Genomic DNA, 111,756 nt, shown 5'->3' on the forward strand with positions numbered 1-111,756 from the left:
CGGCCATGCCAACCCTCATCGACAACACCAAACCCAAAACCGAAAACCGGACGGCGGTCTCAGCCGCCGCACGGGCCAAGGACAAGGGCGCGCCCAAGGGCGGCGGCCTCTACAAGCCGCGCGAGCCGATCTATCCCAAGCTGGTCCACGGGACGTGGCGCAGGGTGAAGTGGGCGCTGCTCATCGCCACCCTGTCGATCTACTACGTCACCCCCTGGATCCGCTGGCGCCGACCCGAAGGCTTCCCGCAGCAGGCCGCGCTGGTCGACTTCACGGGCGGCCGCTTCTACTTCTTCGACATCCAGCTGTGGCCGCAGGACGTCCATATCATCACGGGACTGATGGTCGCCGGCGCCCTGGCCCTGTTCCTGGTCACCGCGCTGTTTGGCCGACTGTGGTGCGGCTATACTTGCCCCCAGACCGTCTGGACCGACCTCTTCATCGTCGTCGAGCGCCTGTTCGAGGGCGACCGCAACGCCCGCATGCGCCTGGACGCCGCGCCGATGTCCTTCGACAAGCTCTGGCGCAAGGCGGGCAAGCATCTGACCTGGCTTGGCATCGCCTTCGGCACCGGTGGGGCGTGGATCTTCTATTTCCATGACGCCCCGACCCTGATCCGCACCTTCTGGATCGGCCAGGCCCCGGCCACGGCCTATGTCTCCTGCGCCTTGCTGACGGTGACCACCTATGTCTTCGCCGGCTGGATGCGCGAGCAGGTCTGCACCTATATGTGCCCGTGGCCGCGCATCCAGGGCGCCATGCTGGACCAGCACTCGCTGCAGGTGACCTATCTGCGTGATCGCGGCGAGCCGCGCGGCGCGCACAAGAAGGGCCAGGACTGGGCGGGGCGCGGCGACTGCATCGACTGTCACCAGTGCGTCGTGGTCTGCCCGATGGGCATCGACATCCGCGACGGCAGCCAGCTGGAGTGCATCAACTGCGGCCTTTGCGTCGACGCGTGCGACGAGGTCATGACCAAGCTGGCCCGGCCCACGGGTCTCATCGCCTACGACACCGACGCGGCCGTCGCCGCCCGCGCCTGCGGGCGCAAGTCGACCTACAAGCCCGTGCGTTCGCGGACCATCTACTACGCCCTGGCCCTGACGGTGGTCGGCGGCCTGACGCTGGGCGCGTTGATCAGCCGGCCCAAGGCCGACCTCCACGTCATCCGCGACCGCAACCCGATCTTCGTGCGTATGCATGACGGCGCGGTGCGGGACGGCTATACGCTGAAGATCACCAACCGGACCTTCTTCGACCGCCGGTTCGAGATCGCGTTCGACGGCGTGACCGGCGCGCGCCTCAACCAGCCGGGCGCCCCGGGCGCCGTCAGCGTCACCGTGCCGGCGGACCAAGTCGCTTCGGTGCGGGTCTTCGTCACCGCGCCGCCCGAAGCCGAGCTCGCGGCCAGCACGCCGGTCCGCTTCATCGCCCGCGCCGGCGACGTCCAGGCCGACGCCAAGACCGTCTTCCTCTCCGGAGCCGCGAACCCGCAATGACCGCCGCCTCGTCCCCCGAGATCGTCCAGTCCAAGACCGCCAAGCCCATCACCGGCTGGCATGTCCTGATCGCCGTCGTGGCGTTCTTCGCCGTCGTGATCGGCGTCGACACGCTGTTTATGATCAAGGCCTACGGCACCTTCTCGGGCGAGGTCGCCTCCAACCCCTACGAGGCGGGCTTGGCCTTCAACAAGACGCTGGCCCAGCGCCAGCGCGAGGCGGCCTTGGGCTGGACCGCCTCGGTCGAGAAGGCCGACGGCGACACGGTGGTGGTGCGCCTCGTCGACAAGACCGGCGCGCCGCTGGACCGCCTTTCCATGACCGGCGTCCTGGAGCGTCCCGCCACCGAGGTCGGGCGCCAGACCCTGGACTTCAAGCCGCTGGGCGACGGCCGCTATCAGACCCGCGCGCGGCTCGACGGCGCCTGGGACCTGCGGGCCACGGCGCGCAACAGCCGCGACGTCTTCGAGCTGGAAACGCGTCTGCTGGAGCCCGTCAAATGAACGCCAGCCTGACCGTGGATCGCGATCTGGAAGCCTTCGTTCGCCGCGACGAGGCGGGGCGAGGGCGGCTTGAACTGTTGGTCAGCGGCGCTCGCTGCGCCGCCTGCATCCGCAAGATCGAGACCGCTGTCGCCGGCTTGCCGGGCGTCGCCGGCGTCCGCCTGAACCTGACGACGGGCAAGCTGGCCGTCGAACTCACCGGGCGCGAGGCGCATCCGGAGCGCGTCGTCGAGACGGTCGAGGGCCTGGGCTACCGCGCCTGCCTGTTCGATCCGGCCGAGGCTGTCGCCGCGATCGATCGCGAGGGCCGCGAACTGGCCGTCGCGCTGGGCGTCGCCGGCTTCGGGGCTGGCAATGTGATGATGTTCACGGTCCCGGCCTGGGCGGGCCTGTTCGGCCAGGAACTGACGCCGGCGACCCTGACCCTGATGTACTGGATGGCCGCGATCGTCGCCACGCCCTGCGCCCTGTTCGCGGGACGGCCGTTCTTCCGCTCGGCCTGGGCGTCGTTGAAGCGCGGCAAGGCGAACATGGACGTGCCGATCTCGATCGGCGTGATCCTGACCCTGATCGTCAGCTTCTCCGAGACCATGCTGCACGGCCAGCACGCCTATTTCGACGCCGCCGTCACCCTGCTGTTCCTGCTGCTGATCGGGCGCTACCTGGATCACCGCCTGCGCGCCAACGCCCGCTCGGCGGCGCGCGACCTGTTGGCTCTGCAAGCCCCGGTGGCTGTGCGCCTGTCGGGCGAGGCCGAGCACGGCGTGCCCGTCGCCGAGATCGTCGTCGGGGACCGGCTGGTCGTGGCCCCTGGTGATCGCGTGCCCGTCGACGGCCTGGTCGAGGCCGGCCGCTCGGAGATCGACAACGCCCTGATCACCGGCGAGACGGCCCTGGCGCCCGTCACGGTCGGGGCGCGACTGCACGCCGGCGCGCTGAATCTCTCCGGCCGCCTGGTCATGACCGCCACGGCGCGCAGCGAGGACTCCACCCTGGCCGCCATCGCCCGGCTGATGGAGGCCGGCGCCCAGACCCGCTCGGCCTATGTCCGCCTGGCCGACAAGGCCGCCGCGCTGTACGTGCCGGTCGTCCACACCGTCGCGGCCGCGACCTTCGTCGGCGGCTGGGCGCTGGGCCTGGGTCCGCGCGAGGCGCTGCTGCGGGCGGCGGCGGTGCTGATCGTCACCTGCCCCTGCGCCCTGGGATTGGCCGCCCCGGCCGTGCAGATCGCCGCCAGCAGCCGCCTCTTCCGCAGGGGCGTGCTGGTCAAGTCCGGCGCGGCCCTGGAGCGCCTGGCCGAGGTCGATCACGTCATCTTCGACAAGACCGGCGTGCTGACCGAAGGCTGCCCCCGTCTTGTCGACGCGCCGGCCCATCTGGTCGCCCTGGCCGCGCCCCTGGCCCGCGCCTCGCGCCACCCCCTGGCCAAGGCCTTGGCCGCGCAAGCCGGCGCCGGCCCTGTCGCCGCCGATTGCGTCGAGACGGCCGGGCAGGGCGTCGAGGGGCTGATCGACGGCCGCCGTGCGCGCCTGGGTCGCGCGGCTTTTGTCGGCGTCAAGGACGGCGACGCGCGCGAGACCGAGCTGTGGTTCGGATTCGAAGGCGACCTGAAGATCCGTTTCGTGTTCGAGGACCAGCCGCGCGCCGACGCGTCCGAGGCCATCGCGCGACTTCGCCGAATGGGCTTGTCGGTCGAGGTTCTGTCGGGCGATCTCGCGGGCCCGGTGCGCGACATCGCTCACGCGGTCGGCGTCGCGGACTGGCGCGCGGGCCTGACGCCTTTCGACAAGGCCGCGATCGTGGACGGTCTCAAGGCGCAGGGCCGCAAGGTGCTGATGGTCGGCGACGGCCTCAACGACGCCGCCGCCCTGGCTCGGGCGCACGCTTCCATGGCCCCCGGCGCGGCGGTCGACGCCGCCCAGAACGCGGCGGACCTGGTCTTCACCGGCGAGGCCCTCGGCGCGGTGCCCGAGGCGATCGACACCGCCCGGTCGGCCCGCCGTCGGGCGCTGCAGAATTTCGGCTTCTCGGCCATCTATAATGTCGTGGCCATGCCCGCCGCGATGGCGGGCCTGGTCAATCCGTTCATCGCGGCCCTGGCCATGTCGGGCTCGTCGATCGTGGTGTTGCTGAACGCCGCCAGGCCTCGTTTGAGATGGCCCCGCCGATGAACATCATCCTGTTCCTGGCCCCCGCGTCGATCGGGCTCGGCGCCATCGGCCTGCTGGCCTTCTTCTGGACCATGCGCTCGGGCCAGTACGACGACCCCAAGGGCGACGCCGCCCGCATCCTCTACGACCATCTCGACGACAAGCCGCCGGCGGAGGATTGACGCCGATCAAGGTTCGCGGTCGTCGAACGCGGCAAGACGGGTTCACTTCATTGTGGAAGGGCCCGCATGTCCCTCGACACCGCCGACCTGCTTCGTGTCCGCAAGCTGCCCTTGTTGGACGCCGCCTCCGCCGACAGCTTCGCCCAGCTGACACACGACGCCGTGCTGCGAAGCGTTTCGCGCCGCACCGCCTTGACGCTCGAGGGCGAGGTCAGCCCCTGGCTTCCGATCCTTATGGAGGGCTCGGTCGCTCTGGAGAGCGGACGGGAAGGGCAGGGCGCGACCCTGGCCCTGCTGGAACCGTTGTCCACCGTGATGTTGGCCTCGGTGGTGCTGGACGTGCCGGCCTTGGTGACGGCCTGGGCCGCCCCGCGCAGCGAGGTGTTGCTGATCCCCGGCGCGGCGCTGCGCCTGGCCGCCCGAACCGATCCCGCCCTGGCCTTCGCGGTCTCCGAGGAGCTTTCCGGTTGCTACAGCGGCGTCGTTCGCGCCCTGAAGAACCAGCGGCTGCGCGGTACGCGGGAGCGCCTGGCCAACTATCTGCTGACCCAGCACAGGCGCCAGGACGGCGCGACCCGACTGACTTTGCCTAGCCGCAAGCGGGTGCTGGCCTCGCTGCTGGGCATGACGCCCGAGAACCTGTCGCGCGGCTTCGCCAGCCTGGCGCCGCTGGGTGTCGAGGTCGACGGTCCCATCGTCACCCTGCGGCGGCCCGGCGACCTTGCCTTGCTAGCGGCCGCCGACAACTCGATCGACAATCACGCCCCCTTCGACGCCGCCCACCCGGGCCAGGCGGAGCGCGAGCGTCGCCGCTTCAAAGCCATTGATTTTCCGGTCCCCGAGGACGCCCGCCCATGACCGCCACGATCCTGCCCGCCGCCCAACGCCCGCACGCCGAGCGCAACCTGCCGCGCTACACCAGCTATCCGACGGCCCTGGCCTTCGACAGCGCCCATGCGAGCGAGGCCGAGGGCTGGTATGGGGCGACACGGCCGGATGACCGGCTGTCGGTCTATGTCCACGTGCCGTTCTGCCGCCGCCTGTGCTGGTACTGCGGCTGCCACACCTCGATCGCTCCGACCTACGATCGTGTGGGAACCTATCTCGACGTACTCCGGCGCGAGATCGATCTGGTCGCCGGTCGACTGGGCGAGCACGACGGCCTGGCGCACCTGCACTTCGGCGGCGGCAGCCCCAACGCGCTGCGACCGGCCGATTTCGTCGACGTGACGGCCCGACTGGCGCGCGCCTTCCGCCTGCGGCCCGGCGCCGAGATCGCCGCGGAGCTCGATCCTGGCATGTTGTCGCAAGACTTCATCGCGGCGGTCGGCGAGGCTGGCGTGACCCGCGTCAGCCTGGGCGTCCAGACCTTCGATCCGAATGTCCAGACCTTGGTCAACCGTGTCCAGCCCTATGAGCAAGTCGCACGGGCGGTCGAGGGGTTGCGCGGCGCGGGTGTCGGCGGCGTGAACTTCGACCTGATGTACGGTCTGCCCGGCCAGACGCCCGACAATGTCCACGCCTCCGCCCGAGAGGCGGTCGCCCTGCGGCCCGACCGGATCGCCGTGTTCGGCTATGCCCATGTGCCGTGGATGAAGAAGCACCAGACGATGATCCGCGAGGCCGACCTCGCCGATCTCGATGGACGCTGGCTGCAGGCCGAGGCGGCCGACGCGGCCCTGGTCGAGGCCGGCTACGTGCGGATCGGCCTCGACCACTACGCCTTGCCTGACGACGCGCTTAGCCACGCGGCGGCGGAGGGACGGATGCGGCGCAACTTCCAGGGCTACACCGACGACGCGGCGGCGGTGCTCATTCCCATTGGGCCGTCGTCGATCGGTCAGTTCCGCGAGGGCTTCGTCCAGAACCACGTGCCGAGCGACCAATGGGCGGCCCGGATCGCCCAGGGCGAGCTGCCGCTGAACCGCGCCTTGGCCGTGGGCGACGAGGATCGCCTGCGCGCGCTCGTGATCGAACGGCTGATGTGCGACCTCTCCGTCGACGTCGAGGCGATCTGCCGGGATCAGGAGATGTCCAGCGATCTGCTGGCCGAGAGTCTCGACGCCGTCGACGCCCTGGCCTTGGCCGGACTTTGCCGCCGTGACGGCGCGGTGATCTCGATTCCGGAGACGGCGCGACGCCTGATGCGCGTGGTCGCCGCCGCCTTCGACGCGCGCCTACCCAAGGCGGCCGACCGTCACGCCAAGGCGGTCTGAACTGTGATTATGTAACGCGTTCTCAAAGTCGCGCCTCGACGCTATGAGAGCGGTCATGCGGCGCAAGGCGACATGGTGGCGGAACCTGGGAGGCCTTCTGGCCGCCTGTGTCCTGTCACTGCTCGTGGCAGCGCCGATGACCAGCGCCGCGGCTTGCCTCTGCGCGGCGGACGGGGCCGCGATGACCGCCGGCCAAGCGATCCAGGCCGACCACGGACAGGACAGCGCGCCGTGCAAGGCGGCCTGTTGCCTGGGAGGGCACTGCCATCACGCCGGTCCCGCGCTCGACGCGCCCGTTTCGAGCGTCGCCGCGCCGGCCCTCACGGGCGCCCGTCACGCCATCACGCCGGTCCACGCCCTGCCGTCACTGACGGTCTCCGCCCTCGATCGCCCCCCTCGCGGCTGACGGCCCGCGCGCCTTTCGCGCGCCGTCGTCATGTCATCGCGAGGAATCTTCATGTCATCGAACCGATGGCCGCTGCGCGCGGCCTTGGCGTCCGCCGTTTGCGGCGCGCTCCATAGCGTGGCGGCGGCCCAGACCGCGCCGCCCCTGGAAACCCTGCTGCGCGAGGCCGCCGCGCCCTATCTGATTGTCGGTGAGGCCGAAACGCGCGCCGCCGAGGGGCGCGCCCAACAGGCCTACGCCCGGCCCAATCCGACGCTGGACCTGCAGATCGAAAACGTTGGAGGCGACGGATCTTACCGCGACTTCCAGAGCGCCGAGACGACCTTGTCGATCGGCCAGACCCTGGAGCTGGGCGGCAAGCGCGGCGCGCGTGTGGCCACGGCCAAGGCCGAGCTCGACACAGCGCGGTCGCGCGCTGCCCTAGGCCGTGTCGCCTACGCCCGCGACCTGGTCGTGGCCTATGCGACCGCGGAGGCCGCGAGCGAACGGCTGGTCGTCGCCAGGGAGAGCCATGAGCTGGCCGAGGCCGACGCCCGGGCGGCGCGGTTGTTGGTCGACAACGGCAAGGAAGCCGAACTACGCGCCTTGCAGGCGCGCGCGGCGGTCTCGGTCGCGCAGGCCGAGGTCTCGCGGGCCGAGGCGGAATCGGGCGGGGCGCTGGCCCGGCTGGCGGCCATGACCGGCGGCGAGCGGACCTTCACCGCCGTGACGCCCGGCGCGTTGGACCATGCCTGGCGCGCCTCCGCCGTCGCGGCTCAAGCGCCGACGGTCGCCGTCGCCGAGGCCGAACAGCGGGTCGCGACGCGAAAGCTCGACCTGGAACACCGCCGCGCCACGCCCGACGTCACCGTCAATTTCGGCGTTCGCCGGCTGGCCGGCGAGGACGCCACCGCCGCCGTGGCCGGCTTCTCGCTGCCCCTGCCGCTGTTCGACCGCAACCGAGGCGCGGTGAACGCGGCGCGGGCCGAGGCCGACGCGGCGCGGGCCAGGCTGCTCATGGCCCAGGCCGACGCGGTCGCCGACCGCCGCGGTGCCGAGGGCGAGGCGGCGGCGGCCGAACGCTCCGCCGCCGCCGCCCGTGAAGGCGAGGCCGCCGCCCGCGAGGCCTATCGCCTGGCTCGCCTGGGCTACGAGGCCGGCAAGCTGCCGCTGCTCGAACTTTTCGCCGCCCGCCGCGACCTCGTCTCCGCCCGGCAGCGCGCCATCGAGGCGCGGCTGGCGCGCGCCAAGGCCCTGGCGGACCTCGCCCAGGCCAACGGACAGATCGCCTTCGGGGACACCCAATGAACGACCGCAAATGGATCCTGGCCGGCGCTGCTGCCGCGCTGGTGACCACCGCCGGCCTGGGCTTTGGCCTTGGTCGCCTGACCGACCCGGCGCCGGCGCGACCTCCGGCTCACGAAGAGAAGGGGGAAGCGCCGCACGAGGAAGACTTCGTGGCGCTGTCCGCCGCCGACGCCTTCAAGGCCGGTGTGCTGACCACGACGGTCGGACGCGGCGGCGGCTCCGAGCTGGTTCTACCCGGTCGGGTCGCCCTGGCCGTCAACGCCTCGGCCGCCCTCGGCGCTCCGGTGTCGGGGACGGTCGAGCGCGTCCACGTCGCCGCCGGTGATCGCGTGGCCGCCGGCGCGGCGGTCGCCACCTTACGCAGCGCGGAGGGAGCCGGCGCGCGGGCCAGCGTTGACGCCGCCGGCGCCGGGGCGCGCGCCGCCCAGGCCGCCGCGGCTCGTGACCTTCGCCTGCTGGAGGCCGGGGTCGTCGCCCGGCAGGACTGGGAAGTCAGTCAGGCCGCCGCCGACAAGGCCCAGGCCGAACTGCGCGCCGCCCGCGCCCAGGTCGCCGCCCAGGGCGCGCCCAGCGCCGGCGGCCTCGCGACCCTGCGCGCCCCGATCGCCGGGATCGTCACCCGGGTCGACGCCCGGGTTGGCGGCTTCCTCGCGCAAGGCGGTCTCGTCGCCGAGATCGCCGACCAGGACCAGGTCGAGTACGTCTTCGACGCGCCGCCGGCCTCGGCCGGCGCCATCCATGTCGGCGATGCGATCCTGGTCCAGCGGCCGGAAGGCGGGGAAGCCAGCGCGCGCATCGTCGCCGTCGCCCCCAGCGCGCTCGGCGCTGGCGCGGCGGTCGTGCGGGCCAAGCCGACCACGCCCGCGCCGCAGATCGGCGCGATCGTCTCGGCCCGGGTGATCCTCGCCAAGGGGCAGGGCGGTCTCACGGTCCCGGCCGAGGCGGTCCAGACCCTGGAGGGGCGCACCGTGGTGTTCGTCGCCGAGCCCAAGGGCTTCCGCGCCACGCCGGTCGTGACCGGCCGGACCGCCGCCGGTTCGGTCGAGATCCTGAAAGGCCTCACCGGTGGCGAGACCCTTGCCGGCAAGGGTGCTTTCCGCCTGAAGGCCGAACTGGGCAAGGGTGAAGCGGGGCACGAGGACTGATCATGCTGAACCGCCTCATCGACCTTTCGGTCCGCTTCCGCTGGATCGTCGTTCTGCTGGCCGTGGCGCTGTTCGCGTTGGGCCTGCAGCAACTGTCGCGCCTGCCGATCGACGCCGTGCCCGACATCACCAACCGCCAGGTGCAGATCAACACCATCGCGCCGGCCCTCGGCCCCGAGGAGGTCGAGCGGCAGGTGACCTTCCCTCTGGAGACGGCCTTGGCCGGAACGCCGGGCCTGGTCGAGACCCGCTCGCTGTCGCGGCACGGTTTCTCGCAGATCACCGCCGTGTTCGCCGACAGCACCGACCTCTATTTCGCCCGCACCCTGATCAACGAGCGCCTGCAGGCCGCCCGCGCCAACCTGCCTGACGGTCTGGAGCCCAGCATGGGACCGCCCGTCACCGGCCTGGGCGAGGTCTATATCTGGACCGTCGAGTTCAAGGGCGCGCCGGCGCGATCCGGGGTCTCCTATGTCACGCCCGAGGGCGAGACCCTGCGGACCGACGTCGAGAAGGCCACCTATCTGCGCACCGTCCAGGACTGGATCGTCGCCCCGCAGTTGAAGACCCTGAACGGCGTCGCCGGCGTCGACGTGCTGGGTGGTTACGTCAAGGAGTACGCGGTCCATCCCGATCCAGCCAAGCTGGCCGCGCGCGGGATCAGTCTGCCACAACTGGTCGAGGCTCTGGAGCACGCCAACCGCATCGCCGGGGCTGGCTACGTCCAGCGCGGCGGCGAGGCCTATATCGTCCGCACCGATGCGCGGGTGAAGAGCCTGGCCGAACTGGCCGACACCCCGATCGGCCGTCGCGGCGGCGCGGTCGTCAAGGTCTCGGACGTCGCCACGGTCGCCATCGGTCATGCCCCGCGCCTGGGCTCGGCCAGCGAGAACGGCCGTGAGGTGGTGATCGGCACGGCCCTGATGCTGGTCGGCGAGAACAGCCGCACCGTCGCCGCCCGCGTCGACGAGCGTTTGAAGGCCATAGCGCCCAGCCTGCCGCCAGAAGTGATCATCAAGCCCGTGCTGGACCGCACCCGGCTGGTCGACGCCACGATCCGCACGGTCGAGCACAACCTGACGGTCGGGGCTCTGCTGGTCATCGCGGTGCTGTTCCTGGCCCTGGGCAACTTCCGCGCCGCCTTGATCACCGCGCTGGTCATCCCGCTTTCGTTCCTGATCGCCGCCATCGCCATGCGGCGGTTCGGAATCAGCGGCAATCTGATGAGCCTTGGGGCGCTGGACTTCGGCCTGATCGTCGACGGCGCGGTCGTGGTGATCGAGAACACGCTAGGACGCCTGGCTCAGCGCCGCGACGCCGAAGGACGCGCGCTGACCGCCGCCGAGCGCCTGTCGATCGCCATCGACGCGGCCAAGGAGATGGCCCGTCCCGCCGCCTTCGGTCAGGCGATCATCCTGCTGGTCTACGCTCCGCTGCTGACCTTCGAGGGCGTCGAGGGCAAGATGTTCACCCCGATGGCCGCCACGGTGATGTTCGCTCTGGCCGGCGCCTTCGTGCTGTCCCTGACCCTGGTCCCGGCCCTGACCGCCCTGGCGGTGCGCGAGCCGAAAGGTCACGGCGAGACCAAGGTCATGGCCGCCGTCCGCACGCGCTTCGAACCGGTGCTGCGCGCGGCGGTGGCGCGTCCCAAGGTGGTGGCTGGGGGCGCCGTCCTGGCGCTGGCGCTCGGCGTCGTCGCCTTCTTCGCCCTGGGTCGCGAGTTCGCGCCGACGCTGGACGAGGGCGACCTTCTGGTCCAGGCCAGTCGCGTCCCCTCGATCTCGCTGGAAGAAAGCCAGGCCATGCAGTTCGAGGTCGAGAAGGTGCTCTCGGCCCAGCCCGAGGTCGCCCTGGTCTTCACCCGCACCGGCACCGCCGAGATCGCCTCCGACCCAATGCCGCCGAGCGCCTCGGACACCTTCGTGATCCTGAAGCCGCGCAAGGACTGGCCGGATCCCGGCCTGTCCAAGGCCAAGCTGGTCGAGCGGATGGAGGGCGACCTTAGCAAGCTGATCGGCAACGCCTATGAGTTCACCCAGCCGATCCAGATGCGCTTCAACGAGCTGATCGCCGGCGTGCGATCGGACGTGGCGGTGAAGGTCTATGGCGACGACTTCGCCGCCATGAGCCGGACCGCCGACCAGATCGCGGCGACGCTGCGCAAGGTCCCCGGTGCTGCGGATGTGAAGGTCGAGCAGATCTCCGGCCAACCGACGATCACCGCCAGTGTCGACCGTACGGCCGCCGCCGCCTTGGGCGTCCATGCCAGCGACGCGGCCGACGCCCTCGAGATCGGCCTCGGCGGTCGCGAGGCCGGTCATATCCTGGAGGGTGACCGCCGCTTCGACGTGGTCGTGCGCCTGGACGACGCCTCGCGCGCCGATCCAGCGGTCATGGGCCAGTTGCCGGTCGTGTCGGAGAGCGGGGAAGGCGCGACGGCCATCCCGCTGTCCAGCATCGCCCGTTTCGACACCGCCGAGGGCCCCAATCAGGTCAGTCGCGAGAACGGCAAGCGGCGGATCGTGGTCCAGGCCAATGTCCGGGGTCGCGACCTGGGCGGCTTCGTTGCGGACGCCCAGGCCGCCGTGACGCGGGAGGTCCAGCCGACACCCGGCTCCTGGCTCGAATGGGGCGGTCAGTTCCAGAACTTGGAGCGGGCCAGCGCGCGGCTGGCGATCATCGTGCCGGCCGTGTTCCTGGTCATCGCCGTGCTGCTGTTCTTCGCCCTGGGCTCGGCGACGGAGGCAGCGCTGGTCTTCGGCTGCGTGCCCCTGGCCCTGGTCGGCGGCGCGCTGGCGCTGTTGCTGCGGGGGATGCCGTTCTCGATCTCGGCGGCGGTCGGTTTCATCGCCGTCTCGGGCGTGGCGACGCTGAACGGACTGGTGCTGATGCAGAGCATCAAGCAGCGAATGGAAGGCGCGACCGACATCGCCGCCGCCGTGATCGACGGCACGGTCGGCCGCCTGCGGGCGGTGTTGACCACGGCGCTGGTGGCCATTCTGGGGTTCATTCCGATGGCCCTGGCCATCGGCCCCGGGGCAGAGGTCCAGAAGCCCCTCGCCACCGTGGTGGTTGGCGGCCTGCTGACCTCGACCGTGCTGACCCTGCTGGTGCTGCCGAGCTTCTATGTTTGGCTGGCGGAGCGTCGGGGCTCACGCCCGGATCTCACGCAAGGATGAGATGAGGGTCGCCCGGATCGTTTCAATCCTTGCGCGGATGGGCGGTTCGGGCGAAATCGCTTCGAATGAACAAGATGCTTACCTGCGGCCTGTTCGCCGCCGCCATGTCGACCGGCTTGACCGCCCACGCGTCCACGATCTCGGCCAAGCCGGATCCGAAGCTGGTCGTGGTCATCTCGATCGACCAGTTCAGCGCCAACCTCTACGCCCAGCACCGGCCGGAGTTCACCGGTGGGCTGAAGACGCTGAGCGGCGGCGTCGTCTATCCGAACGGCTACCAGTCGCACGCCTTCACCGAGACCTGCCCGGGCCACTCGACCCTGCTGACGGGCAAGCATCCGAACAAGACCGGCATCAGCGCCAATGACTGGTACGACCTCGCCACCGGCAAGACGGTCTACTGCCTGGCCGATCCCAGCGCGACGCCGGCCGACGATCCGAAGGGGCGGGCGGTGTCGCCGGCCAATCTGGTCGCCACCACCTATGGCGATTGGCTGAAGGCCGTGTCGCCGAAGAGCCGGGTGTTTGGCGTGTCGGGCAAGGATCGCGGGGCGATCACCATGTCGGGCCACCAGGCCGACGGCCAGTTCTGGTACCAGCCGGGTTTCGGCTTCACGACCTGGGTCGCCCAGGGCCAGACGGCGGAAGAACGCTTGAAGCCCGTCGCCGCCTTCAACGCCAGGCTGGCGGCGGACTTGAAGAAGCATCCTTACGTCTGGGACTACGACAAGAAGCTGATCGGCGGCTCGGCCAAGCGCTGCCGGGCGCTGGAGGCTGACTACGAGACCGGCGGTCGCAAGTGGCGCGCGGCCCTGCCGATTCCGGTCGCGCCCGACGAGGCCGGCCAGCAGCGCGATCTCTACGCCAGCCCCTATACGGACCAGGTGACCCTGGAACTGGCCCAGAACCTGCGCGAGACGTACGCCTTGGGTGACGGCTCGCAGGTCGACGTGCTGACCGTCAGCCTGTCGGCCACCGACTTCATCGGCCACCGCTTTGGCACGCGCGGTCCGGAGATGTGCGACCAGATCGCCCGTCTCGACGACCGCCTGGGCGCGTTCCTCAAGAGCCTGGACAAGGTCAAGGGCGGGGTCCTGGTCGTGCTGGCCGCCGACCACGGCGGAGCCGACTTCGCCGAGCGCCTGCATGACGAGGGCTATGACAGCGAGCGCGTGATCGGCAAGCCGTGGGTCGCCGGGCTGAACGCCCAACTGCGCAAGGATCTCGACCTGTCGTGGGATCCGCTGATCGCCGACGGCGGCATAGACCAGATCTACGTCGTCGGACCGGATCGCAAGGTGCCCTCGATCACCGACCGCGCTCGCATCACGGCCGCGGCCCTGGTCTTGATCCAGCGGGATCCGGCCGTGGCCGAGGCCTTCGACTCCAACGCCATTCTGACCCTGGCGCCGGCTCCGGCCGACGCCGCGATCGAGGAACTGTCGGTGGCCGAGCGCGTGCGTCGCAGCGTCTATCCGGGCCGGGTCGGGGATATACTGATCGCCTTCAAGCCCAACCGCGTGCCGGCCACGGCGGGCGCGACCTATGTCTCGACCCACGGCAGCCCCTGGGACTACGACCGGCGCGTGCCGATCCTGTTCTGGTGGAAGGGCGCGACGCCGCACGAGCGGGTGCTGCCGCTGGACACGGTCGACATCGCCCCAACCCTCGCCGCCGCCACGGGGATCAAGCCGCCGGCCGACATCGACGGCGTTTGCCGGCCGCTCGTCTACGGCCAGCCCTGCCGATAGCAGGCTGCTAACGCGACCGGCGACGATGCCGGGCCAGATCGATGCCGTGGCGCTCGATCTTGTCGTAGAAGGTCTTGCGCGGAATGCGCAGGACCTCCAGCGCCTTGCGGACGTCGCCTTCGCCGGCGGTGAGGGCTTCCTCGATCAGGTGGGCTTCGTAGGTGGCGACGCGCGCCGGCAGGGGCGGCGGCGGATCCGCCTGCGGATCGCCGCCCTGGTCCGCCAGGCCTAGCGCCACCCGCTGGGCGTAGTGGCTGAGTTCGCGGACATTGCCGGGCCAGTCGTGGTTGTAGAGACGCCAGCGGATCTTGTCGTCGATCTTGGGCGGCTCGCCCTCCAGCCGTTCGCGGGCTCGGGCCAGGAAGTGGGCGAACAGCAACGGCACGTCTTCGCGCCGCTCGCGCAGCGGCGGGATGCGGATGCGCACGACGTCCAGGCGGTGAAACAGGTCCTCGCGGAAGGCTCCGGCGGCGACGGCGTCCGACAGGTCCGACTTGGCGGCCGCGACGATGCGCAGGTCCAGGGTCTGGGCGCGGTTCGAGCCCATCGGCGTGATCTCGCGCTCTTCCAGCACCCGCAGGAACTTGCCCTGCGCCTCGGGGGCCAGGGTCTCGATCTCGTCGAGGAACAGGGTGCCGCGATCGGCCTGCTGGATGCGGCCGGCCCGCTGGCGCACCGCGCCGCTGAACGCGCCCAGCTCGTGGCCGAACAGCTCGCTGTCTAGAGCCACGGCGGGCAGGGCGGCGCAGTCGACGGCCACGAACTCTCGATCGCGGCGACGGCCCCAGGCGTGCAGGGCGCGGGCGGCCAACTCCTTGCCGACCCCGGTCTCGCCCTCCAGCAGTACGTCGACATCGGCGTTCGCCAGCTGTCGTAGCGTGGCGCGCAATCGCTCCATGACCGCCGTCTGGCCGATCAGCGGCCAGTCGCTCTGGGCCTCGACGGCGAGAGTGCGCAGGGTGCGATTCTCCAGCACCAGCCGACGCTTCTCCATCGCGCGGCGGACGCTGCTGACCAGGCGTTCGGGGGCGTAGGGCTTGGCTACGAAGTCGTAGACGCCGTCATGCATGGCTTCGACCGCCTCGGAGACGTCGGCGTGGCCTGTGATCAGGATGACCGGCAGATCCTCGTCCTGGGCCTTGAGGCGACGAAACAGTTGGCGGCCGTCCAGACCCGGCATGCGGATGTCGCTGACCACCACGCCCGGGAATCCGGCGGGCAAGGCGGCCAACGCAGCCTCGGCCGCGGCGAAGGCCAAGACCTGGAACCCGGCCAACTGCAGGGTCTGGACATTGGCGTCGCGCAGCACGTCGTCATCGTCGATGAAGGCCACTTGGTTGACGGGTGCAAACATCAGATACGCGCCTTGGGGAGGGACATGACGAAGCGGGCGCCGCCAGGAGCAGGCTCCAGAGAAAGCTCACCGCCGAACTCGGCGACGATGTCGCGGCTGATCACCAGGCCGAGACCGAGCCCGCGCGGCTTGGTGGTCGCGAAGGGCGTGAACAGGCTCTTGGCCGCCTCCGGGCCGACACCGGGGCCGTTGTCGGCGACCACGATCCGCACCTGCGCGCGCTTGACCACGACCTCGACGCGGATCTCCGGATCGGGCGTGTCCTCCAGCGCTTCCAGGGCGTTCTGCAGCAGATTGACCAGCACCTGCTCCAGCCGGAAGCGCTCGGCCATCACGCGGGCGGCCTCGTCGGCCTCGTCGCGGATCACCCGGACGTTCTGCTGACGCACGCGTGGGCCGACCAGCAGCAGGGCGCCATCGACGGCGTCGCGCACGGTCACCGGCGCGGCGGGCGCGCTGGACTTGCGGGCGAAGGCGCGCAGTTCGTCGGTGATCAGACCGATACGCTCGGTCAGGCCGGCGATGAGACCGAGATTGGCCCTGGCGGTCTTGTCGTCGGCGCGATCCAGGAAGGCGGCGGCGTTGTCCGCATAGGCGCGGATGGCAGCGACCGGTTGGTTGATTTCGTGCGCCACGCCGGCGGCGATCTGGCCCAGGGTGGCCAGCTTGTTCGATTGGACCAGTTCGTCCTGCATCCGGTGGGCGTGGGCCTCGGCGCGGCGGCGTTCCTCGATCTCGACGATCAGGCGCTGGTTGGTCTCTCTAAGCTCCGCGGTACGCTCGGCGACGCGAGCCTCCAGCTTCAACCGGGCTGCCTCCTGGCGGGCGGCGCGGAGGCTGGCCTGACCCCGCCAGCGCAGGATGGCGAAGGCGACGCCGCAAACGACCAGGCCGACCAGCAGGGCGATGGCTCGCGCTCCGGCGACGGCGGTCCGCAAGGTTTCGCCCACCGGCGTGAACGTGAAGACCGTCCAGCCGGCGGCCCCCAGGTCGGCGCTGGCGGCCATGAAGCGCGTATCACCGTCCGCCGCCGCCGTGGTCAGGACCGGCGGCCGGCCGGCCACGGGCGCGGGCGTGGCCTTCAGCACCGAGAACGGGGCGTCTCCGAAGCGGTGCTCGGTGCGCAGTTGTTCCTGCTCGGCGCGGGGCAGGCGCGTGAGGGTCGAGAACCGCCAGGCCGGGATGGAGGTCACCAGGATCACGCCGCGCGGGTCGGCGACGAAAGCGGGTTCGGCGGAAGACCACTCAGCCTCCAGCGCCTCGAATTCCACCTTCACGACCACGACGCCCAGCATACCCTCGCGCCCCTCGACGCGGCGGGACATGAACAGGCCTGGCCTGCGGCTGACCGTGCCCAGCGCGAACAGTTCGGCGACGCCGTTGGCGCTGGCTTCCTTGAAATAGGGGCGGAAGCTGTAGTCGGAGCCGACGAAGCTGGTCGGTTCACGCCAGTTGCTGGCGGCGATGGTCATGCCCTTGGCGTTCAGCACATAGATCACCGCCGCGCGCGTGCCGCCGCTCAGGGTTTCCAGCTTGCGGTTCAGGGCGTCGATGCCGCGCGGATTGGCTGAGCGCAAGGTCTCGGCGACATCCGGGTCCTGGGCCAGCACGAAGGGCAGCGAGCGGTGCTTGGCCAGTTCACTGCGAAGCACGGCCGCGTGCAGGGTGGCGGAGGTCTGGGCCTGACGCGCCAGGTCGGCCTCGGTGCGCCGTTCGGCGACCGCGCCCGCGAAGCCGACGACGGCCGCCAGGATGATCACGCTCACCGCGAAATAGGCCGCCCAGCGAAGGGCGATCGGGTCGGCGAGATTCGGCGACCGCAAGGTCGTCATCGACGGGTTTCCAGGGTTTGTGTGGATTCTCGCACAAATGCCGGATTTGGTGTGAGGATTTTCGCAGTCAGCGAAGCGGGCCGTCTCGCCTTCGAAGGTAAAATATCAAATAAAAACAATATCTTGTGTCTTTTCTTCATGCCGCTTGCGCGGACTTCCGCCTGAAAGGATCGTCTATCCAGGCGTCCTGGCAAAGGGGCGCGGGGTGGAAACGCGGCCAACAGGCCGGTCCGAGAGGCGACAGTGAAGACGATCCAACCGGCCGCGCCCGCGCGAACTCCCGAGCGATCCAAGCCGTTCTTCCAGCACCTCTATTTCCAGGTGCTGCTCGCCATCGTCCTGGGCGGCGCCATCGGCCACTACTATCCGGAGATGGGCCAATCGCTGAAGCCGCTGGGCGACGCCTTCATCAAGCTGGTGAAGATGGTCATCGCCCCGGTGATCTTCCTGACTGTCGTGACCGGCATCGCCGGCATGCGCGACCTGGAGAAGGTCGGCCGCGTGGCCGTCAAGGCGCTGGTCTATTTCCTGGTCTTCTCGACCCTGGCCCTGATCGTCGGCCTGATCGTCGCCAATGTCGTCCAGCCGGGCGCGGGCATGAACATCGATCCGGCCACCCTGAAGACCGACAAGGTCGCCGAATACGCCGCCAAGGCGCATGACCAGACCGTTGTCGGCTTCCTGATGCACATCATCCCGGACACCGTGGTCGGCGCCTTCGCCGAGGGCGAGATCCTGCAGGTGCTGCTGATCTCGATCCTGTTCGGCCTGTCGCTGACCCTGGTCGGCGAGCCGGCCCGGCCCGTGGTCGACTTCCTGGAACTGGTCGCCCAGGCCTTCTTCAAGTTCGTGCATATCGTCATGAAGGCCGCCCCGATCGGCGCCTTCGGGGCCTTCGCCTTCACGATCGGCAAGTACGGCATCGCCTCGGTGGCGAACCTGGCCATGCTGGTCGGCACCTTCTACCTGACCTCGGCGCTGTTCGTGATCGTGGTGCTGGGCGCGGTGGGTATCGCCAACGGCTTCTCGATCTTCAGCCTGATCCGCTACCTGAAGGCCGAACTGCTGCTGGTGCTGGGAACCAGTTCGTCGGAAGCCGCGCTGCCCAGCCTGATCGAGAAGCTGGAAAAGGCCGGTTGTCCGAAGTCGGTCGTCGGTCTCGTCGTCCCGCTGGGCTATTCGTTCAATCTGGACGGCACCAACATCTACATGACCCTGGCGGCGCTGTTCATCGCCCAGGCCACCGGCGTCCACCTGTCGTGGGAGCAGCAGGCGCTGCTGCTGGGCGTGGCCATGCTGAGCTCGAAGGGCGCCGCGGGCGTGACGGGGGCCGGCTTCATCACCCTGGCCGCCACCCTGTCGGTCGTGCCCTCGGTTCCCGTGGCCGGCATGGCCCTGATCCTGGGCGTCGACCGCTTCATGTCGGAGTGCCGGGCCCTGACCAACTTCACCGGCAACGCGGTGGCGGCGATCGTCGTCTCGCGCTGGGAGCGCGGCCTGGACGTCGCGGCTTTCAAGTCGGCCCTGAACCCGAAGAAACACCCGCCGGCCGCCGGCGGTCCCATCCCGGACCCCGTGCGCCCTTAGGGCGCCGGATCGAACTCCAGAGCCTAGTCAGAACAAGAAAATTGGGGAGCTAAACGTGACGCACCAAACCCTCCGCGGCTATCGCCGCCGCCTCGTCCAAGGCGCGGCCCTGGCCAGCCTGCTGATCGCCACCGGCGCCGCCGCCCAGGAAGCCGCCGACACCAAGGTCGAAGAAATCGTCGTGGTCGGCAGCCAGATCAAGGGCGCCAAGACCACGGCCGCCCTGCCGGTGACCGTGCTGGACAACAATCAGATCGCCGCCACCGGCGCGGTCTCGGGCGACGACCTGTTCCGCTCGATCCCGGCGATGGGCGACGTCTTCATCAATCCGAGCAACGCGGCCCAGACCAGCAACTCGACGCGCGGCGACGTCAATTCGATCAACCTGCGCAGCCTGGGCGTCGGCAACACCCTGGTGCTGCTGAATGGCCGCCGTCTGGTCTCGCACCCGACCAGCCAGTCGTCGGGCACCGTGCCGCTGCTGGGTTACAACGCCAACGCCATCCCGACCTCGAACCTCGAGCGCCTGGAGGTGCTGCGCGACGGCGCCGCGGCCATCTACGGCGCGGACGCCGTGGCTGGCGTCGTCAACACGGTGCTGCAAAGCGACTTCGACGGCCTGACCGTCGACGCCCAGTACGGCTGGGCCGAGGGCACGCACCGCAAGGAATACACCAGCAACATCTTCGCCGGCCGCAACTTCGCCGAAGGCCGGGGCAACATCTCGCTGAATGGCAACTTCACCTGGCGCACGGCCCAGCGTCCCAGCGACCGGCCCTATACCGCGACCCAGGACTTGCGCTCGTTGTTCGCCGGTTATCCGGACTATGCCGCCAGCGCCGCGCCGGACAATCGCGGCAACCAGAACTCGTTCGCCAACTTCACGGTGTTCGGCGGCCCCGGCGTCATTCGCCAAGGCGCGACGGCCCTGACCACGGCGGCGGGCGCGACCCACGTCCAGCCCAACACCATCGCCGGCTGCGCCACCCAGCTCGGCAACGGCCTGTGCCTGGGCACGGGCAACCTGGCGACCGGAAGCACCGCAAACGCCTATCGCTACAACGCGGTGCAGAACGACGCGACGACGGTCCAGCCGGAGATCGAGCGCCAGAACCTCTTCCTGAACGGCCACTACGACATCAGCGACACCCTGACGGCCTATGGCGAGCTCGGCTTCTACCACGCCACGTCCGAGGGCCTGACGACCCAGGGCACCAGCCTGGTGACCATCGGCGTGCCGGCCAGCAACTACTGGAACCCGTTCGGCCCGGTGACCTTCGCCAACGGTACGGTCAATCCGAACCGGCTGCCGGGCCTGACCAATGTGCCGGCCACGGGCCTGCCAGTGACCTTCACCAACTACCGCTTCAACGACCTGGGCCCGAGCAAGGTCGAGGTCGAGAACTACCAGACCCGCTTCCTGGGCGGGCTGAAGGGCGAGCGGTGGGGCTGGTCCTGGGACTCGGCGCTGCTCTATTCGAAGGCCGATGCCAAGGACGAGAGCGACGGCATCGACAGCAAGAAGCTGGCCGCCCAGCTGGCTCTATCCACGCCCGATGCCTACAACCCGTTCAACGGCGGCTGCCTGGACGGCACGGGTGGTCGTGACTGCACGCCCAGCTCCAAGGCCGCGCTGGACGCCATCCGCTTCCGCCTCAAGCGCCATTCGACCACCACCCTGACCCTGGCCGACTTCAAGGTCTCCAAGCCGGACCTGCTGACCATCTGGTCGGGCGATGTCGGCGTCGCCGCCGGCGTCGAGTTCCGTCACGAGACGCAAGCGGATCGCCGCGATCCGCAGCTGGACGGCCGTACGCCCTTCACCGACCCGGTCACCGGCGCGACCAGCAACAGCAACGTCACCGGCGTCAATGATACGCCCAGCACCAAGGGCTCGCGCGATGTCGGCTCGGCCTTCGTCGAGTTCGCTCTGCCGCTGGTCTCGCCGGAGATGAATATCCCGCTGGTCCGCCGCATCGATCTCCAGGTGGCCGGCCGCTACGAGAACTACAGCGACTTCGGGTCGGTCGCGAAGCCGAAGGTGGCCTTCGCCTGGGACGTGGTCGACGGCGTCCGCTTCCGCGGCTCCTGGCAGAAGGGCTTCCGCGCCCCGAACCTGGAGACGACCAATCCGTTCGCCTATTCGCGGACCAACACCGTCACCGACTATTACCGCTGCGAGGCCGACCTGCGCGCCGGCCGCATCTCGACCTTCAGCGCCTGCACGCGCGGAGTAGGCATCCGCTTCACCACGGCCGGCAACCCGAACCTGAAGGCCGAGGAGAGCGAGAGCTATTCGGTGGGCGTCGTGCTGCAGCCGACCTTCATTCCGGAGCGGTTCGGCCGCTTCACGGTCACTGTCGATCGCTGGCAGATCAAGCAGCAGGGCATCGTCGGCACGCTGGGCTCGACCAACGCCGCTGTGCAGGACTATCTGTTCCGCCTGACGGGCACGACCAACGCCAGCGTCATCCGCGCCGCCCCGACGGTGGACGACATCGCCTTTTTCAACGGCACGGGCCTGACCCCGGTCGGCCAGATCCTTGAGATCCGCGACCAGTTCAAGAACCTGCAGCCCCAGACCGTCAGCGGCATCGACTTCGGCCTGAACTGGACGCTGCGCACCGACAAGCTGGGTCGCTTCAGCGCCAATGTCGACGGCACGTACATGGACAAGTTCTCGCAGGAACTGGCCCCGCCGATCGCCGACCTGTTCGCCGCCCGCGCCGCCGGCACGATCAACCCGGCCACGCCGCTGACCGATCCGGGCGACCTGCTGAAGCGCAACGGCAAGCCGAAGTGGAAGTGGAGCGGCACGGGCACCTGGCGCGGCGGCCCGGTTCAGATCGGCGCCTCGGTGATCTACACCGGCGCGGTGCTGGACACCGACCTGCTGTCGACCAAGGGCGAGCCCTGGCGCGTGGAGCCGCTGACCACGGTCAACCTCTATGCCCAGTATCGCTTCGCGCGGAAGGGCTGGGCCAACGACACCCGCATCCGGGTCGGCGCGCGCAACTTGTTCGACAAGGATCCGCCGCTTTCGTCGTCGGGCTTCATCGGCTCGCTCTACAACCCCTATGCCCGCTACTGGTACATGAGCGTCAGCAAGTCGTTCTGAGGCTGAGCCCCCGGCCGCTCCAACATCCTCCCATGGAGCGGCCGGCTTCCCTTCGTATTTGCGTCACGAGGTTTTCGCCGGTGATGAAGCTGTCCCCCAAGCTCTCGGGCGCCGCTCTGGCTTTCGGCCTGGCGATGTCCGCCTCGGCCGCCCATGCCGAAGCGCCCGCCGCAAAGACCTGTCCCGATGGTCTGCCGGCCGAGACCAAATGTATGGCCGGCCAGGACATGAATGGCGCCTACTATTGGATCGCTATTCCAAAGGCTTGGAACGGAACGCTCGTCCTGCATACCCATGGCGGGCCGCGCCTGAAGAAGCCCAAGCCCGACGACGCGATCGAGGATCTGCAGCGCTTCGCCGTCACCGTCGCCGAGGGCTACGCCTGGGCCGGCTCCAATTATCGCCGTGAAGGCTACGGCGTCCGCTCGGCCGCCGAGGACAGCGACAACCTGCGCAAGCTGTTCTGGGAGACCTACGGTCGACCCAGGCGCACGGTGCTGCACGGCCAGTCCTGGGGCGGCAATGTCGCGGCCAAGACCGCCGAGCTCTACGGCAAGGACGCCGATGGCAAGCTGATCTATGACGGCGTCATCCTCACCAGCGGCGTGGTCTCGGGCGGCACGCGCGCCTACGACTTCCGCGCCGACCTGCGGGCCGTCTACCAGTACTATTGCGGTAACCACCCGGAGAAGGGCGAGACCCAATATCCGTTGTGGCAAGGCCAGCCCGTCGGTTCGAAGCTGACCAACAGGGAGCTCGACGAGCGCGTCAACGCCTGCACCGGCGTCGACCTGCCAGCCCGCCAGCGCACCGCCCGGCAGCAGCGCAACCTGACCAACATCCTGGCCGTCACGAAGATCCCCGAGCGCACCCTGGGCAGTCACCTGGGCTGGGCGACCTTCACCTTCGCCGACATGGTCAACAAGCGGCTGGACGGCAAGAACCCCTTCACCAATATCGGCGTGGTCTACAGGGGCTCGGACGACGACAAGGCGCTGAACAAAGGGGTGATCCGCTTCGCGGCCGATCCCGAAGGCGTGCGCAAGCTGGCCGACGACAGCGACCTGACCGGCAAGCTACTGGTTCCGACCCTGACGATGCACGCCATCGACGATCCGACCGCTTTCGTCGAACTGGAACAGGTGTTCCATGACGCCGTCGCCAAGGCTGGCAAGAGCGACCTGCTGGTCCAGTCGTTCACCGACGAGCACGAGCACTCCAAGCTCGCCACGCCCGAATACGCCGCCCTGCTGCGCGCCATGACCGCCTGGATCGAGCGGGGGACCAAGCCCACCCCCGCGACCCTGGCCGCCGGGTGCGCCGAGGCCGTGAAGACCTATGGCGAGGCCTGCCACTTCCAGGTCGACTACAAGGTTCCGGCGCTGTCGACCCGCAGTTATCCGCGCGCCAAGCCGGGTCTGAAGTAGGCGCACGGCCGCCGGCAGCCTTGCCGTGAATCCGTGGGCCGGCGGTCAATCGCAATTCTTGTTGTACGATCGCCGCAATCAGATTGCCTACACCGCCTTCGGACGGCGGTTGTTGGGCTAGGCGAGGGGACCCCGGTGATCGAACTCTATCACTGCCATGACGCGCGATCGTTCCGAGCCCTTTGGGCGCTCGAGGAGATGGGGCTGGCCTATCGCCTGCACCTGTTGCCGTTCCCGCCGCGCTTCCTGGCGCCTGAGTACCTGGCGCTGAACCCGCTGGGCACCATTCCGCTGCTGGTCGACGGCGAGACGCGGATGACGGAGTCGGCCGCGATTCCGCAGTACCTGGCCACGCGCCATGGTCCTACGCCGCTGGCGGTCGCGGTCGATGAGCCCGACTACGGCCTGTGGCTGGACTGGATGCATCGCAGCGAGGCGACGCTGACGTTCCCGCAGACGATCGTGCTGCGCTACACGCGGCTGGAGCCTGAGGAGCGTCGGGTGAAGCAGGCCGCCGACGACTACGCCCAGTGGTTCCTGTCGCGCCTGCGCCATCTGACCCGCGCCCTGGCCGACCGCGAATGGCTGTGCGCCGGACGGTTCACGACGGCCGATCTCTGCGTCGGCTACGCCCTGCTGCTGGCCCGCACCCTGGGGCTGGATCACAAGTTCAGCCCGGAAGTCGCGGCCTATTGGGAGCGACTCTCCGCGCGGCCGGCGTTTCTGGCCGCCAAGGCGGCGCAGGACGCCAAGGCGGCTTGAGGCGTCAGCCCAGCGCCTTCGAAAGGCGCAGCCACAGCTGCTGGTCGAAGTCCTTGTCGGCCACGGCCTGGCCCAGGCGGACAACGATCAGCTTGCGGCTGGGCGTGACGTACAGACGGCGGTCCAGCGCTCCGAGAGCGGCGATCGTATCGGCGGGAGCGGCGGGAATGAGCGGACCGGGCGTGGCGCGGCCCATCGCGCGGAGGGTTTCCGAGCCGCCGTTCAGCCACCACAGCCGGCCATAGGCGGGGTTGGTCGCTGAGCGGACGAACATGGCCTTGAGGCTCGCTTCGGAGACGATCCGCTTGCCGTCGGCCGCCTTGCCGCCGTCCAGCACGATCTGGCCGAACCGGGCGACGTCGCGTGGGCAGGTGACCAGGCCCGTGGCGTTGCCGACGCTGGCGAAGGCGGCCGGGCGCTGGCGCCAAGCGGTGTTGCTCATGCCGGCCGGCGCTGTCAGCCAGTCGTGGGTGAGAGTCTCCAGCGGCAGCTTGGCGGCGGCGGTCACGACGCGTTTTGTGACCGCATAGACCGGGGTATTGTAGAAAAATTGCGTTCCCGCCGGGGCGACGAAGGCGAGCTTCTCGTCCAGGCCCGAGGCCATCGTCAGCAGGTGGATCACGCGGATCGCGGCTTCCTGCTCAGGCGAAGCCTTTGACCAGCCCGCGCCGATATAGTGATCGACCGGCTTGTCGACATCGATCAGGCCCTTGTCGATGGCGATGGCGACCAGCATCGAGACGAAGCTCTTCTGTTGCGAGGCGACATCCTCCAGCAGGGCGCCGTCCATGGTCTTTCCGTAGGTGAAGCTGGCCTGGAACTGGCCTGCATCGGCCGGCAGAGGCCAGTTCCTTTCGACCAGGGTCTTGCCGTCCTGGACCACCAGGAAGCCGGTGGTGTTCTGGCCGCTGACATAGTCGAGCACCGGCTGCAGGGCCTTGGATGTCGCGGCGCCAAGGGCGGGCGAGGCCGCGAGGAGCCCGACGCTGGCCAGAATGGTCCGGCGTGAAATCGCGAACGGCATGAGCCGGCTCCCTTAAGTTTATCAGCCCTTGTCGCAATGTGATCGAGGCCGCTACGCCTCGGCCATCGGACTCTATGGCGGCCACCGTTACTATCATACCGTCGGCGACCAAGCCGGTCGCCACAGTCTTCCGAACGCGATCGACGCCACCTTCTGAGCGCGACATCCTATGCCCGTGTTCAGGTCCACGGCGCGGGAGCGCAAGGAAGGAAACCATGGCCGGCGCATGCTCGCCTTCGGGCGCGTCGATCATCAAGACCGCATTTAGGACCGCGCTTACACCCGGGCGAACGCCTAAGTAGAGGTTCTTCGACTTGACCCGCGCGCCCGGGCCGCTAGAGCCGGGGTCAAGCGTCACCGGAGGCCGGCATGATCAATTTTCCCGACGACATCTTCACCGAGCCTTCGGACGTGGATCCGGATGCGCTGGCCAATCTGGGTCCGCTGCGTCGGCTGGCAGGCGTGTGGGAGGGGCTGAAGGGCGTCGATCTGAACCCGAAGGCCGATGGCCCCGAACGGCGCGACTTCCTCGAGCGCATCGAAATGCAGCCCATAGACCCTCAGGCCAACGGCCCGCAGCTTTTCTATGGCCTGCGCTACCATGTCCACATCGTCGCCTCGGACGAGGAAGCCACCTTCCACGACCAGGTCGGTTACTGGCTGTACGAGCCAGCGACGGGCCTGATCCTGCAGACCCTGGCCATTCCGCGCGGCCAGGTGGCCCTGGCCGCCGGGCGTGCGGCCGAGGATGGTTCTGGCCTGGTGGTCCGCGCCGAGCGGGGCGGCCCCGGCTACGGCATCTGTTCGACCGACTTCCTGGAGTGGGCGTTCCGGACGGACTCCTACGAGCTGGACATCCGCTTCGACGCCGATGGCGGGTGGTCCTACACCTCCACCACCATGCTGCAGGTCCGCGGCCGCACGGCGCCGTTCCGCCATGTCGACCGCAACGCCCTGACCAAGGTCGCCGAGCCGCGGCCCAACCCCCTGATGCGCATCACCACCGGCGAAGCGACGCGAAGCCAGGCCCACGGCTTCATCGCGATCGGTGAGCCGGTCAAAGGCTAGTGTCCCGATTCCGAAGTTCGCAAGCGCTTGTGGCAAGCTCCGACGAACTTCGGAATCGGGCGACCTGCGGGGCCAGGCGGTGGCGATGGATTTCCCAGAAGGGACGGGCGTGGCGCAGGAAGGCTTGCTTCTGCTCGGCAGACCAGCTGCGCCACAGGGGCTGGGTCGAGGCGCGGGTGGCGTCGATGGCCGTGCGCCAGCCATGCTCGGCGGCCGTCGCCTTCAGCCAGGAGAAGGCCGCCAACGGCGACAGGTGTCCCGGAGCTGTGGCGTCGGATTGTACCGGTGTGCGCAAGGCTGCCTATCGTGTGGCGGGTATTCGATCATCTGGCGGCGTGGACCACCTTCTCTCCATCGACGGCGAGGTCGCCGCCACCTGGAGAAGATCCATGAACACGCACAAGAAAGTCGTCATCATCACCGGCGCCTCGCAAGGCATCGGCGCCGCCCTGGTCAAGGCCTATCGCGACGCCGACTACCGCGTCGTCGCCAATTCGCGCTCGATCAGGCCGAGCGCCGATCCGGACATCCTGAACATCGCTGGCGACGTTTCCGACCCGGCCGCGGCCGAGCGGATCGTGGCCGAAACGATCCGGACGTTCGGCCGCGTCGACACCCTGATCAACAACGCGGGCGTCTTCACCGCCAAGCCCTTCACCGCGTTCTCGATCGAGGACTGGACGGCCAACATCAACACCAACCTGGCCGGCTTCTTCTTCATCACCCAGCAGGCTATCCGGCATATGGAGGCGCAGGGCTCTGGCCACGTGGTGCAGATCACCACCAGCCTGGTTGATCAGCCGATCAACGGCGTGCCCGCCGTGCTGGCCTCGATCACCAAGGGCGGGCTGAAGGCGGCGACCAAGGGTCTGGCGATCGAGTATGCCGGTCGCGGGATCCGCGTGAACGCCGTGGCGCCGGGCGTGATCAAGACGCCGATGCATGGCCCCGAGACCCATGACTTCCTGGCCGCCCTGCATCCGGTCGGCCGGATGGGCGAGATCCAGGACGTCGTCGACGCCATCCTCTACCTCGAAAAGGCCCCGTTCGTGACTGGCTCGACCCTCTATGTCGACGGCGGTCAGGCCGCTGGTCACTGGTAAGGGGTCAGCCATGCCGCCTCATGCCGCGCGTGGTGCGATAGAGTAGTTGGCCGCCGACATGTTGTTCCAGGAATGCGATCGCGCGACTGACGGCGGCGGGAGAACGACCCAGGACGCGGCTGGCGCCGGCGAGGCTGCCCTCGTCCAGCGCCACCACGAAGACCTTCATGGCGTCGAGGCGATCCACGCGCGTCCCCTGGCGAAGTATCAGTGTCCTCTATGCGCCGCTTCGAGCTCGGCCGCCAAGGTGGCGACCAGTTCGGCGGCGGGCAGGGCGCGGGCCAGCGGGGCGCCTTGGCCGGCCCACTGGGCGCCGAAGCCCCCTTCGCCCTTGGCCCGGGCCGCCGCCGCCAGGGCTTTTCCGGCGTCGTAGGCGATCGGATAGTCGGGCGGTGCGACGCCGCCCAACGAGTCTTTCAGGGCCGTGAAGCGGTTGGGCAGCGAGCGCGCCAGCCGGCCGGAGATGAGCGGGGTCATTTCGGTCGCCGCCGCGCCGGGGCCCAGCAGGGCCGCGCGATGATCGGCGTCGGCGCTCGACTCCGGCGAGGCGATGAAGGCCGTGCCCATCTGGGCGGCCACGGCCCCGAGGTCGAGCGCGGCGGCTATGCTGGCCCCATCCATGACGCCGCCAGCCGCGATCACCGGGATCGAGAGCTCGCGGACCAGCAGACGCGTCAGGGCCATCGCGCCGAGCCGTGGGTCGGGCGCGGTCGGATCGAACACGCCGCGATGGCCGCCGGCCTCCCAGCCCTGGGCGACGACCGCGTCGACGCCGGCGCGCTCGACGGCGCGGCCTTCGTCGGGATTGGTGGCCGAGGCCAGCAGTATGATCCCCTCGGCCTTCAGCCGCTGGATGACGGGCTCGGGCGGCAGGCCGAAGTGGAAGCTGACCACGACAGGACGCGCCGCCAGAAGCGTCTCCAGCATCGCGTCGTCGACATTGAAGCTGGTGTAGATCTCGCTCAGCATCGCCGGCGGCTCGGCGTCATAGGCCGCGAACACCGGGCGCAGGGCCTCTGTCCAGCCGCGCTCGCGGACCGGATCGGCCTTGGCCGGCTGGTGGGTGAAGACGTTGACGTTGAACGGGCCGTCGGTCAGCGCCTTCAGCGCGGCGATCATTTCGCCGGCTTTGGGGGCGTCGACCGCGCCGACGCTGATCGATCCCAATGCGCCCGCGTTTGTCACCGCCGCGGCCAGGGCGGGAGTGGATGTGCCCGCCATGGGCGCCTGGACGATCGGAAGTCGCATGCCGATCCGCCGCAGGATGCTAGTCATGGGTATTGTCCTGTTAGCTGAGCACGGCAGTCATAGCGCTGATCGCGTCCCGACCGAACGCCCGCCCATCGGAAGACCCGCTTGCGTCAGGCGCAATAGTCGCCCCGTCCATTCGCTGGCGGATCGCCGCCCTGGCGACCGTGCTGTTGGGCCGTTAGTCGGCCAGGCCTTCGAAAGCCGCGCGCAGGCGCGGGACGACGAAGTCGGCGAAGGCGCGAACCTTGGGGATCGCCTGGCGGCCGTGCGGCGTGACCAGGTTGACGGGCAGGGGCGGCGGCTCGTCCTTCTCCAGCACCCGCCGCAAGGCTCCCGCCTTCAATTCGGCCGCGACATGGTGCGAGGAGAGCCGCGTGACGCCGCGTCCCTCGACGGCCGAGGCTATGGCGGCCCGGGCGCTGTTGACCACCAGACGCGGCTGGATCGCGACCGTGCGCGGCAGGGGCGCGCCCGGAAAGCTCCAGGAGTCGACGCCGAAGCGAGCCATGGCGATGATCCAGTGGTCGGCCAGATCCGCCGGCTCGATGATGGGCGGGCCGCTGTCCAGATAGGCGGGCGCGGCGACCACCACGCGGCTGATTTCGCCGACCTTTTCCGCCGTCAGCGTCGAGTCCTGCACCGCCGCGAAGCGCAGGGCGACGTCGTGGCCTTCCTCGATCAGGTTCACCGGGCGGTCGAACAGGTTGAGGCGGACGCCGATCTCGGGATAGGCGTCCATGAAGGCCTCGATGATTGGCCGCAAGATCACCTCGCCGCCGAACACCGGCGCGGTGACCGACAGCACGCCGCGCGGGGCGGACTTCTCGTCGGCGACGAGCATGTCGGCTTCCTCCAGGTCGACCAGGGCCCGACGGCAGGCGGCGGCGTAGCGCTCGCCGGCCTCGGACAGCCTGATGACCCGGGTCGTGCGGTGCAGCAGCGGCGCGCCGACGTGGTTCTCCAGCAAGACGATGGCGCGGCTGACCGCGGCCGGCGAGCGGCCGAGCTTGCGGGCCGCGCCGACGAGGCTGCCCTCGTCCAGCGCCGTCACGAACACCTTCATGGCGTCTATGCGGTCCATGAACCTTCCATGCGGAGAACGACCTCGGAACCATAGCCCATCCGCCGCGCGGGGCTAGGTCGTCGGTTCCCGCGCCGCCTGCGACGGGGTCTGGCGCGGCGAGAGATAGATCTTGCGGCCGTCCGGGTCGGTCCGCATGTCCAGCAGGGCGGCGATCATCGCCAGGGACTCGGCGGGGCGGTCCAGCTTGAACCGGCCGCTGACCTTCAGCTCGCCCAGGGCCGCGTCATGCAGGGCCACACTCTGGGCGGTGTAGCGGTTGAGGCGGGCGATCACATACTTCAGCGGCAGGGCGTCGGCGTCCAGCCAGTCGGAGCGCCAAGCCTGGTAGCTGTCGGCGCCCAGACGGCCCTGGACCGGCGCGCGGTCGGCGACCAGCATCAGCCACTCGCCCTTGCCGACACGGCGCTCGGCCCCGTCGCGGTTGACCCGCACCACGCCGTCGAACACGCGCACCTGGACGGCGTCGCTGACCAGTTCGACCTCGAAGGTGGTGCCGACGGCGGTCACCTGGGTGTCGCCGGCATGGACCCGGAAGGGTCGCTTGGCGTCCTTGGCGACGTTGAACACCGCGTCGCCCTTGTTCAGCGCCACGTCGCGGGCGGCGCGGCTGTAGCGCACCGAGACGCCGGTGTCGGCGGCCAGGCTGATCACGGACTTGTCGCTCATCCGATGCTCGGCGCGCGCGCCCACCGGGGTGGCCAGGTCGATCGGCCTTTCGCTCAGATACGGACGCATCAGCACCATGACCGACAGCCCCGCGACCATGGCGACGCCGGCGGCGATCAGACCCATGCGCAGTTGTCGCCTCTTGGCGGGCGCGACGCGGACGCGCTCGACGGCGTCCAGCAGGGCGGTGTCGCGCTGGGTGTCACGCATCAGGGCGAAGGCGGCCGCGCGGCTGGGCGCGCTGGCCAGCCAGGCTTCCAGTTCGTCGCGTTCGGCTTGCGTGAGGTCTGGCAGGCGATCGGCCCAGTCGGCCGCGATCTCCAAGTCCTCGTCGGATGGCGGGCGCCAGTTGTCGTTAGCGCGCATCCTGGCGGCTCCCTTCTCGCGCGGCGTTGACCGCCGCGTCCTGCATCGCGCCGGCCAGTTCGGTCATGGCCCGCACGAGGTGTTTCTTGACGGCCTCCACATTGATCCGAAGATCGTCGGCGATGGCTTGTCTGGACTGGCCGTCGATGTGACGGCGGATGAAGATGTCGCGGCGCAGCGGCGAGAGACGCTTCAGCGCCTTCTCGAACACCGCGGCGCGTTGCTTGTGCTCCAGCACCGCGTCGGGCAGCGGCAGGTCGCAGCCGAAGTCCTCGTCGCCGATCGGCTCCTCGCGCCGGTCGCGGCGGGCCTGGGCGTAGATCAGCGAGTCCGCCACCCGGTAGGCATAGGCCAGCGGTTGAGTGATCTCCTGCTTTCGCGCCTGGCGCATCACGGTCAGGAGGGTCTCCTGCAGGATGTCCTCGGCGCGCGTGGGATCCTTCGATCGCCGCACGATATAGGCCGCCAGCTTGCGCTCGTGGGGTCGTAACTCCGCGAGGACGTCCTTCATGGCGCTTCCAGTCGGCATGGTCGTGCACGCGTCCATGGAGGGGAGAGGCGCGAGCCGCGCGAACGGGGACAGAAAATGTTTGGGCCTCGGAGTTGGCCCTTTAAAATTCATAGGTCACACCCAGCGTGAAGGTGCGGCCGCTGACCGTGCGGGCGGTCAGGCGCTTCTCGGTGATGTCACTGTACTGGGTGATCGGTTCGTCGGTCAGGTTGACGCCTTCCAGCACGATCCGCAGTCCGCCGGCTGTGTTGTAGTGGGCGGCGAAGTCGACGTTGTTCGACGCCTTGTAGCCCGAGCCGATCGAGCCCGGGCTGCCCGCGCCGTCCAGATAGCCCGAACGGTAGGCCGAGGAGACCCGCGCGCCCCAGCGCGCGGTCTCGTAGTAGAGCGTCGCGTTCGAGGTCCATTCCGACAGCTGGAAGAGGTTCAGGGCTATCGAGCGGTCCTCGATCAGCACGTTCGAGCGGCCGGCGGCGTGGGTGACGTTGCCGACGAAGCCCAGCTTGTCGAATGGGGCGGGCAGGAAGGTGAAGTCGCGCTGCAGGGCCAGCTCGATCCCCCTGATCGAAGCGCCGTCGCCGTTCACCGGTCGTACGAAGGTGTAGACCGTATCAGGACCGTTGCCGGGCGCCAGGAATGACAGCGGATAGCCGGTCGAGCCATAGCGCACCGCGCTGGTCGCCGTGGTGATGAATGAGTCCATCCGCTTGTAGAACAGGCTGACGGCGAAATAGCCTCCGCGACCTTGGTAGACCTCCAGCGCGCCCTCGACCGCGTCGGCCAGGAACGGGTGCAGGTTTGGATTGCCGGCCGCGATGGTCCCGCCGAACGGGGCCGAGTTGACATTGCCGGCCGCGCGGAGGTCCGAGAGGCTTGGCCGACTGATGTTGCGGTTGGCGGAGAACCGGGCGACGACGCGCGGCGACAGGTCGACCGCCAGGTTCAGGGCGGGCAGTACGCCATCATAGTGGCTCTGGATCGAGGCCGGCTCCAGCTTGGTCCCGGTATTGACCATGCCGGCCGAGGTCAGGTCCGTGGCGTAGTAGCGGAAGCCGAAATCGCCGCGCCAGGTCCTGTCGCCCACCAGGCCGGTGGTCCGCGCTAGCAGATAGGCGGCGAAGGTCTTCTCGCTGAGCGAATAGTGCGAGCCAGGGATGTCGTCGGCTTCGGTCAGGTCGCGGTTCAGGCCCAGGCGCGCGAAGGTCGCGTCGATGTCGCCGACGATGTAGGGCCGCAGCGATTTCTCGAAGACCAGTTCCTTGACCGCCTGGGGCGCGGAACCGCCGGTCGGATAGTCCGCGCGGCCGCGACGGGTGTAGCCGTCGTTGCGGAACGCCTTGTACTGGGCGCCGCCCTCGATCGTCAGGACCGGCGCGGCTTGGTAGTCGAAGTCGAGGCGTCCGGTGGTGAACTGGTTGACGACCTGATCCTCGCGGGTGTCGGCCCGCATCAAGCTCCACTGGGTGGGATCGGCCGGGTCGAAGCCGTAGGTGCTGTTCGCCGCCGCATCGCCGCCGCGCAGGTCATAGGTGAAGGCCTTGTCGCTGGCCTGCAGGAAGATCTTGTCGAAGACCGGTCCTTCGAAATCCGACTTCGAATAGCCGACCGCGCCGCGCAGGCGCAGACGGTCGCCGGCCTGGATCTCGCCATTGATGGCGCCCTGCAGGAAGACGGTCGTGTCCTCCGAGCGCTTATGCTCGCTGCGCAGATCGACGCCGCTGGAATAGTCGGCATAGACGAGGCTGTCGCCCCGGATCTCGGCGGCGCGCAGGCGCTGGGTTCCCTTGACGTCGCCGGTCAGCGGATTGTCGCCGGCCGCCGCCAGGGAGAACTCGTCGCGATCGTTGGAAAGGCGTCCGTAGAGAAGGTCCGCGCCCAGCTTCACGCGGTCGCCGGGCTCATATTGCAGGGAGAGGGTGACCCCCAGCCGCTTGCGGTGGTCGAACCAGGTCGAATAGCTCTCGGCCATGGGCGCGACGACGCGGTCGGGGCCGGTGGCCAGCAGGCGGTCGGCGACGTCGCGCGCTACGTCCGGCCCGATATTGGCCGCGCCGAAGGTCACCGGCGACCAGCCCCAGTTGCGATAGCCGTACTCGTTGGCGTCATTTTCGCTATAGGCCACGGAGACCAGCGCGCCGACGTCGCCCCAGCGCCGTGAGGCCAGGGCCGCGATGCGCGGGCTGACCACGCCGGTGGCGCTGTTGTTCAGGGCCTTGGCCGAGAAGGCCAGCTTGTCGTCCGGATAGTCGAAGGGCTTGGCCGTGCGCAGCTCGACCGTGCCGCCGATGCCGCCTTCATCCTGGTCGACGGCGTAGGACTTCCAGACCGTGACCTTGTTGAAAAGCTCGCTGGCGAAGATCGAATAGTCGAAGGCCCGGGTGCGGCTGACCGAGCCGCGATTGTCCATGCCCGAGGCCGTCGAGGCCGAGACCTCCATGCCGTTCAGTTGGGCGCGGGTGAAGTCGGGGCCTAGGCCCCGTAGCGCGATCTGCCGGCCTTCGCCGGTGTCGCGCGAGATGGTCATGCCGGGCACGCGCTGCAGGGACTCAGCGAGATTGAGGTCGGGGAAAGCGGCGATGTCCTCGGCCAGGATCACCTCCTGGGCGCCGGCCACGCGCCGCTTCAAGTCGCGGGCGTGCAGCAGGGTCTCGCGAAAGCCGGTGACGACGACTTGGTCGACCTCGGTCGGCGCCTCGGGCGAGGGCAGGTAGCGCGGCGCGACGGGAGGAGGCGGTGAAAGGGGGGCGGTCGCTTCGCGCAGGACATAGCCGCCCCCGGCCGCCACGGCGCGCAGGTTCTGGCCGTCGATCAGACGGTTCAACGCCTGCTCTGGCGTCAGCAGGCCGCGCACGCCCCGGCTGGTGCGGCGGCGGATGTCGGCCAGGGTCATGACCGGCACGTCGGCCTGATGAGAAAAGGCGTTGAGGGCTTGAGAGAGATCGCCGCCTCGGATCTCGAAGCGCTTCGGCGCTTCGGCCCACACAGGCGCCACGGCGACCAGGGCCAGTACCGAGCCGGCCATGACTGGACCTGATCGTGACAGCCAGGCGCGCCGTCCCGCCATAAGCGTCCTCACAACGGCGGCCGGCAAAGCTTCAGGCGCCCGCGCGAACCCCTACAAAGGACGCATGTCACTAATTTGAAGGTTCTGTGGACGGATCTGTCCGAGCGCCCCGGCGTGGCCCAACGGCAACGTCTGGCCGGCTATGCGAAAAAGAGGGCCGCCATCCGGAAGAGGACGGCGGCCCAGTTCAAGGGGTCTCTTGGAAGGGGCTTAGAACTCGTAGGTCGCGCCGATCAGGATGGTGCGACCGCTGCTGACGTTCACCGTCGTCCGCTTGGCGGCGATGTCGGTGAACTGGATGCTGTGCTCGTTGGAGAGGTTGATGCCTTCCAGCGTCAGCTTCAGCTTCGGCAGCACGTTGTAGTGTGCGGCGAAGTCGATGTTGTTGGTCGCCTTGTAGCCGTCGCCGATGTTGCCGTTGCCGCCGGCGCCGGTCAGGTACTTGTCCCGATAGGCGGTCGACAGGCGCATCCCCCAGGCATCCGTCTCGTAATAAATGGTAGCGTTGGCCGAGTACTTCGACAGCTGGAACAGCGGCAGGGTCACCGACTGGCCGCTGATGATCACCGGCGAGGAGCCGTCGGCATAGGTGCCGTTGGCCACGACGCCCAGGTGGTTGAACGGGGCGGGCAGGAAGTCGAAGTCACGCTGGAACGAGGCTTCCAGACCCTGGATGTCGGCGCCGGGGCCGTTCACCGGGCGGCTGACGTTGTAAAGGATCGAGCCATCCTGGCCCGGCAGCAGGAACGAAAGCGGGAAGCCCGTCTGCGAATAGGGCATGATGCTGGTCTGCGACGTGATGAACGACTTCAGCTTCTTGTAGAAGACGCCGATCGTGAACGACCCGACCTTGCCGTCATAGAACTCCAGCGAGCCTTCGATCGAGTCCGAGGTGAACGGCGTCAGGTTCGGATTGCCGGTGCTGATCGTGCCGCCGAACGGGGCGGTGGTCAGCGAACCGGCGGCGGCCAGGTCGCCCAGGGCCGGGCGGCTGATGTCGCGGTTGGCGCTGAAGCGGGCGACCATGCCTTCGTTGACATCGACGGCCACGTTCAGGGCCGGCAGCCAGCCGTTATACTTGTGCTTGATCGACACCGGCTGAAGGCTGGTCCCGGTGTTCAGGGTGCCGTCCGAGCTCAGGTCGGTCGAATAGTAGCGCACGCCGGCGTTGGCCCGAACGCCCTTGCCCAGGATCTCGGTGTTCAGGTCGTACTGCAGATAGGCCGCCTTGGTCTCCTCGGTCACAGTGAAGGCCGTGCCCGGGGTGGCGAACTTCGCGCCCTGGGCTTCCAGGTTCCGCGTCTGGCCGATCTGGGCGTAGACCGGATCGACGTCGCCGACGATGTAGGCGCCCAGCGACTTGAACGGCAGGACCAGCTTGAGATTGTCCGGGATTTTGGTGTTGGCCGGGACGTTCCTGAACTGCTTGTCGCCCCACTGAGCGCCGTAGTTCTTGAACTTCTTGTATGAGACGCCGCCCTTCAGGGTGGAGATCTCGTTGGCGGCGAAGGCCACGTCGAACTTGGCGTTGGTGTATTCCGAGGAGATCTTGTTCTCCTGGGTGTCCATGCGCATCAGGTCCCACTTGGCCGGGTCGGTCAGGCCGGGGCCGTAGGTGTTGATCGGCATGCTCGGACGGTCGTCGAAGCTGAAGGCGTAGTTCTTGGATTCCAGGAACACCTTGTCGAAGACCGGCAGGGCGTAGTCCGACTTCGAGTAGCCGATCAGGCCCGACAGCAGCAGCTTGTCGGTGGCCTGGTACGAGCCGCTCAGACCCAGCTGATAGAACTTGGTCTTGTCTTCCTCGCGGTTGAATTCGCTGCGGATGTCGACGCCGGTGTAGCTGGAAGCGATCAGGGTGTCGCCCTGGATCACCGCCGTCTGCATCACCTGCGTGCCGGTGATGTTGCCGGTCAGGCTGTTGACGCCCGAAGTGGCCAGCGAGAAGTTCTGGCGGCTGTTTTCCAGCTGGCTGTACAGGCCGTCGAAGGCCAGCTTCAGCTTGTCGCCCGGCTCGTACTGCAGGGCCACCGTCGCGCCCAGGCGTTTGCGGTGGTCGAACCAGGTCGAATAGGTGTTGGCCTGCGGGGCGAAGACGGTCGCGGTGGCGGCCGTCAGGCGCGCGGCGTCGGCGGCGCTGACCCCCGAGCCGATATTGCCTGGATTGGCGCGGATCCGACCCCAATTGTAGCTGCGATAGCCGAACTCGTTGGAGTCGGTTTCGCCATAAGCGATCGAGGCCAGGGCGCCGAAGTCGCCCCAGCGGTTCGAGATCAGCCCCACCACGCGCGGCGTGATCTTGTCGTCGGCGTTGCTGTTGCGCTGGCCCTTGGCCGACAGCACGGCCTTAAAGCCCGGATAGTCGAACGGCTTGGCGGTCGCCAGTTGCACGGTGCCGCCGATGCCGCCTTCGTCCTGCTCTGAGGCGTAGGACTTCTGCACCGTTACGCGGTTGAACAGTTCCGAGGCGAACAGGCTGAAATCGAAAGCTCGCGAGCGGCTGACGCCGCCGCGGTTGTCCATGCCCGAGGCGGTGTTGCCCAGCACTTCCATGCCGTTCAGCTGGGTGCGGGTGAAGTCGGGACCCAGGCCTCGCAAGGTGATCTGACGGCCTTCGCCGCTGTCGCGCGAGATCGTCACGCCGGGGACGCGCTGCAGCGATTCCGCCAGGTTCAGGTCGGGGAAGGCGGCGATGTCCTCGGAAACGATCACGTCGACGGCGCCGACGGCCTTACGCTTGAGGTCGCGGGCGTGCAGCAGGCTGTCGCGGAAGCCGGTGACGACGATGGCGTCGACTTCCGAGACGTCACCAGGCGCGGCGGCGGGAGCCGGAGCGGCCGCCGGCGTCTCGGCGGCGTGCGCCTGGGCGGCGACGCCCAGCACGGCGACGGTCAGCGCCGTCGTGGTCAGAAGGTTGAACTTGGTGACTTTGAACATGGCCCCGATCCCTTGCGGTTTCCGCTTGAGCGATGACGGGACGGGGAGGCTTCCCCGCCGGTCGTCAGGCGGGGAGAGGCGGCCGAGGCCTTGGCGGGGACAGCTTTCGGCGCTGGAATTTTATGAAGTGTTTGCGACGGTTATCGTGATTTATCCTTGTGCGGATGGCTTTGGACGGCGCGCCGAGGATGCGTATCGCGATGGCGCGCGGGCCCGCTTTTGGCTAAGACGCCCGCCATGCTGCGTATTTCGGAACTGAAGCTGCCGCTCGGCCATCCACCGGAGGCGATGAAGCCCGCCATCGTCGAACGGCTGGGGATCGAGGCCGACGACCTGGTGAGCTTCGAAGTCGCCCGCCGCGCTCACGACGCGCGCCGCAAGTCGGCGATCCTGATGGTCTATTCGGTCGACGTGGCGCTACGCGACGAGGCCGCCGTGCTGGCGCGCTTTACGGGCGACCACCACGTCCGCATCACGCCCGACACCGAATACCGCTTCGTGGCCAAGGCGCCGGAGGGCTTCGACGGTCCGCGCCCGGTGGTGATCGGCGCCGGCCCCTGCGGCCTGTTCGCCGGCCTGATCCTGGCGCAGATGGGCCTGAAGCCGATCATCATCGATCGCGGCAAGGTCGTGCGCGAGCGGACCAAGGACACCTGGAGCCTGTGGCGCAAGAGCGAGCTGAACCCGGAGTCCAACGTCCAGTTCGGCGAGGGCGGAGCGGGGACCTTCTCGGACGGCAAGCTCTACAGCCAGATCAAGGATCCGCGCTTCCTGGGCCGCAAGGTGCTGGAGGAATTCGTCAAGGCGGGCGCGCCGGAAGAGATCCTGACCGAGGCCCATCCGCACATCGGTACTTTCCGCCTGGTGCACATGGTCGAACAGATGCGCGCGCTGATCGAGAGCCTGGGCGGTGAGTATCGCTGGCGGCACAAGGTCGAGGACTTCGACATCGCGGTCGACGCCGACGGCGCGCGCCGGCTGAAGGGGCTGCATATCGCCGGGGGGGAATACCTTCAGGCCAGCCACGTGGTCATGGCCCTGGGCCATAGCGCCCGCGACACCTTCGAAGTCCTGTACGATCGTGGCGTCCATATCGAGGCCAAGCCGTTCTCGATCGGCGTGCGCATCGAGCATCCGCAGTCGTGGATGGACAAGGCGCGCTTCGGCGCCTGCGCGGGCCACCCCGACCTGGGCGCGGCAGACTACAGCCTGTCGCACCACTGCAAGAACGGCCGCACCGTCTACAGCTTCTGCATGTGCCCGGGCGGCACGGTGGTGGCGGCGACGTCGGAGCCCGGCCGTGTCGTCACCAACGGCATGAGCCAGTATTCGCGCAACGAGCGGAACGCCAATTCCGGCTTCGTGGTCGGCATCGACCCCGAACGCGACTATCCGGGCCATCCGCTGGCCGGGATCGAGTTCCAGCGCAAGTGGGAGAGCCTGGCCTATGTGGCGGGCGGTTCCAGCTATGCCGCCCCGGCCCAGAAGGTCGGTGATTTCATGGCCGGGCGGCCGTCGACCGAACTGGGCGAGGTCGCGCCGTCGTACAAGCCCGGCGTGACGCTGACGGATCTGTCGGCCTGCCTGCCGGATTTCGTGATCGAAGCCATGCGCGAGGCGCTGCCGGTCTTCGGTCGCCAGATCGCCGGTTACGACCACCCCGACGTGCTCCTGACGGGCGTAGAGACCCGGACGTCCTCGCCGATCCGGATCACCCGGGGCAAGGACTTCCAGAGCCTGAACACCGCCGGCCTGTTCCCGGCCGGCGAAGGCGCGGGCTATGCTGGCGGCATCCTCTCGGCGGCGGTGGATGGCATCAAGGTCGCCGAGGCCGTGGCGCAGGCTTACCTGGCCGAGGGGCTGATCCCCGCGACGACCTGAAGCCATCGCGAGGATCGCATCGATCACTCGGCCGGTTCGCTGACCTGGGCCAGGGTCGGATAGTCGGTGTAACCCCGGGCGCCGTTGTCGAAGCCGTAGAAGGTGGTGGGATCGGGCGCATTGAGCGGCGCGCCCTTCTTCAGGCGCTCCACCAGGTCCGGATTGGCGATATAGGCCTTGCCGAAGGCGATGGCGTCGGCCTTGCCGGCCGCGATGGCGGCGTTGGCGCTGGCCAGATCGAACTTCTCATTGGCGATGTAGACGCCGCCGAACGCCGCCTTCAGCGCCGGACCCAGGCTGTCGGCCGCCTCGTACTCGCGGGCCGAGATGAAGGCGATCTTGCGCTCGCCCAGGGCCTTGGCGACATAGCCGAAGGTAGCCGGCAGGTTGCTGTCGCCCATCGAGTGGCTGTCGGCGCGCGGGGCCAGGTGGACGCCGACGCGGTCGGCGCCGAACACGGAGATCGCCGCGTCGGTGGCTTCAAGCAGCAGGCGGGCGCGGTTCTCGATCGAGCCGCCATACTGGTCGGTGCGCTGGTTCGAGCCGTCCTGCAGGAATTGGTCGAGCAGATAGCCATTGGCGCCATGCAGTTGCACACCGTCGAAGCCGGCGTCCTTGGCGTTCTGGGCGGCCTGGCGGAAGGCTTCGACGACACCGCCGACTTCCTCGGTCGTCAGGGCGCGAGGCGTGGGGTAGGGGCGCTCGGGGCGCAGCAGGCTGACGTGGCCCTTGGCGGCGATGGCGCTTGGGCCGACCGGCAATTCGCCGTTCAGATGTTCCGGATCGGAGATCCGGCCGACGTGCCAGATCTGCATGAAGATGCGGCCGCCCTTGTCGTGCACGGCCTTGGTCACCTGCTTCCAGGCTTCCGTCTGTTCCTTCGACCAGATGCCCGGGACGCCAGCATAGCCGATGCCTTGCGGGCTCACGGGCACGCCCTCGGTGATCAGCAGACCGGCCGAGGCGCGCTGGGCGTAGTAATCAGCCATCAGGGCGTTGGGGATGTTGGTCGGACCAGCGCGCAGGCGGGTCAGCGGCGCCATGACCACGCGGTTGGGCAATTCAAGCGCGCCGACGCGCAGCGGGTCGAACAGGGTAGGCATAGGAGACTTGTCCCTCGAACGGGGCGCCGACCCTCCGTCGGCGTCTGCGAAGCTAGGTGGGGACTGGGCTTTCTATCGCAACCGCAACAGTCGCGATTTCGTCTGAAGGCGACGCGGTGAAAATCTAAAGCGGCTTCAGTTCCTGGAGCATGGTCGGGACCAGCTCCGATACCGTGGGGTGGATGTGCACCGCCCGCGAGATGACCGTGTAGGGCGCCTTGGCGTACATGAGGTCCAGCATGCCGTGGACGACCTCGTCGCCGTTCAGGCCCAGGATCGCCGCGCCGAGGATCTCTTTGGTCTCGGCGTCGACCACCACCTTCATGAAGCCTTGGGTCTCGCCCTTCTCGACGGCGCGGCCGACGCGGGTCATCGGGCGCTGGCCGACCAGGAGCGTGCGGCCGCTGGCCTTGGCCTCCGCCTCGGTCATGCCCACGCGACCCAGCGGCGGGTCGATGAACAGGCCGTAGCAGGTGATGCGGTCGCTGACCTTGCGCGGATCTTCATCCAGCAGATTGGCGGCGATGATCTCGAAGTCGTTGTAGGCGGTGTGGGTGAAGGCGCCCTTGCCATTGCAGTCGCCCATCGCCCAGATCCCCGGGACATTGGTCTTTAGTTGGTCGTCGACCACGACATAGCCGCGCTTGTCGGTCGCGATCCCGGCGGCCTCCAGTCCCAGGTCGTCGGTGTTGGGCTTGCGGCCCACGGCCAGCAGCACGTGCGAACCGGTCACCTGCGGCGCGCCGGCCTCGCAAGTGACATGGACGCAGTAGCCTTCCGGGCAAGTGCTGAAGCTGATGCACTCGGCGTTGAGACGGACGGTGACGCCCTCGGCTTCCAGGATCTCGCGGACCGTGTCGGAGATCTCCGGGTCCTCGCGGCCGATCAGGCGCGGGCCCATCTCGACGACGGTCACCTGGCTGCCGAAGCGGCGGAACATCTGGGCGAATTCCAGCCCGATATAGCTGCCGCCGACGATGACCAGGTGCTCGGGCAGGGTGTCCAGCTGCATCATCCCGACATTGGTCAGGTAGTCGATGTCACCGATCCCCGGCATGTCCGGCGCGTTGGCCCGGCCGCCGACGTTCAGGAAGATCTTGGGCGCGGTCAGCAGACGCTCGCCCACGCGGACCGTGTCGGCGCTCTCGAAGCGGGCATGGCCCTGGAGGACCGTGACGCCCTTCATGCCGCGCAGCCATTTTTCGACATTGCCGCGGGCGTCGCGGACCACCGTCTGCTGGCGATCCTTGACCCGCTTCATGTCGACGCCGACGTCGCCCTGGAGGACGACGCCGTAATCCGCCGCGCGGCGAGCAAGATGCGCTGCGTAGGCGCTGGCGACCAGGGTCTTGGTCGGCATGCAGCCGGTGTTGACGCAGGTGCCGCCGAAGTCCTTGCGCTCGACCATCGCCACGGTCCAGCCGGCGGCGCTGAGGCGACCGGCCAGGGAGGGCCCGGCCTGACCGGCCCCGATGATGATGGCGTCGAAGGCTTCGGCGGCGGCCATGGTCAGATCGCGGCCTTGGCCAGGAAGAAGATCGCGAAGGCGCCGACGACGGCGACGACGTCCTCGATGATGGCGGCCGGCTTGTCCTTGCCGAACCTGGCCGCCAGGCGACCCCGGAACTCGGCGCCGACGAACGTGCCGATCACCGCGCCGACCGCGCCGATGACCATGCCGCGCAGCCAGTGGGTGCCGGGCATCATCAGGGCCGCGCCGGCGAAGGCGCCGGTGAGCACGCGGGCGATGAACTGGTGCGGAACCTTGCGGCTCGGCGTCTTGGGATGCTGGTCGGCGATCAGTTCCAGCGCGGCCAGGGCGCTGAGGACCAGGACCGGAATCAGCCCGCCCAGCCAGGCAAGCGGATAGCCGGCCAGCGGCAGCCAGCCCAAGCGGGCGGCCCAGGCGGCGGCGGCGGGCGCGGTCATGGCGCGCAGACCGGCGATCATGCCGATCAGCAACGCGAACACGTAGAGCAACATGAAAAGACTCCCCCTCACAACGAGACGCCGAGACTGGCTTGCCTTGCAACCTGACCGCAAGAGCCTACGCGGCGATTGCATGTTCCAATCGCTTTTGGCGTGATCGCGACGTCGATACTGACAGCAGGCTGTCAGCAGCATGTTCCTAGAACGGTGAGCAACGAAACACCGAGAGGGACATCCGATGCTCAAGACCCATACCGGCAGCTGCCACTGCGGCGCCGTGCGCTACGAAGCCGAGATTGACCTGCAGGCCGGAACCGGCCGTTGCAATTGCTCGATCTGCGCCAAGACCCGCAGCTGGGGCGCCTTGATGAAGCCAGATGCTTTCCGACTGCTGGCAGGCGAGGATCGCTTGGGCGACTACCTGTTCGGCTCGATGAGCTGCCATCATCGGTTCTGCGCGACGTGCGGTGTTCGGGTGTTCGGCCACGGCCATGTCGCCGAACTGGGCGGTGATTTCGTCACGATCCAAGTGGCGACGCTGGACGACACCACGCCGGAGGAGCTCGTCGCCGCGCCGATCAGCTATGCCAACGGCCGCGACAATCTCTGGTGGGAGCAGCCTAGCGAAGCCGAGATGCGCTACCTCTAGGCCGAGCGGAGCGCCTCGAACCCGCGGTCGAGGTCGATCTTCAGATCCTCGATCGCTTCGAGGCCGATGTGGAAACGCAACAGCGGGCCTTCCAGGCTGACCGGGACCGAGCGGTTCTTAAGCTGCGGATCGCAGTGAATGGCCAGGCTCTCGTAGCCGCCCCACGAGAAGCCCAGGCCGAACAGCTTCAGCGCGTCGAGGAAGGCGTGGACGGCGCGCTGGCTGCACGGCTTCAGCACCACGCCGAACAGGCCGCAGGCGCCAGTGAAGTCGCGCTTCCAGAGCGCGTGGCCCGGATCGCCGGGCAGGGCGGGATGCAGCACGCGCGCCACCTCGGGACGGTCCTGCAGCCAGCGGGCTATGACAAGACCGTTCTCGTGATGGCGGGGCAGGCGCGTGGTCAGGGTCCGCAGGCCTCGGAGCATGGTGTAGGCGTCGTCCGGCGAAACCGACCAGCCGATGTCCCACATGGCGTCGCCCAGCGCGTTGCCGATGTCGGCATCCATGGTCGTGGCCGAGCCCATGAAGCAGTCCGAGTGGCCGCCGATATATTTGGTCAGGGCCTGGACGCTGATTGTCACGCCGTGCGCCAAGGGCTTGAAATAGAGGCCGGCCGCCCAGGTGTTGTCGATCAGGGTGATGACGCCACGGTCGTTGGCCGCCTTGGCGATGGCCGGCACGTCCTGCATCTCGAAGGTCAGGGAGCCCGGGGCTTCCAGCAGGATCATTCGGGTCTTGGGCGTCACCAGCGCCATCAGCCCGTCGGCGTCCAGCGCCGGGTCATAGTAGGTGGTGGCGACGCCGAAACGGGTCAGGACGCGGTCGCAGAACCGGCGTGTCGGCTTGTAGGCGCTGTCGACCACCAGGATCTCGTCACCCGTCTTCAGCACCGCCAGCATGGCGCCGGTGATCGCCGCCAGACCCGAGGGATAGAGGGTGACGTCCGGCGAGCCCTCCAGCTCGGCCAGGGCCTTCTGCAGGGCGGCAGGCGAGGACAGGCCCGTGATGCCGTAGGTGATCTGGTCGTCGTCGTACAGTGACGCGGCGTTGGGCAGCAGCACCGTCGAGGCGCGCTGGATCGGCGGATTGACCGTGCGCGCCAGGGCTGTCGGTTCGGAGCCCTTGCGGATCAGGCGGGTTTCTTCATCCATGGCGGGGACTCTCGGCGACGCGGCGGTACGGTTGTGGTTTAGAGCGTGGCAGCCAAAAGTGTGAGCGGTTTTGGCGTCTGCCACGCTCTAAGCGTAAGAGATAGAGCCTGCTCAGGCAGGCTCTAGCGCCGCGCGCGCACGGTTCAAGGAGTGATCGGGTGTCGGTGCGTTTTGGCGTAGTGGTCTTATCGATGCTCGCGCTCGCGGGGTGCGGCCAGCGCAAACCCACGCCCGAGCCGCGTCCCGCCGAACAGGCGCCGCCGCTGGCCATCAAACCCGCCGCGCCCAGCAAGACCCTGAAGGCCATCAAGGCGCGCGGCGAGTTGCGTTGCGGGGTGAATCCCGAGCTGCCGGGCTTCGCCTTCCGGGACAATGGCGGACACTGGCGCGGCTTCAACGTCGATTTCTGTCGCGCCCTGGCCGCCGCCGTGCTCGGCAAGCCCGACAAGGTCGCCTTCGTGCCGCTGGGCAACGAGGAGCGGATCACCGCTCTGCGCACCGGCAAGGTCGATGTCCTGTGGCGCAACACCTCCTGGACCTTCTCGCGCGACGCCGGCGACCAGCTGGACATGGCGGCGATCTCCTATTTCGACGGCCAGGGCTTTATGGTCCGCCGCAATCTGAACCTGACCAGCGCCGTCGAGCTGAACACGGCCAAGATCTGCGTCCAGACCGGCGCCACCTCGGCCCAGAACCTGGAGGACTTCTTCAGAGCGCGCGGCATCGCCTACACGGCCATGGTGTTCGACAGCGAGGAACAGGCCCGCGCCGCCTACCAGGCCGACAAGTGCGACGCCTTCACCGCCGACATCTCGGCGCTGGCGGCGGCGCGGTCGGTGCTGGACGATCCAGGCGCCCACGTGATCCTGCCCGACGCCATCTCCAAGGAACCGTTGGGACCGCTGGTGCGCCAGGACGATCCGGCCTGGACCGACATCGTCCGCTGGACCCTCTACGCCCTGGTTCTGGCCGAGGAGCACGGGGTGACCAAGGCCAACGCCAAGGACATGAAGACCGGCGCCGATCCCGAGGCGCGGCGGCTGCTGGGCGAGGGCGGGTTCGGCGCCATGCTGGGCCTGGACGCCGACTGGGCCTACCGCGCGATTATCGCGGGGGGAAGTTACGGCGAGATCTTCGACCGCGATATTGGCGGCGGTTCGGCCCTGAAGCTGGACCGAGGCCTCAACGCGCTGTGGAACGCGCCCAAGCCCGGCCTGCTGTACGCTCCGCCGATGCGCTAAGCCGCGGGGCCGGTGACCACCGGCGTGTCCGCCAGGCCGCCCCATTCCGTCCATGAGCCGTCATAGACCGCCGAGCGCGGCTTGCCCAAACGCGCCAGGGCCAGGGCCACGACCGAGGCGGTGATGCCCGAGCCGCAGGTCGAGGTGATCGGCTTGTTGATGTCGACTCCCGCGGACTCGAACACCGTCTTCAATTTCTCGGCCGGCAGCATGGTCCCGTCGGCGGCCAGCAGGGCCGAGAGCGGGATGTTGCGGGCCCCGGGCATGTGGCCGCCGCGCAGGCCGGCGCGGGGCTCGGGGTCCTTGCCCTCGAAGCGGCCGGCGGCGCGGGCGTCGATGATCTGCTCGCGGCCGGTCGCGACGATCTCGCGCATCTGCTCCAGCGAGCGGTAGATGTCGGCCTGGTAGCGCGGGGTGAAGTGCCGTTCCTGTGGCATTGCCGGACCGTCCTCGACCGGGCGGCCCTCGGCGATCCACTTGGGCAGGCCGCCGTCCAGCACCACGACGTCCTCGTGACCCATGGCGCGGAAGTGCCACCAGGCGCGGGCGGCCGGCAGGATGCCGCTGCTGTCGTAGACGACGATCCGCGAACCGTCGCCCAGGCCCAGCTTCCTGACCCGCGAGGCGAACTTCACCGCCGTCGGGATCATGTGCGGCAAGTCGGAGGTCTCGTCCGAGATGCCGTCGATGTCGAAGAAAACCGCGCCCGGGATGTGAGCGGCCAGGAACTCCTGGGCCGGATCGCGCTGGGCGGCGGGCATGTGCCACGAGGCGTCGACCACGCGCACGTCCGGCGCGTCGAGATGCTCGGCCAGCCAGGCGGTGGAGACCAGCGGATCGGACGGGATGGCCATGGGACGCCTCTCAGGATCAGACTCGGCGACGAGTTTACATCCAAGGCGGCGTCGGCAAGCCCTTTTCCTTCAGGAATTCGGGATTGAACAGCTTGGACTGGTAGCGCGAGCCGTGGTCGCACAGGATGGTCACGATGGTGTGGCCAGGACCCAGTTCGCGGGCCAGCTTGATCGCGCCGGCGATGTTGACGCCCGACGAGCCGCCCAGGCACAGACCCTCGTGCTGGACGAGATCGTACAGCACCTCCAGCATCTCCGCGTCGGCGACGCGGTAGGGGTGGTCGATGACCAGATCCTTCAGGTTGGCGGTGATGCGGCCTTGGCCGATGCCCTCGCTGATCGAGGTTCCCTCCGATTTCAGCGCGCCGTCCTTGTACCAGGCGTACAGCGCGGCGCCGTAGGGGTCGGCCAGACCGATCTTCACGCCGGGCTTGCGCTCGCGCAGGGCTTGAGCGACGCCGGCCAGGGTGCCGCCCGAGCCGACCGCGCAGATGAAGCCGTCGACCTCACCGCCCGTCTGCTCGAAGATTTCCGGGCCGGTCGTCCGATAGTGGGCTTCGCGGTTGGCGACATTGTCGAACTGGTTGGCCCAGACAACTCCATTCCCTTCAGTTTTGGCAAGTTCCTCGGCCAACCGCCCGGAATAGCGGACATAGTTGTCGGGGTTGGAGTACGGGACGGCGTCCACCTCGACCAGTTCCGCGCCCAGCAGGCGGATGGCGTCCTTCTTCTCCTGGCTCTGGGTGCGCGGGATGACGATTGTGGTCTTGTAGCCCAGCGCCGAGGCGACCATGGCCAGGCCGATGCCGGTGTTGCCGGCGGTGCCCTCCACGATGCGGCCGCCGGGTTTCAGCAGGCCCTTGGCCTCCGCGTCACGAATGATGCCCAAGGCCGCGCGGTCCTTGACCGACTGGCCGGGGTTCATGAACTCGGCCTTGCCCAGGATCTCGCAGCCGGTGACCTCGCTGGCGTGGCGCAAGCGGATCAGCGGGGTGTTTCCGATCGCGTCTAGAACGCTCGAAAGGGGGACGCTGGGCAGGGCGGTCATGCGGGGCCTTGGGAGGATCTTTCGGTTGGCTGGTAGATCGTGCCGCGAAAAGCCTGCGCAACCCTAGTTTTCCTGAAAGCCCCTCAGCGCCGGCCGACAAACCTTAAACTTGACCGTCGCTTGGTCTGATATCCACAAGCTGTGGATATCAACTGCGGCTCAGGCCCAACTGAATGACATTGGTTCGTTCGGTCCGAAAGCCGGCCTCGCAGTAGCTGAGATAGAACCGCCACAGGCGCCGGAACCGTTCGTCGAAACCGTCCTTGCGGATGTCGCTCCAGGCGCCTTCGAACTGCCGCGCCCATTCGGCCAGGGTGTCGGCATAGTTCTGGCCGAAGCGCTTGAGATCGCTCCATTCCAGGCCCGCGCGCTCGGTCTCTTCCTTAAGGCGCGCCTCGCTGGGCAGCATGCCGCCCGGGAAGATGTAGCGCTGGATGAAGTCGGTGCGTCCGCGATAGCTGGCGAACAGCTCGTCGCGGATGGTGATGATCTGTAGGCCTGCGCGGCCGCCCGGTATCAGCACCTCGCGGATCTTGCCGAAATACGACGGCCAGTATTCCTCGCCGACCGCCTCGAACATCTCGATCGAGGCCACGGCGTCGAACCGACCCTGGACATCTCGGTAGTCGATCAGCTGGATGTCGGCCTTCTCGGCCAGCCCCTGGTCGAACAGGCGCTTGCGGGCGAAGTCGTATTGGGCCTGGGAGATGGTGATGCCGGTGACCTTGGCGCCCACCTCCTTGGCGGCGAACTCGGCGAAGCCGCCCCAGCCGCAGCCGATCTCCAGCACGTGCTTGCCGGGCGAGAGGTCGATGGTCCGGGCGAGGGCCGCGTACTTGGCGGTCTGGGCCTCGGGCAGGGACTGGTTCGGGCGCTCATAGAGGGCCGAGGAATAGGTCATGCTGGGGTCCAGCCAGCGCGAATAGAACGCGTTGCCCAGGTCGTAGTGGGCGTGGATGTTCCGTCTCGAGCCGTCGCGGCTGTTGCGGTGAAACAGGTGATAGAGGGCGTTGACCATCCGCATCACCGGGTTGCCCTTGACCAGCGCCGACAGCCTGTCGAAGTTCAGCGAGAACGCCTCCAGCACGGTCGACAGGTCGGGTGTTTCCCATTCGCCCGCCATGAAGCCTTCGGCGAAGCCGATATCGCCGGACGAGAAGGCGCGGCGGATGAAGTTGTAGTCGTGGATCCGGATCGTGGCGTCCGGACCCGGCAGGCGGCCTCGGACGGTCAACGGCGCGCCGGTAGGCAGGATGAAGGTGACCGAACCGGTTTCCCAGTTCGTCGCCGCCACCCGCAGGGCGGCGCGAAAGGCGGCCGGGGCGGCCTTCAGGTCGGGGTGATTCCAGAGCGTCGTATCCAAGGCGGGGCCTCGCATCCGGTTGCGCGTTCATTAACGCCGTTAACGACCGGCTCGTAAACCCGTTACAGTCCGCGATAGGCCTCCATGGCTTTCTCGCGCGCCTGGGCGTGGTCGACGATTGGTCTAGAATAGAGACGTTTTGCGTCCGCCGGCAGATGCAGGGCCCGCTCCCATGGCTTGTGGATAACCTCGTCGGGAACGCCTTTCAGTTCGGGAACCCAGCGCCGGACATAGACCCCGCGCGGATCGAACTTCTCGCCTTGGGCGATGGGATTGAAGATCCGGAAGTAGGGCGAGGCGTCCGCGCCGCTGCCAGCCACCCACTGCCAGTTGCCGACGTTGTTGGCCAGGTCGGCGTCCACCAGGGTGTCCCAGAACCAGGCCTCGCCCTCACGCCAGTCGATCAGCAGATGCTTGATCAGGAACGAGGCGACGATCATGCGGGCGCGGTTGTGCATGAAACCGGTGACCCACAGCTCGCGCATGCCGGCGTCGACGATCGGATAGCCGGTTTCGCCCTTGGTCCAGGCCTCGAAGAAGGCCGGGTTTGATTGCCACGGGAAGGCGTCGAATTCGGGCCGGAAGCTCCGGGTCGGCAGCCCTGGCCAATGGAACAGGATCGAATGGTTGAACTCGCGCCAGCCGACTTCGGAGAGGAACTTCTCGATCTCGCCGTCGGGGGCGTCGCTATGCTCGGCGGCTTTGCGGGCGGCCAGCCAGATCTGGCGCGGGCCGATCTCGCCGAAGTGCAGGTGCGGCGACAGGCGGGAGGTCGCCTCGACGCCCGGCAGGTCGCGCTGCTTGCCGTAGCTATCGATCGGACCGGAAAGGAACGCGTTGAGTCGCTCCAGCGCGCCGGCCTCGCCAGGGGTCCAGAGATCGAAGCCCTTCGACCAGTCGGGCTTGGTCGGATGCAGGCTCCAGTCAGAGAGACTTTCGCTGCACGGGAAATGTTCGGGTGATTTCAGGTGTTTGGGCGCGGGTTCTACGGTGACGTGACCAAGGTGCTCGCGCGCCGCCCGCCAATAGGGCGTGAAGACCTTGTAGGGCTGCTTGGCGCCGTTCCGCACTGTCCAGGGCTCGTTCAAAAGGCCGGCGTTGAAGCTCTGGCCATCGGCGCCGGCGTCCTTCAGGCGGGCTTTGATCGCGGTGTCGCGATCGATGCTGGCCTGGTCGTAGAGACGGTTCCACAGCACGCAGGTCGCGCCGGTACGGGCGAGCATGTCGTCCAGCACCTCGGCCGCCGCGCCCTTGCGAAGCACCAGCCTATTGCCAAGCTTATCAAGGCTTTCAGCCAGGCTCCTCAGGGACTTGTCGAGCCACCACAGGGAGGCCGCGCCCCGGGGGCGGAGACCTGGCGTCTCGTCGAGAATGTAGAGCGGGATCACCGGCCGGCCGCTGTCCGCGGCATGGCGCAGGGCCGGATTGTCGGCTAATCGCAGGTCGTTGCGGAACCAGACGATGACGGGGTCCTGATCCGTGTCTTTCCGCACTTGCCTCACCCCGCCCGAAAGGTCACCTCTTGGGCGCCTGAAATCCCTGTCCGCTGGAAGAGTTGCCTTGAGTCAGCCGAAAGCCGTAGCCCAGAAATCAGCCCGATGAGCCGCCGTATCGTTCTGGTGACCGGCGGCGCCGGCTTCATCGGCTCCAACATCGTCGCGCGTCTGTGCGAGGATCCTGCCCTGGACGTGGTGGTCTGCGATCGCCTGCGCGACGCGGCCAGCGGCAAGTGGCGCAACATCGCCAAGCACCCGATCGCCGACTTCGTCGCGCCCGAGCAACTGTTCGACTGGCTGGCCAGGCGCGGCGCCGAGGTCGAACTGATCATCCACATGGGCGCGGTGTCGTCGACGACGGAGGCCGACGCCGACAAGATCGTGCAGTCCAATTTCGTTCTGTCGCGCGACCTCTGGGACTGGTGCGCGCAACACGGCAAGCGCCTGATCTACGCCTCGTCGGCGGCGACCTATGGCGACGGCTCGCTGGGCTTCGAGGGCAAGGACGATCTGGCCTCGCTGCAGGCCCTGCGACCGTTGAACGCCTATGGCTGGTCCAAGGCCCTGTTCGATATCTACGCCGTGCGCGAGGCCCATCGCGGTCATGCTCCGACCCAATGGGCGGGCCTGAAGTTCTTCAACGTCTATGGCCCCAACGAGGACCACAAGGACGGCATGAAGTCGGTCGTGGCCCAGATCTGGCCGCGCGTCGCCGCGGGCGAAGGGGTCAAGCTCTTCAAGTCGCACCACCCGGACTACGAAGACGGCGGCCAGCTGCGCGATTTCGTCTATGTCCGGGACGCCGTCGACGTGATCGTCTGGTTGTCCAGGAACCCGGCCGTCAACGGCGTCTTCAACCTGGGTTCGGGCCACGCGCGCTCGTTCCGGGATCTCGCCGTGGCCACCTTCGAGGCGGTGAACCGCGCGCCGGACATCACCTATATCGACATGCCCGAGGTGCTGCGCGGCAAGTACCAGTACTACACCCAGGCCGACATGAGCCGCCTGCGGGCGGCGGGCTACGACGCGCCGATGACTCCGTTGGAGGACGGCGTCGCCGACTATGTGGCGGGCTACCTGAATACCGACGACCCGTATCGCTGACGTCAGGGCACGGTTGCTGGCCGTGGCGACGAGCGTAGGCTGAGTCCCGAGATCGAGGCGCGAACCTCGACATCAGGGAGTTCGTCATGGCAGGCATCGCCGCCTGGGGCGCTTATGCGCCGCGTCTGCGTCTGAGCCGCAAGGCGGTGACCGAGGCCAATGCCTGGGTCGCCCCGAACCTGAAGGCCAAGGGCAAGGGCGAACGCTCGATGGCCAACTGGGACGAGGACGCCCTGACCATGGCGGTCGAGGCGGCCCGCGACGCCCTGGGGTCAAGCGACGACCGTTCCCACATCGACAGTCTCTACTTCGCCTCGACGACCGCGCCGTTCGCCGACCGGCTGAACGCCGGGATCGTCTCGGCGGCCCTGACCCTTGAGAAGTCGATCACCGCCAGCGACGTGACTGGTTCGCAGCGCTGCGGCCTGACGGCGCTGGGCCAGGCGCTGGCGAGCGGTGGAGCCTCTCTGGTCACCGTCGGTGAACACCGCAAGACCCGCGCCGTCTCGGCCCAGGAACTGGACTTCGGCGACGGCGCGGCGGCCTTCGTGGTCACCGACGGCCCCGGCGCGGCCGAGCTGCTGGGACGGGGTTCGGTCACCGACGACTTCGTCGACCACTTCCGCGGCGACGACGGCGGATTCGACTATTACTGGGAAGAGCGTTGGATCCGAGACGAGGGTATCGTCAAGCTGGTCCCGCCGGCTGTTCGAACGGCGCTTGAGGTCGCTGGGATAAGTGCTTCTGAAGTCGATCATTTCTGCTTTCCGTCGACCTTTTCCGGCATGGCCGCGACCGTGGCCAAGGCCGTCGGAATCAGGCCCGAGGCCGTCCGCGACAACCTCGCCACCGTGATGGGGGAAGCCGGCTGCGCGCACGGGCCGATCATGCTGGCCCACGCGCTGGAGGACGCCAAGGCGGGCGAGGTCATCCTTGTCGCCCAGTTCGGCCAAGGCGCCGAGGCGCTGGTGTTCCGCGCTACCGGCCAGGGCCAGCGCCCGGCGCGGGGCGTGGCCGGCTCGCTGGCTGATCGAGAAGTCGAGACCAACTACCTGAAATTCCTGACCTTCAATGGACTCATTGAATGGGAAAAGGGCATGCGGGCCGAGAAGGACAACAAGACGGCCCTGACCACCCTCTACCGCAACGAGGACATGATCCTTGGCCTGGTCGGCGGCCGCTGTCGCGAGACCGGCGTCGTGCAATTCCCGCGCACGCGTATCTCGGTCGCGCCGAACAACCCCGCCGTCGACACCCAGGAGCCGTATCGCTTCGCCGAACGCCGCGCGAGTGTTCTCAGCTATTCGGCTGATTACCTTACCTTTTCCATGGCTCCGCCGAACCACTACGGCATGATCGTCTTCGAGGGCGGCGGGCGGATCATGATGGACATCACCGATGTCGCGCCTGGAGACGTCGAGACCGGCCTGCCGGTGCGGATGGTGTTCCGCATCAAGGAGGTCGACGAGAAGCGCGGCTTCGTCCGCTACTTCTGGAAGGCCACGCCGGATCGCGCCGCGCTGGCCGGCCGGACCGCTCAAGCCGCCGAATAGGAGTCAGACATGCCACAGGGTATCCGCGACAAGGTCGCCATCCTCGGGATGGGCTGCAGCAAGTTCGGCGAACGCTGGGACGCCGGGCCCGACGACCTGATGGTCGAGGCCTATCTGGAGGCCATGCAGGACGCCGGCGTCGATCAGACCCAGTTGGACGCGGCCTGGTTCTCGACGCACATCGACGAGATCGGCTCGGGCAAGGGCGGCACGCCGCTGTCGATCGCCCTGCGCCTGCCCAACATCGCCGTGACCCGGGTCGAGAATTTCTGCGCTTCGGGTTCGGAGGCTTTCCGCGGCGCGGTCTATGCGGTGGCGGCCGGCGCGGCCGATATCGCGCTCGCCGTCGGCGTCGAGAAGCTGAAGGACACCGGCTATGGCGGCCTGCCGGTCGCCAATCCCGGCACGCTCAGTCCACAGGTGATGCCGAACGGTTCCGCCCCTGGCAACTTCGCCCAGCTGGCCAGCGCCTATCGCGCCAAGCACGGGGTCTCCAAGGACGACCTCAAGCGCGCCATCGCCCACGTCTCGGTCAAGAGTCACGCCAACGGCGCCAAGAACCCCAAGGCGCACCTGCGCAAGCCGATCACCGCCGAGCAGGCTCTGAACGCACCGATGATCGCCGAGCCTCTGGGTCTGTTCGACTGCTGCGGCGTCTCGGACGGCGCGGCGGCGGCGATCGTCACCACGCCCGAGATCGCGCGGGCCCTCGGCAAGCGCGATCTCGTCACCGTGAAGGCTCTGCAGCTGTCGGTCTCGAACGGCTACGAGAGCCAGTACAACGGCTGGGACGGCAGCCACTTCCACACCGCCCGCATCGCCGCGCGCAAGGCGTATAAGGAGGCCGGCATCGAGCGGCCGCGCGACCAGATCTCTATGATGGAGGTGCACGACTGCTTCTCGATCACCGAACTGGTGACGATGGAAGACCTGTTCATCTCGCCCGAAGGCCAAGGCTGGCGCGACGTGCTGGACGGCTTCTACGACGCCGACGGCGGCATACCCTGCCAGATCGATGGCGGCCTCAAGTGCTTCGGCCATCCGATCGGCGCCTCGGGCCTGCGGATGCTCTACGAGATGTATCTGCAATTGCAGGGCCGGGCAGGTGAGCGGCAGCTGGCCAATCCGGTCTTCGGCATGACCCACAACCTGGGCGGCGCGCCGGCCAGCAACGTCTGCTCCGTGGCGATCATCGGTCAGGAAGGCGCGTAAGGAAAAGGGGCTTAAAGCCGCCTTGGCCTTGGTGTAACCCAGAGCCATGGGCGGTCCGTTCAAAGGCTTCAAACGCTGGATCTTCGCGGGGCTGGCGCTGTTCCTGGCGCTGTTCCTGACGGCGGCCTTCGTGTTTCGCTACGACATTCTCAGTAACGCCCTGGACCCCAAGGTGCCGTTCCTGACCTACCGTCCGCCGCCGGCCCCGGACTACGGCAAGTCCTCTTCCTGGGCGCTGCTGCCGGGCGCGGCCCAGGCCAAACGGCCGGTCGACATCTTCTTCGTCCATCCGACCACCTTCGATGGCGGCCGCGACTGGAACGGCGGCATCGACCAGCCCAAGGCGCAACGGTTTCTGTCGCGGGTGGTGATCCCGAACTATGCCGGACCGTTCGACCGCGTGGGCCGGGTGTTCGCGCCGCGCTACCGCCAAGCCAGCCTCTACACCTATCTGACCCTGCGCGACGACGCCCGCGACGCGCGGCGCTTCGCCTATGGCGACGTCAGACAGGCGTTCAAGACCTATCTGTCGCGCTATGGCGAGGCGCGGCCGTTCATCATCGTCGGGGTGGAGCAGGGCGGCTCTCTGGCCGCGCGCCTGCTGCGCGAGGAAGTCGCCGCCGACCCTGACCTCAAGCGCCGCCTGGTCGCCGCCTATCTGATCCAGACGGTTGCCCCTGCCGACGAATACGGGCCAAGGGCGCCGATCCCCGCCTGCGAACACAAGGGCGAGACCGGCTGCGTCGCGGCCTGGGCCTCGGCTCAGGAGGGGGACTTCCGCGCTGTCCAGGAACTGACCGGCCGCTCGCTGGTCTGGGACGGGACCGATCAGCTGGTCAATCTCGAGCACCGCACGCCGTTGTGCTTCAACCCGCTGCTGGGCGGGACCGGCCTGGAGCGCGCCCCGGCCAAGCTGAACCTCGGCGCGGCCAACGCCACCGGCCTGGACTGGGGCGCCCGGCCGCCTTTTTTGCAGAGGCAGGTCTCGGCGCGCTGCGAGAACGGCCTGCTGCGGACCAGCAAGCCCAAGTCCGGCGCGCTGCGCGACAGTGGTTCGTGGGCCGACCGGCGCAAGGTCGACGCCTTCAATCTGTTCTACGCCGACCTCGAAGCCGACGCCCTGGCGCGGTCGGCGACCATGGTCGGCCGCCCGCTAGCCGCCGTTCCCGCGGTCCCGCAGGGCCGCTAGGCCGCCGTAGCTCGGCTGGTCGATGGCGATCTGGCCGATCGCCGTGGCGCGCAGATGCGCGAGCAGGACTGGATCGAGCGGATCGAGCGCGCCCTCGCGCAGGGCTTCACAGAGTCTGGCATTGAGCATGGCGAAGTCGCCGGCCTCATCCAGAAGGGCGCTAAGCCGGTGGACGGCCTCGGCCTCCAGTCTTGCGCCCTGTTCGGCTTCGCGAGCCAGGGTGGCGCGGGCGTTGTCGGCGACGCGGGCCAGGAAGGCGTGACGGGCGTCGCGGGGAACGGCGGGCTCGGCCTCGAAGGCGGCGATGGCTTCGGACAGCTCGGCGGCGGTGGGATGGCTGATCATGTGGCCTCCATCAGGGCGACGAGGTCGATCTCGGTCTCGCTGGTGCGCCGGCCGATCATGGCGCGCTCGATCGAACGATCCTGGCCGCTGGCGAAGCTGGAATACATCATCAGGCACATGACGCCCCATTTCAGCGAGCCCAGGGCTTGCCAGAACCGCACCCGATCGAGCGAGATTCCGCCGCCATAGCCAGCCAGCAGGTCGGCATAGTCGCCGAAGCCGCCGACGGGCTTTCGCCATTCTCCGAAGCGCCAGGAATTGACGCAGATCCAGCCGAGGTCCTCGGCCGGGTCGCCCAGATGGGCCAGCTCCCAGTCGAGCACCCCGACCAGACCGCCCGTCGGGTGGATCATCAGATTGCCATTGCGAAAGTCGCCGTGGACCAGGACCGGCCGTTCGGGCGGCGGCGGGGCGATGGACTCAAGCCAGCGGAAAGCGGCCTCCAGGATCGGCCGCCGGGCGCCCAGTTGGCGGTAAATCTCCTCGTAGCGCGCGAGTTCGCCTCGTGCGTCGGAGGTGGCCAGGTCTGGCAGGCCCTCGGTCGGCACGGCGTGGATCCTCGCCAGCACCTCGCCGCAGCGGCGGGCCAAGCCCGGCCGAACCCCGGCGAAGGCCTCGTCGCGGACAATCCGCCGTCCCAGGGTCTCGCCCTCCAGCTGGCCCATGACATAGGCCTCGCCGAGGTCGTCGTCGGGCGCGCAGACATGGACCACGCTGGGTGTTGGAGCCCCAGCCTGATTGGCCGCGCGGATCAGGGCGGCCTCGGAGGCCAGGGGCAGGGCGGTCTCGCGCATCGCCGCGCCTTCCGGGCGGCGACGCAGGATCAGCGGCGTCCCATCGTCGAGATCGAAGGCCCAGGTTTCCAGGCTGGCCCCGCCCGACAGGCGACGGGCGTTCACGGCTCCGGTCGCGGTCGGCGACAGACGCGGGGCGAGGCGATCGAGAGCGGCGGCGACGTCCATGGAACGAGCTTCCAGGTTTCACCTTACGTCAGGCAAGAGCCTCGCGACTTTACGGCGAGCCCGGCGCGCCTTAGGCAACGAGGCTCAACCCTCTGCTCAGGATCCTCCATGCCCTCCGGTCTCGCCGCGCTGCTCGATGACGTCGCGGCCATCACCAAGCTCGCCGCCGCCTCGCTGGACGATGTCGGGACGGCCGCCGGGAAGGCGGGGACCAAGGCCGTGGGCGTGGTGGTCGACGACGCCGCGGTGACGCCGGGCTACGCCATGGGCTTCACGCCCGACCGCGAGCTGCCGATCGTCTGGAAGATCGCCGTCGGCTCGCTACGCAATAAGCTGATCTTCCTGCTGCCAGGCGCCCTTTTGCTATCGGCCTTCGCGCCCTGGGCGGTGACGCCGATCCTGATGGTCGGCGGGTCCTATCTGGCCTTCGAGGCCACCGAGAAGATCCTGGAGGCGTTCACGCCCGAAGCCGAGGGCGAGGCGATCGAGGACCTGGCGCTCAGCGCCCCCGAACTGGAGAAGCAGAAGGTCGACGGCGCGATCCGCACCGACTTGATCCTGTCCGGCGAGATCATGGCCATCGCCCTGGCCGAGGTCGCGCATCTGGGGCTGGCGATGCAGGCGGCGGCGCTGGCCATCGTCGGCGTGCTGCTGACGGTCGTCGTCTATGGCGCGGTGGCGTTGATCGTGAAGATGGACGACATGGGCCTGCACCTGTCGCGCCGCGAGACCAAGGGCGTGCGGAGCTTTGGCCGTGGCCTGGTCAAGGCCATGCCGGTGACCATGGAGGCGCTGACTGTGATCGGCACCGCGGCCATGCTGTGGGTCGGCGGCGGCATCATCGTCCACGGCCTGGAGAAGTTCCACCTGACCCCGATCCCGCACTGGGTCGAGGGCTTCTCGCATTGGGCGCACGGTGTCCCGGGCATCGGCGCGGTGACGGGCTGGCTGGCCTTCGCGTTGGGCTCGGCCGTGGTGGGTCTGGCGATCGGCGGCGTCCTGGCTGGTGTCATGCACCTCTGGCATCACCGCAAGGGCGCGGCGGCGCACTAGCCGCCTAGCCCGCCTCGTTCAGCGGCGAGGCTGGCTTCCAGTCGAACAGTTCCTGCATCGTCCGCAGGGCCTGGCCGCGCGGCGAGGCAAGGTCCGGGTCGCGGGCCAGGATCAGCCGGGCGTCGTCGGCGGCGACGGCGATCAGGTCGCGATGCGCGACGGGATCGGCCAGGCGATAGGCCGGGAAGCCGCTCTGCTTGAGCCCCAGCGGGTCGCCGCCGCCGCGCAGTTCCAGATCCTTCTCGGCGATCTCGAAACCGTCGTCGCTGCGGCGCAGGATGTCGAGGCGTTGCTGGGCCACTTCCGACAACGGCGGGTCGTAGAGCAGCACGCACGAACTCTCGCGCGTGCCCCGCCCGACGCGGCCGCGCAGTTGGTGCAACTGGGCCAGACCGAAGCGGTCGGCGTGCTCAATGACCATGATGCTGGCGTTGGGGACGTTGACCCCGACCTCGACCACCGTGGTGGCCACCAGCACGCTGACCTCGCCGTCGACGAAGCGCTGCATGACAGCGTCCTTCTCGGCGGCCGGCATCTGGCCGTGGACGAGGCCCACGCCTGGCAAGTGACGGGCGAGGTCGGCGGCGCGGTCCTCGGCGGCGCGCAGCTCGATCTTGTCCGACTCCGACACCAGCGGGCAGATCCAGAACGCCTGGGCGCCGCCGGCGATGGCGCCGCGCAGGCGCTCGACGATCTCGGGCACGCGCGGGGTCGGCGCGGCGCGGGTGGCGACGGGCGTGCGGCCCGGTGGCTTCTCGTCGATGCGCGAGACGTCGAGGTCGCCGAACACCGTGAGCTCCAGCGTGCGCGGGATCGGCGTGGCCGACATGGCCAGCAGATGGACGCCCCAATCTTCACCAGAGGGGCCCTTGTCCTGCAGGCGACGGCGCTCGTTGACGCCGAAGCGATGCTGTTCGTCGATGATCGTCAGGGCCAGGCGGTCGAAGACGACGTCGTCCTGGAACAGGGCGTGGGTGCCGACGGCGACGTGGTGGGTTCCGTCCGCCAGGCCCAGAAGCTTGGCCGAACGGCTCGCGCCCTTGTCGCGGCCGGTCAGCAGGATCACCGACAGGCCCAGCGCCTGCAACGGCGCGGCGATGGTCTCGAAGTGCTGGCGGGCCAGGATCTCGGTCGGGGCCATCAGGGCCGATTGGAAGCCGGCGCCGGCCGCGTCGGCCATGGCCAGCATCGCCACCACGGTCTTGCCCGAGCCGACGTCGCCCTGCAGCAGACGGCTCATGCGCTCGCCGGAAGCGAGGTCGCCGCGAATCTCCGAAAGAGATCGTATCTGGGCGCCGGTCAGCTTGAAGGGCAGGGCCTTCTCGGCCGCTTCCGACAGCGAGCCGGACGGGATGCGCGGACCGGGGCTCGCGCGGCGCGAGGCCTTGCGCTGGGCCAGAGCCAATTGGTGCGCCAGCAGTTCGTCATAGGCCAGGCGCCGGCGGGGCCTCGCCAGCGGCGACAGGTCCGCCTCGCTGGCCGGCGCGTGCATGGCCGCCAGGGCCTCGCGCCAACCGGGCAGCTTTTCGCGCTCGCGCCAGGCCGCGTCCTGCCATTCGGGGAGTTCTGGCGCGCGACTCAAGGCTTCCAGGGCGAACTTGCGGAAGGTGCGCGAGGGCAGGCCGTGGGTCGCCGGATAGACGGTCTCGATTTCGGGAATGTCGCCGGCGCGCTCGGCGTCGACGATGTAGTCCGGGTGGGCGATCTGCAGTTCGGAGGCATAGCCGTCCGGTCGTTCGACCTTGCCGCTGACAGCGCGGTGCGCGCCCTTCGGGTGCTGGCGCTCCAGGTGCGGGCCGTGACCCTTGAACCAGATCAGGGTCAGGAAGCCCGTACCGTCCCAGGCGCGAATTTTCCAGGGCTGGCCCAGGCGGCCTGGCGGCTGATGCTGATCGATGGTGACGATGAAGGTCTGGACCTGGCCGTCGACGGCCTGGTCGACCTTGGTCACCGAACGGCGGATCAGGCCCGTCGGCGCGGTGAACAGCACGTCGCGCACGATCGGGCCGGCCAGCTTCTCGACCAGCGGCGCGACGCGCGGGCCCACGCCCTTGAGCGTGGACACCGAGCTGAACAGGGGAAAGAGAATCTCCGGGCGCATTTGGCTGAACCATAGCCGGTCCCGCGCCCGGAGGCAGACCCTAGTCGGCCTGATTCATCACGGGCTGAAGCGCGATCACGAGATCAGAATATTCATCCGCCCGCGAGGCGCCCGAGACGTTCAGGCGCGTGTAGAGCCAGGTCGCGCCATGGCGGGCATAGGCTTCCGACCAGCGGGCCTTGGCGTCGATCAGGTTGTTGGCCTCACCGGCGAAAACCACAGCGCCCTTGGCGTCCACATAGACGTAGTTACCGGCGATCGTGGTCGCAGGCTCGCCGTTCTCGGCCAGCTTGTAGCGATAGACGGCGCCCGAGGCGCCCTTGAGTTCGATATAAGGCTTCACGCTGTCCTCGCCATAAAAGCCACCCGGCGTAGGGCTTTGGTTTTGATCGTTAATCGCGCGCCTGAGCAGCGAGGCCGCCTACGCATTCGCCTGACGCGCTAGCAGGACGTGAAGCGTCCCGTGGGCCAAATTATGGCTGGAGGACACCCGACCTGGCCAGGAACTTGCGGGTCCGCTCTTCACGCGGGGAGGAAAGCAACTGACGGGAGGGTCCTTGCTCCACGATGACGCCGCCGTCCATGAAAATCGTCCGATCAGCGACATCTCGGGCGAAGTCCATCTGGTGGGTGACGATGACCATGGTCCGTTTTTCGACGGCCAGATCGCGGATCACGGCCAGCACCTCGCCGACCAGTTCGGGGTCGAGGGCCGAGGTCGGCTCGTCGAACAGGATGACCTCGGGATCCATGGCCAGAGCGCGGGCGATGGCGCAGCGCTGCTGTTGGCCACCGGATAGCGCGGCGGGATAGGCGTCGGCGCGACCGCCCAGGCCGACCTTCTCCAGCAGGGCCAGTCCGCGCGCGCGGGCCTTGGTTGGATCTTCCTTGCGGACGACCACCGGTCCCTCGATGACGTTTTCAAGCGCCGTCTTGTGCGGAAACAGATTGAAGCTCTGGAAGACGAAGCCGACCCGGCCGTTCAGGGCCTTGGCCAGGGGAACCTTGCCGCCGGCCGTGACGCCCGCGATGGTCAGCTCGCCTCCGTTCAGGAGTTCCAGACCCGCGAGACAGCGCAGCAGCGTGCTCTTGCCCGAACCGCTGGGACCGATGATGGCGACGATCTCGCCGGGGACCACGGTCAGGTCTACGCCCGCCAGGACGAGGGTGTCGCCGAAGCTCTTCTTCAGGCCCTTGGCGTCGATCGCGCTCATCGGCGGCCCTCCGCAGCGCGGCGTTCCAACTGGCCCTGCACGGCCGCGAGCACGGTGGAGAGGATCCAGTAGATGGCCGCCGCGGCCAGGTACATGGTGAAGATCTCGTAGGTCCGGGCCGTGATCAGCTGAGCCTGGCGGAACAGCTCCGGCACCTGGATGGTGGCGGCCAGGGAGGTGTCCTTGACCAGGCCGATGAAACTGTTCGACAGCGGGGCGACGGCGGTGCGGGCGGCCTGGGGCAGTATCACTCGGCGCAGGGTCTGGCCGCGGCTCATGCCCAGCACGCCGGCGGCTTCCCACTGGCCCTTGTCGACGGCGTCGATGGCGCTGCGCAGGATCTCGCAGGAATAGGCCGCGACGTTCAGCGAGAAGCCGATGCCGGCGGCCGCTAGGGCGGGCATCTCGATCCCGAACTGCGGCAGGCCGTAGTAGATCAGAAACAGCTGCACCAGCAGCGGCGTGCCCCGGAAGGCCGAGACATACACCGCCGCCGGCCAGCGCAGCAGCGGCGAGCGCGACAGGCGCATCAGGGCCAGGCCAAAGCCCAGCACGACCCCGATCCCCATGCCGATGACGCTGAGCAGGACGGTGTAGCCGGCGCCCTTCAGCAGCAGGGGCGCGGACTGGCGCAGCAGATCCAGAGCTGTGTCCATGGCCCTAGTGCGTCACGTCCATGCCGAACCACCGCTGCGAGATCGCCGTCAGCTTGCCGCTGGCGCGCAGCGCCTCGATGGCCTGGTCGACAATAACCTTCAGAGCAGGATCCTTCTTCATCGCCACGCCCGAGCCCTGGGCCGCGAACGGCGGGCCCGAGGCGACGAATTCCGGCGAGTTCTTGACGAAGTCGGCGGCGACCAGGCGGTCGTTCAACACCGCGTCGATACGGCCGGCGCGCAGATCCTGGTACTTGGTGGGATCGTCGTCATAGGTGCGGATGTCGGCCTTGGGCACGTTGGTCCGCGCCCACTGCTCGTAGTTGGTTCCAAGGCCGACGCCGACCTTCTTGCCGGCCAGGTCCTCGGGCTTGTCCAGGCCCGGCTTGTCTCTGAGCTTGATGATCTGGATGCCCGAGACGGTGTAGGGTTCGGAGAAATCGTACTTGGCCTGGCGCTCGGGCGTGATGGTGATCTGGTTGATCACCACGTCGACGCGGCCCGATTCGAGCGCTCCCAAGAGGCCCGCGAACGGGGCGGGCCGGAAGTCGGGCTTCAGGCCCATCTGCGTGGCCAGGGCCTTGGCGAAGTCGACCTCGAAGCCAGCCAGCTGGCCGCTCTTGTCCTGGAAGTTGAACGGCGGATAGGTGCCTTCCAGGCCGATGCGCAGGGTCCCCGAGGCCTTGATCCTGTCCCAGGCGCTGGCGCCAGCGTCGGGCTTTTTGCCACAGGCGGCGAGCAGAGCGAGGCCGAGACCGGAGAGGACGGCGCGGCGGGCAGGGAATCGCATCGGACGAACCTTTGGGCGAAACAATCTGTCGCAGTTCTATACGGGCGAGCGCGCTTCGCCAGCCCGAACATGGCGAAGCTCTTTCCACCTGACCGCGAATTAAGCTGACGCCTACGCGGACTCGGGGCTTGCTGCTTTAGTTCATCCCGGGGAGGGGAGATCATGGCTCAATTCGACCCGGCGGCCGCCACGGCCGCCTATCTGGCGCAGCTGCCGCCGGAAGCGCACGAAAAGGCGCAGCACTATACCCAGGGCGGTCACTGGCTAGTGTTGTGGGGCTTCGTCGTCTCGGTCCTGGCGGCCTGGATCATTATCCGCACCGGCGTGCTGACCAAGGTCGAGCAGGGCGTCGAGCGCAAGAAGGGACGGCCGCTCCTGGCCAGCTTCGTGGTCGCCGCCGTCTTCGTCGCTTTCAGCTGGCTGCTGGAGCTGCCCTGGTCGGTCTATTCGAACTGGTGGCGGCAGAAGCAGTACGGCCTGACCAGCCAGGCCTTCGGCGGCTGGCTGACCGAGAACCTGATGGGCACGGCGATCTCGATCGTGTTCACCGCGATCTTCCTGGCGCTGCTCTACGTGTTGATTCGCCGCGCGCGCCGTCTGTGGTGGCTGTGGGCCGGGGGCCTGACTGCGGGGTTCATCGTCTTCGGCATGCTGTTGGCCCCGATCTATGTCGAGCCGCTGTTCAACAAATATAGTCCCGCGCTAGCCGGTCCCGTGCGTGACGAGGTCGTGGCCATGGCCAAGTCGGTCGGCATCCCGAGCGACAAGATCTTCGTCTACAACGGCTCCAAGCAGTCCAACGCCTATACCGCCAACGTTTCGGGCCTTGGCGGTTCGGCCCGGGTGGCGATGAGCGACGTGATGTTCAAGAAGGGCGCGGACATCGCCGAGGTGCGCGGCGTCGTCGGCCACGAGATGGGCCACTACGCCCACCAGCACAGCCTGTGGATCACCGGCATTTTCGCCGTGCTGGCGGTCATCGCCTTCTTCATCGTCGACCGGACGTTCCCGTGGTTCGCGCAAGCGCTGAACGCCAAGGGCGTGACGGGCGTCGCCGATCCGGCCGGCCTGCCGGTGCTGGCGGTGATCATGGCCGTGCTGGGCCTGATCGGCGGCCCGATCACCAACACCCTGGTGCGCGAGGTCGAGAGCGACGCCGACCGCTACAGCCTGGTGAACTTCAACGAGCCTGACGGCCTGGCCAAGGCCCTGGTCAAGACCATCGAATACCGCGCCGCCACGCCATCCAGGCTGGAAGAGGTGCTGTTCTACGACCACCCGGCGGTCAGCGTCCGCGTCCGCCGCGCCATGGACTGGAAGGCGACGCATCCGAAGCCCTGAGGCACGAAAAAGCCCCGCGCCACCGGGCGCGGGGCTCCATTCCGTTCGGGCTGTGTGGGCTCAGCGCTTGCGCACGAACACCGTGCCGGCCGAATAGCCGGCGCCGAAGCTGCAGATCAGGCCCGTCTCGCCCGCCGCGAAGTCGTCATTGGCCTGGTGGAAGGCGATGATCGAACCGGCCGAGCTGGTGTTGGCGTATTCGTCCAGGATGATGACGTTCTCGCCCGGGGCCGGATCGCGGCCCAGCACTTTTCGACCGATCATCTCGTTCATGTTGATATTGGCTTGATGGAGCCAGAGGCGCTTTAGCCCCGCGGGGTCGATGCCGAGGTCGGTCGCGTGCTCGAGGATCATCTGGCTGACCATCGGCACCACCTCGCGGAACACCTTGCGGCCTTCCTGCACGAACAGCTTGTCGCGCGCGCCTTCGCCTTCAGGGGCAGCGCGGTTGAGGAAGCCGAAGTTGTTGCGGATGTTGTTGGAGAACTGGGTCTTCAGCCGCGCGCCCAGGATATCCCAGCCGTCGCTGGCCAGGCCGGCGTCCTCGATGATCACGGCCGTGGCCACGTCGCCGAAGATGAAGTGGCTGTCGCGGTCCTTGAAGTTCAGGTGGCCCGAGCAGATCTCCGGATTGACCATCAGCACGGCCTTCGCGCTGCCGGTCGTGACGAAGTCGGCGGCGGTCTTGATGCCGAAGGTGGCCGACGAGCACGCCACGTTCATGTCAAAGGCAAAGCCCTCGATGCCCAGCGCCTGCTGGATCTCGATGGCCATGGCCGGGTAGGGGCGTTGCATGTTCGAGGCTGCGCAGATCACCGCGCCGATCTCGCTGACCGGCTTGCCCCAGCGCTCGATCGCCTGTTTGGCCGCCTCGACCGCCATCTCGGCCAGGATCGACAGCGCCTCATTCGGACGCTCGGGAATCACCGGGCGCATGATCTCGGGATCGACGATGCCCGACTTGTTCATCACGAAGCGCGACTTGATGCCCGAGGCCTTCTCGATGAATTCGGGCGAGGAGGGGGCCAGGGCGACCACATCGCCGGCCGCGATGGCCTCGGCGTTGGCGGCGTTGAAGCGCTCGACGAAGGTGTTGAAGGCCTCGACCAGCTCGGCGTTCGAAATGGAAAAGGGCGGGGTGTACAGCCCCGTGGCGGCGATGACGGCTTGCGGCAAGACGACGGTCCCGATGATGCGCGCGGACCTCGTCCTTGGTGGGGGCGGGTCCGCGTTCTGACGCTTGTTTGACTCGTAGATAGCACGGATGGCGCGGGCGTCATCAACTGCGGCTTTTAGGTCACGACACGGAATGGCCTCGAACGCGACCGTGAACCGCCGCATGCCCGCCGCGTTATCCGATTAGCAAGAGCTGGCTGAGGGTGCTGAAGACTACGAGTAGAATTGGAGTACAAGAATGAAGACTCTCATCACCGCCACCCTGATCGCCGGTTCGGTTCTAGCGATCCCGATGTTTGCCCAAGCTCAGAATTCGACCGAGGTCTATGGTTCGTTGAACTATGGACAAACTCGGACGCGCGGCGCTGACACCGGCGCTATTCAAGGGCGTGTGGGCGCCAAGCTTACGCCCAATTTCGGTGTCGAGGCCGAGGCGGCCGGCGGCGTCGACGGCGATACGGTCTATACGCCGGGCGGTCCGGCCAGCGTGAAGATGGAGCACCAGGTCGCGGGCTACGCCGTCGGCTACCTGCCGGTGACCCCGAACCTCGATCTGCTGGCCCGCGCCGGCTACGGTACGACCAAGTTCAAGACCAACAATCCGGCCGCCGCGAACTTCGACGGCAGCCACGACAGCTGGAACTATGGCGTCGGCGCCGAATACAAGTTCGACGACAAGAACGGTCTACGCGCCGACTGGACCAAGTCTGAATATACCAAGAGCGATCTGAGCTCGAACACGATGTCGGTGGGCTACGTCCGCCGCTTCTAAGGCCGAGCGGCCCTCGTGGCTTTAAGGACGGCGCGCCTCTCGCGGGGCGCGCCGTTCGCGTTTCCGCGACCCCGTGACGACTTGACGGACGGGCCTCGCTCGGCAATCTGAACGGCAATAAGTTACGGGGGGATGCGTCGGTCTTGGACAAGGCGCTGTTGATTCAGCTGGGCGGCTCGATAGCCGCCGTGGCTCTGCTTGTGGCGTTCGCGGCATGGATGGGGGTGGCGAGAGCGACCCCGGCGCTTGACGCCGAGGCCGCCCGCGCCTTGGTGGCGCTCGAATTTCCCGATCACAAGCCAGACGCTGTCTGGATCGCCGCCGACGGCGCGGGGGTCATTGCGCGCGAGGGCGATCTGGCGCTGGTGCTCTACCGGCGAGGCGACGGCTATGTCGCGCGCGACCTGCCGTGGAGCACGATCGCCGGCCTGAAGCCGACGAACGGTCGCCTGGCCCTGCGCCTGGGCGACGCCCATCCCGTGTTCGCCGTCAATGATGACGCCTGGCCGCCGAAGGAGCTCGCCTGATGCTGAAAGCCCCTTTCGATCCCGTCCAGTTGGCCATCCCGTTCTTCGTGCTGGCCATCATCCTGGAGATCCTGGTCGGCCGCCTCGGCAAGGCGAAAGCCAACTACGAGACGCGCGACACGGCCGTGTCGCTGACCATGGGCTTGGGCAGCACCGTGGCCGGCCTGCTGTTCGGCGGGGTGGTGTTCGCCACGACGGTCTGGGTCTGGCATCACCGGATCTTCACCATCCCGATGACCGCCGTCTGGGCCTGGGTCGCCGTCTTCCTGCTCGAAGATCTGACCTACTACTGGTTCCATCGTCTGGCGCACGAGCGGCGCGTCTGGTGGGCCAGCCACGTCAACCACCACACCTCGACCCACTACAATCTGTCGACCGCTCTGCGGCAGACCTGGACCGGCGGCGTCGCCGGCACCTGGCTGCTGTGGCTGCCGCTGTCGTTCCTGGGCTTTCCTCCGGCCATGGTGGCCATCCAGAAGGGCGTCAGCCTCGTCTACCAGTTCTGGATCCATACCGAGGCGATCAAGCGCATGCCGCGCTGGTTCGAGGCGGTGTTCAACACTCCCTCGCACCACCGCGTGCACCACGCCCGCAACGCCCGCTACCTGGACGCCAACTACGCCGGTATCCTGATCATCTGGGACCGCCTGTTCGGCACATTCGTTCCCGAGATCGACGAGGAGCCCTGCCGTTATGGCACGGTGAAGAACCTCGGCAACTTCAACCTGTTGCACAACGTCTTCCACGAGTGGATCGGCATCGGCAAGGACGTGGCGGGTTCGAAATCGCCGCGCGAGGCGCTCGGCTATGTGTTCGGCCCGCCCGGCTGGAGCCCCGACGGTTCGCGCGACACCTCCCACACGCTGAAGGCCAAGTGGCGGGCGCGGATGGAGGCTGGGGACGAGTCTAGCGGACGGTGATGTCGACCGCGATCTGACGCACCGCGCCGTCCGGCGAGGATCCTTGCAACACCATCCTGTCGTGGCCGGTATATCCTGCGGCGGCGGTGTAGAAGGCCTGATTGCCCGGAACCTTGCGGTTGTTGCAGGCCGAGCGTGGATTGGCCGGGGGGAAGGCGGCGAAGTAGGGCTCTTCCTTGACCACGGCCGCGCCGTGCTCCGGCGGTTGCAGGACGGTCAGGGTCGCGCCGGGCTGGTGGGCCGAGCAGTCCGGATCGATGGCGGTGTTGGCCCACACCCGGATCGGCGTGCTGCCGACGGTCGCTTTCTCGACCCGCAGTTTCTCATAGCCTGACGTCCTGTGAGCGGGCGCCACGGTCACCTCGAAACGCCGGGTCTGGGCGAGGGCGCTGGTCGCGATCGCGACGCCGGCGCAGGTCAGCATCAATAGTCCAAACCGCATGTCGCTCATCCCGCGATAATGAAGTCAGACCGACGCTGAACCCGGCTTGTTACAGCAAGATTGCAGCCCTTGGGGGGCTGCAGGCGCATACGCGTTCCTGGCCGTCGACCTTTTCCTGCTTCTCGAAGCGGTCTTCAGTCCCGCAACAGCGGCAGCGACAGGCCCGTCGCCTGGCGGGTGGCCAGCATCTCGCGGCGGAAGCGGAACAGCTCGGCCGGGCGACCGCCGGTCTCGGCGTCCAGGCGGCCCAGGCCCTCGACCAACTCCTCGCGCTCGACCACCCGGCGGAAGTTCTGCTTGTGCAGCGGCACGCCGGCGATGGCCTCGACCGTGCGCTGCAGGGTCGAGAGGGTGAACTCCTCGGGCGTCAGTTCGAACACCACCGGGCGATATTTGATCTTGCCGCGCAGGCGCGAGAGGCCGGTGGCCAGGATCCGCCGGTGATCCGAGATCATCGGCTCGCCCAAAGCCGCCGACAGAGCCTGGGGCTCGGCCGGGTCGTGGCCGTCGGCGCGGGCGACGTCGCGGGCGGCTTCCGGCGCCAGACCGGCTTCGTAGAGCAGCTCGTAGCGCTCCAGCACCCGTTCCTCGTTCCACGGCGCGCCGTCCAGGGCGAAGGCCAGGCGAGCGCGGGACCACCGTCCGGCGTCATCCGCGGCCCAGCGTCTAAGGGCTGGGGCGATGGCCTCGTCAAGCAGGGCGGGACGGCCGTTGCGCCAGTCTTCCCAGGGGAAGAAGCGCGTCCAGGGGGCCCAGGCGGTGTCGGGGGCGTCGGTGTCGACGGCCTTGGGCGTCAGGCCCAGATAGCCGACCGAGACCACGCGCGCCGCGCCGGCCCCGACCTCGGCGCGCGGGGCGTCGCGGCCCTTGTCGCCGAAGGTGTAAAGTTGCTCGACATAGCCCAGCTGGAACCGGGTCTGGGCGGTCACGAAGGCCCGCAGGCCCAACTCGAAGGTGCGGTGCGCCTCGGGATCGAACGGGCCGAACGGCAGGCCCGCGAGCGGCGAAGCGATATCGGTGATCGCATCGTGCGGTCGCACGGTCAGGACCACGGCCTCGCCGTCGCGGATCGCGACGACCACCGCCGAAAGGCCGATGACGACCGAGGTGCTCATTCCGTTTCGAACGCCGCGCCTGGGGCGCTCTCGAAGCCCGCCGCCCGCGACAGCACGTGAAAGCGCTGGACGTAGCGGGCCTGGGCCTCGAACGGCGGTTGCGGCGTGATCTTCAGATCATAGCCGGCCGGCGGCGCGCCGAAGATCGCCATGGACTCCGCATGCTCGAAGCCCGCCAACTGGGTGGCCTCGAAGAAGGCGCAGGCTCGGTCGGCCTGCTTGATCAGTTTCTTGATCGGGGCGGGGGTCTTCACCGGCAAGCCGAAGCGGATGTGGATCGCGTCCTCCAATCGGGCCTCGAAATCCTTGTAGCTGACGCCCAGCGCCGCCTTGAACGGACTGATCATGTCGCCGATCACATATTCGCTGGCGTCGTGCAGCAGGGCGGCCAGGCGCCAGCGCGGCTCCAGGTCCGGCTTGATGTGCGCGGCGATCTCCTCGACCACCAGGCTGTGCTGGGCCACCGAGAAGCCGTGGTCGCCGACCGTCTGACCGTTCCATCGGGCGACGCGGGCAAGGCCGTGGGCGATGTCCTCGATCTCGATGTCCATCGGCGACGGATCGAGCAGGTCGAGCCGACGTCCGGAAAGCATTCTTTGCCAGGCACGGGGCGGTCCGCCCCTATGCAGCCCTTTGGCCACGAGATCGTTCCTCACGGTGAAGGTGGTTGACTGACCCATCGGTTGCGAAAGATCAATGTGGCCGTCGTCGTCATCTGTGGAAATGCCCTTGAAGGGAGTTCGATCATGAGTTGGGCGAGAATCATGGTCCCGCTGGCCGGGACCCCGAACGACAAGGGCGTCTTGACCTCCGCCGCGGCCCTGGCGGGCGCGTTCCAGGCCGAACTGGCCTGCGTCCACGCCCCGGCCGACATGGCCGACCTGATGCCCTGGATGGGCGAGGGGTTCATGGGCGGGGTGCAGGTCACGGCTCTCGAGAGCCTGAAGGAAGCCGCCCAGGAAGGCGCGCGCGCCTGTGGCAAGCTGGCGGCCGAGACTGGCTATCCGCGCACGCGGGTGATCAGCCTGGAGTCTCCGGTCTGGGCCGGCCTAGCCATGGAAGGCCGCCTGTCGGACGTCATCGTGTTCGATGACGCCTCGGCGCGCGGCAAGGGCCCGCTGGCGGAAGCGTTCCAGCAACTGGTCGCCGACGAGCAGCGCCCGACCCTGGTCGTCCGTCCGGGCTTCAAGGTCGACGGCGTGGCCCTGGTCGCCTGGGACGGCGGCAAGGAGGCCAGCCGCGCCGTGCGTACGGCCCTGCCGCTGCTGCAAAAAGCGGGATCGGTGATCGTCGCCGGCGCGCCGAACGCCTCGTCGCGGGCCTTCGAACTGGACCGTCTGGTCGAGTTCCTGGGCGCCCGCGGCGTCAAGGCGACCGTCAAGATCCTGGAGGGCGCCAACGACGCGGCCGGCCTGCTGCTGGGCGCGGCCAAGGACGTTGGAGCGAACCTCCTGGTCGCCGGCGCGTTCGGACATCCCAGGCTGCAGGAGTTCATATTCGGGGGCACCACCCGTACGCTGCTCAACAGCGACGGGCCGTCCTTGTTCCTGTCGCACTAAGACGCTGAAATTTTCTCACAAGAAAGGAGACCTCGAATGTCTCTGTCTCGCATCATCATGCGCCTTGCGCGCAATCCAGGCACCGAATTCGCCGGCGGCGACGACCACCGCGGCTACGCCCTGACGGCGCCTTTGACCGAAGACGGTCATATCGACGAGGGCGAGTACGCCAAGGTCAAGGGCGCGTGCAGCGTGCGTCGTTTCGCGCCCGACGAAGACGCCGCGGACGGTCGCCTGAACAGGCGCGGGACTCACTGGTTCTTTGACTACGACAACCAGGACAGCGCCGACGACGAGCCGCTGCACCGCCTTGGCGAACACCGTTTCGCCCTGGGCGAGTACGTCACGGTCACCGACGAGGACGGTCGTCCGCTGACCTACAAGGTGATGGAGGTCGCGCCCGTCGCGCAGTAGGAGGCCTCAGCCCCCTACATTGTGGCGGACCAGGGCCTTCATGTCCTTGAACAGGTCGTGGTCGTCGGTGTCGCGGGTCTTGGCCTTGACGACGGCGACGGCCAGCGGGCCGCCCTTGGGGCCGCGCGCCTCGTAGCCGGCCAAGCGATAGCCCTTGGGCGCCTTGTCGTTGGCCAGGATCAGGGTCGAGCGCACGGAGTCGTTGCCGCCCTTCTTGGCGCGGATTTCCGCCCCGTGGTCATTGGCCTTGATGGTGACGTCGCCCTCGTGCTCGTCCTCGGCCTGGACGTTGACCGAGCCGTGGCCGTCGTCGCCCCTGAAATTGACGTTCTTGTTGACCTTCACCTCGGCGGCGCCGCCGTCGCTGTTGATGGTCAGGTGGCCGATGCGGATATCGGCGCCGCTGTCGCTGGCGTCGATCTTCACGCCTGGCAAGTTGATGCTGGTGTGGTTCTTTCCCATGCCCTTGTGTTCTGGCGGCTTGGGCGGGGCTGGGGGCAGGGGCATGATCCCCTTCAGTTCGGTCTCGATCGGCGCAAGGGCCGCCTCCGCGTCTCCGCCGTTCAGCTTGACTAGGCGCAGGTCGACATTGGCCTCGTCCGAGACATAGGCGCAGGATTGGCCGTCGTCGGCCTTGGAGATCAGCTTCAATTCACCTTGCTTGTCGGGGCAGTCGAGGCGGTCGATGACCCGGATCGGCTCGCGTCGGCCCAGCTTGCGCTCGGCGTGCTCGGTCTTGCTGGTCTCGGCGCGCTGGCAGGCGGTGAGGGCGGTCGCGCCGACGCCGATCATCAGCGCCGTGGCCAGCCATTTCGCCCGCGATTTGGAATAGCGCATGGATTGTCGATCTTCCCTGATTTGGCGGGAAGTTGGGCGCGCGCCGGGCGCGCGTCCAGTGAAATCCAAGTAACGACCAATTGGTCGCGGACCTATTGGCCCGGACGAGCCCCAGAACCCTCGCGGCGAGCCAGGAAGGCCAGGCGTTCGAACAGGTGCACGTCCTGCTCGTTCTTGAGCAGGGCGCCGTGCAGGGGCGGGATCAGCTTGGTCGGGTCCTTCTCGCGCAGGACCTGATCATCGATGTCCTCGACCAGAAGCAGCTTCAGCCAGTCCAGCAGCTCGGAGGTCGACGGCTTTTTCTTCAGGCCCGGCACCTTGCGCATGTCGTAGAAGATGCGCAGCGCCTCGGACACGAGCTTCTGCTTGATGCCCGGGAAGTGGACATCGACGATGGCCTGCATCGTCGCTTCCTCGGGGAAGCGGATGTAGTGGAAGAAGCAGCGGCGCAGGAACGCGTCCGGCAGTTCCTTCTCGTTGTTGGAGGTGATGATGATGATCGGCCGGACCTTGGCCTTGATCGTCTCATCGGTCTCGTAGACGTAGAATTCGTTGCGATCGAGTTCCTGCAGGAGGTCGTTGGGGAACTCGATGTCGGCCTTGTCGATCTCGTCGATCAGCAGCACCGGGCGCTGCTCGCTCTCGAACGCCTCCCAGAGTTTGCCCCTCTTGATGTAGTTCTTGACGTCCTTGACGCGCTCGTCGCCCAGCTGGCTGTCGCGCAGACGGGTGACGGCGTCATACTCGTAGAGGCCTTGCTGGGCCTTGGTCGTCGACTTGATGTGCCAGGTGATCAGTGGGGCGTTGAGGGCCTTGGCGACCTCGTAGGCCAGCACCGTCTTGCCCGTGCCGGGCTCGCCCTTGATCAGAAGGGGGCGCTCCAGAGCGACCGAGGCGTTCACCGCGACCTTCAGGTCGTCGGTCGCCACGTAGTCGGAAGTACCCTCGAAACGCTCGCTCATGCCCATCTCCGCCAGCCGGTTCGAACAGTTGTTCAAAACGAACTGATCAAACTACCGGCGCTTACGCGCTTGGCAAGTGCCCGTGGCGGAAGCCGGTCAGAGCGGCGCGTCGAGCGCGGCTTCGGCGAAGCCCTTGGCGACCAGCCGGGCGCGAAGGCGCGGCCGATGGTCGCGCCAGTCCTCGGCCAGCAGGCCCAGGCCGACGACGTCGGTCGGTCGGCCCTGCTTGACGACATGGGCGCGGAACAAGGCCTCGCGCTGGAAGCCGCTCGAGAGGTGGGAGGCGAGGGCGGCCTCGTTGGTGGCCAGCACTTCGGACCACAGCTTGCGCAGGCCCAGGACCTGGAAGGCGTGGTCGGCGACCTTGAACTCGGTGAAACCGCCGACGCCCAGGCCCCGCGCGCGCTCCTCGGCCAGGTAGCGGGCTATGGCGCCGCGGCCCTGGCTCGAATCGATATCGACCAGGCTGGTCAGGCCCACGGGAGCGCCCTCCAGCAGGACGACCCAGTCGCATCGGCGCGGATGGCCGACCAGGGTGTCGAACCAGCGATCATGCTCCTCGCGCGCGATCAGATGGTCGGAATACATGAAGGCCGCGACCTGCGGGCTGTTTCGCCAGGCCAACAATCGGTCGCGATCGCCTTCTTCGACCCGCCGCAGAACGACGTCAGGCACGACGGTCGCCTCCCAGCATGGCCAGATCCGGGCGGCCGCGGACCAGGGCGCGGACGGCGTCGGAGGTGAAGTCCGGATCGTCGGCATAGAGGGCGTCATAGACCGCGCGGACGAATTCCAGGTCGTCGGGCCGATCGACGGTCCAGCGCACCGCGCCCTCGTCGGCCGCCTGGGCGTAGCTGGCCAGACGGAAGTGGTCGGGGTTGCGATAGAGATAGGGGGTCACATGCTCGCGATCGTGGGGATCGCTGGTCTCGGCGGCGGCGCGGCGCAGGGCGGCGGCCGTCATCACCTCGACATCCAGCCCCTTCGGGAAGGTGCGTGGCTCGGCGACATTGGAGGCGTAGTCCGCGCCGCTGTCCTCGAACCGCGCGATGGTGGCGTCGATCACCCCGGGATCGGCCAACGGGCAGTCGGCGGTCAGGCGGACCACGGTTCGCGCCGGGCCAAAGGCGTCCAGGGCGCCGACGAAGCGGCCCAGCACGTCGTCCAGGTCGCCGCGATGGACGGGAACGCCAGCCGCCGCCAGAACCTCGACGAGGGGATCGTCGTCAGCCCGGATCGAGGTCGCCACCACGATGCGCTGCAGCTCGCGGGCGCGGCACAGGCGCTCGATCTGGCGCAGGATCATCGGCGCCCCGGCCACCGGCGCCAGCACCTTGCCGGGCAGGCGTGTCGAGGACATGCGCGCTTGCAGGATGGCGAGCACCATGGCCTAGCCGGCGACCTTATCGCGCAGGGCCTGGGCGACCTCGGCCATCACGGGAGCCCATTGGCCGAGCTCGGGCGGCGAAAACACGCGCGCCTGAGGATACCAGGGATAGGCGTCGGTCCCGAGCTTGGTCCACACCGAAGGCGCGGTCAGCATCCAGATCGGCGCGCCCGCCGCGCCCGCCAGGTTGGTGGTGGCGTTGGAGAAACCGATGATCAGGTCGACCGCGGCGCACAGGGCGGTCAGGTCGTCGAGGTCCATCTTCAGGTCCAGGCCCGGCGGCCGCCAGATCTCGACGCCGAACTGGTCCTTGGCCAGGGCGATCTCCTCCTCGCAGTCGCCGTACTGCAGGTTGATGAACGTGACGCCCGGCGTCTTCAGCACCGGCTCCCACAGTTGGAACGGCGAGAATTGCCGGGCCCGATCGCCTTTCAGGCTCAGGCTCTTCCATAGCAGGCCGACCTTTGGTTCAGGACCCAGCTTGTCGAGCTCGGCCTTCCAGTAGGCGACCCGCTCCGGATCGGGCGTCAGGAACGATTTGCGGTTCGGGAAGGCCTCGACCGAGTTGCGCTGGGTGCGCAGGAAATCGCCCAGCGCCGCCCAGCAGTCGAAGCGCTCCCAATGCTCGATGTCCGGCGCGGTGCGATAGACACGGCCCTCGTACTTCATGGTCCGGTGGGCGCTGACCTCGATGCCCGGATAGGTGCGCTCGAACAGCGGCTTCAGGCGGCGCTCGACCACCAGGGTCATCTTGCCGTCCGGCCCCAGCATCTCGAGGATGTCCGGCAGCATGTTGGAGAGCATGACCTCGTCGCCCAGGCCCTGCTCGGCGACGACCATCAGGGTCTTGCCCTTGAGGTCCTCCCCCGCCCAGCGGGTGGCGGGGATGTGGAACAGCGGGGCCTCGGAGATTTCCGGCGAGAAGCGGGTCTCGTACGCTTCCCAGCCCTCGGCGACCCGCCCCAGGGCCAGCAGGAGCGTGGCGCGGGCGAATTGCATGACCGTCGCATCGGCGGGGTCCTGAGTTTCCCGCATCCCGGCCTCGCTGTCGATCAGGGCGCCTTCGATGTCGCCGAGATCGGCCTTGGCGTAGGCGCGATTGTGGAGCGCCTTGCTGTGTGTGGGGGCTAGGCGCAGGGCCTCGTCGAAGAAGACGATCGAGCCGCCGGGGTCGCCCATGTTGCAGAGCACCGTGCCCAGGGTGTTCCAGAGGCCGGCGGCCTGGGGGTGGATGGCCAGAGCGACCTTCAGCACATCGATCGCTTCGGTTTCGCGGTTCATTTCGCGCAGGGCGCAGGCCAGGTTGTTGGCGGCTTCGATGTCATTGGGCCGGGCCAGGCGGTAGTGCGCGAAGAACTTGGCCGCGAAGTCGACCATGTTCAGGCGGAACGCCAGGCGTCCGAGGTCGCCGGCGACCGCGCTGTGGTCGGTCAGCAGGGCGAGCGCGGCCTCGTAGCACTTGAGCGAAGAGGCGAAGTCGCCTTGCTTCTCGCGCGAGATGGCCAGGATGTGCCACGCCAGGCCGAACTGATCGTCTTTCTTGAGCAGCTTCAGGGCGATCTTCTCGGCCTTGGCGTAGTCCTGTGCGTGCACCGCCAGGATCGCCGTCCTAACGGCCTTGGCGTTCTCGGTGCTCTTGAGGTCCTGCGCCGCCTGCTTCAGCCGTTCCAGGGAGTCGGCCGAGGCCGAATCGCCCATGGCCTTCACGATCTGGCCGGGTTGGAAGGGAAGGGCGCCGATATCGGCCTGGCTGGCGGCGCTATCGGACGCTTCGAGGACGCTTTTGTTGGACATGGCGGACCGATCCGGGGACTTTGTTATTAACCATGTTTTGGGGGGCTATGCTTAATTGAGTCCTAAGCCGCGTCTTACGGTCGCAAGGCGGCCTGAATTGCGGCAAGACGGCGTTAACAGATGTTCGCCTAGCTTCGCGTCCAACCCGTCGTCATGACGGAACCGGGCGAAGTGGCGTCAACGAAGGAGCGGCCTTAGTGCCTTTGAAGCTGTCGCTGAAGCCCGGCGAAAAATTCGTTCTCAACGGCGCCGTGGTCCAGAATGGGGATCGGCGCGGAGTTCTGGTGCTCCAGAACAAGGCCTCCGTCCTCCGCGAGAAGGACATCATGCAGCCGGAACAGGTCACGACGCCCGCGCGTCGGATCTATTTTCCGGTGATGATGATGTACCTTGACGAGGCCGCAGCCGAGAAGTTCTTCGAGGACTTCGCGGGCCGCCTTAACGAATTCATGGGAGTTGTACGCAATCCTGTGGTTCTGCAGGACTGCATCGCCATTTCGAAGCACGTTATGGCGCGCGAGTACTACAAGGCTCTGATGTTGAGCCGTAAGTTGATTGAATACGAAGACGAGAGGTTGGGGCATGTCTCTTCGGGCCTATCAGCAGGCGGCGACGCGGGCTGAGAATCCCCGTGAAATGGAGTACCGCCTGTTCGGTCAGGTGACGCGCGCCCTCATGGACGCGTCCCGGGCCCCGGCGGACGACATTGCCACGCGGATCGACGCATTGGATTGGAATCGCAAGGTCTGGTCGGCCTTGGCGACCGACTGTTCCTTGCCTGAAAATCAACTGCCCAAAGAGCTTCGGGCCAGCATCATTTCGCTGAGCCTCTGGGTCGGTCGTCACTCCAGCGCCGTGATGCGCAAGGAGGAGGACTTCGAACCCCTGATCGAGATCAACCGCATGATGATGCAGGGGCTGTCCGCCCGGGCCGACGCCGCCTGATTCTTCGGTTTTCGCAAGACTGAACGTCTTGCCTAGCTACTTCGGAAAAACCTGCCGCCCGGCGAATCCTGCATTCGCCGGGCGGTTTCGTTTTTGCCTTGAAGTCAAAATTAATTCAACAAAATCAATAGTTTATGGATTGGCCCCGACCTCGGTTCGGTTGGCCCGCCGCTTGCGATGGTTCGCGCGGGGCAAAACGCCCGACCGGCAATACGCCGGGCAAATCCCACCAAAACGGTAGGTATCAAATGCTGAACTCGATCAACACGAACCCGAGCGCCCTTCTTGCGCTCCAAAACCTGAACGCAACCAACACGGAGCTCGCCACTACCCAGAGCCGTATCAACACCGGCAAGAAGGTTGGAACCGCCAAGGACAATGGCGCGATCTGGTCGATGGCCAAGATGCAAAGCGCGAGCTCGAGTTCGTTGAACGCCGTGAAGGATTCGCTCCAGCGCGGTCAGTCGACGATCGATGTTGCTCTCGCGGCAGGCGACACCATCACCGATCTGCTCACGAAGATGAAGGAAAAGGCCCTGGCCGCTTCCGACACTTCGCTGAACACCGCCTCGTTCAACTCGCTGAAGTCGGACTTCGAGACGCTCCGTGGCCAAATCGAAAAGGCCGCGGCAAACGCGAAGTTCAATGGCGTCAGTCTGGCGGACGGCACGACGGCCCAGATCAGCTTCCTGGCCAACGCGGACGGGGGCAACTTCACGGTCCAGGCGCAAAACCTGGGTCTTGTGGGTCTTGGTCTGGTGGCCGGTAGCGACACCTTCACCTCGGCATCGACGGCCAAGTCGATGATCGATGTCATGTCGAAGGCGTTGCAAACGGCGACGAACAAACTGTCTTCCCTGGGCACGTCCTCGGTCGGTCTGGATACTCACCTGACCTTCGTGGGCAAGCTGCAGGACAGCCTGGACGCCGGCGTGGGCAACCTCGTCGACGCGGACCTGGCGAAGGAAAGCGCCAAGCTGCAGTCGCTGCAAACCAAGCAGCAACTGGGCGTCCAAGCGCTCTCGATCGCCAATCAGAGCCCGCAGACGATCCTGTCGCTGTTCAAGGGGTGAGCCCGATACGCCGGACGGCCGTCAAAAGCCGTCCGGCGCCTCTTTTCCGCCGGGTGCGCATATTGTGCCCGGCAACAATTGCCCATGGCGAAAGGCTCTCGGCAGAAATTGCCGGGAGCCTTCGTCGTTAATGGATGTATAACGCAATGATTTCAGAGATTTAGTGAGGCCTTGCCGCTGGGCAAGAATGGCCCGGCAATTGCTACGGACCTTTTCGAGCAAAACGCTCCCGGCAGCCAAAATGGCGTCGGATACCTTGAAAAGGAACCTACTCGTATGCCGCTGAATAGCATCAATACGAACGCTGGCGCTCTGATCGCCCTGCAAAACCTCAACACCACCAACAGCGAACTGGGCGTCGTCCAGCAACGCATCAACACCGGCAAAAAGGTCGGTAACGCCAAGGACAACGGCGCCATCTGGGCCATGTCCAAGATTCAGAACGCGACCTCGTCGTCCCTGAACTCGGTGAAGGACTCGCTGCAGCGCGGCCAGTCGACGATCGACGTGGCCCTGGCGGCCGGCGACACCATCACCGACCTGCTCAGCAAGATGAAGGAAAAGGCCCTGGCCGCTTCCGACACCTCGCTGAACACCGCTTCGTTCAATGCCCTGTTGTCGGACTTCACCTCGCTGCGCGAACAGGTCCAGAAGGCCGCCGACAACGCCAAGTTCAACGGCGCCAGCCTGGCCGACGGCAAGGTCACGAACATGACCTTCCTGGCCAATTCGGACGGCACGGGCTTTACCGTGAAGGCCCAGACCCTGGGTCTGGCCGGTCTCGGCCTGACCACCGCTACCCCGGCCTTCAGTTCGGCCTCGTCTGCCAAGTCGATGATCAGCGACATCGACAAGGCCATCGGCACGGCCACCAACAAGCTGGCCTCGCTGGGCACCAGCTCTGTCGGCCTCGACACCCACCTGACCTTCATCGGCAAGCTGCAAGACAGCCTGGACGCCGGCGTCGGCAACCTGGTGGACGCCGACCTGGCCAAGGAAAGCGCCAAGCTGCAGTCGCTGCAAACCAAGCAACAGCTGGGTGTGCAGGCGCTGTCGATCGCCAACCAGTCCTCGTCGTCGATCCTGAGCCTGTTCCGTTAAGGAATGCGGAGGGGAGGCGGGCCCGCTTGGCCCGCCTCCGCCTTTTCGGGGATCGATGAGCAAGGAGAGAAGCAAGAGAGGAGGGCCGGTCCGCAAGCGCCGGTAAATAGGAAATGGAACCCAAGGCCGCATTGTCGGCGATCAGAGACTTCGTCGCCTCAACCGCTCCCGCCACGAACGCCCCGGACCTGTCCGAGGGCGCGAATGTCGTTTCGGCGCCGGCCGCCCAGCCGATCGAGCACCAGCCGGCTCCGCCGGTCGAGGCCGGCCCGCAGCCTGGCGACCTGCGCCTGGTGATCGAGCAGGATGGCGACTCCGGTGAGTATGTCTACAAGACCGTGGATCGTCGGACGGGCGAGACGCTGCAGCAATTTCCGCGCGAGCAGATTCTGAAGCTGCGCGAGGAAACCACCTACGCGTCGGGCGACGTCTTCGACGGCCAGGCCTGAGCGAACCGCCCGACTGCATGGCGGGTGCGACAGCGGGCCGCGGGCGTAAACAGACATGGTTTATAAGCGTTAACCATAATCTTACTTTCTGACCCCAAGTTCGGCGGCGACCAGATCGCTCGCCGAATCGCGCGCGATCGCAACCAAACGGCAAAATAGCCGATCGGAGGCCGCGCATGACGTTGAGCGTCAACACGAACCAGCCCGCGCTGATCGCGCTGCAGAACCTGAACCGCACTAACGACGACATGCAGGCGGTGCAGACTCGCATCAACACGGGTGAAGCCATCTCGACCGCCAAGGACAATGCGGCGGTCTGGTCGATCGCGCAGGAGCAGCGCGGCGACATGAGCGCGCTCAGCGCCGTCAAGATGAGCCTGGATCGCGCGACCTCGATCGCCGACGTGGCCCTGGCCGCCGGCGATTCGATCTCGGACCTGCTGAAGCTGTTGCGCGAGAAGGTGGTGGCCGCCAAGGACACCTCGCTGACCACGTCCTCGCGGACCTCGCTGAACGCCGACTTCCAGGGCCTGCTCAAGAATCTGGACCAGGTCGTCAAGAGCGCCGTGTTCGACGGCGCCAACCTCTTGGACGGCAGCCAGGCCGCCGACATGCAGTTCCTGGCCGACGCCGACGCGGCTCAGGCCATCACGCTGTCGCTGCAGAACCTGTCGCTGGGCGGCACGATCAACACCCTGACGACGACCGACGATATCCTGACCCCGGCCAACGCCGACGCGGTGTTCCAGCGCCTGGAAGCGTCGATGACCGCGATCAACCAGGCGGTCGGCAACATCGGCACGCAGGCCAAGCAGATCGACGCCCACAACAGCTTCGTGGGCAAGCTGAGCGACGTGCTGGAGACGGGCGTGGGCAATCTGGTCGACGCCGACCTCGCCAAGGAAAGCGCCCGCTTGCAAGCCTTGCAGGTCAAGCAGCAGCTGGGCGCCCAGGCGCTGTCGATCGCCAACAGCGCGCCGCAGATCATCCTGTCGCTGTTCAAGGGCGGGTAAGCCTGCGAGGCGCGGCGACGTCTCAAAGGCGCCTAGGTCCTGTCGCATCGGCGAGCTAAGGTTCCACGAGGCGAACCGGGGATTCGGCGGCGGGCATGATCGAACTTCGCGACTTACGGGACGAGGATGAGGCGATCCTCTTTCAGTGGCGCTCCGAACCGGAGGTCGACCGCTGGATGTCCGACGCCGAGCTGCCGAGCCGCGAGGCTCACGCGGCGTGGTTCGACGCGCTGCGAACCGATCCCGATCTGCGCGGCTGGATGATCACCCGGGCCGGCGCGCCCATGGGCCTGATCACCCTGTCGGGTCTGAGCAGCCATCACCGCCGCGCCAGTCTGCACTGGTTCCTCGGTTCGGCCGAGGCGCGGGGCAGGGGCGTCGGCCGCGCCGCCCAGGTGCTGGGCCTGGACCGGGCCTTCGGCGAGCTGGGCCTGCACAAGGTTTTCGCCGAGGTCATGGCCGATAACGACGCGGCCCTGAAGGCTCAGTCCGCCGCCGGTTTCCGCCGCGAGGGCTATCTGCGCGGTCACGTGCTGAAGGGCGGCGAGGCGCGCGACGTCGTGCTGCTGGGCATCCTGGCCTCGGAGTGGGCGGAGCTGCGCGAGGGCGCCCGCCGGGCGCTGTCCGACGCCAACCTTATCGCCGCTTAAGGCTAATCGTTAAGGAGTCGTCAGCGAACGTCTGGCAAGGGTAACTCAGGGGCGCTTCGCGCCCTGATTGGAACAGGTCGTGATCAGCTTCGATTCCAGCCTTCTGCTCAACTACTATCAGGCCCGCGCGGGCGTGACGGGAGCAACTGCGTCTGGAACGTCGACCACGACGGCGTCTGGCGGCAAGAAGGCCGTCGTGCCGAATGCGCCCTGGCTGGGCAACGCGCCCGTGGCCAGCGAACAGGTCCGCTCGGCCCTGAATGGCCGCAAGTTCGTGGACGAGGGCGCCAGCGCCTCTAGCCTCAAGGGCGTGAGCCCCGACTACAAGAAGCTGTTCGCCTCGTACCAGGCGCTCAGCACCATGTCGGCCCTGATCACCCAGGCCGGGCAGAAGGGGCAGACCGACGGCGAGATCAAACGCCTGCAGAGCGCCCTGACGCGCGGCCTGGGCGAGGTCACCGGCTACGTCCAAGGGCTGTCGCTGGATCAGATGCGCCTGACCACCGGCGCGGTGATGACCAGCGACAAGGCCACGGTCGGCGTTCCGAAGAACACCACCACGTACACGACCGACAAGCTCTATACCGGCCAAGCCGACGACGAGGTGCCGCGCTTCAAGGGCGACGTCTCGTTCGGCGTCGCCGTCAAGAGCTTCGGCGTCACCTCCAACATCACCATGGACTTGTCCGAGATGGGCTCAACGCCCCGGACCATGTCCAATGTCGTCAGCTACATGAACGGCAAGATGAAGGCGGCCGGGCTGAACACCAGCTTCTCGGTGCAGCGCACGGCGGGCCAGGCCCAGACGGTCCAGGTCGGCGGCAAGCCCGTGACCCTTCCGGCCACCGGCGATAACTTCGCCCTGAAGATCAACGGCGACATCGCCGAGCAGATGACTTTCAGCGCCCCGACGGCCGCGCCGGCGGTCTATGTCACGACAAAGGCCGGTGATCCGGATCCGGACAAGAATTCGAAGACCGACGACGCCAAGTACGAAAACACCCTGACCAAGTACAGCGCGGCTGGGACCGGTGGCGGCGCCAACGCCGGCGCGCCGGGCGGCAAGGTGTTCACCGAGACCCTGCAGGGCACGATCAACAGCGTCCGCAAGTCGGTGACTGGCGCGGACGGCTCGGTCTACATGCTGGCCGATGTCGACACGGCGGTGGACGGCAAGCTCGACCTGAACGGTCAGCCGATCAAGGGCGATAGCGATGTCGCGCTGCTGAAGTACGACAGCGCCGGCCAACTGCTGTACGCCCGCACCCTGGGCGCGACCGACGAGGCCAACGGCCTGTCGCTGGCCGTCGGCGACGACGGCAGCGTCGCCGTGGCCGGCTCGGTCACCGGCCGTCTGAACGGCGCGGTCAACGGTCCGATCAACAGTGGCGACACCGGGAAGACCAGCGACAGCTTCGTCACCCGATACGACTCCAAGGGCGACGAGCAGTGGACGGTGCGCCGCGGCGGCCTGCAGGAAGACGAGGCCACCGCCCTGGCGTTCGGCTCGGACGGCGTTCTTTATGTCGGCGGCCGCAGCAAGTCGGACCTGCCCGGCGCGGTCGGCGCGGACCCCAGCGGCGGCTATGACGCCTATCTGACGGCCTTCGCCACCGACAGCGCCGGCAAGCCCCAGGCGCTGTTCACCCAGAAGTTCGGCACGACCGAGAACGACAGCGTCTCTGACATCGTCGTCAACGGCTCGCAGGTCATCGTCGGTTCCAAGGAGAACGGTTCGGCGACGCTGCGCAGCTTCGACGTCTCGCCCAATGTCGTGACCGAGAACGTCAAAAAGCTGGATCAGTACGGCGCCTATCAGACCGTACCCGTCACCTACACCAAGACCGCCACCGTCACGGCCGGCGCCAAGCGCGACCTGGGCTCCCTGAAGGGCGGCGATCTGGTGGGGCTGAAGATCGACGGCGGCCAACTGTATGTCGGCGGCTCGACGGCCAACACCCTGATGTCGATCAATGGCGCGACGACCGCGCCGTCGGGCGGCATGGACGCTTTCGTCGGCCGCATGTCGCTGGATCTCTCGAACAATGGCAGCGATGCGCTGACCTATTACGGCGGCACGGGCGACGACACGGTCGCCGGCTTCGACGTCTCGAACGGCACGGCCTGGCTGGTCGGCTCGGCCGGAGCGAACCTGGACGGTCAGGGGACGGTCGGGACCAAGGACGGCTACGTCGCCCAGGTCAATGTCGGCACGGGCAATGTCGACTGGAGCCAGCGCCTGACGGGCAAGGACGGCTATGCGACGCCGACCTCGGTGGCGGTGGCCAAGGCCGGCGCCTCGTCGCTGGACGCCCTGGGCCTGCCGGCCGGCGCCATGAACTACACCCAGTCCGACCGCATTGTCTCGGCGACCGCGGCTCGGGCCGGCGACACCTTCCAGATCCGCACCCGCGAGCGCGGCAACCTGGCCACGATCACCATCGAGGCCAAGGACACGCTCGAGACCCTGGCGGACAAGATCAAGCGCGCGTCGGGCTACCGCGCCAAGGTCGAGACCGCCACCAGCGGCAACAGCCGTGTTCTGAAGATCAGCCCCGCCTCCAGCACCTCGACGATCGAGATCGTGGCGGGAAAGGGCGGCGCCGATGTGCTGACGGCCCTGGGCCTGACCGGCGGCGTCGTGCGCGCCACCAAGACCGACGACGGCAAGACGGTCTCGGCCGACGGCAGTGGTCCGGTCTATGGTCTCAGCCTGCCGCCCGAACTGGACCTGACCTCGGACGCCGGGCGTAAGAACGCCTCCATGGTCATTCAGCGGGCGATGTCGTCGGTCCGCAGCGCCTATCGCGAGATCGCCGACACGGCCATGGGCGTCAAGAGCGACAGCTCGAAAAGCGCGGGCAAGACCGATGGCAAGGTTCCGGCCTATCTGACCAGCCAACTGGCCAACTACCAGGCGGCCCTCAACCGTCTGACGGGCGGCAGCTAGGTCTCATATTCTAGCCTGTCGAGCTTGAAAGCGTCATCGACGCGTCGTAGCCAGGGGTCATGGACTTTCTGAAAGATCGCCGAACCCTCATCTTCGCTGGCGGTGGCGCGCTCGCGCTGCTGGCGGGCCTGGGCATCGCCGTGGCCCTGATGTCGGGGCACGACAAGAAACCGGACGAGGCTCCGCCGGCCTCGCGGGGCGGTCTGATCGTCGAGACGGGACGTGACGACGACAGCAAGCTGGATCCCGCGCGTCCGCTGCGCTGTTTCGTGGGCGGAGCCTTCGTCGGCGAGATCACCCTGGCCGAATGCGCCAAGAAGAACGGCGTGGCCACCGGCGCCCTGGATGTCGGCGTCGATGAGACGGGCGCCCTGGCCGCCGCCGATCAGGCCGGCACGGTCCTGACCCCGCTGCCGCCGACCCCGACCGTCTCCGCGCCCGCCGCGACCCCGACGACGCCCGCGACGACGCCGGCCTCGTCGGCCAATACCGCGGCCAACACACCGCTCGGCGCCTGCTGGCGCTACGCCGGCAACGAATGGCGGCGCCTGCCCGGCGAGATCACCCTGAACGCTTGCGCCCAGCAGCTGTTCGGCGGCCGCTGCGAGAAGACTGGCGGCGCCACCTACGGCCGCTGGGGCGAGGAAACGCTGCGCCTGGTGCCGGGCCGAGTCGAGATCTCGTCGGACAACCGCAGCTTCCACACCGCGTTCGACCAGGGCCCGAACTGCTCTATCCCGAACGGCTGATAGGTTTATAGGTGTAATCCATGAGCAAGACCGTCCTCGCCGTCGCCGCCGTTCTGGCCGTTTCCAGTCTCGCGCTCGCGGGTTGCGAGAAGCAGACCAAGGCGCCGTTCGAGACGGGCGTCTGCTTCCAGGTGGCGACCAACAAGGACGGCACGCTGCGCTATAATCCGGTGGCCCGGAACGTGCCGCAGATGGAAGAGTGCGCCGCCACCCTGGAAGGCGTGCGCATGCGTTTCGTGCGCATGGGTCAGTCCAACAGCGCGGGCATGGTCGGCGCCTACCAAGGCTCGTTCATCTTCCTCGAAAAGGAAGGCATCTACGTCGGCCAGACCTATGAAGGTCCGCGCTTCATGTCGCTGGTCCGCACCGGCGACGGCCGCCTGGCCGTACCGGGCGCGATCCGCCGCCAGTAACCCTGGAGGAGGGAGTGGGGCGGTCCGTCCACAGCCGTCTTTCCCGTCCACAAGAACGTTACAAGAACAAAACTTGCGCGCGCCGTAAGCTCTCGTTAACGTCTCGCCTCAGATTCCGGCGCGAGGGTCGCCGGGCGTGAACAAGGGCGAGCGATGGCTGGCAGCGTCAACAAGGTCATTCTGGTGGGCAACCTCGGGGCCGATCCCGAGATCCGCAGCCTCGGTTCGGGCGACCGCGTCGCCAATCTCCGCATCGCCACCTCCGAGACCTGGCGCGACCGCACCAGCGGCGAGCGCAAGGAAAAGACCGAGTGGCACCGCGTCGTGATCTTCAACGACAACCTGGTGAAGGTCGCCGAGCAGTACCTGCGCAAGGGCTCGACGGTCTACATCGAGGGCGCGATCCAGACCCGCAAGTGGACCGACAACACTGGCGCCGAAAAGTACTCGACCGAGATCGTGCTGCAGAAGTTCCGCGGCGAACTGACCATGCTGGGCGGTCGCGGCGACAGCGCCGGCGCCTCGTCTGGCGGCGGCGGCGGTGACGAGTATGGCGGCGGCTATTCGGGCGGCGGCCAGCGCAGCCAACCCAGTGGCCCGCGCGAGAGCTTCTCGGCCGACCTGGACGACGAAATCCCGTTCTAGAGGACAGTGGAAGGCCGGCGGCGGCCGTTGGCGCCGTCGACGGCCGCTTCCACGGGGGCGAGCGGCGGGCGATCCGGAAGCGGTCGTCCGCCGCTTACGTTTCAGCTGCGCAATACGCTTGCCCTCAGTCAGAGGTTGTGTTTCCCTTTCCGCGTCTAAGGGGGATGCGCGATGCGATCCTGGTTTGCCGGCGTGGTCCTGGCCGCGATGGTTCCGATGTCGGCGTCGGCGCAGGATGTTCCGCCGCTGGTCTCCGATCCCCTGGTGGTCAAGGCCGCCAACCGCGCCCGAACCATGAACTATGTCCGCGCGGCGACCCGGCTGTCGGACGGCAGGGTTAGTCGGCGTGGGCCGGAGCTTTGTCCGGTCGTGGCCGGCGCCGCCAAGGATGTGAACGGCTACGTACGCTCGCGGCTGCGCCAGGTGGCGGGCGATGTCGGCCTGAGGTTCGAGGCCAGGAAGTGTTATCCCAACCTGCTGATCCTGTTCTCGCGTGAGCCGGAGGCCATGCTACAGCAGGCGCGCCAGCGCGGTAAGATCCGCTACGACATGGTCTCGATACCCCGCATCGACCGGTTCAAGGCCAACACCAATCCCGTGCGCTGGCTCAGTTACACCGGCGAGATCCCGGCCTATGGCGACATCGCGCCCGGCGGCGTCGTGTCGGGCGACAACAGCGGCGTTCTCAACGTGCGCGCCGTGGACAGCCACATCATCCAACCGGTCGCGAGCCGGCTGCACTACAGTCTGGTGGTGGTGGACGCCCGCAAGGTCGATGGCGTCGAGATCGCCGCCCTGGCCGACTATGTCAGCCTGGTCGCCCTGGCCGATATTCGCCCCGACGCCACCCAGCCCGACCAGGCCTCGATCCTCAACCTGTTCGCCGAGCCCGGCGGACCCAAGCGCATGACGGCCTCGGACCAGGCCTATCTTCGCGGCCTCTACAAACTGAAGACCGACCGCGTCGCGCCCGATCAGCTGGGCGCCCTGGCCTCGGCCATGGCCACCGAACTCGAGCGCTAGTCCAGCAGATCCCCAGGCTTGGCCCAGCGATAGCGCACGACATCGACCTCCCGGCCGCCGGGGGCGGTCTCGCGATAGCGGGCCGTCTCCACGCCGCCCTTGCGGATGTAGAACCCGAGCGCGGCTTGGTTGGGGGCGTAGACCTCCAGGTGCAGCGGCGCGCCGGCGTGGTCCTCGATCAGCCACCGCGCCACCTCGGCCAGCAGGGCCGTGCCCAGGCCGCCGCCCTTGCGCTCGGGCGCGACGTGCAGATTGTCGAGCACAGCGCCCACCGCCGGGTTCAGTCGGAACGAGGCGTAGGCCAGACCGACCGGTTCGCCGCCCTCCATGGCCGCCAGGATCAGGTCGGTCGCCGGATCGAAGGTCTCGAACCGGGCGCGCCAGACAGCCCGCGAGACGTCGAACAGCGCATGGTCCAGATAGGCGTCGCCATAGAGGCCGCGATAGGCGATCTGGCGGCTGCGCGTGTGGAGGTCGGCGAGAGCGTCCGCCTCATTTCGGGACGCGCCGAGTCGGACAATGTGCGGTTCCATGCACGCCATGGAAGCATTTCACGCCGCGAAGACAAGCCGCCGCGATCGTCCGGTTTCGGCTCAAGTCGCGGATTTGCAGCGCGATTGCTCGAAACCTCGCCAACTCATCCGAACGGACAACGTTGTCATTGGAATTATTTACCGAATTCTCTTGTGGAGCCATGGAACGCGAAGCGCCAGTGGACGCGTTCTCGGGCTAGATGCTACTGAGACGCCCGGATATTGCACTGCGGGATCACGACAAAGCAGCGCTGTTCCAGGGTGAGACGACCCCCTAAAGAGGGGCGCGGCCTTCTTCACTGATCGCAGGGTGAGAACATATGCCGGTTGAGACATTGACCAAGGCCCGTTGGGTTTATGCATTCGGCGGAGGCGGCGCGGACGGCGACGCCTCGATGAAGAACCTGCTTGGGGGGAAGGGCGCTAATCTCGCTGAGATGTCGTCTCTGGGCCTGCCGGTGCCGCCGGGCTTCACCATCACCACCGAAGCCTGCGTCCACTACTATTCCAACGGCAGACAGTATCCGGCCGAGCTGACCGAGCAGGTCGCCGCCGGCCTGGCCAGGGTCGAGGAGCTGACCGGCAAAAAGTTTGGCGACGTCGCCAACCCGTTGCTGGTCTCGGTGCGCTCGGGCGCGCGGGCCTCGATGCCGGGCATGATGGACACGGTTCTGAACCTGGGCCTCAATGACGAGACCGTCGAGGGCCTGGCCAAGCTGTCGGGCGACCGCCGCTTCGCTTATGACAGCTATCGCCGCTTCATCCAGATGTACTCGAACGTCGTGCTCAACCTCGAGCACCATATGTTCGAGGAGATCCTGGACGACCACAAGGAGCGCCTGGATATCAACGTCGACACCGGCCTCACCGCCGACGATTGGGCCCAGGTCATCAAGGACTACAAGACCGCCGTTCAGGATCACCTGGGCAAGCCCTTCCCGCAGGACGCCCAGGAGCAGCTGTGGGGCGCCGTCGGCGCCGTGTTCGCCAGCTGGATGAACGACCGCGCCAAGTTCTATCGCCGCATGCACGACATCCCCGAGAGCTGGGGCACGGCCGTGAACATCCAGTCGATGGTGTTCGGCAATATGGGCGACACCTCGGCGACGGGCGTGGCCTTCACCCGCAACCCGTCGAACGGCGACAACCGCCTGTATGGCGAGTTCCTGATCAACGCCCAGGGCGAGGACGTGGTGGCGGGCATCCGCACGCCGCAGTCCCTGACCAAGGCCGCCCGCGAGGAGATGGGCGACGTCGCACCTTCGATGGAAGAGGCGATGCCCGAGGTGTTCGCCCAGTTCAAGTCGGTGGTGGAGACGCTGGAGCGTCACTACCGCGACATGCAGGACATCGAGTTCACCGTCGAGCGCGGCGTGCTCTACATGCTGCAGACCCGCAACGGCAAGCGCACCGCCAAGGCCGCGCTGAAAACGGCGGTCGACATGGCCGCCGAGGGCGTGATCAGCAAGGAAGAAGCGATCGGCCGCGTCGAGCCGGCCTCGCTGGACCAATTGCTGCACCCGACCATCGACCCGACCGCTCATCGCGACGTGATCACCACCGGTCTGCCGGCCTCGCCCGGCGCGGCGACCGGCAAGGTGGTCTTCGACAGCGACGCCGCCGAAAAGGCCGCCGCCGCCGGTGAAAGCGTCATCCTGGTGCGCGAGGAGACCTCTCCGGAAGATATCCACGGCATGCACGCCGCGCGCGGCATCATCACGGCCCGGGGCGGCATGACCAGCCACGCCGCCGTCGTGGCGCGCGGCATGGGCCGTCCCTGCGTCTCCGGCGCCGGCGACGTCTCGATCTTCCCCAAGGAAGGCCTGTTCCGGGCCCGTGGGCGCGAGTTCAAGGCCGGCGAGGTGATCACCATCGACGGCTCGACCGGCGAGATCCTGGCCGGTTCGCCGAAGATGATCGAGCCCGAGCTGACCGGCGACTTCGCGACTCTGATGGGCTGGGCCGACCAGGTTCGTCGCCTGAAGGTGCGGGCCAACGCCGAGACGCCGCTGGACGCCAAGACCGCCCGCCAGTTCGGCGCGGAGGGTATCGGCCTGTGCCGCACCGAGCACATGTTCTTCGACGACACCCGCATCGCCGCCGTGCGCGAGATGATTCTGGCCGACGACGAGAAGGGCCGCCGCGCGGCCCTGGCCAAGATCGCGCCGTTCCAGAAGGCCGACTTCGTCGAGCTGTTCACGATCATGGAAGGCCTGCCGGTCACGATCCGCCTGCTGGATCCGCCGCTGCACGAGTTCCTGCCGCACACCGAGGAGGACGTGGAAGCCGTGGCCACCGCCACCGGCCTCGACGCCGCCAAGCTCATGCGCCGCGCCAAGGAGCTGCATGAGACCAACCCGATGCTGGGCCACCGCGGCTGCCGCCTGGGCGTCTCCTATCCCGAAATCTACGAGATGCAGGTCCGCGCCATCATCGAGGCCGCCTGCGAGATCGCCAAGTCTGGCAAGGCCGCTCCCGTTCCCGAGATCATGCACCCGCTGGTCGCCAAGGGCGAGGAGATGAAGTACCTGCGCGACCTGACCGACCGTGTCGCCAAGGCGGTGCTGGAAGAGCAGGGCGTCGATCTGAAGTACACCGTCGGCACCATGATCGAGCTGCCCCGCGCCGCCCTGCGGGCCGGGGATCTCGCCGCCAACGCCGAGTTCTTCAGCTTCGGCACCAACGACCTGACCCAGACGACGTTCGGCATCAGCCGCGACGACGCCGGCAAGTTCCTGGGCGCCTATATCGACAAGGGTATCTTCGAAAAGGACCCCTTCGTCAGCCTCGACCAGGAAGGCGTCGGCGACCTGATCCGCATCGCCGCCGAGCGCGGCCGCGCGGTCCGTCCCGAAGTCAAGCTGGGCATCTGTGGCGAGCACGGCGGCGACCCGGCCTCGATCAGCTTCTGCGAGACGGTCGGCCTCGACTACGTGTCGTGCTCGCCCTACCGCGTGCCGATCGCGCGCCTGGCGGCGGCGCAGGCGGCGCTGGCCAACAAGAAGTAGGGGCCACAACAAGGCGTGGCTTAAGGGGCCCGGCGCTGGTCAGCGTCGGGCCCTTTTCCTATCCGGGTCTGAGGCATCGGGGGAATTCAATGGCCTATCTGCGCTGGCGCCGGTTCACGGAACTTCTGTCGTTGGACCGACCGTGGCTGGGCGAGCTTTTCATGCGCAAGCGGGGCAAGCCGATCGTCGCCGCGCCGGTCGAGAAGTGGGATGCCGAGTACCAGGGTGGCGTCTACGATCGCCTGAACCGCTCCGACCATCGCCACCACCATCGCCTGCTGGCCGCCATGATCGCCGACCGCTGGCCTAATCCGCGCGTGCTGGAGATCGGGGCGGGCGAGGGGGTCTTCTACGAGGCCCTGCGCGCTCACCGGCCGGCCCGCTATGTCGGGGTCGATTTCTCCAGACCGGCTGTCGAGCGCGGCGAGGTGCGCCTCGCGCCGGAGATCGCCATCGGCGAGGTCAAGATGCTGCTAGGCGACGGCAGGACCTTCGCGACCGACGAGACGTTCGACGTCGTGGTGTTCTCCGAATGCCTCGAGCACCTGGGCGAGGTGGAGAACCTCGTCGCCCACTACGCCCCGAACCTCAAGTCTGGCGGCGCCGTGGGCCTAACCATGTGGCTGGCGCTCAAGCCCCTGCGCCTGTGGCATCGTCTGAAAGTGATGGGCGAGGTGCTGGACGAGGCGGTGATCAACACCCCCTGGGGCGGCGGCTGGCTGGTCGCCGTGGTGCGCGCCAAGGCCGGCTGAGGCGTTGGATTATCCAATCCTAGATTTTGGCTAGACCAATTTCCGGCGCGCGCTATACCGAAAGCACGACTTCTGGGAGGAAGCAGCATGCTGGCGATCCTGGCCTTCGCGGCCGGCTTGGCGACGACGCCGGAACCTCAGCCCCTGACGCTTCCCGTGGCGATCGATCTCGCCCGCGCCGCGATCGACGCCTGCGCCGCCAAGGGCGCGCACGTCTCGGCCGCCGTCGTCGACGCGCGAGGTCTTCCGCTGGTCGTGCTGCGTGACGACCTCAGCCCCAAGCCGCCGATCGCCGCGCCGCGCAAGGCCAACGCCGCCGTGGTCTTCGACCAGCCCGGCAACGTCATGGAGCCGCGCGAGAAGACCGACCCGGACTTCGCCGCCAAGATCGCCGCCGATCCTGACCACCTGAACCCGCACGCAGGTTCACTACCGCTGCATGTCGGCGCCACCGTCGTAGGCGGGCTGGGCGTCGCCGACACCGGCCACGCGGCCGCCGACCGTTGCGCCCGCGCGGCGCTTGCCCAGTTTCCGCAATTCCACTGAGGCGTCCGACATGAACAAGACCCTGGCCCTCGCCGCCGCTCTCACACTGTCGCTGAGCGTGGCCCATGCGCAGGAACACGGCCCGGCCAAGCCGCTGGAGAAGCCCGACGCCGAGGGCCAGAAGCCGGGCGCCGCGGTCGTGCTGGCTCCGTACCGCTTCAACGACATCCTCTGGGAGAACGACCGCACGGCGCACCGGATCTACAGCCGCGACCTGGAGAAGGCCGAGCCGCCCTCGACCTCGGGCATCGACGCCTGGGGCAAGAGCGTGCGCTGGCCCTATATGGACCGCCAGCTGAAAACCGGAGATCAGCACGCCAACCACGGCGAGGGCCTGGACTTCTACGACGTCGGGACGGGCCGCGGCGCGGGCGGGCTGGGCGTCTGGCGGGACAACAAGCTCTGGACCTCGCGCAATTGGTCCAACTGGAGGATGATCCAGAACGGCCCTGACGTGGCCAGATTCAGCGTCGACTACGCGCCGTGGCCTGTCGATGTGGATCGCAAGGTCTGGGAGACGCGGACCTTCACCTTGCCGCTGGGCACAAACTTCACGCGGATGGTCTCGACCATCAGCTCCGACAAGCCGGGCCCTCTGGTGGTCGGCATCGGCATCAGCAAGCGCAAGCGCGCTAGCGGCTCGGGCGTGTTCAGGAAGGACCTGGCGCCCGGGCGCGTGACCTTCTGGGAGCCGGCGGATCCGGACAAGGGCTCGATGGCCATCGCCCTGATGGTCGATCCTAAGTCGGTCGTCGAGGTGCGCCAGGACTTCGACAACTACCTCGTTCTGATCAAGGTCCAGCCGGGCAAGCCGTTCGTCTACTACATGGGCGCGGCCTGGGATAAGGGCCTGGATTTCCATACGCCGGCCGAGTGGGACGCGTATGTGACGGGCGCGAAGGCGGACTTCGACCCCAACCACTAGACCAAGACAAAACCGCCCCGAGGCGGGGGAGCCTCGGGGCGGTCGTTGGCCGTCCGCCATGGGGGAGGGTGCGGACGGCGGCTGCGGCTTTGGATCCCTTGGGGGGAGGGATCAGCCGTGTAGTTTCAGGGCGGTCTCGGCGATCTTGCGGCCTTGGTAGCGAGCGCCAGTCAGTTCGTTTTCGCTGGGCTGACGCGAACCGTCGCCGCCGGCGATGGTGGTGGCGCCGTAGGGGCTGCCGCCGGTGATTTCATCCAGCGTCATCTGGCCGGCGTGACCGTAGTCCATGCCCACGATCACCATGCCGAAGTGCAGCAGGTTGGTGATGATCGAGAACAGGGTGGTCTCCTGGCCGCCGTGCTGCGTCGCCGTCGAGGTGAACGCGCCGCCGACCTTGCCGTGCAGGGCGCCGCGGGCCCACAGGCCTCCGGCCTGGTCGAGGAAAGCCGCCATCTGCGAACTCATGCGGCCGAAGCGGGTGCCCGTGCCGACGATGATCGCGTCGTAGTCGGCCAGATCGGCGATGGAAGCCACCGGAGCGTCCTGATCGAGCTTGAAGTGGGCGTTCTTGGCGACTTCAGGCGGGGCGGTTTCCGGCACGCGCTTGATGTCGACGGTCGCGCCGGCCTCACGGGCGCCTTCGGCCACGGCCTTGGCCATGGTCTCGATGTGGCCGTACGACGAGTAGTAGAGAACGAGAACCTTGGCCATTTGCGGCTTCCTTGAACGGGGTGTCGGTGAGGAAAGTCGGCGCGAGGATTTCAGTTTCCTCGCGCCGGCTCTTGAACGAAGCGGTCGCGCTTAGGCGGCGTCGACCAGGACCAGTTCGGCGTCTTCAAGAGCGGTGACGGTGATCACGTCCTCGTCCTTGATGCCGGCGCCGTCGCGGGCGTTCAGCTTGACGCCGTTGACTTCGACGACCCCGACGGCCGGGACCAGGTAGCCGCTGCGGTCCTTGCCCAGGGCGTAGGTGGTGCTCTCGCCGGCCTTCAGCGTCGCGCCCAGAACGCGGGCGTCGGTGCGGATCGGCAGGGCGTCGGCGTCATCCTTGAAGCCAGAAGCCAGGGTCACGAACTTGCCCGAGCGGTCGCCCTTCGGGAACGGCTTGGCGCCCCACGAGGGAGCCGCGCCGAAGGTCTTGGGCTCGATCCAGATCTGGAAGATCCGGGTGGTTTCCGGCTCGAGATTGTACTCCGAGTGACGGATGCCCGTGCCAGCGCTCATCACCTGGACGTCGCCGGCTTCGGTGCGACCCTTGTTGCCCAGGCTGTCCTGGTGGGTGATAGCGCCGTCGCGGACATAGGTGATGATCTCCATGTCGCTGTGGGGGTGCGGCGGGAAGCCGGTGTTCGGGGCGATCTCGTCGTCGTTCCAGACCCGCAGGGCGCCCCAGTTCATGTTGCTGGGATCGTAGTAGCTGGCGAACGAGAAGTGGTGCTTGGCGTTCAGCCAACCGTGGTTGGCGCCGCCAAGCTTGTCGAACGGTCTGCGATCGATCATGGCTCTAACCTTTCTTTCCCTCTGGGCCGTGGCCCTCTGTTGCGCCGCGTCGGCGCGTCCTGTTGAGGAGAAGATAAGGGATCTCGCAGGATCCGAAATGGAAACTGTTGAAACTCATTGTTTCCAAAACTAAACTCTCATCATGTCCAAGCTGCCCGATCTCGAAGGCCTCGCCGTGTTCGCCAAGGTGGTGGAGCTGCGCTCGTTCGCCGCCGCCGCCGAGGAACTGGCCATGTCCAAGGCCACGGTGTCGAAGGCGGTGACCCGGCTGGAGGAACGCCTGGGCGCGCGCCTCTTCAATCGCACCTCGCGCCGCCTGGCCCTGACCGACGCCGGCCAGTCCCTGGTCGAGCGCGCCAGCCGCGTGCTGGCCGAAGCGCAAGCCGCCGAGGAGGAAGCGTCCAGCCAATCCTCGGCGCCGCGTGGAACGGTGCGGATGGCCGTGCCGATGTCGCTGGGCATCACCACCCTGGGGCCGGCGCTGCCAGGATTCTTCGAGGCCTATCCGGATGTCTCGGTCGATCTGCACCTGTCGGACGCCACGGTCGACCTGGTCGGCATGGGCTTCGACCTCGCCTTGCGCGTGGCGTCGCTGCCGGACAGCTCATTGGTCGCCCGCCGCCTGCGGGGCGTAAAACGGCACGTTGTCGCCGCGCCGGCCTATTGGGAGAAGCACGGTCGGCCGGGCCACCCGGCGGGCCTGGCCGAGCATCGCGGCCTGACCTACGGGCACCAAGCCGCGCCTGAAACCTGGCGCTTCCAGCGCGGCGGCGAGGAAGCGTCGGTGCGCCCCAAGTCGGTGATCCGCGCCAATAACGGCGACGTGCTCGTTCCGTCGCTGATCGCTGGCGTCGGGGTGGCGGTGCTGCCGGACTTCATCGTCGGTCCGGCGGTGGCCGACGGCCGGCTGGAGGAGATCCTGGTCGACTGGACCGCCGCCCCGATCGCCCTGCACCTGGTCATGCCGCCCGGCGGCCCGCGTCCAGCGCGGGTCGACGCCCTGGCCAACTACCTGGCCAAGACCCTGGGCCGCTAGCGCGCCCGCTTGAAGGTCAGGCTCTGGTCCGGCGGGCCGGGCTGGCCGTCGACGTCCTGTTCGACCTTCAGCGTGTCGGCGTCGACCAGCCAGACCTTCATCGACTGCTTTCGGCCGCTCTTATTGCTGGTCACGGCGGTGATGTCGTTCTTCCCGTCGCGGCGGACGCTGATCATCACGATCTGGGTGTTGACCACCGCCTTGGTCGGCGTACCATCCAGTGGCGCGTCGGCGAACTGAATGGCGGCCAGGCCGGTTTCGTCTTCCTCGATCAGCGTCCAGGCCAGGCTCTTGCCGTCGTCCTTGGTGATGTCGACCTCCGCGCTCAGCGGCGCGGGACCGGTCAGGGCCTCGTTGAAGCGCGAGGCCGCCAGATCGATCTTCCAGAGACCGATCGCGCCCAGCGGGCCAGTCTGAGCCAGGGCGGGCGCAGCGATCAGCAGGCTGGCGGCGGCGAGAACGGGAAGGGCGGATCGGATCATGCAACGCCTCCTTGGAGCGGAGCCATCAGACGCTGGAGCGACGCGCTTCGTCTAGAAGCTTTCCGCTCCGCTGGCTTTCCGACTTAAAGACTGGCGACCTGGGTCGGGGTCAGGGCGCCGACCTGCAGCGGGGTCATGACCGACAGGTTGGTTGACGACAGCCAGTCCAGCTGGGCCAGGGTCAGGCCCGGGATTTGGGCCGGCAGCAGGTAGCCGACCTGGGTCGTCGTCAGCCCCGCGATCACCGAGGTACCCAACGCGCCGATCTGGGTGGAGCTCAACGACTGGACCTGCGTCGCGGTAAGCTGACTGAATTCGGCGTGCGAGAAGCTGCGCATCTGATAGGGCGACAGGCCCCTCAGCGCGCTGGTCGTCAGGGCGGTGACCTGGGTGGCCGACAAAGCCGCCAGGTCGGTGATCGAGATCGCGCCCAGCTGGGCGCTGGTCAGGGCGCGCACCTGCGTGGTCGAGAACTCGGCCATGTCCGCGGTCGTCAGGCCCGCCAGTTGGGTCGCCGTCAAGCCGGTGATCTGGGTCGTGCTGATCGTCTGGAAGGCGGTCGCGTCCAGGCCTGAGAGGTTCTCGACCGACAGGCCGCCGAACTGGTTGGAACTCAGGCTCAGGAACTGCGTCGTCGAGAGCTCGGCGAAGTCGGTGGCCGTCAGCCCGGCGATCTGGGTGGCGGCCAAGCCCGCCAGCTGGGTCGGGGTCAGGGCCGCGATCTGGGTGGCCGACAGGGCGTTGAAGTTGTCGGTCGACAGCGCCGATAGCTGCCCCGCCGTGAAGCCCGCCACCTGGGTCGCGGTCAGCTTGGTGAAGTCGGTGACGCTCAACGTCCTGACCTGGGCGGCGGTCAGGCCGCCGATCTGGCTGGCGGTCAGGGCGGCGACCTTGGTCGCCGATAGTCCCGCGAAGCCGCTGCTGGATAGGCCCGCCAGCTGGGTGGCGGTCAGGGCCTTGAACTGGGTGTCGGACAGGGAGCCGGTCTGGGTGCTGCTCAGCCCGCCCAACTGCGCCGCCGAGAAGACGTTGAAGTCCGTATCGAGCTCGGTCAGCTGATCCAGGGACAGCGATCCGACCTGGGTGGCCGTCAGACCCTTCAGCTGGGTGGTCGACAGGGCGGCGAACTGCAGGTCGTCCAGCGCCGGGATCAGAGTGGCGGGCAGGGCCGACAGCTGGGTCGGCGACAGGGCCTGCAGCTGATCGGGCCACATCTCGCCCAGATCCTCCAGACGCATGGCGCCGATCTGCACGGCGGTCAGGCTCTTGACCTGGGTGGTGGTCAGAGCCGTGATCTGCGTGCCATCCAGGCCTGTGAAATGGGTGGCGTCCAGCGCGCCGATCTGGGCCGCGCTCAGCTTCTCCAGCCGCTCGGTGTCCAGCTTGGCCAGCTGGGTCGAGGTCAGGGCGTTCAACTGCCCGCCGCTGAACGCCGCCAGTTGCTCGGCGTCGAAGATCAGGTTCTGGGCGAAGGCCGGGATCTGGGTGGCCGTCAGGCCCTTCACGGCGGTGTTCGACAGGGCCGAGACCTGGCTGGCCGACAGGCCGCCCAGCGCCGTGTTCGACAGCGCGGCGACCTGGGTGCTGGCCAGGGTCTCCAGCTTGGTGGTCGAGAGATTGGTGATCGTCGACGCCGACAGGGCGGCGATCTGGGCGGCGGAGAGGTACGAAATCGGCACTGGACTCGTTGCCCCACAAGGTCGCGACGCGAATCGTTCGCGTTACCTTATGTGAAACCCCGGATCGGGGCCATGCGACCGAAAGGTCTAGCCGGCCCGCATGGTCCACAGGTCGAGATCGTTCTCGCGGCCGATCAGGGCCAGGCCGGAGGCGATCGATTCGAACTCACCGCCGCTCTCGATCTTCTCGGCCCCGAACCGGCGCAGGAAGATCTCGCGCACGGCCGGCACGAACGAGCTGCCGCCGGTCAGGAAGACGCGGTCGACGCCGGCCTCGGCCAGGTTAGCGCGCTCAAGGGCCTCGCCGACGGCGGTCTCGATAGCGGCCAGCTCCGGGGCGATCCAGCTTTCGAACTCGCCGCGCTGGACCTGTTTCTCGATCTCGACCGAGCCGGCGGCGAAGTGGAACGTCGCCTCCGTCCGGGCCGACAGGGCCTCCTTCAGCGCCGAGACCGACTTGTAGAGGGCGTAGCCGTGGTTGCCGTCCAGCACCTCGATCAGGGCGGCGATCTTCTCCGGCTCCACGGCCGTCCGCTCCAGGGCGCGGATGTCGCGCATGTCCTTGGAGGCGCGCAGCAGGGCCAGCTGGTCCCAGCGGGCGAAGGCGGCATAGTAGCGCTGCGGTATGGGCAGGCTGTTGGAGAACGAGCGATAGTCCGAGCCCTTGCCCAGCTCGGGCGAGACCAGTTGGTCGATGATCCGGTAGTCGAAGGCGTCGCCGGCGATGCCGACACCCGAGCGCGACAGCGGCGTCGAGCGCAACGTGCCGTCGGCGTCGCGCTCGAAGCGAACCAGCGAGAAGTCGCTCGTGCCGCCGCCGAAGTCGGCCACCAGCACCGTGGCGTCCTGCTTCAGCTGTCGGGCGAAAAAGAAGGCCGCGCCGACGGGCTCGTAGGCGTAGCGGATGTCGGTGAAGCCCAGGCGCTTGAACGCCTCCTCATAGCGGTTCAGGGCCAGGGTCTCGTCCGGCGAGGAGCCGGCGAAGGTCACGGGGCGGCCGACGATAACCCTCGGGGGCAGGGCGTCGAGCTGGCCCGCCGCGTGCTCCTGCAGACGCAGCAGGAAGGCGGCCAGCAGGTCCTCGAACTGGTAGCGCTTGTTGAGGATCCGCGTCTCGGTAAAGGCCCTCGAGGCGGCGAAGGTCTTGAACGACTGGATGAACCGCGTCTCCAGCGGATCTTCCAGATAGGACTCGATGGCCCAGGGGCCGGCCTCGACCACGCGTTCGTTCGCGGCGCCGGCCTCGCCCTGGACGCTGTGAAAGCTCAGCGCCGAGCGGAAGGCGAACAGGTCGCGGTTGTCGATGGAGAAGCGGACCAGATGCGCGTGATCGTCGCCGCGCGTCAGCGAAACGACGGTGTTGGTGGTGCCAAAGTCGACGCCAATGGTCGGCGCGCCAGTCTTCGGCGCGGGGGGGGCGGCCGTCATGGGATGGCTCGATGTTGTCAGTCGGGAGGGGCGTGCGTCGTAGCGCCTCTCGCGGGAAGGTCAAGCGTTCTGGCCGCCTTTGAGCATTCATTCGCGGCGGGGCGCCCACGTATCGACGCGCGGTGATCTATCGCCACGGGGCTGATTGACTTCCCGACGCGCGTCCGGTCGAACGGACGCGAACAAATATTGGGAAGACCTTGGAAAACTTCGACGTCCTGGTGATCGGCGCGGGCGCCGCCGGCATGATGTGCGCCATAGAGGCCGGCAAGCGCGGGCGCTCGGTGCTGATCGTGGACCACGCCAAGGCGCCCGGCGAGAAGATCCGCATCAGCGGCGGCGGCCGATGCAATTTCACCAACACCGGCGCGTCGATCCATAATTTCCTGTCGGCCAACCCGAAGTTCGCCCTGTCGGCTCTGCGCCGCTATCGGCCGAAGGACTTCATCGCGCTCGTCGAGCGGTACGGCATCGCCTATCACGAGAAGACCCTGGGGCAGCTGTTCTGCGACGGCTCGGCCAAGCAGATCATCGACATGCTGCTGACCGAGATGAGGGCCGCCGGCGTCAAGCTGCGGCTGGAAACGAGCTTCCAGGACGTGGCCAAGACCGAGACCGGCTTCGAGGTTGAACTGTCTTCCGGCGCGGTGCGCTGCGCGTCACTTGTGGTGGCTTGCGGCGGCAAGTCGATCCCGAAGATGGGCGCGACGGGACTAGGCTACGAGATCGCCAAGCAGTTCGGGCTGAACATCGTCGAGACACGCCCGGCTCTGGTCCCGCTGACCTTCGAGGCCGGAATGCTGGCGCGCTTGACGCCGCTGTCGGGCGTGGCGCTGGACGCCGTGGTCGCCCACGGCAAGACCAAGTTTCGCGAAGGGATGCTATTTACGCATCGAGGCCTGTCCGGGCCCTCGATCCTGCAGATCTCGTCCTACTGGCGCGAGGGCGACGAGATCCGGGTCGACATGGCGCCGGGCGTCGACGCGCTGGCGGCGCTGAAGGCGGCCCGCACGGCGACTCCCCGCCAGGCGGTCGCCACCGTGCTCTCGACCCTGCTGCCCAAGCGCGTGGCGCAACTCATCGCCGACGACGAGGAGGGCGCGCCCGAAAGCAAAAGGGGGGGAAACATCGCCGACTGTTCCGACAAGGTGCTGGGCCGGTTGGCCGCGGCGGTCAACGCCTGGACCTTCAAGCCTGTCGGCTCGGAAGGCTATCGCACGGCGGAAGTGACGCTGGGCGGCGTCGATACGGACGCCCTGGACTCGCGAACCCTGGAGGCCAAGGCCGTGCCGGGACTCTATTTCATCGGCGAGGTCGTCGACGTCACCGGCTGGCTGGGCGGCTATAACTTCCAGTGGGCCTGGGCGTCCGGCTGGTCGGCGGGACAGGCCGCATAGGAAAAATCCTCCCCCGTGAGGGGGAGGATCTTCGTCTAACTACTTCTTCTTGAACGGCTTACCGGCCGGCTTGCCGTCGAAGCTCTTGGCCTTGAAGGGCTTGGGGCCCTTGAACGGCTTGCCGGGACCCGCGTCGTCGCGCTTACCCGCATAGGGCTTGGGCGTGTACGGCTTGGCGCCGGCGGCGTTGTCGCCGAACGCTTTCTTGAAGGGCTTCTTAGGGCCATCGCCGTCCGGACGCGGCGCGCGCTTAAATTCGCGCGGTGCATCAGCGCCGGCCTCGGCGCGCGGCTTGTAGGCGCGCTTCGGGCTGTCGGCGTCCTGCGGCGAGTACGGACGCGGCGCTTCGTCACGCGGCGCGCGCGGCTTGAAATCACGCGGCGCGTCATCGCCGCGCGGGGCGCGGGGCTTGAACTCGCGGGGCTTGTAGTCGCCCTTCGGCTCTTCGCCACGACCGTAAGGCTTGGCGTTGCTGACGCCGTCGTCGCCGTAGCTGGACGGGCGTGGGGTATGATCGCGCGAGCCCGGCGCGTTGGCGCGCGGCGAACGCGGCGCGTCGTCACGGGGCGGGCGGGGCTTGTACTCACGCGGCGCGGCGTCGTCGCGCGCCCCATGTTCGCGAGGAGGGCGCGGCGCATATTCGCGACGCGGGCCGGCTTCGCGGGCGGCCGGCGCCGTGGTCGGGGTGATCGAGACGTCCTCACGCACCGTCTGCTGGACCGCCGCGCCGAACTTCACGGCGGCTTCGGCCGAGATCTCGAACTTGGTGTCGTAGTCGAAGATCCGGATCGCGCCGATGTCCTTCTTGGTGATGTGGCCAAGGCGGCAGATCAGCGGGATCAGCCATTTGGGGTCGGCGTTGTTGCGGCGACCGGTGTTGAGACGGAACCACTCCGAACCGTCCATGCTGACGCGCGGCTCGCGCTCGGGACGGTCGCCAAAATCGCGCTCACCGCCGAATTCACGCGGCTCACGGCCGCGCGGACCCGGATCGGCGCCGTGGCGCGGGTCGTCGTAGATTTCTTCGGGGGCCGGCAGCTTGGCGCGACGGGCGCGGATCAGGGCGGCGGCCAGCTCTTCCGGCGTGCGCTTTTCCAGCATGGCGGCGACCAGGCCGGCGTCGTCCTCGTTGGCGGGCTCGGAGAAGATCGGATCGTCGAGCAGGCGCTCGGTGTCCTTGACGCGGATCTCGTCGGCGGTCGGGGCGCCGCCCCATTGACCTTCGACGCCGGCGGCCATCAGCAGCTGCTCGGCCTTGCGGCGGCGGGTGTAGGGGACGACCAGGGCCGAGACGCCCTTCTTGCCGGCCCGGCCGGTGCGGCCCGAACGGTGCAGCAGGGTGGCCTTGTTGACCGGCAGCTCGGCGTGGATGACCAGGCCGAGGTCCGGTAGGTCGAGGCCGCGCGCGGCGACGTCGGTGGCGACGCAGACGCGGGCGTGTCCGTCGCGCAGGGCCTGCAGGGCGTCGGCGCGTTCGCGCTGGGACAGCTCGCCCGACAGGCCGACGACGTCGAAACCGCGCTCACGCAGCTTGGAATGCAGCGAACGGACGCTTTCACGGGTGTTGGCGAACACCAGGGCGCCGGGGCTTTCGAAATAGCGCAGCAGGTTGACGACCGCGTGCTCGACTTCGTTGGGGGCCACCCGGACGGCGCGATATTCGATGTCGCGGTGCGGTTCGTTGCGGCCGATGGTGTCGATGCGGATGGCGTCGTTCTGGTAGCTCTTGGCCAGCTGCACGATCTCGCGCGCCAGGGTGGCGGAGAACAGCAGCGTGCGGCGCTCGGCCGGGGCGGCGTCGAGGATGAATTCCAGGTCCTCCCGGAAGCCCATGTCGAGCATCTCGTCGGCCTCGTCGAGGACGGCGACCTTCAGCTCCGACAGGTCCAGGTGACCGCGCTCGATGTGGTCGCGCAGGCGGCCCGGGGTGCCGACCACGATGTGGGCGCCGTAGTTCAGGGCGCGCTGTTCGCGACGGGCGTCCATGCCGCCGACGCAGTTGACCACCACGGCCATGGCCTGGGCGTAGAGCCAGGTCAGCTCGCGGTTGACCTGAATGGCCAGTTCGCGGGTCGGGGCGATGACCAGGCACAGCGGGGCGGCGGCGCGGCCAAAGATCTCTTCGTCGCCCAGCAGGGTGGGGGCGGCGGCCAGGCCGAAGGCCACGGTCTTGCCAGAGCCGGTCTGGGCGCTGACCAGCAGGTCACGGCCCTCGGCGTCGGCTTCCAGCACGGCGGCCTGGACGGGGGTGGGCTCGAGGTAGCCTTGAGCGGCGAGAGCCCGCTCGAGAGCGGGGTGGGAGGCGGGGAAGGGCATATGGGTCCAGTTCATTTGCGGGCCGCACACACAAACGCGCGGCTCGCGCCAATGACCAAATCGGGCCCCCTGAAGCCTGTAACGCTTCCCTCGGACCGCTTCTTGGTCGAATTCAAACGAAAATAGCCTCGTTTCGCGGTCGGGACGACTCCCGGACGGAGAAACGAGGCTTGATGAGCGGCCTTATGCGCTTGTCGCGGCGCAAAAAGCAAGCGGCTTGAAGTTTGGCGTCTTTCGAGGCTGATCCGGATGCTTGGCGGGCGCGATCAGGAGGCCGACGCCAGCGCTTGGTCAATCGCCTGGGCGATGCGTTCTGGGGATTCGGCCCCGACCACGGCGAGCTTGCCCGCGAAGATGGCGAACGGCACGCCCGTGACGCCTCCCTGCACGGCCATGGCGTGTTCCCGGGCCACGGCCTCCTTGTCGGCGCCTTCCGACAGCAGTTGCAGCACGACCATCCGCTCCATGCCGACGGCCTCGGCGATGTCGCCCAGCACCATCGGGTCGCCGATGTCCAGGCCGTCGGTGAAATAGGCCTTGAACAGCGCCTCGACGACCTCGTCCTGCGCGCCGGCCGTCAGGGCCCAGCGGATCAGGCGATGGGCGGCGTTGGTGTTGGGTGAGAACTCGATCGCCTCGAAGTCGAAGCGGATGCCTTCCTCGGCGCCGCCCTCGACCAGGGCCGCGTGGGCGGCTTTCAGCTTCTCTGGGTCCTTGAACTTGCTGGCCATGTACTGTTTGCGGTCAACGCCTTCCTCGGGAAGCGTCGGGTCCAGCTGATACGGCCGCCAGATCAGCTTGGCCTCGACGTCGGGGCGCAGGGCCAGGGCCGACTTCAGACGTCGCCAGCCGAGATAGCACCAGGGGCAGACCACGTCGGCGACGACGTCGATGATCATCGGGGCGGTCTGGGACTGCTGGACCACGGTTTACTCCTCGGGAACGGATGTCCGCTACAGGACAGGTTCCATATAGGAGCTGCCGTTACGGCGCCCAAGCGCGCGGTTCAGCTGGCCTCACGGCGCAGGGCGTTGGCGGCGGCGCGCTCCAGGGTCCGGACGGCGCTTTCGCCGCGCTGGACTTCGGCCACACCGATATCGAACTCGCAGACGAACGGCGGGCGGTCCTCGCCAGCGTCGAAGGCGGTGCAGCCGATCACGGCGGCGATCCGTTCCGCGGCGGCCTTGGCCGCGCCCAGATTGGTCGCGGGCAAGGCCAGGGCGAAGACTTCGGTGGCCAGGCGGGCCGAGGTGTCCTCGACCCGGACCAGGCGGCCGATCATCGAGCCGATCTGCGGGATGGCGCGGTCCAGCCACCCGTTCTGGCGAGCCCAGACGGTCTCGGGCTTGTCGGCGACGCGCAGCACGCAGATCGACAGCGGCCGGGCGCGCTCGGTCGCGGCCTTGGCCAGGCGCGCCAGGTGGGCGGCGAACAGGTCGCGGGTGAAGAGTCCGGTGGCGGCGTCCATCAGGCCCGAGCTGCGGGCCTTTTCCAGGGCGCCGCGGATGGATTCGCCGCGCCGGTAGCTGCGGGCCAGTTCCATGACGCGCAGGGCCGTCTCGACCTCGGGCGTCTCGGGCGAGGCCACGTCGGAGACCCCGCGATGGAACGCCTCGGACATGGTCACGTAGCTTTCGGCCTTCAGGTAGAGCAGGGCCGGGATATGGAAGAGGCGGGTGTTGCGGCGCATGCCGGCCGCGATCGACAAGGCTTCCTGCTGGCTGTCGCCGGCCCAGAGGACCACGGAATCGAAGGCCCGTTCGTGCAGGTAGTCGAAGGCCGTATAGGCGGTAAAGGCGCCGACAACCTCGGCGCCGCTGGCCTGCAGGGCGTTCGACAAAGCCAGGAACTGCGGGGCCGGCTCGCCGACCGCCAGGATACGGATCGGGGTGTCGAGCGGTTCGGGGAGATCGAGGCGTCGACCGCGCTCGCCGAAGGTCTCCAGGCGCAGCTCGAACTCTTCTTCGGCGATGGCGGTGCGCACCAGGCTCTCCAGGCGCAAGGCGGCCTGGGACGGGTGCAGCGGCGGCGAGAGGGTCAGGTCGAACGCCTGATTGCGATAGTCGCCGTCGGGATCGCCGATGGCGATGACCGGCAGGCGGCGCGGGGCCACGGCGGCCTTCAGCCGGCGGGCCAGGGTCTGGGTCTCGGGACCGGCGCTGGCCAGATCGACGATGACGGCCTCGATCGGCAGGTCGCCCAGAGCGGCGAGGGCGGCGTATGGGCCGCGAGCGGTGATCGTGCGCCAGCCCAACCGGTCCAGCCCTTCGGCCAGCGGTCCGGCGCGAACATCGTCGCGCGCCACGATCAGGATCCGGGCGTCAACCGCCAAACCAACCTCCGCCCGAAATCTCGTGTGGCCAGGCCCACAACCCACCCTGAGATTCGACGCTGCAACATAGCAGAGGCTTTGCGTGGTCAAAGGTGCGGAACGCCGCAGTTCGGAGCTAATCCTATCGGGGCTTGCCTGACCGAACGTCAGGGCCTTTCTAGTGGGCGCAACCGGCCGTCCGAAGAGCGCCGGAAGGGAGATGTATCATGGGCCAGGGGCCGCTTTCGGGACTGAAGATCGTCGAGTTCGCCGGCATCGGTCCGGGGCCTTTCTGCGGCATGCTGCTGTCGGACCTCGGCGCGGACGTGGTGCGGATCGACCGCAAGGGCCCAAGACAAGAAGGAGGGGGGCGCGGCTCGCCGGCCGATGTCACGGCGCGCGGTCGCCGCTCGGTGGCTCTGGACCTCAAGCATCCCGAGGCGATCGAGACCTGCCTCAAGCTGCTGGACCAGGCCGACGGCCTGATCGAGGGTTTCCGGCCCGGCGTCATGGAACGGTTGGGCCTTGGCCCGGACGTCGTCCTGGCTCGCAATCCCAAGCTTGTCTACGGCCGCATGACCGGTTGGGGCCAGACGGGACCCTACGCCAAGGCCGCCGGCCACGACATGAACTACATCGCCATCACTGGGGCCCTGGCCGCGATCGGCACAAGCGACAAGCCCGTGCCGCCGCTGAACCTGGTCGGGGACTTCGGAGGCGGGGCGCTCTACCTGGCCTTCGGCCTGCTGGCCGGGGTGATCCACGCCCGCGCCACGGGGCAGGGCCAGGTGATCGACTGCGCCATGAGCGACGGCGCGGCCTCGCTGATGGCCATGTTTTACGGCTTCAAGGCCGGCGGCATGTGGAACGAGGGCCGGCGGACCAACCTGCTGGACGGCGGCGCGCACTTCTACGACACCTACGAGTGCGCCGATGGCAAGTGGATCTCGATCGGCTCGATCGAACCGCAGTTCTACCTGCTTCTCTTGGAAAAGACGGGGATTTCCGACCCGCAGTTCCAGCATCAGATGAGCCGCGAGGAGTGGCCGCAGCTGCGTGAGAAGCTGGCCGCCGTCATCAAGACCAAGTCACGCGACGACTGGTGCGCGATCATGGACGCCACCGACGTCTGCTTCGCTCCGGTCCTGACCATGGACGAGGCGCCCAAGCACGCCCACAACGCCGCCCGCGAGACCTTCGTCGAGGTAGAGGGCGTCGTTCAGCCGGCCCCCGCGCCGCGCTTCTCGGCCACGCCCGGCGTCATCCAGGGACCGCCGCCGAAGATCGGCGCCCACAATGACGAGGCCCTGGCCGATTGGGGCTTCTCGGCCGACGCCATCGCCGGGTTGAAGACGGCCGGAGCGCTCTGAAACCTGCTGATCGCGTTCAGGTTCGGTTCAGGCGCGAAGTCCCAGGTTGCGTGTGTCGACCGGCCGTCGCGCCATCCGTCCCTCGATGCGGCGGTCGGTTCACAGGACCTTCCTGCGGAGACGCGTCGCCTTCCCCAAGGCGGCGCGTCTTTGACTCTGGAGGCCCGCATCGCCATGGTCCGCCGGATGCAAGATCCGCAGCACCACATTCGTTGGCGCGACCTTCAGCTTGATCCGATCCATTGGGTTCGTGAAATCCTCCGCGTGCTGGGCCTGGCCCTGTCGCGCCTGTGGGGTCGCGACGTCATGCTGTACGTCGGCGGCGTCTCGTTTTTCGCGCTGCTGGCCGTGTTCCCGGGCCTGGCGATTCTGATCGGCCTCTACAGCTTCTTCCTGACGCCCGAGAGCGCCGCGCGCCAGGCGACCAAGCTGGCCGAACTGATTCCCTCCGGCGCCCGCTCGATGTTCCAGGACGAGCTTTCTCGCCTCGCCCATGCGCCCGGCCAGACCATCTCATTGCAGAGCGGCGTGGTGCTGATCGTCGGCGCCTACGCCGCCCACCGCGGCTTCAAGGCCTTGCTGGCGGGGCTTTCGTTCATCCACGACGAGGAGGACCAGCGCGGCTTCTTCGGCTTCAACCTGATGGCGTTGCTGGTGCTGATGGCCGCCTTCGGGCTGCTGTTCTTCATGTCGGGGGTCTTTCTGACCCTGCGCCTGCTGAGCGCGGCCCTGGATCTGAAGCCGTTGGCCGGGGTCTCGTGGATCCAGTCGGAATGGACCTGGGCCAGCTTCGGCATCGTGGTCGGGATGAGTCTGGTCTACCGCTACGCCATGTCGCGCGAGGTCGTGGGCTGGCGCGCCTCGATCTCGGGCGGTGTCGCGGCTGCGGCCCTGTGCGTCTTCATGTCCTGGGCCAGCGCCTTCTACGTCGAGAAGGTCGTCCACCTGGGCGCGACCTACGGCTCGATCTCGGCCGTGATCATCTTCCTGATCTGGCTGTCGTGGAGCGTGAACGCCATCTTCTTCGGCGGCGCCCTGGCCACCGAGGTCGAGATCGCCCTGGACGAACGTCCCCAGGCCCTGCTGGAGGGGCCCAGGGCGATCCCGCTCAAGGCGCCTTCCGAATATGAAAACGGATGACTCCGCCCTCCTGGTCGGTGATCTCCAGCACGCTCGCGCCGATCTGACTGGCGAAGTGCGGGACGTCGATGCGGGCCATGGGATCGGTGGCCAGCAGAACGAGCTCGGCTCCCGGCGCAGCGGCCTCATGAGCCTTGCGCAGCTTCAGGGTTGGCACCGGGCAGTGGTGGCCGCGCGCATCGACCAGGATCGGTTCAGACATCGAAGACAGCCTCGGCCTCGTTGGCCGGCAGGATGCGATACTGGCCAGGCTCCAGGTCGACGGGTAGGGTAAGGCCGCCGATCCGCTCGCGATGCAGCGTGACCACGTGGTTGCCGACGGCGGCGAACATCCGGCGGACCTGGTGATAGCGGCCCTCGGTGATGGTCAGCCGCGCGGTCTTGTCGTCGACGACGTCCAGCTGGGCCGGCAGCAGCGGCTTTTCCTCGCCGTCCAGCATCAGCGTTCCGGCGGCGAAAACCTCGCCCTCGGAGCCCTTCAGCGTGCGGTCGAGCGTGGTCAGGTAGGTCTTTGGCACGTGCCTCTTGGGCGAGATCACCCGGTGCAGGAAGTCCCCGTCGTCGGTGATCAGGATCAGGCCGCTGGTGTCCTTGTCCAGGCGGCCGACCGTCGACAGGCCGGGATCGCGCAACCGCCAGCGGCGCGGCAGCAGATCGTAGATCTTCTCGCCATCTTCCTTGTGCGAGCACGTCACACCCAGCGGCTTGTGCATCAGCAGCACCAGCGGGGCCGGCGGATCGACCGCGACGCCGCGAATGGTCATACGCTCGGGCAGCGCGGCGTCGACGGCGATGCGGGCCCCGGCGTCCTTCAGGATCTTGCCGTCCAGCACGACCTTGCCGCTGGCGACCAGGGCCTGGACGTCCTTGCGGCTGCCGTAGCCGAGATTGGCCAACAGCCGGTCCAGCCGGGCCATCAGCGCTTTCGTCATTTACGGGCCTCGAAGACCTTGTAGCCGCCGCCCTCGGCGATCAGGCCGACCTTGGCGAAGCTCTCGCCCAGGATCGCCTCGTACGGCAGGTGGCGATTGGCCACCATCCACAGCGCCCCGCCCTTGCGAAGGGCGGCGGCGGCCGAGGCGATGAAGGCCTGGCCCAGGGTCTTGTCCTCGCCGCGGCCATCATGGAACGGCGGATTGCTGACGATAAAGTCGAGATCCTTCAGTTCGGTCTGACGGACGTCACCCCAGACAAACTCGGCGCGCGGGTCGGAGACGTTGCGGCGGGCCACGTCCAGCGCGCGGCGGTCCAGCTCGACCAGGGTCAGCTTGGTGACTTTCGGCGAAGCCAGGACGTTGAGCGCCAGCAGGCCGATGCCCGCGCCGAAATCGGCCCCGGCTCCGGCGAACGGCGGCAGAACCTGGAGCAGGGCGTTGGTGCCGGCGTCCAGGCGATCCCAACTGAACACGCCGGGCTGGGTCCATAGGCCGTTCTCGGAAATCTGGCGCGGGGCTCCGGCGGCGATGGCCTCGGCCAGGCCCTTGATCACGGCGGGGCGGACCACGAGGCAGATGCGGTTGTGGCGACGGGCGCTCTCGCCAACCTCGCAGCCCAGGGCCTCGAGTTCCTTCTTCAGGCGCAGGCCGCCCCGATCTTTCGGGGCGAAGGCGGTCAGGCGGCCGCCCGGGGCCAGGACGCGCAACGCCTGGGCGAGGACAAATCGTCGCTCCACCGCGCCGGCGGGCGCGCGAACGGTCACGGTGGTAAAGGATTCGTCCGGAACCGAGGCGATGTCCCGCGAACCGGCGATCAGCGGCGACAGCTGCGCGGCGTCCGCCGCGGACGGCGCCAGATCATGATCGGCCTGGCCATAGATCGCGGTATTGGAAGCCGACATGCTTGTCCTGAAAGGGTTTTCCGGTCGCCAAGAGTTCTGGCGGGCAGGGTGGGATTCGAACCCACGGTAGACTTTCACCTACGGCGGTTTTCAAGACCGCTGCCTTAAACCACTCGGCCACCTGCCCGGAGCAGGCGGCTATATCAGCGCGTCCGCGCCTTAACCAGACTTCAAAACAAACCGGCGACGATGTGAACTCGGAAGGGGTGTGGGCCCGTCTGGACGACCATTGGATGAACCAGCGTATCGATCAGGTTTGGCGGATTGCGCGCACCCTCGGCCTCATGGCCCTGGCGGCCGCGAGTCTGGCCGCCTGCGCCACGCCCAAGTACGGCGTCGGCAAGTCCGGTTACACGGCCAGCGCCCGCAATGACACCACGCGCGGTTCGTCGCCGCGCTCCGGCTCCACGGTCGGCCGCGACGGCAAGCCTTTGCGCGGCACGGAAAAGCCCTATCAGATCAATGGCGTCTGGTACTATCCGCGCCAGGACAAGGACTACAACGTCGTCGGCGTCGGCTCCTGGTACGGCGAGCAGTTTCACAACCGCCGCACCGCCAATGGCGAGATGTTCGACATGGATGTCCCGTCGGCCGCTCATAAGACCCTGCCGCTGCCCAGCCTGGTTGAGGTGACCAACCTCGACAACGGCAGGAAGATGATCGTGCGGGTCAACGACCGCGGGCCGTTCGTCGGCGATCGCGTCATCGACTTGTCCAAGGCCGCCGCCCAGCAGCTGGGCTACTATCGCCAGGGTGTGGCCCGCGTGCGGGTGAAGTATGTCGGCCCGGCGTCCAGGAACGCCTTCGACGGCCCGCGCCAGTACGCTGTCACGCAAGCTCCGCCTCCGCCGCGCGAGCGCAGCTTCGACGATATCAAGGAACCGACCCAGCGCGTGCAGGTCATCCCCTCGCGCCAGCCCGATCCGGACTGGAGCGCGCCGATCCAGCAATCCGCGCCGCAGATCAATCCGCCCGACCGGATCCCCGATCGAGTCTATGCCTCGGCCGCCAAGTCCGGCTTCCGGGTTCAGGCCGGCTCGTTCTCCAGCCGCGAGAACGCGGAGAGGGCCGTGCGTCAGCTTTCGGGCGCCGGCCAGGCCCAGATCGACGCGATCGAGCGGGCCAGCGGCACGCTCTACCGCGTCACGGTCTCGGCCGGTCCGAACGAGGGCGAGGCCTGGAGCCTGCGCCAGCGGGTCGAGTCACTGGGCTATCAGGGCGCCACGGTCCTTCGTCCCTAGCAAGGGGGCGTAAGCGCCTCTGGACAAGCCTCGGAAACCGGTCGAATGAGGCCGGGTGACCCAGGGTTCTTTCATCAGTTTCGAAGGCGGGGAGGGGGCGGGCAAGTCCACCCAGATCCGCCGCCTGGCCGAGCGGCTGCGAGCGGCCGGCCATGACGTCGTCGTCACCCGTGAGCCGGGCGGCAGCCCGGGCGCTGAAGCCATCCGGGAGTTGCTGGTCAACGGCGCGGCCGACCGCTGGTCGCCGGTCACCGAGACCCTGTTGATGTACGCCTCGCGTCGCGACCACCTGGAGCGGGTGATCCGTCCGGCGCTGGCCGAAGGCAAGGTCGTGCTGTGCGACCGCTTCGCCGATTCCACGCGGGCCTATCAGGGCGCGGGCGGCGACGCGCCGGCCAGCCTGATCGCGGCGCTGGAGGATCACGTTCTGAACGGCACGATCCCGACCCTGACCCTGATCCTGGATCTGCCGGCCGAGGTCGGCTTGAGCCGGGCCGAGGCGCGGGGCGGGGCGGCGCGGTTCGAGTCCAAGGGTCTAGACTTCCACCAGCGTCTGCGCGCCGGCTATCTTGAGATCGCCCGCCGCGAACCCGAGCGCTGCGTCGTCATCGACGCCGACGCCGAACTGGACGCGGTGACCGCCGCGATCAGCGAGGCCGTGGCCCAACGGCTGGCGCTCTGATGACCCCGGCCCATCCGCGCGACGTGTACGGCCTGGAGGGCCAGTCCGCCGCCGAGGCCGCGTTCCTCGACGCCCTGGATCGTGGCCGGTTGCACCACGCCTGGCTGCTGACCGGCCCGGAGGGCGTGGGCAAGGCGACCCTGGCCTATCGCATGGCCCGCCGCCTGCTGGGCGCGAAGCCCGATCCGTCGATGGGCCTGCTGGGCGCCGCGCCTTCCGACGTGGTCAGCCGCCAGGTCGCCGCCCGCTCGCATCCCGACCTGATGGTGCTGGAGCGGCTGACCGACGACGGCAAGGCAAGGAAATCGATACCGGTCGACGAGGCCCGCCAACTGCCGGAGTTCTTCTCCACGACGCCGGCCATTTCGCCCTATCGGGTGGCGATCATCGATGCGGCCGACGACCTCAACGTCAACGCCGCCAACGCGGTGCTGAAGACGCTGGAGGAGCCGCCGCCGCGCGGGGTGATCCTGCTGATCAGCCATGCGCCCGGTAAGCTCCTGCCCACCATCCGCTCGCGCTGCCGCCGCCTGGCCGTGCCCGCGCCGGGCGTGCGGGCCGCCGCCGAGATGGTCGAGCGCATGGCGGATGTCTCTGGGCGCGACGCCGAACGCCTGGCCCGCATGGCCCACGGCGCGCCAGGCAAGGCGCTGCAACTGGCCGCCGCCAAGGCCATCGAGATGGACGACGCGGCCAACGAGATTCTGCGCGGCCTGCCCAAGCTGGACGAAGGCGCGCTCTTGGCCCTGACCGACACCTTCCGCGGCGCCGAGGGCGCGGCGCGGTTCGAACTCCTGATGGACCGCATGGCCGATCAGGTGCGGATCTTCGCCACCCAAGTCGCGGCCGACGGCAAGAACTCGCCCGGGCTCGACCGTTGGGCGGTCGCGTGGGAGCGGCTGTCCAATGCGCCGGGTGAGGCCGAGGCCGTGAACCTCGACCGCGCCGAT

The 111,756-nt window shown here is 67.9% G+C and carries 100 protein-coding genes, 1 tRNA gene and 1 pseudogene (1 of these 102 only partly in view); 54 read left to right on the plus strand and 48 right to left on the minus strand.

Annotated features, from left to right (window positions below):
• Positions 1 to 5 precede the first annotated feature (5 nt).
• The 11 genes from ccoG (at position 6) to phoY (ending at position 14,318) form a co-directional block, all read left to right on the plus strand.
• On the plus strand, positions 6 to 1,499 hold the full coding sequence (gene ccoG, locus AC07R7_RS14265) for a cytochrome c oxidase accessory protein CcoG (protein WP_494635868.1): 1,494 nt from the start codon (positions 6 to 8) through the stop codon (positions 1,497 to 1,499).
• Positions 1,496 to 2,002: a FixH family protein gene (locus AC07R7_RS14270; protein ID WP_492839377.1), complete on the plus strand. Its 507-nt coding sequence runs from the start codon at positions 1,496 to 1,498 to the stop codon at positions 2,000 to 2,002. The genes ccoG and AC07R7_RS14270 overlap by 4 nt, the downstream gene beginning before the upstream one ends.
• Entirely contained in the window at positions 1,999 to 4,173 is a 2,175-nt protein-coding gene (locus AC07R7_RS14275; protein ID WP_494635609.1) for a heavy metal translocating P-type ATPase, read from the plus strand. The genes AC07R7_RS14270 and AC07R7_RS14275 overlap by 4 nt, the downstream gene beginning before the upstream one ends.
• A complete protein-coding gene (gene ccoS / locus AC07R7_RS14280; protein WP_492839374.1) occupies positions 4,170 to 4,334 on the plus strand; it encodes a cbb3-type cytochrome oxidase assembly protein CcoS in 165 nt (54 codons plus the stop codon). The genes AC07R7_RS14275 and ccoS overlap by 4 nt, the downstream gene beginning before the upstream one ends.
• Before the next feature lie 66 nt (positions 4,335 to 4,400).
• Positions 4,401 to 5,192: a transcriptional activator FtrB gene (gene ftrB / locus AC07R7_RS14285; RefSeq protein ID WP_492885471.1), complete on the plus strand. Its 792-nt coding sequence runs from the start codon at positions 4,401 to 4,403 to the stop codon at positions 5,190 to 5,192.
• A complete protein-coding gene (hemN, locus tag AC07R7_RS14290; RefSeq protein WP_492885469.1) occupies positions 5,189 to 6,550 on the plus strand; it encodes an oxygen-independent coproporphyrinogen III oxidase in 1,362 nt (453 codons plus the stop codon). The genes ftrB and hemN overlap by 4 nt, the downstream gene beginning before the upstream one ends.
• 136 nt (positions 6,551 to 6,686) lie before the next feature.
• Positions 6,687 to 6,956, plus strand: a complete 270-nt coding sequence (locus tag AC07R7_RS14295; RefSeq protein WP_494635610.1) for a hypothetical protein — start codon at positions 6,687 to 6,689, stop codon at positions 6,954 to 6,956.
• 51 nt (positions 6,957 to 7,007) lie between these two features.
• Positions 7,008 to 8,243: a TolC family protein gene (locus AC07R7_RS14300; protein ID WP_494635611.1), complete on the plus strand. Its 1,236-nt coding sequence runs from the start codon at positions 7,008 to 7,010 to the stop codon at positions 8,241 to 8,243.
• Entirely contained in the window at positions 8,240 to 9,388 is a 1,149-nt protein-coding gene (locus AC07R7_RS14305; protein ID WP_494635612.1) for an efflux RND transporter periplasmic adaptor subunit, read from the plus strand. Before AC07R7_RS14300 ends, AC07R7_RS14305 begins: the two co-directional genes overlap by 4 nt.
• A 2-nt stretch (positions 9,389 to 9,390) precedes the next feature.
• The gene (locus tag AC07R7_RS14310; RefSeq protein ID WP_494635613.1) at positions 9,391 to 12,567 is read left to right on the plus strand and encodes an efflux RND transporter permease subunit; all 3,177 of its coding nucleotides are present in this window, start codon (positions 9,391 to 9,393) and stop codon (positions 12,565 to 12,567) included.
• Positions 12,568 to 12,656: 89 nt separating this feature from the next.
• A complete protein-coding gene (phoY, locus tag AC07R7_RS14315; RefSeq protein WP_494635869.1) occupies positions 12,657 to 14,318 on the plus strand; it encodes an alkaline phosphatase PhoY in 1,662 nt (553 codons plus the stop codon).
• Positions 14,319 to 14,325: 7 nt separating this feature from the next.
• Here the strand turns inward: phoY and AC07R7_RS14320 are convergent, their stop codons facing one another.
• Together AC07R7_RS14320 and AC07R7_RS14325 are read right to left on the minus strand one after the other, a co-directional pair.
• Positions 14,326 to 15,672: a sigma-54-dependent transcriptional regulator gene (locus AC07R7_RS14320; protein ID WP_494635614.1), complete on the minus strand. Its 1,347-nt coding sequence runs from the start codon at positions 15,670 to 15,672 to the stop codon at positions 14,326 to 14,328.
• Positions 15,672 to 17,504, minus strand: coding sequence for a sensor histidine kinase (locus tag AC07R7_RS14325; RefSeq protein WP_494635615.1), 1,833 nt, complete (start codon positions 17,502 to 17,504; stop codon positions 15,672 to 15,674). Before AC07R7_RS14325 ends, AC07R7_RS14320 begins: the two co-directional genes overlap by 1 nt.
• A gap of 252 nt (positions 17,505 to 17,756) precedes the next feature.
• On the opposite strand from AC07R7_RS14325, the gene AC07R7_RS14330 reads away from it, so the two are divergent.
• From AC07R7_RS14330 to AC07R7_RS14345, 4 genes are all read left to right on the plus strand, one after another.
• Complete coding sequence (locus AC07R7_RS14330) at positions 17,757 to 19,091, plus strand: dicarboxylate/amino acid:cation symporter (protein WP_492839388.1); 1,335 nt, start codon at positions 17,757 to 17,759, stop codon at positions 19,089 to 19,091.
• Between the two features lie 55 nt (positions 19,092 to 19,146).
• Complete coding sequence (locus AC07R7_RS14335; protein WP_494635616.1) at positions 19,147 to 22,209, plus strand: TonB-dependent receptor domain-containing protein; 3,063 nt, start codon at positions 19,147 to 19,149, stop codon at positions 22,207 to 22,209.
• Positions 22,210 to 22,292: 83 nt separating this feature from the next.
• Entirely contained in the window at positions 22,293 to 23,636 is a 1,344-nt protein-coding gene (locus tag AC07R7_RS14340) for a hypothetical protein (RefSeq protein ID WP_494635617.1), read from the plus strand.
• A gap of 135 nt (positions 23,637 to 23,771) precedes the next feature.
• Positions 23,772 to 24,398 carry a glutathione S-transferase family protein gene (locus AC07R7_RS14345; protein ID WP_494635618.1) on the plus strand — a complete coding sequence of 209 codons (627 nt, stop codon included), beginning with the start codon at positions 23,772 to 23,774 and terminating at the stop codon, positions 24,396 to 24,398.
• 4 nt (positions 24,399 to 24,402) lie between these two features.
• Here AC07R7_RS14345 and AC07R7_RS14350 read toward each other — a convergent pair whose 3' ends face one another.
• Positions 24,403 to 25,422: a serine hydrolase domain-containing protein gene (locus AC07R7_RS14350; RefSeq protein ID WP_494635619.1), complete on the minus strand. Its 1,020-nt coding sequence runs from the start codon at positions 25,420 to 25,422 to the stop codon at positions 24,403 to 24,405.
• A 369-nt stretch (positions 25,423 to 25,791) separates the two neighbouring features.
• Between AC07R7_RS14350 and AC07R7_RS14355 the strand changes: the two genes are divergently transcribed.
• Both AC07R7_RS14355 and AC07R7_RS14360 read left to right on the plus strand, forming a co-directional pair.
• Positions 25,792 to 26,490: an FABP family protein gene (locus AC07R7_RS14355; protein WP_494635620.1), complete on the plus strand. Its 699-nt coding sequence runs from the start codon at positions 25,792 to 25,794 to the stop codon at positions 26,488 to 26,490.
• A 389-nt stretch (positions 26,491 to 26,879) separates the two neighbouring features.
• Positions 26,880 to 27,593: an SDR family NAD(P)-dependent oxidoreductase gene (locus AC07R7_RS14360; protein WP_494635621.1), complete on the plus strand. Its 714-nt coding sequence runs from the start codon at positions 26,880 to 26,882 to the stop codon at positions 27,591 to 27,593.
• 4 nt (positions 27,594 to 27,597) lie between these two features.
• Here the strand turns inward: AC07R7_RS14360 and AC07R7_RS14365 are convergent, their stop codons facing one another.
• From AC07R7_RS14365 to AC07R7_RS14395, 7 genes are all read right to left on the minus strand, one after another.
• Positions 27,598 to 27,780, minus strand: coding sequence for a helix-turn-helix domain-containing protein (locus AC07R7_RS14365; protein ID WP_494635622.1), 183 nt, complete (start codon positions 27,778 to 27,780; stop codon positions 27,598 to 27,600).
• Positions 27,781 to 27,800: 20 nt separating this feature from the next.
• Entirely contained in the window at positions 27,801 to 28,868 is a 1,068-nt protein-coding gene (locus AC07R7_RS14370) for an NAD(P)H-dependent flavin oxidoreductase (protein WP_492885439.1), read from the minus strand.
• 154 nt (positions 28,869 to 29,022) lie between these two features.
• The gene (locus AC07R7_RS14375) at positions 29,023 to 29,925 is read right to left on the minus strand and encodes a LysR family transcriptional regulator (protein ID WP_494635623.1); all 903 of its coding nucleotides are present in this window, start codon (positions 29,923 to 29,925) and stop codon (positions 29,023 to 29,025) included.
• Positions 29,926 to 29,979: 54 nt separating this feature from the next.
• Positions 29,980 to 30,960 carry a FecR family protein gene (locus AC07R7_RS14380; protein ID WP_492885435.1) on the minus strand — a complete coding sequence of 327 codons (981 nt, stop codon included), beginning with the start codon at positions 30,958 to 30,960 and terminating at the stop codon, positions 29,980 to 29,982.
• Positions 30,950 to 31,471 carry an RNA polymerase sigma factor gene (locus AC07R7_RS14385; protein ID WP_492885433.1) on the minus strand — a complete coding sequence of 174 codons (522 nt, stop codon included), beginning with the start codon at positions 31,469 to 31,471 and terminating at the stop codon, positions 30,950 to 30,952. Before AC07R7_RS14385 ends, AC07R7_RS14380 begins: the two co-directional genes overlap by 11 nt.
• Before the next feature lie 100 nt (positions 31,472 to 31,571).
• Positions 31,572 to 34,493 carry a TonB-dependent receptor gene (locus AC07R7_RS14390; RefSeq protein WP_494635624.1) on the minus strand — a complete coding sequence of 974 codons (2,922 nt, stop codon included), beginning with the start codon at positions 34,491 to 34,493 and terminating at the stop codon, positions 31,572 to 31,574.
• Between the two features lie 252 nt (positions 34,494 to 34,745).
• Positions 34,746 to 37,472, minus strand: coding sequence for a TonB-dependent receptor (locus tag AC07R7_RS14395; protein ID WP_494635625.1), 2,727 nt, complete (start codon positions 37,470 to 37,472; stop codon positions 34,746 to 34,748).
• A gap of 237 nt (positions 37,473 to 37,709) precedes the next feature.
• On the opposite strand from AC07R7_RS14395, the gene AC07R7_RS14400 reads away from it, so the two are divergent.
• Complete coding sequence (locus AC07R7_RS14400; protein WP_494635626.1) at positions 37,710 to 39,353, plus strand: NAD(P)/FAD-dependent oxidoreductase; 1,644 nt, start codon at positions 37,710 to 37,712, stop codon at positions 39,351 to 39,353.
• A gap of 23 nt (positions 39,354 to 39,376) precedes the next feature.
• Here AC07R7_RS14400 and AC07R7_RS14405 read toward each other — a convergent pair whose 3' ends face one another.
• The 3 genes from AC07R7_RS14405 to AC07R7_RS14415 form a co-directional block, all read right to left on the minus strand.
• Positions 39,377 to 40,456: an alkene reductase gene (locus AC07R7_RS14405; protein WP_494635627.1), complete on the minus strand. Its 1,080-nt coding sequence runs from the start codon at positions 40,454 to 40,456 to the stop codon at positions 39,377 to 39,379.
• A 124-nt stretch (positions 40,457 to 40,580) separates the two neighbouring features.
• Positions 40,581 to 41,963: an FAD-containing oxidoreductase gene (locus AC07R7_RS14410; protein ID WP_494635628.1), complete on the minus strand. Its 1,383-nt coding sequence runs from the start codon at positions 41,961 to 41,963 to the stop codon at positions 40,581 to 40,583.
• A 2-nt stretch (positions 41,964 to 41,965) separates the two neighbouring features.
• Positions 41,966 to 42,439: a DUF4126 family protein gene (locus tag AC07R7_RS14415; RefSeq protein ID WP_494635629.1), complete on the minus strand. Its 474-nt coding sequence runs from the start codon at positions 42,437 to 42,439 to the stop codon at positions 41,966 to 41,968.
• 184 nt (positions 42,440 to 42,623) lie between these two features.
• On the opposite strand from AC07R7_RS14415, the gene AC07R7_RS14420 reads away from it, so the two are divergent.
• The gene (locus AC07R7_RS14420) at positions 42,624 to 43,034 is read left to right on the plus strand and encodes a GFA family protein (protein WP_494635630.1); all 411 of its coding nucleotides are present in this window, start codon (positions 42,624 to 42,626) and stop codon (positions 43,032 to 43,034) included.
• Here AC07R7_RS14420 and metC read toward each other — a convergent pair.
• Both metC and AC07R7_RS14430 read right to left on the minus strand, forming a co-directional pair.
• A complete protein-coding gene (gene metC, locus AC07R7_RS14425; protein WP_494635631.1) occupies positions 43,031 to 44,185 on the minus strand; it encodes a cystathionine beta-lyase in 1,155 nt (384 codons plus the stop codon). The two genes, AC07R7_RS14420 and metC, sit on opposite strands and share 4 nt — an antisense overlap.
• Before the next feature lie 41 nt (positions 44,186 to 44,226).
• A pseudogene (locus tag AC07R7_RS14430) lies at positions 44,227 to 44,304 on the minus strand (hypothetical protein); the annotation flags it as partial.
• A 72-nt stretch (positions 44,305 to 44,376) separates the two neighbouring features.
• On the opposite strand from AC07R7_RS14430, the gene AC07R7_RS14435 reads away from it, so the two are divergent.
• Positions 44,377 to 45,426, plus strand: a complete 1,050-nt coding sequence (locus AC07R7_RS14435) for an amino acid ABC transporter substrate-binding protein (protein ID WP_494635632.1) — start codon at positions 44,377 to 44,379, stop codon at positions 45,424 to 45,426.
• Here the strand turns inward: AC07R7_RS14435 and sseA are convergent.
• From sseA to AC07R7_RS14455, 4 genes are all read right to left on the minus strand, one after another.
• Entirely contained in the window at positions 45,423 to 46,280 is an 858-nt protein-coding gene (gene sseA / locus AC07R7_RS14440; protein WP_492839339.1) for a 3-mercaptopyruvate sulfurtransferase, read from the minus strand. The two genes, AC07R7_RS14435 and sseA, sit on opposite strands and share 4 nt — an antisense overlap.
• A 34-nt stretch (positions 46,281 to 46,314) precedes the next feature.
• Positions 46,315 to 47,328 carry a cysteine synthase A gene (locus tag AC07R7_RS14445; RefSeq protein WP_494635633.1) on the minus strand — a complete coding sequence of 338 codons (1,014 nt, stop codon included), beginning with the start codon at positions 47,326 to 47,328 and terminating at the stop codon, positions 46,315 to 46,317.
• Between the two features lie 148 nt (positions 47,329 to 47,476).
• Entirely contained in the window at positions 47,477 to 48,706 is a 1,230-nt protein-coding gene (locus AC07R7_RS14450; protein ID WP_494635634.1) for a class I SAM-dependent methyltransferase, read from the minus strand.
• Between the two features lie 47 nt (positions 48,707 to 48,753).
• A complete protein-coding gene (locus AC07R7_RS14455; RefSeq protein ID WP_494635635.1) occupies positions 48,754 to 50,184 on the minus strand; it encodes a cryptochrome/photolyase family protein in 1,431 nt (476 codons plus the stop codon).
• Positions 50,185 to 50,289: 105 nt separating this feature from the next.
• Between AC07R7_RS14455 and rfaD the strand changes: the two genes are divergently transcribed.
• The 4 genes from rfaD (at position 50,290) to AC07R7_RS14475 (ending at position 55,245) form a co-directional block, all read left to right on the plus strand.
• Complete coding sequence (gene rfaD, locus AC07R7_RS14460) at positions 50,290 to 51,291, plus strand: ADP-glyceromanno-heptose 6-epimerase (RefSeq protein ID WP_494635636.1); 1,002 nt, start codon at positions 50,290 to 50,292, stop codon at positions 51,289 to 51,291.
• 86 nt (positions 51,292 to 51,377) lie between these two features.
• A complete protein-coding gene (locus AC07R7_RS14465) occupies positions 51,378 to 52,844 on the plus strand; it encodes an OB-fold domain-containing protein (RefSeq protein ID WP_494635637.1) in 1,467 nt (488 codons plus the stop codon).
• Between the two features lie 9 nt (positions 52,845 to 52,853).
• Positions 52,854 to 54,056, plus strand: a complete 1,203-nt coding sequence (locus AC07R7_RS14470; RefSeq protein ID WP_494635638.1) for an acetyl-CoA acetyltransferase — start codon at positions 52,854 to 52,856, stop codon at positions 54,054 to 54,056.
• Between the two features lie 46 nt (positions 54,057 to 54,102).
• Positions 54,103 to 55,245, plus strand: coding sequence for a DUF3089 domain-containing protein (locus AC07R7_RS14475; protein WP_494635639.1), 1,143 nt, complete (start codon positions 54,103 to 54,105; stop codon positions 55,243 to 55,245).
• Here the strand turns inward: AC07R7_RS14475 and AC07R7_RS14480 are convergent.
• A complete protein-coding gene (locus AC07R7_RS14480) occupies positions 55,210 to 55,590 on the minus strand; it encodes a DUF6285 domain-containing protein (protein ID WP_494635640.1) in 381 nt (126 codons plus the stop codon). The genes AC07R7_RS14475 and AC07R7_RS14480 overlap by 36 nt on opposite strands.
• Complete coding sequence (locus AC07R7_RS14485) at positions 55,587 to 56,552, minus strand: phosphotransferase family protein (protein WP_494635641.1); 966 nt, start codon at positions 56,550 to 56,552, stop codon at positions 55,587 to 55,589. The genes AC07R7_RS14480 and AC07R7_RS14485 overlap by 4 nt, the downstream gene beginning before the upstream one ends.
• Before the next feature lie 108 nt (positions 56,553 to 56,660).
• Between AC07R7_RS14485 and AC07R7_RS14490 the strand changes: the two genes are divergently transcribed.
• Positions 56,661 to 57,605, plus strand: a complete 945-nt coding sequence (locus AC07R7_RS14490; protein ID WP_494635642.1) for a DUF808 domain-containing protein — start codon at positions 56,661 to 56,663, stop codon at positions 57,603 to 57,605.
• Between the two features lie 4 nt (positions 57,606 to 57,609).
• Here the strand turns inward: AC07R7_RS14490 and recG are convergent, their stop codons facing one another.
• The 5 genes from recG to tcyJ form a co-directional block, all read right to left on the minus strand.
• Complete coding sequence (recG, locus tag AC07R7_RS14495; protein WP_494635643.1) at positions 57,610 to 59,706, minus strand: ATP-dependent DNA helicase RecG; 2,097 nt, start codon at positions 59,704 to 59,706, stop codon at positions 57,610 to 57,612.
• 40 nt (positions 59,707 to 59,746) lie between these two features.
• Positions 59,747 to 60,049: a hypothetical protein gene (locus AC07R7_RS14500; protein ID WP_492839321.1), complete on the minus strand. Its 303-nt coding sequence runs from the start codon at positions 60,047 to 60,049 to the stop codon at positions 59,747 to 59,749.
• Between the two features lie 130 nt (positions 60,050 to 60,179).
• Positions 60,180 to 60,920, minus strand: a complete 741-nt coding sequence (locus AC07R7_RS14505) for an amino acid ABC transporter ATP-binding protein (protein ID WP_494635644.1) — start codon at positions 60,918 to 60,920, stop codon at positions 60,180 to 60,182.
• A complete protein-coding gene (gene tcyL / locus AC07R7_RS14510) occupies positions 60,917 to 61,576 on the minus strand; it encodes a cystine ABC transporter permease (RefSeq protein WP_492839317.1) in 660 nt (219 codons plus the stop codon). The genes AC07R7_RS14505 and tcyL overlap by 4 nt, the downstream gene beginning before the upstream one ends.
• Positions 61,577 to 61,580: 4 nt before the next feature.
• Positions 61,581 to 62,366: a cystine ABC transporter substrate-binding protein gene (gene tcyJ / locus AC07R7_RS14515; RefSeq protein WP_494635645.1), complete on the minus strand. Its 786-nt coding sequence runs from the start codon at positions 62,364 to 62,366 to the stop codon at positions 61,581 to 61,583.
• A 162-nt stretch (positions 62,367 to 62,528) separates the two neighbouring features.
• Here tcyJ and AC07R7_RS14520 point away from each other — a divergent pair, with 162 nt between their 5' ends.
• Complete coding sequence (locus AC07R7_RS14520) at positions 62,529 to 63,707, plus strand: M48 family metallopeptidase (RefSeq protein WP_494635646.1); 1,179 nt, start codon at positions 62,529 to 62,531, stop codon at positions 63,705 to 63,707.
• A 60-nt stretch (positions 63,708 to 63,767) separates the two neighbouring features.
• Here the strand turns inward: AC07R7_RS14520 and AC07R7_RS14525 are convergent, their stop codons facing one another.
• Complete coding sequence (locus AC07R7_RS14525) at positions 63,768 to 64,883, minus strand: beta-ketoacyl-ACP synthase III (RefSeq protein WP_494635647.1); 1,116 nt, start codon at positions 64,881 to 64,883, stop codon at positions 63,768 to 63,770.
• Positions 64,884 to 65,121: 238 nt separating this feature from the next.
• Here AC07R7_RS14525 and AC07R7_RS14530 point away from each other — a divergent pair, with 238 nt between their 5' ends.
• From AC07R7_RS14530 to AC07R7_RS14540, 3 genes are all read left to right on the plus strand, one after another.
• Entirely contained in the window at positions 65,122 to 65,655 is a 534-nt protein-coding gene (locus tag AC07R7_RS14530; protein WP_492885382.1) for a porin family protein, read from the plus strand.
• A gap of 143 nt (positions 65,656 to 65,798) precedes the next feature.
• Positions 65,799 to 66,182: a hypothetical protein gene (locus tag AC07R7_RS14535; protein WP_494635648.1), complete on the plus strand. Its 384-nt coding sequence runs from the start codon at positions 65,799 to 65,801 to the stop codon at positions 66,180 to 66,182.
• The gene (locus AC07R7_RS14540) at positions 66,182 to 67,102 is read left to right on the plus strand and encodes a sterol desaturase family protein (RefSeq protein ID WP_494635649.1); all 921 of its coding nucleotides are present in this window, start codon (positions 66,182 to 66,184) and stop codon (positions 67,100 to 67,102) included. The genes AC07R7_RS14535 and AC07R7_RS14540 overlap by 1 nt, the downstream gene beginning before the upstream one ends.
• Here AC07R7_RS14540 and AC07R7_RS14545 read toward each other — a convergent pair.
• The 3 genes from AC07R7_RS14545 to AC07R7_RS14555 all read right to left on the minus strand — a co-directional run bounded on the left by AC07R7_RS14545 (position 67,089) and on the right by AC07R7_RS14555 (position 69,300).
• Positions 67,089 to 67,544 (minus strand): hypothetical protein, encoded by a 456-nt coding sequence (locus tag AC07R7_RS14545; RefSeq protein ID WP_494635650.1) that lies wholly within the window; start codon positions 67,542 to 67,544, stop codon positions 67,089 to 67,091. The two genes, AC07R7_RS14540 and AC07R7_RS14545, sit on opposite strands and share 14 nt — an antisense overlap.
• A gap of 134 nt (positions 67,545 to 67,678) precedes the next feature.
• A complete protein-coding gene (locus tag AC07R7_RS14550; protein ID WP_492839306.1) occupies positions 67,679 to 68,659 on the minus strand; it encodes an NUDIX hydrolase in 981 nt (326 codons plus the stop codon).
• Positions 68,656 to 69,300 (minus strand): YfbR-like 5'-deoxynucleotidase, encoded by a 645-nt coding sequence (locus tag AC07R7_RS14555; RefSeq protein WP_492885374.1) that lies wholly within the window; start codon positions 69,298 to 69,300, stop codon positions 68,656 to 68,658. Before AC07R7_RS14555 ends, AC07R7_RS14550 begins: the two co-directional genes overlap by 4 nt.
• 105 nt (positions 69,301 to 69,405) lie before the next feature.
• On the opposite strand from AC07R7_RS14555, the gene AC07R7_RS14560 reads away from it, so the two are divergent.
• The gene (locus AC07R7_RS14560; protein ID WP_494635651.1) at positions 69,406 to 70,218 is read left to right on the plus strand and encodes a universal stress protein; all 813 of its coding nucleotides are present in this window, start codon (positions 69,406 to 69,408) and stop codon (positions 70,216 to 70,218) included.
• A gap of 36 nt (positions 70,219 to 70,254) precedes the next feature.
• Positions 70,255 to 70,632, plus strand: a complete 378-nt coding sequence (locus AC07R7_RS14565; RefSeq protein WP_494635652.1) for a hypothetical protein — start codon at positions 70,255 to 70,257, stop codon at positions 70,630 to 70,632.
• Positions 70,633 to 70,638: 6 nt separating this feature from the next.
• On the opposite strand, the gene AC07R7_RS14570 is transcribed toward AC07R7_RS14565, so the two are convergent.
• From AC07R7_RS14570 to AC07R7_RS14590, 5 genes are all read right to left on the minus strand, one after another.
• Entirely contained in the window at positions 70,639 to 71,469 is an 831-nt protein-coding gene (locus tag AC07R7_RS14570) for a hypothetical protein (protein ID WP_494635653.1), read from the minus strand.
• Between the two features lie 92 nt (positions 71,470 to 71,561).
• Positions 71,562 to 72,431: an AAA family ATPase gene (locus tag AC07R7_RS14575; protein ID WP_492839301.1), complete on the minus strand. Its 870-nt coding sequence runs from the start codon at positions 72,429 to 72,431 to the stop codon at positions 71,562 to 71,564.
• Positions 72,432 to 72,527: 96 nt separating this feature from the next.
• A complete protein-coding gene (gene pseH, locus AC07R7_RS14580; RefSeq protein ID WP_494635654.1) occupies positions 72,528 to 73,106 on the minus strand; it encodes a UDP-4-amino-4,6-dideoxy-N-acetyl-beta-L-altrosamine N-acetyltransferase in 579 nt (192 codons plus the stop codon).
• Positions 73,099 to 73,818: a cytidylyltransferase domain-containing protein gene (locus AC07R7_RS14585; protein ID WP_494635655.1), complete on the minus strand. Its 720-nt coding sequence runs from the start codon at positions 73,816 to 73,818 to the stop codon at positions 73,099 to 73,101. Before AC07R7_RS14585 ends, pseH (AC07R7_RS14580) begins: the two co-directional genes overlap by 8 nt.
• A gap of 3 nt (positions 73,819 to 73,821) precedes the next feature.
• Positions 73,822 to 75,612 carry a tetratricopeptide repeat protein gene (locus AC07R7_RS14590; RefSeq protein WP_494635656.1) on the minus strand — a complete coding sequence of 597 codons (1,791 nt, stop codon included), beginning with the start codon at positions 75,610 to 75,612 and terminating at the stop codon, positions 73,822 to 73,824.
• A 197-nt stretch (positions 75,613 to 75,809) separates the two neighbouring features.
• On the opposite strand from AC07R7_RS14590, the gene flbT reads away from it, so the two are divergent.
• From flbT to AC07R7_RS14650, 12 genes are all read left to right on the plus strand, one after another.
• On the plus strand, positions 75,810 to 76,235 hold the full coding sequence (flbT, locus tag AC07R7_RS14595) for a flagellar biosynthesis repressor FlbT (RefSeq protein WP_492839297.1): 426 nt from the start codon (positions 75,810 to 75,812) through the stop codon (positions 76,233 to 76,235).
• Positions 76,195 to 76,557, plus strand: a complete 363-nt coding sequence (flaF, locus tag AC07R7_RS14600; protein ID WP_492839296.1) for a flagellar biosynthesis regulator FlaF — start codon at positions 76,195 to 76,197, stop codon at positions 76,555 to 76,557. The genes flbT and flaF overlap by 41 nt, the downstream gene beginning before the upstream one ends.
• 248 nt (positions 76,558 to 76,805) lie before the next feature.
• Positions 76,806 to 77,630, plus strand: coding sequence for a flagellin (locus AC07R7_RS14605; RefSeq protein ID WP_372955682.1), 825 nt, complete (start codon positions 76,806 to 76,808; stop codon positions 77,628 to 77,630).
• Positions 77,631 to 77,906: 276 nt separating this feature from the next.
• On the plus strand, positions 77,907 to 78,731 hold the full coding sequence (locus AC07R7_RS14610; protein WP_492885359.1) for a flagellin: 825 nt from the start codon (positions 77,907 to 77,909) through the stop codon (positions 78,729 to 78,731).
• 113 nt (positions 78,732 to 78,844) lie between these two features.
• Positions 78,845 to 79,180 carry a hypothetical protein gene (locus AC07R7_RS14615; RefSeq protein WP_492885357.1) on the plus strand — a complete coding sequence of 112 codons (336 nt, stop codon included), beginning with the start codon at positions 78,845 to 78,847 and terminating at the stop codon, positions 79,178 to 79,180.
• 176 nt (positions 79,181 to 79,356) lie between these two features.
• Complete coding sequence (locus AC07R7_RS14620) at positions 79,357 to 80,193, plus strand: flagellin N-terminal helical domain-containing protein (RefSeq protein ID WP_492839292.1); 837 nt, start codon at positions 79,357 to 79,359, stop codon at positions 80,191 to 80,193.
• A gap of 95 nt (positions 80,194 to 80,288) precedes the next feature.
• A complete protein-coding gene (gene pseH / locus AC07R7_RS14625) occupies positions 80,289 to 80,843 on the plus strand; it encodes a UDP-4-amino-4,6-dideoxy-N-acetyl-beta-L-altrosamine N-acetyltransferase (RefSeq protein ID WP_492839291.1) in 555 nt (184 codons plus the stop codon).
• 79 nt (positions 80,844 to 80,922) lie between these two features.
• On the plus strand, positions 80,923 to 83,793 hold the full coding sequence (locus tag AC07R7_RS14630) for a hypothetical protein (RefSeq protein WP_494635657.1): 2,871 nt from the start codon (positions 80,923 to 80,925) through the stop codon (positions 83,791 to 83,793).
• A 59-nt stretch (positions 83,794 to 83,852) separates the two neighbouring features.
• On the plus strand, positions 83,853 to 84,542 hold the full coding sequence (locus tag AC07R7_RS14635) for a hypothetical protein (RefSeq protein WP_492839289.1): 690 nt from the start codon (positions 83,853 to 83,855) through the stop codon (positions 84,540 to 84,542).
• A gap of 20 nt (positions 84,543 to 84,562) precedes the next feature.
• Positions 84,563 to 84,955 (plus strand): hypothetical protein, encoded by a 393-nt coding sequence (locus AC07R7_RS14640; RefSeq protein WP_492839288.1) that lies wholly within the window; start codon positions 84,563 to 84,565, stop codon positions 84,953 to 84,955.
• A gap of 153 nt (positions 84,956 to 85,108) precedes the next feature.
• Positions 85,109 to 85,600, plus strand: coding sequence for a single-stranded DNA-binding protein (gene ssb, locus AC07R7_RS14645; protein ID WP_492885348.1), 492 nt, complete (start codon positions 85,109 to 85,111; stop codon positions 85,598 to 85,600).
• Positions 85,601 to 85,771: 171 nt separating this feature from the next.
• Entirely contained in the window at positions 85,772 to 86,623 is an 852-nt protein-coding gene (locus AC07R7_RS14650) for a hypothetical protein (RefSeq protein ID WP_492885346.1), read from the plus strand.
• Here AC07R7_RS14650 and AC07R7_RS14655 read toward each other — a convergent pair.
• Positions 86,620 to 87,156 (minus strand): GNAT family N-acetyltransferase, encoded by a 537-nt coding sequence (locus tag AC07R7_RS14655; RefSeq protein ID WP_494635658.1) that lies wholly within the window; start codon positions 87,154 to 87,156, stop codon positions 86,620 to 86,622. The two genes, AC07R7_RS14650 and AC07R7_RS14655, sit on opposite strands and share 4 nt — an antisense overlap.
• 320 nt (positions 87,157 to 87,476) lie before the next feature.
• Here AC07R7_RS14655 and ppdK point away from each other — a divergent pair, with 320 nt between their 5' ends.
• The 4 genes from ppdK (at position 87,477) to AC07R7_RS14675 (ending at position 92,387) form a co-directional block, all read left to right on the plus strand.
• Entirely contained in the window at positions 87,477 to 90,164 is a 2,688-nt protein-coding gene (gene ppdK / locus AC07R7_RS14660; protein ID WP_494635659.1) for a pyruvate, phosphate dikinase, read from the plus strand.
• A gap of 89 nt (positions 90,165 to 90,253) precedes the next feature.
• Positions 90,254 to 90,916 (plus strand): SAM-dependent methyltransferase, encoded by a 663-nt coding sequence (locus tag AC07R7_RS14665; protein ID WP_494635660.1) that lies wholly within the window; start codon positions 90,254 to 90,256, stop codon positions 90,914 to 90,916.
• Between the two features lie 87 nt (positions 90,917 to 91,003).
• Entirely contained in the window at positions 91,004 to 91,462 is a 459-nt protein-coding gene (locus AC07R7_RS14670; RefSeq protein ID WP_494635661.1) for a heme-binding protein, read from the plus strand.
• Between the two features lie 10 nt (positions 91,463 to 91,472).
• Complete coding sequence (locus AC07R7_RS14675) at positions 91,473 to 92,387, plus strand: DUF4861 family protein (protein WP_494635662.1); 915 nt, start codon at positions 91,473 to 91,475, stop codon at positions 92,385 to 92,387.
• A gap of 111 nt (positions 92,388 to 92,498) precedes the next feature.
• Here AC07R7_RS14675 and wrbA read toward each other — a convergent pair whose 3' ends face one another.
• Together wrbA and AC07R7_RS14685 are read right to left on the minus strand one after the other, a co-directional pair.
• Positions 92,499 to 93,098, minus strand: a complete 600-nt coding sequence (gene wrbA / locus AC07R7_RS14680; RefSeq protein ID WP_492839280.1) for an NAD(P)H:quinone oxidoreductase — start codon at positions 93,096 to 93,098, stop codon at positions 92,499 to 92,501.
• Between the two features lie 90 nt (positions 93,099 to 93,188).
• A complete protein-coding gene (locus AC07R7_RS14685) occupies positions 93,189 to 93,887 on the minus strand; it encodes a pirin family protein (RefSeq protein WP_494635663.1) in 699 nt (232 codons plus the stop codon).
• A gap of 142 nt (positions 93,888 to 94,029) precedes the next feature.
• Here AC07R7_RS14685 and AC07R7_RS14690 point away from each other — a divergent pair, with 142 nt between their 5' ends.
• The gene (locus AC07R7_RS14690) at positions 94,030 to 94,923 is read left to right on the plus strand and encodes a LysR family transcriptional regulator (protein WP_492885335.1); all 894 of its coding nucleotides are present in this window, start codon (positions 94,030 to 94,032) and stop codon (positions 94,921 to 94,923) included.
• On the opposite strand, the gene AC07R7_RS14695 is transcribed toward AC07R7_RS14690, so the two are convergent.
• The 3 genes from AC07R7_RS14695 to AC07R7_RS14705 form a co-directional block, all read right to left on the minus strand.
• On the minus strand, positions 94,920 to 95,405 hold the full coding sequence (locus AC07R7_RS14695) for a hypothetical protein (protein WP_494635664.1): 486 nt from the start codon (positions 95,403 to 95,405) through the stop codon (positions 94,920 to 94,922). The genes AC07R7_RS14690 and AC07R7_RS14695 overlap by 4 nt on opposite strands.
• Positions 95,406 to 95,488: 83 nt before the next feature.
• The gene (locus AC07R7_RS14700) at positions 95,489 to 97,084 is read right to left on the minus strand and encodes an ice nucleation protein (protein WP_494635665.1); all 1,596 of its coding nucleotides are present in this window, start codon (positions 97,082 to 97,084) and stop codon (positions 95,489 to 95,491) included.
• A gap of 87 nt (positions 97,085 to 97,171) precedes the next feature.
• Positions 97,172 to 98,512 (minus strand): Hsp70 family protein, encoded by a 1,341-nt coding sequence (locus tag AC07R7_RS14705; RefSeq protein WP_494635666.1) that lies wholly within the window; start codon positions 98,510 to 98,512, stop codon positions 97,172 to 97,174.
• 200 nt (positions 98,513 to 98,712) lie between these two features.
• Here AC07R7_RS14705 and AC07R7_RS14710 point away from each other — a divergent pair, with 200 nt between their 5' ends.
• Positions 98,713 to 99,909, plus strand: coding sequence for a BaiN/RdsA family NAD(P)/FAD-dependent oxidoreductase (locus AC07R7_RS14710; RefSeq protein ID WP_494635667.1), 1,197 nt, complete (start codon positions 98,713 to 98,715; stop codon positions 99,907 to 99,909).
• Between the two features lie 39 nt (positions 99,910 to 99,948).
• Here AC07R7_RS14710 and AC07R7_RS14715 read toward each other — a convergent pair whose 3' ends face one another.
• The 3 genes from AC07R7_RS14715 to AC07R7_RS14725 form a co-directional block, all read right to left on the minus strand.
• Positions 99,949 to 102,225 carry a DEAD/DEAH box helicase gene (locus tag AC07R7_RS14715; protein WP_494635870.1) on the minus strand — a complete coding sequence of 759 codons (2,277 nt, stop codon included), beginning with the start codon at positions 102,223 to 102,225 and terminating at the stop codon, positions 99,949 to 99,951.
• 266 nt (positions 102,226 to 102,491) lie between these two features.
• Positions 102,492 to 103,124: a DsbA family oxidoreductase gene (locus AC07R7_RS14720; protein ID WP_494635871.1), complete on the minus strand. Its 633-nt coding sequence runs from the start codon at positions 103,122 to 103,124 to the stop codon at positions 102,492 to 102,494.
• A gap of 107 nt (positions 103,125 to 103,231) precedes the next feature.
• Positions 103,232 to 104,557 (minus strand): diguanylate cyclase domain-containing protein, encoded by a 1,326-nt coding sequence (locus AC07R7_RS14725; protein WP_492885325.1) that lies wholly within the window; start codon positions 104,555 to 104,557, stop codon positions 103,232 to 103,234.
• Between the two features lie 206 nt (positions 104,558 to 104,763).
• On the opposite strand from AC07R7_RS14725, the gene AC07R7_RS14730 reads away from it, so the two are divergent.
• Complete coding sequence (locus AC07R7_RS14730; RefSeq protein WP_494635668.1) at positions 104,764 to 105,906, plus strand: CaiB/BaiF CoA transferase family protein; 1,143 nt, start codon at positions 104,764 to 104,766, stop codon at positions 105,904 to 105,906.
• Between the two features lie 174 nt (positions 105,907 to 106,080).
• Positions 106,081 to 107,046 carry a YihY/virulence factor BrkB family protein gene (locus tag AC07R7_RS14735; protein ID WP_494635872.1) on the plus strand — a complete coding sequence of 322 codons (966 nt, stop codon included), beginning with the start codon at positions 106,081 to 106,083 and terminating at the stop codon, positions 107,044 to 107,046.
• On the opposite strand, the gene AC07R7_RS14740 is transcribed toward AC07R7_RS14735, so the two are convergent.
• From AC07R7_RS14740 to AC07R7_RS14755, 4 genes are all read right to left on the minus strand, one after another.
• Complete coding sequence (locus tag AC07R7_RS14740; protein ID WP_494635669.1) at positions 107,015 to 107,248, minus strand: sulfurtransferase TusA family protein; 234 nt, start codon at positions 107,246 to 107,248, stop codon at positions 107,015 to 107,017. The genes AC07R7_RS14735 and AC07R7_RS14740 overlap by 32 nt on opposite strands.
• On the minus strand, positions 107,241 to 107,978 hold the full coding sequence (locus AC07R7_RS14745; protein WP_494635670.1) for a pseudouridine synthase: 738 nt from the start codon (positions 107,976 to 107,978) through the stop codon (positions 107,241 to 107,243). Before AC07R7_RS14745 ends, AC07R7_RS14740 begins: the two co-directional genes overlap by 8 nt.
• Entirely contained in the window at positions 107,975 to 108,883 is a 909-nt protein-coding gene (locus AC07R7_RS14750; RefSeq protein WP_494635671.1) for a class I SAM-dependent methyltransferase, read from the minus strand. Before AC07R7_RS14750 ends, AC07R7_RS14745 begins: the two co-directional genes overlap by 4 nt.
• Positions 108,884 to 108,920: 37 nt before the next feature.
• A tRNA-Ser gene (locus AC07R7_RS14755) sits at positions 108,921 to 109,010 on the minus strand.
• 106 nt (positions 109,011 to 109,116) lie between these two features.
• Here AC07R7_RS14755 and AC07R7_RS14760 point away from each other — a divergent pair.
• The 3 genes in view from AC07R7_RS14760 to AC07R7_RS14770 are tightly spaced (at most 55 nt apart) and all read left to right on the plus strand, a layout consistent with a single transcriptional unit that may run on beyond the window.
• Positions 109,117 to 110,124 carry a septal ring lytic transglycosylase RlpA family protein gene (locus tag AC07R7_RS14760; protein ID WP_494635672.1) on the plus strand — a complete coding sequence of 336 codons (1,008 nt, stop codon included), beginning with the start codon at positions 109,117 to 109,119 and terminating at the stop codon, positions 110,122 to 110,124.
• A gap of 55 nt (positions 110,125 to 110,179) precedes the next feature.
• The gene (gene tmk / locus AC07R7_RS14765) at positions 110,180 to 110,806 is read left to right on the plus strand and encodes a dTMP kinase (RefSeq protein ID WP_492885315.1); all 627 of its coding nucleotides are present in this window, start codon (positions 110,180 to 110,182) and stop codon (positions 110,804 to 110,806) included.
• Positions 110,806 to 111,756 carry the 5' portion of a DNA polymerase III subunit delta' gene (locus AC07R7_RS14770; RefSeq protein WP_492885313.1) on the plus strand. The gene runs 54 nt beyond the window's last position, so 951 of the gene's 1,005 nt are visible here — the first part of the coding sequence; it begins with the start codon at positions 110,806 to 110,808; the stop codon falls past the right edge of the window. The genes tmk and AC07R7_RS14770 overlap by 1 nt, the downstream gene beginning before the upstream one ends.

The sequence above is a fragment of the Caulobacter sp. GW821-FHT05F04 genome (assembly GCF_059419665.1).

What these genes read in the sequence shown, in the direction of transcription:
- ccoS (WP_492839374.1), top strand. Translation starts at nt 4,170, where the DNA reads ATGAACATCATCCTGTTCCTGGCCCCCGCGTCGATCGGGCTCGGCGCC.
- AC07R7_RS14270 (WP_492839377.1), top strand. Translation starts at nt 1,496, where the DNA reads ATGACCGCCGCCTCGTCCCCCGAGATCGTCCAGTCCAAGACCGCCAAG.
- AC07R7_RS14485 (WP_494635641.1), bottom strand. Translation starts at nt 56,552, where the DNA reads ATGGACGTCGCCGCCGCTCTCGATCGCCTCGCCCCGCGTCTGTCGCCG.
- wrbA (WP_492839280.1), bottom strand. Translation starts at nt 93,098, where the DNA reads ATGGCCAAGGTTCTCGTTCTCTACTACTCGTCGTACGGCCACATCGAG.
- AC07R7_RS14340 (WP_494635617.1), top strand. Translation starts at nt 22,293, where the DNA reads ATGAAGCTGTCCCCCAAGCTCTCGGGCGCCGCTCTGGCTTTCGGCCTG.
- AC07R7_RS14380 (WP_492885435.1), bottom strand. Translation starts at nt 30,960, where the DNA reads ATGCGCGCTAACGACAACTGGCGCCCGCCATCCGACGAGGACTTGGAG.
- AC07R7_RS14610 (WP_492885359.1), top strand. Translation starts at nt 77,907, where the DNA reads ATGCCGCTGAATAGCATCAATACGAACGCTGGCGCTCTGATCGCCCTG.
- AC07R7_RS14355 (WP_494635620.1), top strand. Translation starts at nt 25,792, where the DNA reads ATGATCAATTTTCCCGACGACATCTTCACCGAGCCTTCGGACGTGGAT.
- AC07R7_RS14545 (WP_494635650.1), bottom strand. Translation starts at nt 67,544, where the DNA reads ATGCGGTTTGGACTATTGATGCTGACCTGCGCCGGCGTCGCGATCGCG.
- AC07R7_RS14395 (WP_494635625.1), bottom strand. Translation starts at nt 37,472, where the DNA reads ATGTTCAAAGTCACCAAGTTCAACCTTCTGACCACGACGGCGCTGACC.
- AC07R7_RS14480 (WP_494635640.1), bottom strand. Translation starts at nt 55,590, where the DNA reads ATGATCAGCCATCCCACCGCCGCCGAGCTGTCCGAAGCCATCGCCGCC.
- AC07R7_RS14375 (WP_494635623.1), bottom strand. Translation starts at nt 29,925, where the DNA reads ATGGACCGCATAGACGCCATGAAGGTGTTCGTGACGGCGCTGGACGAG.
- recG (WP_494635643.1), bottom strand. Translation starts at nt 59,706, where the DNA reads ATGCGCCCGGAGATTCTCTTTCCCCTGTTCAGCTCGGTGTCCACGCTC.
- AC07R7_RS14275 (WP_494635609.1), top strand. Translation starts at nt 1,999, where the DNA reads ATGAACGCCAGCCTGACCGTGGATCGCGATCTGGAAGCCTTCGTTCGC.
- AC07R7_RS14695 (WP_494635664.1), bottom strand. Translation starts at nt 95,405, where the DNA reads ATGATCCGATCCGCCCTTCCCGTTCTCGCCGCCGCCAGCCTGCTGATC.
- AC07R7_RS14420 (WP_494635630.1), top strand. Translation starts at nt 42,624, where the DNA reads ATGCTCAAGACCCATACCGGCAGCTGCCACTGCGGCGCCGTGCGCTAC.
- AC07R7_RS14385 (WP_492885433.1), bottom strand. Translation starts at nt 31,471, where the DNA reads ATGAAGGACGTCCTCGCGGAGTTACGACCCCACGAGCGCAAGCTGGCG.
- AC07R7_RS14530 (WP_492885382.1), top strand. Translation starts at nt 65,122, where the DNA reads ATGAAGACTCTCATCACCGCCACCCTGATCGCCGGTTCGGTTCTAGCG.
- AC07R7_RS14465 (WP_494635637.1), top strand. Translation starts at nt 51,378, where the DNA reads ATGGCAGGCATCGCCGCCTGGGGCGCTTATGCGCCGCGTCTGCGTCTG.
- AC07R7_RS14560 (WP_494635651.1), top strand. Translation starts at nt 69,406, where the DNA reads ATGAGTTGGGCGAGAATCATGGTCCCGCTGGCCGGGACCCCGAACGAC.
- AC07R7_RS14675 (WP_494635662.1), top strand. Translation starts at nt 91,473, where the DNA reads ATGAACAAGACCCTGGCCCTCGCCGCCGCTCTCACACTGTCGCTGAGC.
- AC07R7_RS14605 (WP_372955682.1), top strand. Translation starts at nt 76,806, where the DNA reads ATGCTGAACTCGATCAACACGAACCCGAGCGCCCTTCTTGCGCTCCAA.
- AC07R7_RS14475 (WP_494635639.1), top strand. Translation starts at nt 54,103, where the DNA reads ATGGGCGGTCCGTTCAAAGGCTTCAAACGCTGGATCTTCGCGGGGCTG.
- AC07R7_RS14360 (WP_494635621.1), top strand. Translation starts at nt 26,880, where the DNA reads ATGAACACGCACAAGAAAGTCGTCATCATCACCGGCGCCTCGCAAGGC.
- AC07R7_RS14415 (WP_494635629.1), bottom strand. Translation starts at nt 42,439, where the DNA reads ATGTTGCTCTACGTGTTCGCGTTGCTGATCGGCATGATCGCCGGTCTG.
- AC07R7_RS14400 (WP_494635626.1), top strand. Translation starts at nt 37,710, where the DNA reads ATGCTGCGTATTTCGGAACTGAAGCTGCCGCTCGGCCATCCACCGGAG.
- hemN (WP_492885469.1), top strand. Translation starts at nt 5,189, where the DNA reads ATGACCGCCACGATCCTGCCCGCCGCCCAACGCCCGCACGCCGAGCGC.
- tcyL (WP_492839317.1), bottom strand. Translation starts at nt 61,576, where the DNA reads ATGGACACAGCTCTGGATCTGCTGCGCCAGTCCGCGCCCCTGCTGCTG.
- AC07R7_RS14705 (WP_494635666.1), bottom strand. Translation starts at nt 98,512, where the DNA reads ATGACGGCCGCCCCCCCCGCGCCGAAGACTGGCGCGCCGACCATTGGC.
- AC07R7_RS14305 (WP_494635612.1), top strand. Translation starts at nt 8,240, where the DNA reads ATGAACGACCGCAAATGGATCCTGGCCGGCGCTGCTGCCGCGCTGGTG.
- ftrB (WP_492885471.1), top strand. Translation starts at nt 4,401, where the DNA reads ATGTCCCTCGACACCGCCGACCTGCTTCGTGTCCGCAAGCTGCCCTTG.
- AC07R7_RS14670 (WP_494635661.1), top strand. Translation starts at nt 91,004, where the DNA reads ATGCTGGCGATCCTGGCCTTCGCGGCCGGCTTGGCGACGACGCCGGAA.
- metC (WP_494635631.1), bottom strand. Translation starts at nt 44,185, where the DNA reads ATGGATGAAGAAACCCGCCTGATCCGCAAGGGCTCCGAACCGACAGCC.
- AC07R7_RS14405 (WP_494635627.1), bottom strand. Translation starts at nt 40,456, where the DNA reads ATGCCTACCCTGTTCGACCCGCTGCGCGTCGGCGCGCTTGAATTGCCC.
- AC07R7_RS14520 (WP_494635646.1), top strand. Translation starts at nt 62,529, where the DNA reads ATGGCTCAATTCGACCCGGCGGCCGCCACGGCCGCCTATCTGGCGCAG.
- flaF (WP_492839296.1), top strand. Translation starts at nt 76,195, where the DNA reads ATGTCTCTTCGGGCCTATCAGCAGGCGGCGACGCGGGCTGAGAATCCC.
- rfaD (WP_494635636.1), top strand. Translation starts at nt 50,290, where the DNA reads ATGAGCCGCCGTATCGTTCTGGTGACCGGCGGCGCCGGCTTCATCGGC.
- AC07R7_RS14320 (WP_494635614.1), bottom strand. Translation starts at nt 15,672, where the DNA reads ATGTTTGCACCCGTCAACCAAGTGGCCTTCATCGACGATGACGACGTG.
- AC07R7_RS14295 (WP_494635610.1), top strand. Translation starts at nt 6,687, where the DNA reads ATGACCAGCGCCGCGGCTTGCCTCTGCGCGGCGGACGGGGCCGCGATG.
- AC07R7_RS14370 (WP_492885439.1), bottom strand. Translation starts at nt 28,868, where the DNA reads ATGACTAGCATCCTGCGGCGGATCGGCATGCGACTTCCGATCGTCCAG.
- ppdK (WP_494635659.1), top strand. Translation starts at nt 87,477, where the DNA reads ATGCCGGTTGAGACATTGACCAAGGCCCGTTGGGTTTATGCATTCGGC.
- AC07R7_RS14750 (WP_494635671.1), bottom strand. Translation starts at nt 108,883, where the DNA reads ATGTCGGCTTCCAATACCGCGATCTATGGCCAGGCCGATCATGATCTG.
- AC07R7_RS14740 (WP_494635669.1), bottom strand. Translation starts at nt 107,248, where the DNA reads ATGTCTGAACCGATCCTGGTCGATGCGCGCGGCCACCACTGCCCGGTG.
- AC07R7_RS14720 (WP_494635871.1), bottom strand. Translation starts at nt 103,124, where the DNA reads ATGATCATCGACGTCGTCGCCGACGTGGTCTGCCCCTGGTGCTATCTC.
- AC07R7_RS14715 (WP_494635870.1), bottom strand. Translation starts at nt 102,225, where the DNA reads ATGCCCTTCCCCGCCTCCCACCCCGCTCTCGAGCGGGCTCTCGCCGCT.
- AC07R7_RS14760 (WP_494635672.1), top strand. Translation starts at nt 109,117, where the DNA reads ATGAACCAGCGTATCGATCAGGTTTGGCGGATTGCGCGCACCCTCGGC.
- AC07R7_RS14585 (WP_494635655.1), bottom strand. Translation starts at nt 73,818, where the DNA reads ATGGTGCTCGCCATCCTGCAAGCGCGCATGTCCTCGACACGCCTGCCC.
- AC07R7_RS14635 (WP_492839289.1), top strand. Translation starts at nt 83,853, where the DNA reads ATGGACTTTCTGAAAGATCGCCGAACCCTCATCTTCGCTGGCGGTGGC.
- AC07R7_RS14655 (WP_494635658.1), bottom strand. Translation starts at nt 87,156, where the DNA reads ATGGAACCGCACATTGTCCGACTCGGCGCGTCCCGAAATGAGGCGGAC.
- AC07R7_RS14325 (WP_494635615.1), bottom strand. Translation starts at nt 17,504, where the DNA reads ATGACGACCTTGCGGTCGCCGAATCTCGCCGACCCGATCGCCCTTCGC.
- AC07R7_RS14640 (WP_492839288.1), top strand. Translation starts at nt 84,563, where the DNA reads ATGAGCAAGACCGTCCTCGCCGTCGCCGCCGTTCTGGCCGTTTCCAGT.
- AC07R7_RS14410 (WP_494635628.1), bottom strand. Translation starts at nt 41,963, where the DNA reads ATGGCCGCCGCCGAAGCCTTCGACGCCATCATCATCGGGGCCGGTCAG.
- AC07R7_RS14565 (WP_494635652.1), top strand. Translation starts at nt 70,255, where the DNA reads ATGTCTCTGTCTCGCATCATCATGCGCCTTGCGCGCAATCCAGGCACC.
- AC07R7_RS14435 (WP_494635632.1), top strand. Translation starts at nt 44,377, where the DNA reads ATGCTCGCGCTCGCGGGGTGCGGCCAGCGCAAACCCACGCCCGAGCCG.
- AC07R7_RS14685 (WP_494635663.1), bottom strand. Translation starts at nt 93,887, where the DNA reads ATGATCGATCGCAGACCGTTCGACAAGCTTGGCGGCGCCAACCACGGT.
- sseA (WP_492839339.1), bottom strand. Translation starts at nt 46,280, where the DNA reads ATGGCCATCCCGTCCGATCCGCTGGTCTCCACCGCCTGGCTGGCCGAG.
- AC07R7_RS14590 (WP_494635656.1), bottom strand. Translation starts at nt 75,612, where the DNA reads ATGTCCAACAAAAGCGTCCTCGAAGCGTCCGATAGCGCCGCCAGCCAG.
- AC07R7_RS14665 (WP_494635660.1), top strand. Translation starts at nt 90,254, where the DNA reads ATGGCCTATCTGCGCTGGCGCCGGTTCACGGAACTTCTGTCGTTGGAC.
- AC07R7_RS14575 (WP_492839301.1), bottom strand. Translation starts at nt 72,431, where the DNA reads ATGAGCGAGCGTTTCGAGGGTACTTCCGACTACGTGGCGACCGACGAC.
- ccoG (WP_494635868.1), top strand. Translation starts at nt 6, where the DNA reads ATGCCAACCCTCATCGACAACACCAAACCCAAAACCGAAAACCGGACG.
- AC07R7_RS14490 (WP_494635642.1), top strand. Translation starts at nt 56,661, where the DNA reads ATGCCCTCCGGTCTCGCCGCGCTGCTCGATGACGTCGCGGCCATCACC.
- AC07R7_RS14540 (WP_494635649.1), top strand. Translation starts at nt 66,182, where the DNA reads ATGCTGAAAGCCCCTTTCGATCCCGTCCAGTTGGCCATCCCGTTCTTC.
- AC07R7_RS14505 (WP_494635644.1), bottom strand. Translation starts at nt 60,920, where the DNA reads ATGAGCGCGATCGACGCCAAGGGCCTGAAGAAGAGCTTCGGCGACACC.
- AC07R7_RS14735 (WP_494635872.1), top strand. Translation starts at nt 106,081, where the DNA reads ATGGTCCGCCGGATGCAAGATCCGCAGCACCACATTCGTTGGCGCGAC.
- AC07R7_RS14300 (WP_494635611.1), top strand. Translation starts at nt 7,008, where the DNA reads ATGTCATCGAACCGATGGCCGCTGCGCGCGGCCTTGGCGTCCGCCGTT.
- AC07R7_RS14690 (WP_492885335.1), top strand. Translation starts at nt 94,030, where the DNA reads ATGTCCAAGCTGCCCGATCTCGAAGGCCTCGCCGTGTTCGCCAAGGTG.
- AC07R7_RS14745 (WP_494635670.1), bottom strand. Translation starts at nt 107,978, where the DNA reads ATGACGAAAGCGCTGATGGCCCGGCTGGACCGGCTGTTGGCCAATCTC.
- AC07R7_RS14650 (WP_492885346.1), top strand. Translation starts at nt 85,772, where the DNA reads ATGCGATCCTGGTTTGCCGGCGTGGTCCTGGCCGCGATGGTTCCGATG.
- AC07R7_RS14615 (WP_492885357.1), top strand. Translation starts at nt 78,845, where the DNA reads ATGGAACCCAAGGCCGCATTGTCGGCGATCAGAGACTTCGTCGCCTCA.
- AC07R7_RS14620 (WP_492839292.1), top strand. Translation starts at nt 79,357, where the DNA reads ATGACGTTGAGCGTCAACACGAACCAGCCCGCGCTGATCGCGCTGCAG.
- AC07R7_RS14445 (WP_494635633.1), bottom strand. Translation starts at nt 47,328, where the DNA reads ATGACCGCCCTGCCCAGCGTCCCCCTTTCGAGCGTTCTAGACGCGATC.
- AC07R7_RS14310 (WP_494635613.1), top strand. Translation starts at nt 9,391, where the DNA reads ATGCTGAACCGCCTCATCGACCTTTCGGTCCGCTTCCGCTGGATCGTC.
- AC07R7_RS14730 (WP_494635668.1), top strand. Translation starts at nt 104,764, where the DNA reads ATGGGCCAGGGGCCGCTTTCGGGACTGAAGATCGTCGAGTTCGCCGGC.
- AC07R7_RS14470 (WP_494635638.1), top strand. Translation starts at nt 52,854, where the DNA reads ATGCCACAGGGTATCCGCGACAAGGTCGCCATCCTCGGGATGGGCTGC.
- tcyJ (WP_494635645.1), bottom strand. Translation starts at nt 62,366, where the DNA reads ATGCGATTCCCTGCCCGCCGCGCCGTCCTCTCCGGTCTCGGCCTCGCT.
- AC07R7_RS14390 (WP_494635624.1), bottom strand. Translation starts at nt 34,493, where the DNA reads ATGGCCGGCTCGGTACTGGCCCTGGTCGCCGTGGCGCCTGTGTGGGCC.
- AC07R7_RS14570 (WP_494635653.1), bottom strand. Translation starts at nt 71,469, where the DNA reads ATGCGCTATTCCAAATCGCGGGCGAAATGGCTGGCCACGGCGCTGATG.
- AC07R7_RS14550 (WP_492839306.1), bottom strand. Translation starts at nt 68,659, where the DNA reads ATGAGCACCTCGGTCGTCATCGGCCTTTCGGCGGTGGTCGTCGCGATC.
- ssb (WP_492885348.1), top strand. Translation starts at nt 85,109, where the DNA reads ATGGCTGGCAGCGTCAACAAGGTCATTCTGGTGGGCAACCTCGGGGCC.
- AC07R7_RS14450 (WP_494635634.1), bottom strand. Translation starts at nt 48,706, where the DNA reads ATGCGAGGCCCCGCCTTGGATACGACGCTCTGGAATCACCCCGACCTG.
- AC07R7_RS14350 (WP_494635619.1), bottom strand. Translation starts at nt 25,422, where the DNA reads ATGCCGTTCGCGATTTCACGCCGGACCATTCTGGCCAGCGTCGGGCTC.
- pseH (WP_492839291.1), top strand. Translation starts at nt 80,289, where the DNA reads ATGATCGAACTTCGCGACTTACGGGACGAGGATGAGGCGATCCTCTTT.